The organism is Acetobacter farinalis (assembly GCF_011516935.1).
GTDB classification, from domain to species: Bacteria; Pseudomonadota; Alphaproteobacteria; order Acetobacterales; family Acetobacteraceae; genus Acetobacter; species Acetobacter farinalis.
Map to the genome: position 1 here is coordinate 1 of NZ_WOTF01000002.1, position 115,343 is coordinate 115,343.

The window sequence follows — 115,343 nt, forward strand, 5'->3', positions numbered from 1 at the left end:
AGGCCAATGAAGACTTCATGGAAAAGGAGGGCTTTGTCTCGAAGGTTCACAGGAAGAAACCGCATCTCAAGCCTATGCCCAGGCATATCCAGAAATCCAATGCTGGAAAGTCGGTGATCCGCTCGCGTGTCGAGCATGTCTTTGCCGATCAGAAGTCACAGACGGGGCTCTTCATCCGGACCGTCGGTATCACCCGAGCCACCATGAGGATCGGGCTCGCCAATATCGTCTACAATATGCGCCGTTTCCTCTTCCTGGAGCGGATCAGCGCGAATGCATAGCAATCCAGCGGGGGGCAGCCCCTGATCTGCTCAAAACGCAGATCAAAAGCTCTCCAGAAAACCGTCAATCAAATCGCCAAAACCCAGAAATTACTGGCCAAGCACATCAATCAACGGTTCTTCGATCCCTCCATCTTTTACATACCAGAGCGTGTTGAACAGAAGTTTTTCCGGCAGAAACAGGCGGACAGACGAGGGCACCAGTTTCAACACCCACATGTAAACCGCTTCCATTTTTTCGCGGTCGTTGAGCACTTCACTGGCAGCCGCAACGGCCACCATCAGAACGGCTTTTTCAATATAGGGTTTATATTTCTTAAGGAATTCTTTCGGGATTATTCTTTTCGGGGTGTATTTCTCAACAGCCCTCCTCCCTAAAGACCCAGCTTTCTGGCCAGCCGTCACCAGTCTGGTTTTCAGCCGCTCCACCTTCTTCGGTTTTTCTTCAGCAAGCAGAAACTGTGCCTCATGGGGCGGGAGACCCTCTGGCACCAGACTGGCTCTGACAACATCTTTATCTGGCACTACGGATCAACCTGAAGGTGACTTTCAAAAGCAGGCAGAACACAATCCTGTGGTTATGTTCCCGCCCTGACGATAGCAGCCGGACGAGCAAGGTTCAAACCACCTCGTAGGACAGGATATCAGGGCGTTATGGACGGCAGGCCGGAGCGGATAAAGGCAAATTGCGCGCCCCCCTCTTCCTGCGCCTTCACTCCCGGTGATGAGCCCGTGCGCCGTGCCGACACTTTTTGCAAAAGTGGCGCAGCTACGCGGTCTTCCTGCAAAAGGCCGATCAAGGCGCGCGCTCGCAGCATTTCATCATCATTCGCCAGACTGTAGTAAATGGCCCGGGACTCGCGGCGAGGCAGAATAACGGACGCCCGCCGTAACGTGCCCAGTTGCTGGCTGAGGGTCGGCTGGCCAATGCCTGTTCTGCTTTCCAGTTCACTGACAGCCAGAGGACCATCCAGCAGGGCATCCAGAATCATCAGCCTCTGCGGCTGGGCAAACAGCTTGAGCCGCTCCACAAGCTGCTTCGCCATAGCGAGAGAAAGGCTGCTCATACCTTCTCATCCGGCCGGAGCACCATGAACCATGCCGGGCCAGCTTCCGCCACAGCCTCCTGCCTCTGGGGGGTGGGCTTCACCACGTCCTCTCCCGGCATCCATCCCTCCGGGGCCAGCACATCCCCTACCGCAACCCGTTGCAGGGCCGCCAGCAGGCGCACCAGTTCGGCCACGGAGCGCCCGACTGTCATGGGGTACCATGTTATGGCCCGCACAATGCCATCCGGGTCTATCATATAGGCGGCCCGCACCGTGGCACTGCTCCGGGCGGTGCTGTCCAGCATGCCATAGGCCCGGCTGATGGCCATGGACGGATCTTCCACCACAGGGAACGGGATCACCACGCCAAACTGTGCCCGGATGGCATCCACCCACGCCAGATGAGAGGGCAGACTATCGACCGAAAGCCCGACCAGCGCACAGTTCATGGCGCGAAACTGCGGCTCCGCGCGCGCCAGAGCAATAAATTCACTGGTACAGACCGGCGTAAAATCCGCAGGATGGGAGAACAGCAGCACCCAGTGCCCGCGAAGGGTACTTAACGTCAGGTCACCCTGCGTGGTCCGCGCCACGAAATCGGGGGCCGTATCTCCAATCCTGAGGGGAGACGGCGCCTGAGAAAAGGAACAGGCTTCAAACGTAGGATCGCTCATGCTGCGTTACTTACGCGGATTGCTCTTCTTGACGCAAGATGGTTTCATATTTAATGAAAACGAATATACATTCTTAAGTTAATCCATAAACTAAAAAGGATGCTCCCCATGACGGATGCCTCTGTTGCCTCGGCCGCGGAACAGATCCTGCTGGCTGAACGCGCTCCAGACAAACGGCCTATCGTCAAAACCTTTTTTGATGACGCAACCTTTACCGCCAGCCATGTGGTGCATGACCCGGAAACAAAGGCCGCCGCCGTGGTGGACAGCGTTCTGGACTATGACCCTGCCTCCGGTCGCACCCGCTACGACTCTGCCCGGAAAATTGTGCAGTACGTGCGGGAGAACGACCTGAACGTCATCTGGCAACTGGAAACCCATGCCCACGCGGACCATCTTTCCGCCGCCCCCTGGCTACAGGAGCAGATTGGCGGGAAACTGGGCATTGGGGCTGATATCACCCGTGTGCAGAACGTGTTCGGCAAGATTTTCAATGCAGGGACCAGCTTTGCGCGGGATGGCTCACAGTTCGACCACCTGTTTCATGATGGTGACCGCTTCCAGATCGGCTCCCTGAACGCCATCAGCCTGCATGTTCCCGGCCATACTCCGGCAGACATGGCCTTCGTGATCGGCGATGCCGCCTTTATTGGCGATACACTGTTCATGCCCGATTATGGCACCGCCCGTGCGGATTTCCCCGGCGGGGATGCCCGGACGCTGTATCACTCCATCCGTCGCCTGCTTTCCCTCCCGGAACAGACACGCCTCTTCCTGTGCCATGACTACAAGGCGCCGGGCCGCTCGGAATTCGCGTGGGAGACCACAGTAGGGGCCGAGCGCAGGCATAATATCCATGTGCATGACGGCGTGCCGGAAGAGGATTTTGTCAGCATGCGCACAAAGCGGGACGCAACCCTCTCTCTGCCCAACCTCATCATGCCATCCGTGCAGATCAACATGCGCGGGGGACATATGCCGGAACCGGAAGAAAACGGCGTCAGCTACATCAAGATTCCCGTCAACACACTCTGAGCGGTTAGTCCGGCAGCGCTCCTCCTCCGTTTTTTGAGGCACACCCTACAGAATGACAACTCCCCTTGTGCAGACCGGTCTGGAACTTTTCTCCGGCTCTCTGGTTGGTTTTACTCTCGGGCTCATTGGCGGCGGCGGCTCCATTCTGGCTGTGCCGCTCATGGTGTATCTGGTGGGTGTTTCCAATCCGCATGTCGCCATTGGCACCAGCGCACTGGCTGTTGCGATCAATGCACTGGTGGGACTTGGGCAGCATGCGCGTGCTCACACTGTCAAATGGCGGTGCGCGGCCATTTTTGCCTCATGCGGTGTGCTGGGGGCTTTTCTCGGCGCGGCTCTTGGAAAAGCCGTTGATGGCAAAAAACTTCTTCTGTGCTTTGCCATTCTGATGATTGGTGTGGGGATTCTCATGCTGCGCGGATGCAGAAACGAAGGCTGCCCCGGCGCAAGCTGCAACCGTGACAATGCTGCGAAAGTTGCAGGGTTTGGCGCAGGAACCGGTCTTCTGTCAGGCTTTTTCGGCATTGGCGGGGGGTTTCTGATTGTACCGGGTCTGATTGCCTCTACCGGCATGCCGATCCTGAATGCAGTTGGTACCTCACTGGTGGCTGTTTCGGCTTTCGGGCTGAGCACGGCTATCAGTTACATGTTTTCCGGGTATATTGACTGGTCTCTGGCCGGACTGTTCATTCTGGGCGGAGCGGCAGGCAGCCTGCTGGGAACACGGGTGGCACGCTCTCTGGCGCAATCCAGAGGAGCCCTGACGATTTTCTTTGCCTGCGTGATTTTCTTCGTGGCCCTCTACATGATCTGGCAGAGCCTGTACGGCGGATAATTCCTTCAGACCGTATATGCGCGCGCCGCGGCAATGGCGGTATGGAGCTGAGTGTAGATATTGTCCGCTCCCACAACAGCACTGATCCCGTGCCGGTCCATATCCGCGCGTAAAAACGGATTAACCCTGCCAAACAGAATATGAACCGGCTTTGCCTGTAACTCTCTCAAAACATCCCGCAGCAGGCTGGCCGCAGAATAATCAATATCCGTAATGGCGGAGGCATCCACCACAATACAACAGACAGGCGCGTGCGCCGTGTTGATCAGAAACCGGATATCCTCTGAAAAGCGATTGCAGTTTGCATAAAACAGATCCGCACAGAAGCGATATACTATCAGCCCCGGCTCAGTCTCAACGCCCGCTTTCACCTGTGTTGCTTCCAGAAGATGTGTATGGGCATCTTCCTGCAAAACCATAGTATGTGGCTCATAACTATGCCGAACATGCCGGAAAAGAGAGAGCATGATGGCCACCAGAATACCCTGCTCCACCCCGACACCCACAACAGTAGCCATGGTTATCAGCGCCAGACCGAATTCACCGGGGCTTTCCTGCCGGATCCGCCTGAGTGCCCGTAGATCGATCATTCCCATTGCAACACTGAAAACAATCGCGCCCAGCACACAGCGTGGCAGATAGTGGAGTGGTGCCGTGAAAAACAGCAGGACAATCAGGGTCACACAGGCAAAAACAAGCTGCGCCCGCTGGCTGCGCGCGCCAGCCTGCACCGCCATGGCTGTCTGTGTCGGGCTGCCATTGACCGTAAAAGTTCCGCTCAGCCCCGCCAGCGCATTCGCAAGACTGAGGCCAAGAATATCCCTGTTTTCATCAACAGTTTCCTGAAATTCCCAGGCATATGCACGGGATGTGGCCGCACTTTGCGCAATAATCACAAAAACACAGGATGCCGCAACAGGAAGAAGGCTGAGCGTGTCATTCCAGCTCACATCAGGCAGGGACAAAGAGGGCAGTCCGCCAGAAAGCGGCCCCACCAGCGCAACCCCCCGCGCCTCCAGCCCCAACGCCCAGCTTGCAAAAATACTGCACCCTACAACCAGCAAAGCAAGAGGCTTATGCGGCGCAAGCTTTGCCCCCGCGAACAACAGGGCATACACCCCCAGAGAAATTCCGGCACACAGCGGCACCATATGCGGCAGGGCCTTTAACAGATCGAAGCATTGCAAAAGCGGATTATGTGCCACACCATGCAGGCCAAGCATGTCATACGCCATGGCGATACCAACCTGTAACCCCACTCCGGCCATAAACCCGACCAGCACCGTGCGGGACAGAAAATCTGCCAGAAACCCCAGCCGGAACAGCCGCGCCACCAGCAGGCACACCGCACTGAGCAGTGCCACCATGCTGACCAGCGCCATGTAATGGGCACTGCCCGGCGGTGCCATACGCCCCAGCGCACTGGAAAAAATAGCGGCCGTTGCGGAATCTGCCGCCACCACCAGATGCCGTGAAGACCCCGCCCAGGCAAACGCCACCAGCGGGAGCAGAACCGTATACAGCCCTGTGACGGCTGGCATGCCGGCAATACGGGCATAGCCGAGAACCTGTGGAATATTCATGCAGGCCAGAGAAAGCCCCGCCAGGCTATCCCGCAGCACCCCGGCCCGCAGAACTCCGCCCCGCACACCTTGGGCTCCTGCCCTGAACAGGCTCTTCAGCATTGCATCCACTCCAATGGTCTCTTGGTCCATCAGAGCCTTTTGCAGCCATTCCCGGCTTTCGTCACCTTATTTGCCGGATTTGCCGGGCAACCCAGTTTACTGACCAGCCCAGCCCCAAAGCCAGAGGCAACCGGACACAAACCGCGCCGGGGCGGAAGGGCTGGTTTCGTCCCGCGCTTTATTCCGCCGCCAGCGCCTCATGATAACGGAAACGCGCCGTCTTCACGTCACAGGTGTAAGACTGCATGAGGACGCTGGCATTTTCAGCCAGTTCACGCACGGACTCCAGAATATATGCCACCTTGGCATCATCCATCAGAACACTGAAATTCAGCCGCACCCAACCCGGTTTTTCCACTTCCTGCCCTGCGCGGATCGCTCCCTGCATCCGCATAGACTCCTCCTGCTCCACGCCCAGAAGCCGGTGTGCGTATGGTCCCGCACAGGCACAGCCTCCGCGCGCCTGAATACCGTACAGGTCTGACAGCATCCGGGTAAACAACTGATGATGCACACGTGCGCCTGAAGCATCTCGCACACGAAACGAGAAAATGGGTAGATGCTGTTTTGCCTGAGAAGACCCTAGAATTTCCAGATACGGGCTCCCCTGCCAATACTCAGAGGCCCGCTGATACAGCGCCTGATTCCGCTGCGCCATAAAATCCGCCCCGATGGCCTCTTTCACCAGAAAACACAGGGCCGCGCGAATATTCCCCACCACATCGGGTGTTCCGGCCTCTTCCCGCACGATCACGCTGGCAGAATACTCATGCCCCCATGGGGAGACAAACCGCACCGTGCCACCACCCGGCAGCGTGGGCTCCTGCGTGGCTACCGCCGCCTCACGCACAATCAGCACCCCGGACGCTGCTGGGCCACCAATGAATTTGTGCGCTGACACCACAACAGCATCTTTTTCCGCATCTGTTCCTGCCTTCATGTCAATCGGCAGATACGGGCCGCCCCCCGCGTAATCCCAGACAACTTTCGCGCCATATTTTTTGAGAATTCTTGTGACAGAATCAGTCTCTGTCACAATACCCGTTACATTGGAAGCTGCGGAAAAAGCGCCGATAACCAGCCGCCCCGCCTCAGCCCCGGCCAGACAGGCTTCCAGTTGGGCCAAATCCGGTCCGCCCTCCAGCGCCTCCGCAATCTCGACAAGCTCCGCACCGCTTTCGCGCCAGGGCAGAATATTGGAGTGATGTTCATACGGTCCAACCAGCACCAGCGGACGCGCTCCGGCACGCACGGCATCCCGCACACCCAGCAGATGCACAAGGCGGTTCAGGCCAGCCGTTGCACCGTTCCCGGTGAAAATGGTCGCAAAACCCTGTTCCGCGCCGCACAGCCGGGCAATGATCTGCCGGGCCTCATGCCGCATGCGGTTCATGACCTGCCCGCAGAACGAAGCCTCCGTGTGGCTGTTCGCATAATACGGCAGAACCTGCGTCATCACGGCCTGCTCGATCATCCCCAAAGCCCGGCCGGACGCCACATAATCCGCATAGACCAAAGTTTTCGGGCCGAACGGACCGGGGATGGTCACATGATCCCCCACCAGATCAGCACGCAGGCGGGCAATATGCTCCCCACCGCGAAGTGCTGCGGCAAAATCGGTAAAAAAATTCTCGGGAGACGATGTGATCATAATCGGGAACCATGAAGGCTGGAAAGCAGGATGCGGTGCCAATCGTAAAATGGATCGCATCAAAAAAGATTCCCTATTTCATGATTGAATCGCCCTCAGTTCGATCATATGATCGGGCATGTCCTATAAACTCGATAGTTTTGATCGCGCTATTCTACGCGCTTTGCAGCAGGATGCATCGCTTTCCCAGCGAGATCTGGCTGAGCGGGTCGGCATGTCCCAGAATAGCTGCTGGCGCCGCCTGCAGGCGCTGCGGGCCGCAGGGATACTGCAGGGAGAAACATTGCGTCTGGACCGGGCCGCAATAGAGCTGGACCTGACAGTGCTGGTCCTGATCAAGACCCGCCACCATTCGCAGGAGTGGCTTCAGAACTTCCGGCACATCATCCTTTCCATCCCCAATATCGTCGATTTTTACAGGATAGCCGGGGAGTATGATTACATGCTGAAAGTGGTTGCGCGGGATATGAACGCGTTTGATGCGATATATCGGAAAATGATCGAAAAAATCGACATCGATACCGTCACATCCTACATGGCCATGGAAGCCATCGCGGATAACCGCCCCCTGCCTGTCTAAGGGGGCTCTCTCTGATTCAGCAACCCATTTTCTTACTGCTAGCAAGGAGATTTTCATGACTGTCACACTGTATCACAATCCCGCCTGCGGTACATCCCGCACTGTTCTGGGCCTTATTCAGGACGCCGGGATTGAACCGGAGATTATCCTGTATCTGAAGACACCCCCCACCCGGGAGGCTCTCGTTGAACTGGTCCGGCAGACAGGCAAACCCGCCCGTGACCTGCTGCGCCAGAAGGGCGCATTATATGAAGAGTTGAAGCTGGATGCCCCGACAGTAACGGAAGACCAGATTCTGGATGCCATGGCGGCACATCCGGAACTGATCAACCGCCCGATTGTCATCACCGAAAAAGGCACGACTCTCTGCCGCCCGGCAGAACTTGTAAAAGACCTGCTCCCCTGAGCGAGTTTCCTGCCCCGCGCAAAGCGGGGCGGGGCGCTCTTTCAGCACTCAACATCTGGCGCGATTTTTTCATTCCGATTTATTATGTAAAGCTTTCCCCATATTCCCAGAGAACGTGCTTTCACGTAAGATTATCAGTGATAATCTTATTCTTTTCTATTTTGAGACGATATTTCTGAATATCTTTCCAGCTTTCAGCATAGACAAGATATCTGACTGGCCAGTAAAGACGCCACCAGAACCAGACACGCCGTACATCCTATATCGCTCAACATGCGCGACACACACAGGCGTTCTCTCAATCAGAGAACCGCCGCACCCTTACGTCCGAAAATCATATGATTCTGCAGAGACATCATCCCGAATTTGCGTATCACAATATACGCGCGATACGCGCGGGCGTGATCGCCATATCAACCGTTCTGATCCGAATTCCCCACGCTATAGGGGCCGCCTGCCCGGACATCGAAGGAGAGAATGCCCATAGCACCCTGAGCACTTTCTTCCAGAGGCAGCAGGGCCCGTCCATTTGTCCAGGCACACCCCGAGAGGCTGGGCTCATACCAGCCCTCCGGCTGTATCTTCTCAAGAAAAACCCTTACGTTTACAGGTCTTTTATCCCTCGCAAAGGTCATATTCCCCACAAACACACCCAGAACCCGCTGATCTCCTACCACTGGACCGAACACATCTACCGGCCGCATCACGCGGGACATGATCCAGACATAACGGATGCGGGCCAGAAGCATGAAGCTGTATCGCACGCCTTCCCGCCGCATCGGTCGGATGACAGCGCCGGTATTGCTGAGCAAATGCACATCGGGGTCCGTTGGGATGAGACAGCGTCCACTCATCGCACACGCCCCTGAAAAATCATGTATCTACCAGAGGCGTTTCTGAGAAAGACTTCCAGAAACTGTTCATTTTCTGTCATCACCCTGCCTCCCGGACAAACCGGGCTTTCATACCAAACACTCAAACTGAGCCTTGATAGGCAGACATGAAAGAAGGTGCCAGCCTTTTTTACAGACTGGCACCTTCACATTTCAGGCGGAGTGACGCAGGGCCGCAGGAGTCTGCACAGGAGCCACGCTATACTGCTCGGCAGGCACAGCCGTGATGGTCAGCATCCCCATGACACCACCTGTCTGGGCCGCCAGCGGCAGCAGGGCATTGCCCTTCGTCCAGACATAGCCGGAATCGCCCGCGGCATCATGCCAGCCCTCGGAAGCCCCGCCATCCAGATGCGTGGTGATCTGGTGACGCTGGTTGCTATCCGTGAAGCAGATCGCCCCGACGGCAACTCCCAGAGAACGGCGGTCATCCACAAACGGCCCAATGACCTCGCTCGGGCGGCTGACACGAGAGACAATCCGGACAGAGTCCACGCCTGCGGGCAGCATGAAGCTGTAGTCCTGCCCCTGATGACGGATGGGGCGGATCACCGCGCCATTGCTCATCACGAGATGCAGGCCCGGGTCCTGCGTTGTCTGCACGGCATCCACGGCAGGTGTCTGGCAGCCTTCCACCTGGTCTTCCCGTGTTTCCAGATAGCGGAACAGCGGCTCCACAAAGCTGCGTTCCACACACAGGGGGGCTGCGGCATCATGGCTCCAGCTCCGGGTGCCGGTGGCGCGCAGCGTGGCAACCTTGCCCTCCTGCCGGAAGGAAGAGCGGTTCCCTGTATCCAGATAGCTTTCCGTCAGCATACCATCGGCTGTGATCACGGAGTGCTCTGCCGTTTCCACATGGTAGTAATCATAAGAGGTGATGGATTTGTCGTAGAAGATGGACACACCATTCACCAGCATACGCACCGGCACAAACCTGCCCTCAAAGAACAGACAATGTTCGGCAGTAATCAGCATATCCTTGTAGGGCACGCCATCGGAAATGGCGTCTTTAAGGACACGAACAGGCCATCCGGCTTCATCATCCGGCAGCCTAGCCCGTACTTTGGCAGAAGCCTTGCCAACCCAGACAACAGGGCGGACAACGTCCTGATTGTTCTGCCAGTCAAACGCAAGAACCTGATCACCAATTTCGATATCCTCAACGGCGACATCCCCTGCCGGTGTACGGATCATGCTGCCGGAAAGGAAGCAGATCACGGCATCACCACCCTGGATCCCAGCACTGAAGCTCGTCCCTCTGACAACATCAGAGCCATAGGTCACATCACTGTATGTGTATGTTTGCCCAGAGGTGGTGTGAAGGACAATCGGCCCGGAGCCGCTTGAATCAGAATAGGTTGCACTGCTGACCGTAGCGCCATTGACGCCAATTTTGTCTCCGTTTGAAATATTGGAGATCGGGAGGTTTGTCTGCGACGCACCGGAGGAAACCAAAACGGTGTTGCCGGTCCCTGTGCCGTAAACCACATGGGCACCGCTGTTATAGTTCCCGGTGAGCGCAAGGGTAGATCCACTGTTAACTGTAACCTGACACTGCAGGTTGCTCACAGTCATGTTGGAACCATTATTCAGAACAATCTGTCCATTATTCTGCACATTGCTGCCGCTGAAACCGGAAAGCGACGTATTGTTCAACTCAAACGTGCCACCAAACACGTTGATGTTGCTCATTGAATAATTGGTAAGATTATTAACCGCCAGCGTGCCAGCACTTTGCACAGCGGCCTGAGTCAGCTGGATGCCAGAGCTTGCAATGTTCGTGGTACCGGAATTGACATTGAGCGTAATATTGTTGCCCGAAGCACCACTGGCAAAATTAATGGTCCCGCCACTGTCAGTAACTGTTTGTACCTGGATGGGAGAAGAAATTGTCAGCGTAGAACCAGCATAAACCTGAATAGACTGTACCTGCGGAATACTTGACGGGCTCAAGTTAAACGCCGGACTACCGGACGATGAACCAATCTGTACAGCATCATTCTGACCTGGCGGAGAAGAAGGAGGGGCAGAAGAGCCGGAGATTTGCCAGTTTCTGACGTCGCTCCAGTTTCCGTCGTTTGCAGCGCCAGTCCAGATGTATGTCGACATTTTTTTAATTCCTGATTAATGAAAATTTCCAGGAATTAATATTCTCAAAGGTAATTCATGTTTTGCTTGCTTTAACGGAGCAAATTAATATATATGTGTTCACGTATTTTTAACGAGGTTCACCTTGGGAATTGCGTTCCCATTAATCAGGATTAAAAATAATACCGAATCTCCTTTATATGACGTTTGAGAGTTATGAAAAAAAATGAAATTCGCCGTAAAATTGGCTACGCACGGGTAAGCACAACAGGCCAAACCCTTGATATGCAAATGAAAACCCTAAAAAAGACCGGCTGCGAGAAAATATTTTGCGAAAAAATCAGTGGCGCGAAGGCGCAGCGTGCACAACTTCGTAAAATGATAAATTGTATCAAAAAAGGCGATACAGTCGTCGTGACACGCATCGATCGTCTGGCACGTAGTACCTTTGATTTATTCTCAATTGTCCAGAATATTACACAAAAGGGTGCCTGTTTTTACTCTCTTTCAGAACCTTGGGCTGATACGAATACCAGTACAGGAAGGCTTATGCTTGCCGTTCTGGCTGGTTTGGCAGATGTCGAACGGGATCTGATTAAAATACGCACGGCAGAAGGGCGTGCCAGAGCCATTGCCCAAGGCAAGCGTATGGGACGACCGTCCAAAATGACCGCCGTGGAAAAGCAGGAAATCATTACCCGGCGGCTAGGAGGCGAACCGCTGAAGTCTGTCGCCAATGCATTCGGGATCAGCCTGACGACTGTCTCCCGCTTTGCCCGCCAATCCAGCCTTGACAACATGAAAAAAAGAACCAGCCCGCATCTTTAATGTCCCGGCAGGAAATGCTTGGGACCATTTCCTGCCAGCCGGGCCAGAGTCTGCGGCCTTGAAACGAGTGCGGCATGTTTCCAGAACCGTTTGCAGGATACTTTGTGAAATTTCCATATCCTGTTCCGGCATTTTCGCACACACTGCCCAGTATCCGCCTTCCGCAAACGGAGTTTTGCACATCATGTCGTTCTGGAGCAGCTTCGGCCCCTTGACCGCTTTCGCTCTGGTGGCGTCCATCACGCCGGGCCCGAATAATACCATGTTAACCGCATCCGGGTTGAACCACGGCTTCAGGCGCTCAATTCCGCATATTCTTGGCGTCACGCTCGGCTTTGTGCTCATGATCGGGCTGGTCGGGCTTGGGCTGGGGGTAATTTTTGCACGCTTTCCCCTGCTCTATACTTGGTTGAAATATGCCAGTGCGGCTTATCTGCTCTGGCTGGCCTGGAAAATTGCCACTGCGGCTCCGGCCTCTGCCCAGGCTGAAGCTGGCAGGCCTTTCAGCTTTTTACAGGCAGCGGGATTCCAATGGGTCAATCCCAAGGCCTGGATTGTCGCTATCGGCATTGTGTCGGCCTATCTGCCGCATGACAATTTCCTGTTCGGGCTGGCATTGGCCTGCCTGATCTGCGGGCTGGTAACTATTCCCAGCGTCAGCCTGTGGACCGGCTTCGGAGCTATCATGCGCCGCTGGCTGACACGCCCCGGTATTTTGCGCGGCTTCAATCTGACCATGGCAGCCCTGCTTGTGGCGTCTCTCTACCCGCTCATAATGGAAGCCCGTACGCACTGAAACACCAGCAGGCAGACCGGCAGGCACTCGCCCGCCGTGCGATGCCTGCCTGATTTCAGGAATTGCCTGTTTTCAAGAATTTCTGGCCTTTATCCTTGAGATAGCCCTGTTCTACCCCTAATATGCCCGCCACTGAAGCATCTGGCTTCACTGATCAGTGACATTATGAAAAGGTGCCTGTGCATGGAGTGGACCGATGAAACAATCGCCCGGCTCAAAGAGCTCTGGGCGGAAGGCCTTTCAACCGCAGAAATTGGCCGTCGGCTCTCCATTACCAAAAATGCCGTGGTCGGCAAGGCACACCGCCTGAGCCTGCCCCCGCGCCCCTCCCCCATCCGGCGGAATGACAAACCCAAGGCGGCAGCCCCAGACAGCGCGGAAAAGGCCTCTCCTTCCGCTGCCCCTGTTGCCCCCCCCGCACCGGTAAAAGAAAAAGCCGCACAGCCTGCTGTGGAAGCAAAGCCCGCTGCCGTAACCGCGCCGGTTGCGGCCGCCGCCCCTGCCCCTCAGGCAGCAGCAGCCCCTCAGCCCAAGGCTGAAGCCGAAGCCAAACCGGCCAAGGTGGAAAAAGCCCCCGCGGCCCCGCGTGCGCCTGCCAAACCCAAGGCCCCGCTGCGCAGCATTTCAGACCCGGAACCCAAAAAGCGGCGCGGCCCGTCCTGCTGCTGGCCTATTGGAGACCCCGGCACTCCGGGCTTCCATTTCTGTGGGGCAACACCGCTGCCGGGCAAGCCCTATTGCGCTGAACATGCACAGATCGCGTATGTCAAACTGCGCGACCGGCGCGATAACGTCGCCTGATATAAAAAGCGCGCCTCCTTGCTTTCGCAAAGGGCGCGCATGCTGACCGTGGCCTGAAACAGGGGCTTGCCCCCTGCCAGACCACCGGGACAGTCAGTTTTTCAGCCTTCAGTCGTTACAGGCTTATCAGCAGCCGGTGCTGCCGCAGGCGGCTTCGGCGCGCTGGCGTCATCACCCAGCATTTCAAGCTGACCGGTGATCTGCCCACCATCTTCCACTTTCAGGCGGCGGCAGGCTGCCTTACCCAGCAGACGGCCCGTTGCGCGCAGCGTCAGGCTGCCACGGGCTGTCAGGGAGCCATCAACGGTCCCGGCAATTTCCGCGTTCTCAACTTCCACACTGCCCCGGAACAGGCCACCAGGCATCACAGCAAGTTCCTTGGCGGAAATCATGCTCGATTCCACTGTGCCTTCCACAACCAGACGTTCGGCATCCTGCACGGTGCCCTGAACGCTGATCCCGCGGCCAACAACCAGCGTCCGCTGCTCAGCCGTTTCCTTTTTAGGCTGCTGCGGGTTGAGGCCACGCGCTGCGGCACCCGGCAGAGGCGGCACAGAGGGATTGGGAGGAAGTGGGGAACCGGGAGGAAGAGGCGCACGACCCATGGGGGTCTCCTTTGCTGCGTCTGGACGGGAAGCAGGTGCCGTACCGCTGCCGGATGGCGGTGGCGAACCCGCGGGAGAAGAGGATGGAGGAAATATTGTACCAAACGCCCCGGCTGGACGCGGTGCGTCCGGCTGGCTGGCACTCTGACCGGCATTTTGCCCGGCCGGTCGGTTGTCTTCAGGCTTGCGTCGTTTAAACAAGAAACCCCCCGCCATGCTGGCTGCCGTTATGCGACAGCGGTTGTACTATTCCGTATCTGCCCGCGTCGATCCATCAAGCCGGCATTCTATTTTGTTATACAGGCGACAGGTCTGGCGGCAAGCTTCCGTTATCCCCTGCTGTTGCCCTTTTTATGGCAGCGCGATACCGAAAGAGCCGATCTGCTCTTTTTTTCAGGAAAACATACCGTCATGACCGGCTCTGAGGCAAAATACGATATTCTTGGCATTGGCAATGCGATCACTGACATTCTCGCCACAGTCGACCCTGCTTTTCTGCTCGAGCAGAATTTGATTCCCGGCAGCATGACTCTGATTGACGCCGCCCGCGCGGAAGCCCTGACCGCCAACCTGAAAGTGGAGCGGGTGATGGGCGGTGGCTCTGCCGCCAATACCTGTGTGGTGGCAGCGCAGTTTGGCGCACGGGTGGCGTATCTGGGCAAGGTCGCGGGGGATGCGGCTGGCCAGAACTTTGCGCAGGACCTGCGGGATAACGGCATTACCTTCCCCTCCACGCCTCTGGACGGACGTGTGTCCGAAAACCTGCCAACAGCAAAATGCGTTGTGATGGTCACGCCGGACGGCCAGCGAACCATGGCAACCTATCTGGGCGCATGCACCCAGTTCACCACAGAAGACGTCCTGCCGGACATGATCGCGGCCTCACGGATTGTCTATCTGGAAGGCTATCTGTTTGACCCGCCGCATGCGCAGGAAGCCTTCCGCCGCGCGGCCACGCTGGCGCACCAGAATGGCCGCCAGGTTGCACTCTCCCTGTCTGACCCGTTCTGTGTCGGCCGCCACCGCGAGGCATTTCTGGATCTCGTGAAGGGCCATGTGGATATTCTCTTCGCCAACGAAGATGAAATCTGCGCCCTGTATGAAACGGAAGATTTCGATACCGCCGCCCGCCGCACACTGGAAGACACCACCTTTGCCGCCCTGACACGCTCCGGGCTGGGCAGTGTGGTGATTCATGACGGGCAATGCACTCCGGTCGCCCCCGTCCCGACACAGGTGGTGGATACAACCGGCGCAGGGGATGCCTATGCCGCAGGCTTCCTGGCAGGGCTGACATCGGGCCGCACGCTGCCTGAATGTGGCCGCCTGGCCTCTGTCGCGGCTTCAGAAATCATTTCGCATGTCGGGGCACGCCCGCTGACCAATCTCTGGCAGGAAATGGGTTTCTAAGAAACCCTCCTCCCACACCCTCCTTCCTTCCCGAGAAGGGAGGAGGCCTCAGCAGGGAAGAAGTTCGACTTTCCCGCCTTTGACACCCAGCGCGATCTTGCCCTGACACAAGGACAAAGCCGCATCTCCAAACACTGCCTTCCGCCAGCCCACAAGAGCCGGGTTGGGTGCTGAGGGATCAAGCGCCAGAGCTTCCAGATCTTCCATGGACGCCACAAGCTTGGGAGCAACATCATGCTCTTCGCAGCAGCTTGTCAGCAGCACTTTCAGCAGAGCCATGAGCGCGGCTGAAGCCCGGGGCGCATCCTTGCCGCGATTTTTGGGCAGGCGTGGCAGTTCGGCTTCCGGCAGAGCCTGCGCCTGCTTCACAGCCTCCAGCAGGCCCGCTCCCGTGCGGCCTTCCGCCAGCCCGCGCGATACCCCACGCACCCGCGCCAGCGCCTCGACCGTTACGGGCACTGTCGCGGCTATTTCCAGCAGGCTTTCATCTTTCAGCAAACGCTGGCGCGGTACGTTCACACGCTGCGCTTCCCGCTCACGCAGAGCCGCCACAGCCCGCAGAACGCCCAGCATCCGCCGGTTATTGGTGCGGGCGCGCAAACGCTCCCACTGCTTTTCCGGGTCTGCCCGGAACGTGGCCGGGTCTGTCAGCACCGCCATTTCGGCAGAAACCCAGTCCAGCCGCTTTTCCTGCTCCAGCTTTTTCAGCAGCCGCTCATACACAAGACGCAACCACGTTACATCTCCCGCAGCATAAGTAAGCTGTGCCGCGGAGAGCGGCCGCGCGGACCAGTCCGTAAACCGGTGGCTCTTATCAATGGCATGGCCGGTTATGGAGCCGACAAGGCTGTCATACCCCACCTGATCCCCATACCCGGCAACCATGGCGGCCACCTGGGTGTCAAACAGCGGCGTGGGCAGCGCATCAAACAGGTGCAGGAAAATTTCCAGATCCTGCCGGGCGGCGTGGAAAACCTTCAGAACCGCTTCATCCGCCATCAGGGCCCCCAACGGCGCCAGATCCAGCCCTTCCGCCATGGTGTCAATCAGCACCACTTCCCGCGCACCGCCAATCTGCACAAGACACAGCTCCGGCCAGTAGGTACGCTCGCGCATGAATTCCGTATCAATAGTCAGATACGGCTCTTCACGCAGGCGGGTGAGGGTGCTCGCCAGGTCATCCGTTGTGGAAATGAGGCGGGGTTCAGGGAATGCGGGGGAGGAAGCTCTGGCCATACCTGCCTTCATACACCACCTGACGGGAAAAAGAAGCGGACAGCAGCCCTGACGTCCTGAAAAGCTTGACGAAACCCTACCCAGCTTCAACATGAAGGACATAGTGACCACAACTGAAGGAAACGCCATGACCCGCCCTGACGATGGCAGTAATGCCCTTACCCAGCTTGGCCGCTTCACCCCTGCCCCCACAAGCCCGGAAGAAGCCATTCTGGAGCGTGTACCCGCCCCCTATCCGGGCAAGAATTATCTGGTGCGCTTTACGGCTCCGGAATTCACATCCCTCTGCCCGGTTACAGGGCAGCCGGACTTTGCCCATCTTGTTATTGACTACGTTCCGGACCAGTGGATTGTTGAGAGCAAATCCCTCAAACTGTTCCTGACAAGCTTCCGCAATCACGGCGCATTTCACGAAGCCTGCTCCGTGCAGATTGCCACAACGCTGGTTGAGCACCTCTCTCCGGTCTGGCTGCGGATTGGGGCCTACTGGTACCCGCGCGGGGGTATGCCTATTGATGTGTTCTGGCAGACAGGCGCCCCCCCGGCCGATGTCTGGATTCCCTCGCAGGACGTTCCCAGCTATCGGGGGCGCGGTTAAGGGCACCGCTTCGGGCTGAAGCCCGCACATAAAAAAAGCCACCGCAAGGGTGGCTTTTTAAACCTGTCCGGTGCCTTGAGGGATTATCCTCAGAACCCGGAAGACCCTGCGTCGATTTCAGCACGCACGGACAGGATCTTCTCCTGAAGCACGTCCAGACGCGAGATATCGTTCTTGTCGGCTTTGTCCCAGACCTCTGTCAGAGCTTCGAGCTGGGCTGTGGCGTTATCAATGGAGATCGCGCTCACAGGCTTGGCTTCATCGGCCAGAATGGTGCAGCGGGTTGCTGTCATGTCCGCAAAGCCACCACCGACGAAATAACGATCCGTCACGGTGTCATTTTCGTACAGTGAGACAACACCGCCACGCAGCAGAAGCATCATGGGGGCCCGTTCGGGCATGGCGGCGATATCACCTTCCATACCCGGCATGACCACCATATCTACTTCACGCGACACCAGAACCTTTTCAGGGCTGATGATCTCGATCTGGATCGGCATGAATGCTGTTCCTTCCCGGAACCGGCTGTTAGACCGATTCCCTCATTTTTTCTGCCTTGGCAACGGCTTCTTCAATCGTGCCAACCATGTAGAACGCTGCTTCCGGCAGATCATCATACTCACCGGCACAGATCGCCTTGAAGGAGCGAACCGTATCTGCCACGGAAACCAGCTTGCCCGGTGCACCCGTGAAGACTTCCGCCACATGGAACGGCTGGGACAGGAAGCGCTGGATGCGGCGTGCACGGGCCACAATCAGCTTATCGTCTTCAGACAGTTCATCCATCCCCAGAATGGCGATGATGTCCTGCAGGGACTTGTAGGTCTGCAGGATACGCTGCACGTCACGCGCCACGTTGTAATGCTCTTCACCCACAATAGCCGGGTCCAGAGAGCGGGACGTGGAGTCCAGCGGGTCAACAGCCGGGTAGATGCCCATTTCAGCAATGGAGCGGTTCAGCACGGTTGTTGCATCAAGATGGGCGAAGGTTGCCGCCGGAGCCGGATCGGTCAAGTCATCCGCAGGGACATACACGGCCTGAACGGACGTAATGGAGCCCTTCTTGGTGGACGTAATACGTTCCTGAAGCGCACCCATTTCCGTTGCCAGTGTCGGCTGATAGCCCACGGCGGACGGGATACGGCCCAGCAGAGCGGACACTTCAGAGCCCGCCTGCGTGAAGCGGAAGATGTTGTCCACGAAGAACAGCACGTCCTGGCTTTCTTCATCACGGAAGTATTCAGCCAGCGTCAGGCCGGAAAGTGCAACGCGGGCACGGGCACCCGGGGGTTCGTTCATCTGACCGAACACCAGCGCCACTTTGGAGCCTTCGGTGTTGTTGTTCTCGTCCAGCTTGATAACGCCGGCATCCTGCATTTCGTAATACAGGTCGTTCCCTTCACGGGTACGTTCACCAACACCGGCAAACACGGACACGCCGCCGTGTGCCTTTGCAATGTTGTTGATGAGTTCCTGAATAATAACGGTCTTGCCCACGCCGGCGCCACCGAACAGGCCGACCTTACCGCCCTTGAGGTACGGGCAGAGAAGGTCAACGACCTTGATGCCTGTCATCAGGATTTCAGATGCTGCGGCCTGCTCTTCAAAAGAAGGGGCATCGCGGTGGATGGGCGCACGGCGCGCCGTGACAATCGGACCTTTTTCGTCAATCGGTTCACCGATGACGTTCAGGATACGGCCGAGCGTCTCGGGGCCGACAGGAACAGAAATCTGCGTGCCGGTATCGGACACTTCTGCACCGCGGACCAGACCATCTGTGGTGTCCATGGCAATGCAGCGCACTTCGTGCTCGCCAATTTCCTGGGCCACTTCAAGCACCAGTGTCTGTTCACCCAGCTTGACGTGAAGGGCGTTGAGAATTTTCGGCAGTTCACCTTCGAACTGCACGTCAACAACCGGCCCTCTGATCTCGGTGATGCGGCCAACAGAATTGGTCTTCGTGGCCGCAGGGGCCTGGGTCTGGGTTGTGGTATCCGACATGGGTCAGCTCCTGCGGGGCAAACGAGCGGGCTCAGACAGCCTGTGCGCCCGAGATGATTTCGATCAGTTCGTTAGTAATATTGGTCTGGCGGGTCCGATTATAGACCTTGCTCAGACTGTCGATAGTCCGGCCTGCATTGCGCGTGGCGTTATCCATGGCCGTCATGCGGGCGCCGTTCTCACCTGCGGCTGTTTCCAGCAGCGAAGCGTAGATCTGAACCTGCAGATTTCGCGGAAGGAGCATTGCCAGCAGCGTTGCTTCATCCGGTTCAAATTCATACTGCGCGACATCTTCAGCCGTGGTGGAGGCGGCATCGGCTTTTGCCACGACATCATCCATCACCATGGGCACAAGCTGCTGGCATGCCGGAACCTGCGTCATCGCGTTTCTGAACTTGTTGAACACAAGCGTGCAAACATCGATCTCGCCAGCTTCCAGCAGCGCATTGATCTTGTCACCAAGATCGCTCGCCACAGAAAACGGTACGTCCTTCCCGCTGAACCCGGTCACCTTATCAACAATCAGGTCCGCATAATCGCGGGTGAAGAAGCTCAGGGCACGGCGGCCAACCGGCAGCAGTTTGACGGTTTTGCCTTCTGCCTGAAGCTTCTTGATCGTCTGAAGTGTCAGCCGGTTCACGTTGGAGTTGAAGCCACCGCACAGACCACGATCACTGCTGATCGGGATCAGCAGATGAATCTTGTCCTGCCCCGTTCCGGCCAGAAGACGCGGCGCACCCTCTTCCCCCTTGGTGGCAGCAGCAAGTTCACCCAGCATCCGCCGCATAGCGGCGGCATACGGACGAGCAGCCTCAGCACTGGCCTGGGCGCGGCGCAATTTTGCGGCCGCGACCATTTTCATCGCGCTGGTGATCTTCCGAGTCGACTTGATACTTCCGATACGGGCGCGGAGTTCCTTGAGGGAAGCCATGGATGGGTCCTGCTCCTCAGCCGCCGAAGTTGCGGTTGAAGGTGGTCAGATATTCCGTCAGGCGGGCTTCAGTTTCTTTCGAAATCTGCTGCTCTTTTCTGATGCTTGCCAGAATATCTTTTCCACCGTTCGGCAGATCGGCCAGAAGAGCGTGCTCCCAGGCCACAACCTTATCGACCGCGATCCCGTCAATAAAGCCACGGGTTCCGGCGAACAGCACAATAACTTGTTCTTCAACCGTCAGCGGGGAAGACTGGGGCTGCTTGAGCAGTTCAACCAGACGGGCACCGCGGGCAAGCTGCTTCTGCGTTGCGGCATCCAGATCGGATGCGAACTGGGAGAAGGCGGCCATTTCACGATACTGGGCCAGTTCCAGCTTGATCTTGCCGGCAACCTGCTTCATCGCCTTGATCTGCGCGGCGGAGCCAACGCGGGACACGGAGCCACCAACGTTCACAGCCGGACGGATACCACGGTAGAACAGATCGGTCTCAAGGAAGATCTGCCCGTCCGTGATGGAGATCACGTTGGTCGGGATGTAGGCGGAAACGTCACCAGCCTGCGTCTCGATAACCGGCAGAGCCGTGAGAGAGCCACCGCCATGAGCGTCAGACATTTTCGCGGCGCGTTCCAGCAGGCGGGAGTGCAGGTAGAACACGTCACCCGGGTACGCTTCACGGCCCGGCGGGCGGCGCAGCAGCAGGGACATCTGGCGGTACGCCACAGCCTGCTTGGACAGATCGTCATAGCAGATCAGGGCATGCATGCCGTTGTCACGGAAATATTCACCCATGGCGCAGGCGGCGTACGGTGCCAGATACTGCAGGGGAGCCGGATCAGAGGCAGTCGCGGCGACAACGATGGAGTATTTCATCGCGCCTTTTTCTTCCAGCAGACGCACGAGCTGTGCGACCGTGGAGCGCTTCTGCCCGACTGCAACGTAGATGCAGTAGAGAGACTTTTTGTCGTCGCCTTCGTCATTGATGGTTTTCTGGGCGAGGATCGTGTCGGTCAGAATGGTCGTCTTGCCGGTCTGACGGTCACCAATCACCAGTTCACGCTGGCCGCGCCCGACGGGCACGAGGGCATCAATGGCTTTGATGCCTGTCTGCATCGGCTCGCTGACGGACTGGCGCGGCATGATGCCCGGAGCCTTGACTTCAGCGCGACGCATTTCGACGTTGGTCAGCGGACCCTTGCCGTCGATCGGGTTGCCCAGACCGTCCACAACGCGGCCCAGCAGGCCTTTCCCTGTGGGGACTTCAACCACAACGCCGGAGCGGGAGACGGTGTCCCCTTCGCGGATGTTGGTGTCATCACCAAAAATAACGATACCGACGTTATCGCTCTCAAGGTTCAGCGCCATGCCTTTCTGGCCGGAACCCGGGAATTCCACGAGTTCACCAGCCATCACATGCTGCAGGCCGAACACACGGGCAATACCGTCTCCAACGGACAGGACAGTGCCGGTTTCGACAACATCGGACTCTTTGTCGAACGAAGCAATCTGCTGCTTGAGGATATCCGAAATCTCTGCGGGACGGATTTCCATCACGCGGCTCCCTTCATGGCGTAGTGCAAACGAAACAGGCGGGTCTGAAGACTGGCGTCATAAAGCTTTGCCCCGACACGGACGACAAGGCCGCCGAGCAGGCTGGAATCGACACGCTCACGAATAGTGATACGGGAATAACCGGCCTCGGCCAGGCGAACCTGAAGCTGGGCGCGCTGCGTGGTTGTGAGCGGCTGGGCAGACGTAACGTCCGCCACCACTTCACCACGGCGGGCGGAAGCGAGGGCATCGATGGCTGCCAGAATCTGCCGCAAGGCAGGCAGACGACGGTTGTCAGCAACAACACCCACAAAATTCCGGAGAGTCGGGCAAAAACCCTGTGCGTCCAGCACGGCCAGAACAGCCTTGCGGGAGACACGGATATCAAGCCGCCGATCATCCAGAACAGTGCGCAATGGCGCACTTTCATCGATCAGGCGGGCAAGTGCCGCACATTCATCAAGCACTGCATCCAGCTGCTGCTGTTCCGCTGCAAGCTCATAAAGCGCAGTTGCATAACGGCCTTCAAGACCGTTGGGAGCAAAAGCAACCGGTTGTGCTGTCGTTACGCCCGAGGCCACCACTCTTTAGGCTCTTTCCTTCTGTGCGCGCCGGCATTCCACGTCATGACTCCACCTCTGGCTTTACGAAGCCACAAGCATGCGTCGGCGCGGCCTCTAGCATGCTGACATCCACCACGCAACCGGCAGGCTCTGCCAAAAATTGCCAGCCATGCCGCTTTTCTCCCACCGGGCACGCCCGATGTGCTTCCTGCGCCACGGAAACCTCCTTACGGATGCCGTCCGGCTTGCAATCCCGCGCACACATGATGTGTGCGCGGGCGCGAAAAAATCTTTCAAAAAATAATTTCATTCCCTGAATGAGCAGGCAAAAATCTTTCGGCCGCTCCGCCCCTTCGCCAGACCAGCCGGACGCACACCGCGAATCCACCCCCACCCCGCCTTGCCATTACCGGCATTACTCCGACCGGCATTCCCCCTTGGCATACAGAGGCCACACACGGCACGGTCCTCCTGAAGAGGGAGAGCAAAAAGCCCCTGTCCTGCATCTTTTGACCCCGCATGCGTACGGAGCCACGCGCAGCCTGATGGCACACGGAGGAACACACGGGCACGCAGGACAACGCACAGCTATGCCGCTTGTAAAAAAACATAAATTTTTGGGAAATTTTTGGAGCGGACGGAGGGAATCGAACCCTCCTCGGTAGCTTGGAAGGCTACAGCATTACCACTATGCTACGCCCGCGCTCTGAAAAACCTCTTACCCTCAAACCGGCGCGCTTCGCAACCCCCTCACAAATGAACTTTTTTAACCCTTCTTTTCGTATTCTGACACGATATCGCGTTCTGCCTCTTGACTTTAGGCTCACAACATATTTTGTTCCGCCTCCTGCAAGGGCCGCGTATGGGTGGTCAGGCTGACGGGTTTCCGTTATACCTGCTTTCCGCGTCGGCTTGTCGCACTGCAGGGGTGTAGCTCAATTGGCTAGAGCGCCGGTCTCCAAAACCGGAGGTTGTGGGTTCGAGACCCTCCACCCCTGCCAGACAACACTGGCTGGAAAGCCTCGCAGGCACTGCGGCGTTTTCTGACAGAAAAATATTCAGGCTGCGCGTCTGTCCGCTCGAATCGGACCGGGCAGCGGAGAGAGGATAGTTCGTGTCGGTCAGTCCCGGTAAGTTTCTGCGTGATGTACGAGCCGAGGCCGAGCGGGTCACATGGCCGTCCCGGCGTGCCACTTTCGTTACCACGGGTGCGGTTCTTGCCATGGCAGGGCTGGCGTCTGTTTTCTTTTTTGTCGTTGACCAGCTGATTGGTCTCGGCGTGCGTCAATTGTTCGGGCTGGGAGGCTGAGGAAACGACATGGCCAAACGTTGGTACGTGGTCCACGTCTATTCGGGCTTCGAGAAGAAAATCGCCCAGCATATTCGCGAACAGGCAGAACAGAAGGGTCTTGCGGACCACATTGACGAAATTCTGGTTCCTTCAGAAGAAGTCATTGAAATGCGTCGCGGCCAGAAAGTGAATGCTGAACGCAAGTTCTTCCCCGGCTATGTGCTGGTGAAGATGGAAATGACGGATGAGTCCTGGCATCTGGTGAAAGATACCCCGAAAGTCACGGGTTTTCTTGGCACCAAAAACCGCCCGACCCCGATTTCCGCAGCGGAAGCTGAACGGATCATCAAGCAGGCCGAGGATGGCATCCAGCATCCGCGTTCTGCCGTGACCTTTGAAATTGGTGAACAGATCCGCGTTGCGGATGGTCCGTTTACCTCCTTCAACGGTGTGATTGAAGAAGTTGATGAAGAGAAGGGACGCCTGAAAGTCAGCGTTTCCATCTTCGGGCGTTCAACCCCGGTCGATCTGGAATATGGTCAGGTTGAAAAACTCTGATCCTGTGATGACCCGGACCTGAATGATTGCAAAAAGAGGCGCCTTCGGGTTGCCTCTTTTTTTATTGCCTGCTTTTTATTCCCCGGTCTTCCTGAACCCTGCCCGGCGCGGTGCGTTCTTCTTTAAAAGGAGCCGCAAGACCAAACCGCGATAGAACATGGCTCACCCTTGAAATTTTCAGTCGTATTTTGCTAAGTTTTTGTTATTTTCGGAACATTATTCCGTACACCCCGCTCGATACTCCCTGCTCATGCGGGCGATATTCTATGTCTCACCACGTTTGAAGGGTCTGTAATGCCACACACCTCCGTCCCTCACCTTCGGGGAATGTCCCTGTTGAATGATGCCAGCCAGAATAAAGGCACTGCCTTTACGGCTGAAGAACGACGGCAGTACGGGCTGGAAGGCCTGCTTCCCTCTCATGTGGAAAGTCTGGACCGGCAGGAAGAGCGTATTCACCGGCATCTGGAAGCCAAGCCCAGTGACCTTGAGCGCTATATCTATCTGAGCGGACTGCGGGACCAGAGTGAAACCCTGTATTACCGGGTTCTGATGTCCAACCCCGCCAAATATGTTCCCATTGTTTATGCACCAACGCTGGGGGCTGTCTGCCAGCAGTTCAGCCATATCTACCGCCGCCCCCGGGGCATGTATATCAGCCTTGAGATGAAGGGCCGGATAGAAGAGGTTCTGCGCAACTGGCCGGTGGAGGACGTCCGCGTGATCTGCGTGACAACCGGCGGCCGGATTCTCGGGCTGGGCGATATCGGCGTGAACGGGATGGGCATCCCCATTGGCAAGCTGGATCTCTACACAGCCTGTGGCGCTGTGCCCCCTGAAACCCTGCTGCCCATCCAGCTTGATATTGGCACCACCAACAGCGCCCTGCGCGCGGACCCGCTTTATCTGGGTCTGCGGCGCGAACCGCCCGCGCTGGACGTGCTGGACGAGTTTGTGGAAGAATTCGTGCAGGCTGTGCAGACTGTTTTCCCGCGCTGCTGCCTGCATTTTGAAGACTGGAAAGGCACGGATGCCATCCGGTATCTTGAAAAATACTTTCCGCGCATCCGCTGTTATAATGATGATATTCAGGGTACCGCAGCCGTAACACTGGCTGGCCTGATTACGGCGCTGCGTATTAAAAACGAGCCTCTTTCCAGTCAGCGCGTGCTTTTCCTTGGCGCAGGCTCGTCCGGTCTCGGCATTGCCGACATGCTGGTGACTGCCATGCAGAGGGAAGGGCTTTCGGAACAAGAGGCCATCAGCCGCATGACGCTGATGGATGTGGATGGTCTTCTGGAGGCATCCCGCACAGACCTTTCTCCGCAGCAGGCCCGCTATGCCAAGGACATGCCGCCCTCGCGTGATCTGCTGGCCATGGTGAAAGCCGTCAAACCGAGTATTCTGATCGGTGTCTCCACCTGTGGCGGTGCCTTCACGCAGGAGGTGGTGGAGGAAATGGCCGCGCTGAACGAGCGCCCGATTATCTTCGCGCTCTCCCTGCCTGACAAAAACAGCGAATGCACGGCAGAGCAGGCCTACACATGGTCAAACGGGCAGGCACTGTTTGCCGCCGGCCTGCAATACCCCGCCGTAACCCTGAACGAGAGAACCTTCTACCCCGGGCAGGCCAATAATTTTTACATCTTCCCGGCTCTGGGTCTGGCTGTTTATGCCACCTGCCCGGACCTGATTACCGATGATATGGTGATCAAGGCCGCCAGCGCGCTGGCGGATCAGGTAGACCCGGCGGCACAGGAGCGCGGGCGGTTGTTCCCGCCGCAGAGCGAGATTCTGGAAGTGTCCATCACCTCTGCCACGCGCATTGCGGAATTTATTTTCGATCAGGGTGCCGCCACGGTGCCGCGCCCGCAGGATATCCGGGCATGGATTGAAAGTCTGGTCTACACACCGCACTATCACGCTCAGGACGCCCTTTAAAAACCCGCTACAGGGGCCGAGAAGAGGCTCCTTGGCTGGCAGACCAGTATACGAGCGTGCCCGGTGTGAGGCGCCCAATGCACGATGCCCCGTGCGGGGCGCCCGCTGCCGGGGAGGCAGAAACAAAAAAGCCGGACCTCACATGTGGGGTCCGGCTTTTTCCTTTTTTCAGTCCAACGCCGAAGGATGGGAAAACGTCTCACCCCCTGTCGGCTTTTAGTGATCACAAAGACGTATAGCCGCAGCCTTCACACCGTGAACCCGAAGACACGGCCATAAAACGCCAGCTCTTCTTCCAGCGCTTTCCGGATGGTGGCTTCCTGACGGAAACCGTGCCCTTCACCGGGAAACTCATGCAGGGTGCAGGGCGTACCCACGGCCTGCAGGGCGCGGGCCATGGCATGTGCCTGACCGGGAGGAACAACCTTGTCTTCCGACCCTTGCAGCAGCAGAACCGAGGCCTTGATGTTCTCCGCCACGGAGAGGGGAGAGCGGGCCAGATAAACCGCCTCTGCCTCCGGCCAGGGGCCAATCAGCCCGTCCAGATAGCGGGCCTCGAATTTATGGGTCTCCTGCGCCAGCGCCCTCAGGTCTGTCACACCATACAGGCTGACACCCGCGGCAAACAGATCCGATTCGGCAAGGGCCACCAGCACCGTCATACCCCCCGCGCTGGAACCGCGAATGGCCAGACGCCGCGGGTCTACCCGCCCGGTGGCCACCATATGGCGGCAGGCGGCAAGACAATCCGCTACGTCCACCACACCCCACGCCCCTTTCAGCCGCTCACGCCATGCACGCCCGAACCCGGTGGAACCCCCGTAATTGACATCCAGCACCGCGAAGCCGCGTGAGGTCCACCACTGCACCTTGAAGGAAAATCCTTCCTGCGCACGGGCTGTCGGGCCGCCATGCACCTGCACGATCATGGGGGGCAGCGTGCCGTCCGGCACACAGGCCCGGCTGTTGGCAGGTGGGTAGAACAGTGCGTGCCCCTGAAGCCCGTCTTCCCCCGGCACCGGAAAACGAATGGTTTCGGCGCGAGAAATATCGGCCGGGGCAAGATCCAGCGGGGCCGCACGCTGAAGCACCTGTTCCACACCGTGCGCGGCTGTTCCCACCACAACCGCAGGCAGACCATCATCCGGGGACTCAAGCCATGCAAACCGCCCATCCTCCAGCGGCACCGGGCACTGCTCCGGCTGCGCGGCAAAAGGCTGCGTCTGGCCCTCTGCGGAGACCCGCAGACACCGGGTGCGGCCATCCCGCACAGCCAGAACCAGACAGGCCCCGCCCGGCAGGGGCTGGTAACTCCGCTGACCGAACACCCATGCGGGCTGGCCAATCTCCCCCTCCGGCATGGCGCAGGGCATCAACTGAGGAGGAGAGTGCTGAAACAGAGCCTCCCACACCGTCCAGCATCCGGCGCGGTCCGAGAGTGCCAGCAGGCGGCCCTCTTCCGTCCAGCGCGGTTCCAGCACCGATTCGCGCTGCTCTACCCCTGCCAGAGTCTGTTTGTTTTCCAGCGCCGTGACGCGCCCTTCCGCATCCCGCACCACCTTCGCCAGACACAGGCGTGTGGCATCCCACGGCATATCCGGGTGCTGCCACTCCACCCACGCCATGTACGCTCCATCCGGAGAGAGCGAGGGAGAAGAGAGAAAATCCGGCCCGCTATACAGCACGGATTCCTCGGCCTGCATGCCGCCTGCCGGGAGCTTCAGCGCGACCAGCGCGGCTTTGGCCTCCCCGCTGCCACGTTGGTCTTCCCGCACGGCCAGAACGGTTGTGGCTGCCGGGTCAAACCGCAGGTCCGCATAGCGCACGTCCTCCCCCTGCGTAAGCCGCACAGGCTCCGCCCCAGGATGTGGCACCAGCCAGACAGCTCCTGTCTGTTTGTCCGAAAAGGCTATGCGCCCCGCCCGCGCCGCATAGGCACCCCCGCCATATTCATGCACACGGGTTGCAACATCAAAGCGGGACGGCACGGCTTCCGCCACCTCCTGCCCTTCTGCCCACCGCATCAGGGCGGAGCGGCCTTTTTCCGCAGGGCGACGCTCCAGCCAGAAAACCGTGCCACCATCCGTGCTCACTTCGGAAAGGGAGAGTGTCTTGCCCGCCACCAGCGCCGCCGTCACACGGGAAGGCCATGTGCCACAGGCCAGAGGCTCCGCTTGCCCGGCAGGCAGGATGGAGGAAGAGGGATCGGACATTTCATACACTCCCGAACAAACTGATACCGTCATCGCACCGCGCATCCTGCACAGGGTTATCGGCTCTTTCCGTGCGCAGGGCTAACACTCTACAGGCTTGCAGTACCATGTCCCGCTCCAGTCGTCTTCTTGATCTCATTCAGGCGTTGCGCCGCCGCCGCAGGCCGGTGCCCGCCGCCATTCTGGCGCGCGAGCTTGGTGTTTCGCTTCGTACTGTCTATCGCGATATCGCCACTCTGGTTGGTCAGGGAACCCCCATCGAGGGGGAGGCGGGCATGGGATATGTCCTGAAGCCCGGCTTTCTGCTCCCGCCCCTCATGTTCTCCGAAACCGAGCTGGATGCCCTGCTTCTGGGCCTGCATCTGACCTTGGAGCGGGGGGATGCCGAGATCAAACAGGCGGCCCGCGACGTTATCGCCAAGATTTCCGCCGTTCTGCCCGACCAGTTTGCGGATGAAGCCGAAACCAGCGGCATGCTGGCAGGCCCGATGCCCCATGAGGCCTCACCCCATCTGACCCTGATCCGTCAGGCAATGCGGCATGAGATCAAGCTTCGTCTCGCCTATACCGACAAGAAGGGGGATGCGACGCAGCGCATCGTGTGGCCTGTTGCCATCGGCTTTTTCGAGGCCGCAGAGGTTCTGGCGGCATGGTGCGAAGCCCGTCAGGATTTTCGCCATTTCCGGCTGGATCGCATCAACAGTCTGGAGGTCACGAGCGAGCGCTTTCCGCGCCGCCGCCGCGTTCTGCTCGCGGAGTGGCGCATGAAGACAGGGATAGACAGGCCGTATTGATCACTGCTGACAGAAACTGACACGGGCAGGCGCTAACAGGAGGGCCATCACTTTTCAGGAGGCGTCCCGATGCTCAAACCCGATATCGTTATTCTGTATGTAGAAAATCTGAGCCGGAGTGCCGCGTTTTATGCGGACCTCCTCGGCGTGGAGCCTGTTCAGGCCTCCCCGGCTTTTGTGCTCTTCACCTTTCCCAATGGCGCATCGTTCGGGCTGTGGGTGCGCAACACTGTCGAACCTGCCGCCCCAGGAGCCGGGCAGGGGGCCAGAGCAGGGCAGGACGGAGAACTCGCGTTTGTTGTTGAGGAGGTGGACGCACTGCACACGGCATGGACCGACAAGGATATCACGATCCTCCAGCCGCCAACGCGGATGGGGTTCGGATATGGCTTTACGGCTCTCGACCCGGACGGCCATCGCCTGCGCGTCTTTCGGCCTGCGCCGAAATGAGCGGGTTCGCAATAAACGGGTTCTGGCTGGCCATTGCCTCCGCCGAGCATGTCCGCCGTGGGAGGATGGAGGGCATCATGCAGGTCTGCCACGGCAAGGCCGCCCCGCTTCGCCGCATCCGGCCGGGTGACGGCATTGTTTATTACTCCCCGACACTCCGGATGGGAGACAGGACCCCTTACAGGCGGCTGACCGCCATCGGCATCATCGCGGCGGGAGACCCGTACCCGTTTGATATGGGCAATGGCTTTCATCCATGGCGGCGGCACGTCACATGGATGGATGCGCATGACGCCTCCATCACTCCCCTGCTGCCCCATCTAAGCTTCAGCGCAGGCCGCCGGAACTGGGGGCAGAGCCTGCGTTACGGCCTTATCCGGATTCAGCAGCATGACTTCGCATGCATGAAACACGCCATGCACTCCGCACAGGAACAGCTCTTCTCTCTGGATGTGTGAACGGTTGAATGCTGGCGCCTTGGGGCGGATATGGCGCGTGGCAGGCAGGTGTTTCCAGAACAAACGCCAGTATAGAAGGGTGTCTCCATTTCAAACACCGGGCAAAGCCAAAGCTTGACAGGGTGCGACGGAGGCTGTTCCTCATCCTCCCTTTGAAGCATGCTCAACCGGAAGTGGATTTTTCGTCCTGCTACACTCTCTCGAATCCATTTTTTCACTGCATTACCTGGACACACTATTCTCCCATTACGGTTATGCCGTGATTGGTGTGGTGGTCATGCTTGAAAGCATGGGGCTTCCGCTGCCCGCAGAGAGCCTGATCATCACCGGGGCCCTGTTCTGCGCCACCACGCACAAGCTGCATATCAGCGGCGTGGTGATTGCGGCTGTGGTCGGGGCGGTCATGGGGGACAATTTCGGGTATCTGATCGGACGGGCGCTTGGCCTGAAGCTTTTGCAGAAATACGGACCGAGATTTGGCCTGACGCCAAACCGCCTGCTGCTGGGCCGCTATGTGTTTCTCAAACATGGCGGGTCCGTTGTGTTTTTCGGGCGCTTTATTGCCGTGCTGCGCATGTTTGTCGCCCTGCTGGCCGGAGCGAACCATATGCCCTGGCATACGTTCCTATGGCACAATGCTCTGGGTGGCGTATGCTGGGCCGGTGGATACGCCATCTGCACCTATCTTCTGGGAAATGAAGTGTTGCGGCTTTCCGGGCCGGTGGGAATTCTCTTCGGGGTTTCCGCCGCAACCATTATCGTCGCCTCATTCTTTTTCCTGAAACGCAACGAAAACCGTCTGACGGAGGAAGCCTTGGCAGCAGCAGCACAGGACGAACGCCTGCGGATTACGCCGTTATGATGGGTAAACCCGGCAAACAGGACTGGTCTGTCACCAGCCGTCAACCTGCCCTGAAGGGCCGGGTGGCTCTCGTCACCGGGGGAAACAGCGGTCTGGGGTTTGAAGTGGCCTGTGGTCTGGCCGCACGGGGTGCGCGCCTGCTGCTGCCCGTGCGCAGTGCCGGGCGGGGTGAAGCCGCTCTGGCCGCCCTGCGCGCCCGCTACCCGGATGCTGAAGCCGAACTGCTGATTCTGGATCTGGCCTCCCTGAACTCCGTAGCCGCCTGCGCCGCGGATGTCGCCAGCCGTGTTGGTGCGCTGGACCTGCTGGTCAACAATGCAGGTGTGATGGCCCTTTCCCGCAGGCAGGAAACGGCTGACGGATTTGAAATGCAGTTTGGCACCAACCATCTGGGCCATTTCGCACTCACCACCCGCCTGCGCCCGCTGCTGGAAGCCGCGTCCGGCGGCGGCACAGTCGTGACCGTTGCCAGTCTGGCCGCCTGCAAAGGGGCCATACAATTTGATGACCTCCAGTCCCGCCGCCGCTACAGCCCCTTTGGGGCATACCAGCAGAGCAAGCTCTCCAATCTGCTGTTTGCGCGCGAACTGGCCCGCCGGGCCGGAGAAAATGGCTGGAACCTGCATTCCCGCGCAGCGCACCCCGGCTGGTCTTCCACCTCCATCATCGCCAATGGCCCGGCGTCCTCCCTGCCCGGCCCTGTTGGCAAGGCGGAGCAGGTGGTGGGCACGGCTATCCTGCGTATCATGGGGCAATCCGCCGCGCGTGGCGCGGAGCCGCTGCTCTATGCGGCTCTCTCCCCGGCAGCGCGGGATGGGGATTATTACGGCCCGCAGGGGGCTGGTGAACGGCGCGGTCCGCCCGGCCCGGCCCATGTCCCGCCTGCCGCACAGAAAATCAGCACAGCCACCCGCCTGTGGGATGTATCCGAGCGTCTGACTGGCGTGGCCTGGTAGACTGACCCCGTAAGGGTGGCCCTGCAGGGCCGCCCGCTCAGCGCCTGCGGGCGCTTCGGCCCGGCGCTACACCCGGTGTCGCGCTGCGTGTGCGGCTCTGCTGGCGCAGAACATTTTCAATCCATTCATTCAGGCGGCGCGTGGTCTCTTCGGCCTCTTCGCGGTCCGGGTAGAATTCCGGAAAACGCAGGGCCAGCCAGCGCCACGCCACCAGCCGCTTATGGCGTTTTTCCGCCCGCTCCAGCTCTTCCCGGCTGGCGCGGTCGCTCGGCGGCAGCCGCCCCGTGCCCGGCGGGAGCACCCGGCGGCCCGCGGCATGGTCCGCCGCCCAGCCCACCAGACGACGGATGCCGTTATCCCGATCATCCACCGGGCACATGGCGTAGGACCAGCGCGTGGTGAGGTCCAGCCCGTCCACCCCTTCCAGCGCGGAGGCAATGGCAAAGGCCTGCTCCATATCCGCCAGACGGTAATTCGGATCATCCTTGCGCAGCACGGCGCGATGAATGCGGGAGAGAACGCCATACAGGCTTTCCGAGCCGATTTCCGCCGCCACGGCCTTCACGATATCCGCATCCGGCTGCACGAAGGGACGCAGGTCCTCCGGCGTTTCCGGGTCCGCCGCAAGCTGCCGGCTGATGAAGGACGGGCTGCCAGCACCGCTCAGCACAGACACCACACCCACTTCATGCTTGCCATACCGCCCGGCGCGACCGCCAATCTGCTTGACTTCCTGCACCGTAAGATCCCGCGTCTCCTTGCCGTCAAACTTCTTGAGCGAGGCAAAGACAACGCGCTTGATGGACAGGTTCAGCCCCATGCCAATGGCATCGGTTGCAATCAGGATATCCGCAGCCCCGGAATTGAAGCGCTGCGCCTCGGCCCGACGCACCTCCGGACTGAGAGCGCCATACACCACCGCCACACGCCGCCCGTGCTGCATGAGGGCCGCGCGCAGGTCCAGCACCTCCCGCCGGGAGAAGGCAATCAGCGCATCCCCTGCCTGAAGGTCCTGCAGCCGCACGGGCTGGGAGGCAGGTTTGAGCGGGCTTTTCCGCTCCAGCGAGATTTCATCCAGCGGGTCTCCGCACAGTTCGGCAATGCGCCGCACCATGGGAATACAGTCCGGCGCGCCCAGAACATACAGGTGGCGGGCCGGAGCCCCCATGATGGCCGCCGTCCATGCCGCGCCGCGATCCGTGTCAAAGAGCATCTGCGCTTCATCAATCACGGCGACATCGACTGGATTATAGAACGGGCACATTTCCACCGTGGCCGCCAGATGGCGGCTGCCCGGCACCACAATCCGCTCCTCCCCGGTTGCAAGCGAGGCCTCAACCCCGCGGGATGCCAGAGCCTCACGGAATTCATGCGCCAGCAGGCGGAGGGGGGCGAGCGCCAGCCCGCTTTCCGCCTGAGCCAGCGCGTTCAGCGCCGTGTAGGATTTCCCGCTGTTGGTCGGCCCCGTGACAAGGGTAATGCGCCGGTTGAGCGCCCGTGCGGTGCGGAAATGCGCGGCATACCGGTCCAGCGCCGCCACGCGGGCAATCACCGCATTGGCCACCTTGCGCCCCATGTCCGGCGCTTTTGCTCCGGCGTCCGGAATGGCCGGAACCCCACCGTTCCGCCATTCCCCCAGCTTGCCGCGCAGGGCAACCAGTTCTGCCGGGTCAAACTCCCAGCGCTCCCGCCCGCCCGATTCGAGCACCTTTCGGGCCACGGGCAGACGATTTTCAGCAATCCAGCGCAGCGCTTCCTTATGGGAGCACCGCAAGAGGCGTGGCACCTCCTGAAACGGCACCAGACTTTCTTCCCACGTGCGGAGGCGGGCTTCTTCCTGCTCGCGCTTTTCCCGTGCCGTGCGCTCGATGGTGCTGGCAACCTTCTGCCGCTGCGACTCCTCCCGGCGGGCGGTATCCAGAAACGGGTCCCCCTCCGGCAGGTCAAACGCCCGCGCGATGGCCATCAGCAGCAGGTCTGTCTGGGCGGGGGAAAGCACGCGCCCCGTATCCACCAGATCGGCCTGCACGGTCTCGAACACGGCGCGGGGCGTGGTGCCGCAGGCGCGCAGCCGCGCGCGGGAGACGGGAGCCAGAGCGCGTTCCAGCGCGGCATCATCCGCTTCGGGGTCTTCTATCGTGCCAACGGCTTCTTCAATTTCATCCCGGGAGACCCAGATGCGCCCGCTGCGCCGTGTGAGGTCCACAAGGCGGGAGACACGCTTCTTGCGCCGGACAGTGCACAAAATGAGACGAAAGACATCATCCGCAATATCCCGCCCGCCCGGCTCCAGAGAACGGGCGATGCGGCGCAGGACGTCCTGCTCTTCCCGTGGTTCAACCGCCAGACCGGTACGGGCCGAAACACGGGCAAAAGCTTCACGGGCGGGGGAGGAAAAAGTCTCGGATGTCATGGTGTATTCATGCTGCATCCGGACCGGCTGAACAATGCCTGGAGAGACAATAAAATACCACCCGTGCGCTGCCAGAAAGCAACGCGTGATGAATTTGCACTGGCGTCCTGCTTTCTTGCCCCTTAGAAACGCGCCACGACCAGAAGCACGCCTTCGTGCCGTTCAAGAGTCCGCACCGGGACAACAGGCCGGCTACGGGGCATATCCTCTCGATCTGCTGCAAGCGGAGTACAAGCTGCCCATGTCTGAGACCATGTCTGACGCGCCAACACCATCAGCCGGAACTTTTTCCGACATCCTGCCCAAACTCTCTGCCTCTGAAGTGCCTACAGGCCTTCTGCCGGTAGAAGGCCAGGACGGTGTCTGGCATCTTGCCTCCCCCACCAAGGAATACGGCCACCTGTACCCGGCAACGGTGCTGACCGTACACCACTGGACGGACCGCCTGTTCAGCTTCACCACCACGCGTGACCCCGGCCTGCGGTTTGAAAACGGGCAGTTCGCCATGATCGGCATTGAAGTGGACGGCAAGCCCCTGCTGCGTGCCTACTCCATTGCCTCCCCCAACTATGCGGATGAAATGGAGTTCCTCTCCATTGCCGTGCCGGAAGGCCCGCTGACCTCCCGCCTGCGCCACGTGAAAGTGGGGGATACGGTTCTCATCGGCCGCAAGCCCACCGGCACGCTGCTGCTGGACAACCTGCGTCCGGGCCGGAACCTGTATTTCCTCTCCACCGGCACCGGTCTGGCCCCGTTCATGAGCCTGATCAAGGACCCGGACTGCTATGAGCGGTTCGAGCATGTCATCCTCAGCCACACCGTGCGTATTTCCGGTGAGCTGGCCTATGCCAACCACATCCGCCATGAACTGCCCGAACACGAATTTCTGGGTGAGGATGTGTCCGGCAAGCTGCTCTACTACCCGGCTGTCACGCGTGAGGACTTTGCAGTGACGGAGCGCATCACCAAGTTGATCGAAAGCGGCAAGATCTTCACGGACCTGAACATTCCGGAACTGGACCCCGAGCATGACCGCGTGATGATCTGCGGATCACCCGAAATGCTGGCGGATACGGAAGCCCTGCTTCAGGCCCGTGGGTTTGATGAAGGCAACATGTCCAAACCCGGCGCGTATGTTGTGGAAAAAGCCTTCGCTGAACGCTGAAACCCTTCAGAGACTGGCGGCCTTCGGGCCGCCAGCGCCTGACTACTGAAACGGAGCCTGCGCCATGACGCATGAGTTTGATCTTCTTGTCATCGGAGCCGGTTCCGGCGGGGTGCGCTGCGCCCGTATTGCCGCAGGGCACGGGGCCCGTGTGGCTGTGGTGGAAAGCCGCCACTGGGGCGGCACCTGCGTCAATCTGGGCTGCGTGCCCAAAAAGCTCATGGTTCAGGCCAGCGAGTATGGCGATATGGTGGAAGACAGCCACGCCTTCGGCTGGTCCTCCACCCGTGGCACGCATGACTGGTCCACCCTGATTGCCGCCAAGGACAAGGAAATTACCCGCCTCAACGGCATTTATGTCTCCATGCTGGAGAAAGCAGGCATCACCCTGCTGACAGGCCATGCCCGGTTTGTTGATGCCCATACCGTGCGGATTGAAGCCTCACCCCTCGCCCCGGATGAAGCGCCCCGCACCGTAACCGCGAAAACCATTGTGATCGCCACCGGCTCAACATCTGTGCGCCCGGATATTCCGGGAGCTGAGTTCGCCATTACGTCTGATGAGGCCTTCCACCTGCCCGCCCGCCCCCAGCGCGTGGTGATTGTGGGCAGCGGCTATATCGGGCTTGAATTTGCCGGAATTTTCGCCGGGCTGGGGTCTCAGGTGGATCTGGTCTACCGGCAGCCGCTCCCCCTGCGCGGCTTTGATGAGGATATGCGCGCCGCCATGGCGGAGGCCATTACCGTGCGCGGCATTACGCAGCATCCGCACACCTCCCCCACCCGTGTGAGCAAAGAGGGCGAGACCTATACGGTCACGCTGGATAACGGGCGCACGCTTGAGGCCGATTGCGTGTTTTTCGCCACCGGCAGAAAACCCAAGATCGAACGGCTCGGGCTTGAGCACACCGGCGTTACGGTTGGCAAACACGGGCAGATCACGGTGGATTCCGGCAGCCAGACCACGGAACCCGGCATCTATGCCATCGGGGATGTGACAGACCGGCTCAACCTGACCCCGGTTGCCATTGCCGAGGGCCATACTCTGGCCGACCGCCTGTTCGGCACCGCCCCGGCGCGGGAATGGGCGTTCGACACCACGCCCAAGGCCGTCTTCTTCTCCCCCCCGCTGGCTTCCGTGGGCCTGACGGAGGAGGAAGCCACCCATCATGGCGCGGTGGATATCTACCTCACGCGCTTTACCCCCATGCGCCACACGCTGAGTGGCCGCAAGGACCGCAAGACCGTCATGAAGCTGGTTGTGCAGCAGGACAGCCAGAAAGTGGTGGGCGCGCATATTCTGGGGGATGATGCCCCGGAAATGCTTCAGGGGGTGGCCGTGGCCGTTACCGCCGGTCTGACCAAGCAGGATTTTGACCGCACCATCGGCATTCACCCCACCTCCGCCGAGGAACTGGTGACACTGCGCACCCGCACGCGGGAAACGCCTGCCGCCGCCCCTGAAGCCCCCTGACCCTTCCGGGCGGCCCGCGCCGCCCGTTCTCTTCCGCCCGTTTTTTCCCCGCCGTTCCCTCTTTCAGCCGCCAGAACAGGAAAAACCGCCATGCCCTCCACCCCTCCCTCATCCAGCACCACGCCGGGCAGCGTTGCCGCTCACGCCCGCGGGTCTTACGATCTGGTTCTGAAAGGCGGCACCGTGGTGCTGCCTGATGCCACCGTGCAAACGGATGTCTATGTGCGGGATGGGCTGATTGCCGCCATTGGCGGGCAGGCCGATGCCGCCCGCACGCTGGACTGCACGGGCCTGACCATCCTGCCCGGCGTGATTGATACGCAGGTCCATTTCCGTGAACCGGGTGCCGAGGAAAATGAAGACCTCGAAACCGGCAGCCGCGCCGCCGTTCTGGGCGGCGTGACCGGCGTGTTTGAAATGCCCAACACCCGCCCGCCCACAGCCACGCCGGACGCCGTGGCCCACAAGCTTGCCCGCGCGAAACACCGCATGTGGTGCGACCACGCCTTTTATGTGGGCGCCACCGTGGACAATGCAGACCAGTGCGGTGAGCTTGAAAAGCTGCCCGGCACCGCAGGCATCAAGGTTTTCATGGGGTCTTCCACCGGCAGCCTGCTGATTTCGGAGGATGACATGCTGGAGCGCGTCCTGCGTTCAGGCATGCGCCGCGTGGCCATTCATGCGGAAGATGAAACCCGCCTGAAGGAGCGTCTGGACTACCGCGTGGAAGGAGACCCCGCCTCCCACCCTGTCTGGCGTGATGATGAAACCGCCCTGCGCGCCACCACCCGTGCCCTGCATCTGGCCCGCAAGACCGGGCGGCGCGTGCACATCCTGCATGTGACAACACCTGCGGAACTGGCCCTGATTTCCGCGCATCGCGATATCGCTTCCTGCGAAGTCACCCCCCAGCACCTGACACTGGCCGGGGAAGAGGCTTATGCCCGTCTGGGCACACTGGCGCAGATGAACCCGCCCATCCGCTCCGGCGCGCATCGTGATGGCCTGTGGCACTGGGTCAGCCAGGGTATGCCGGATATCATCGGTTCAGACCACGCCCCCCACTCCCTTGCCGCCAAGGGAAAACCCTATCCGGCTTCCCCCTCCGGCATGCCGGGCGTGCAGACCATGCTGCCGCTGATGCTGGACCATGTGGCCCACAACCGCCTGAGCCTGCGCCGCCTGGTGGACATGACCTCCGCCGGGCCGCAGCGCCTGTTCGGGCTGGTGCGCAAGGGCCGCATTGCCGTGGGGTATGATGCCGATTTCTCCATTGTGGATCTCAAATCCCGCTGGACCATCGAGCAAAGCTGGCTGGCCTCCCGCTGTGGCTGGTCTCCCTTTACGGGGCAGACGCTTACGGGCCGCCCCGTTGGCACCGTGATCCGTGGCCATCAGGTGATGTGGGAAGGCACTCTGGCCGAGCAGGCGCTGGGTGAGCCCCTGCGTTTTGACGCAACAGACAGACCGCAGGCCCCCCGCTGACACATGACGACTCCGCCTTCCAACACCCTGAAAATCGGTCTTGATTTCGGCACCACCAACAGTGTGGTGGTGCTGGCCCACCCGGACGGACGCACGGAAACCGCCCGGTTTACCTTCCCCCCGCATGAGGCGTCCGACACCTGCCGGACGCTGCTGTGCTTCTGGCATGATGAAGACGGCAGCCGCCTGAAGCTGCATGAAGCCATCGGGGCGGCGGCGGTGGATGCCTATCTGGAAGATCCGGCGGAAAGCCGCATGATCATGTCCATGAAATCCTACCTCGCGCAGAGCTCCTTCCGCGAGACACAGATTTTCAACCGCCGCATGACGCTGGAAAGCCTGATTGCCCACTTTCTCACCCACCTGATGAACGCCGTGGGGATTGACCCCGCCGCGACACAGGTCACGGTCGGGCGGCCTGTGCATTTTGCCGGAGACCGCGCGGATGATGCGCTGGGCGAGCAGCGCCTGCGGGACAGTTTTGCCGCCGCGGGCTTTGGCCCCATCGGCATTGCGTGGGAGCCGGAAGCCGCAGGCTGGCGGTTTGCCCAACGGCTGGAAAAGCCCACCACCATTCTGGTGGGGGATTTTGGCGGTGGCACCAGTGATTTCTCGGTGCTGCGGTTTGACCCGGCCACCGGGCGCGCCGCGCCACTGGGGCATGCCGGTGTGGGCCTTGCGGGGGATCAGTTCGATTACCGCATCATCAACACCGTGATCGCCCCTCTGCTGGGGCGGGACAGCACATACCGCATCATGGGCGGGCAGCCGCTGCCCGTGCCCATTGAATGGTACGCAAGCCTTGGCCACTGGCACCGTCTGGCCCTGATGCGCACACCCCAGACCCTGCGGGACATTGAAGACGTAACCCGCACCGCCGCAGAGCCGGAAAAACTCCGCGCCCTGCTGGATCTGGTGAAGGACCAGCAGGGGCAAGCCCTCTACCGTGCCGTAGGCGCGGCCAAAAGCGCCCTTTCTTCCGCTGAAAGCACGGTGCTGACATTCCAGCACAAGGGGCTGAAGGTGGAACGCACCATCACCCGGCAGGAGTTTGAGGCATGGATCGCGCCGGACCTCGCCCGGTTTGATGGAGCCGTCACGATAGCGCTTGAGAATGCGGGGCTTGCCGCATCCGAGGTTGACCGGGTGTTCCTGACCGGCGGCACATCCTTCGTGCCTGCCGTGCGAAACCTGTTCATCACCCGCTTTGGGCAAGACCGGGTTGATGCCGGGGGCGAGTTTGTCTCCGTTGCGGAAGGGCTCGCCCTGATGTCCGGCCGGGGGGACTAACCCCCGGCCTGAACGCCGGGAGCTTGCCCTCGGGGCTTGTTTTTGAGCGCCTTACGGAAACGCAGAGCGCTTGAAAACATGCTGGTCCACCAGCGCGCGCAGGGGGGCAAAGGCTTCATCGGAAAAGCTTTCCGTGCGGACTTTGGAGCCATCAGGCGCTTCCACAAACACCGTATCGTTCCAGTCCGCGGCACTGATGCCGGTCCAGAGCGTGATGGCCAGCACATCCTTGCCGCTGGCATCCTTCAGCATCATCCGCGAATCCCCGGAAGAAGGAGGCGTGCGGCCCAGCGGCCCCCAGCCGCTTTTATGCTGCGCCAGCCATGTGTTGATGGAGTTTACATCCTCGGCACTCAACGCCCGCTTGTGGCGCATGGGGCCGACCTCGATTTCGCCACTGGCAACCTGAGGGAACACCACCGGTTTGAAATTGGGCAGCGCAACCATCCAGATCATGGATGCCGTACCAATCGTCAGCACCAGAAACCCGATGATAAATGCGGTTTCCTTCCTCATTCCCCTTCTCCCCCTCAGCCGCGCACGGCCGTAATCACACGGGCAACCTCTGCATCCGTCAGTTCCGGATGAATGGGGAGGGCCAGAATCCGCTGGGCCAGATCTTCCGAAACCGGCAGGGCCGCCCCGTCATGATGCTCCCGGTAGGCCGGCTGTTTATGCAGCGGCATGGGATAATAAATGGCGGAGGGCACCCCCCTGTCTTTCAGGCGCGCCTGAAGGGGCTCGCGCTCTGCCGGGTCTTTCAGCAGAATGGCATACACAGCCCAGGCACTTGCACTGTCCGGCACGCGCGCAGGCACCTGCACAGCCCCCGCAAGACCAGCATCATACGCCTGCGCAATGGCATCACGCCGGGCCAGTTCTTCCCTGAACCCTTCCAGCTTGGCCAGAAGCACCGCCGCCTGAAGTGTGTCCAGCCGCCCGTTCATGCCGGTGCGGAGCACTTCATACCGCGTGCCGCCTTCACCATGCGTGCGGAGCGAGCGGTACAGCGCCGCGCGTTCCGGGTCATCCGTCAAAATCGCGCCGCCATCCCCATAGCCACCCAGCGGTTTGGACGGGAAGAAGGAGAGCGTGGTGGCCGTGGCTTCCCGCCCGAGCGGCCTGCCGCCGAGAGACGCGCCGAAAGACTGGGCACAGTCAGCCAGCAGGAACAGCCCTTCCTCCTCCGCAATTGCGCGCAGGTCTGCCCACGGCGCGGGCTGGCCGAACAGGTCCACCCCCACAATGGCGCGCGGCGTGAGCCTGCCTGCCTCCCGCACGGCGCGGATGCGCGCCCGCAGGTGGTCCGGATCAATCTGGAACGTGTTCGGGTCCACATCCACAAAAACCGGGGTCGCGCCCAGAACCAGCGGCACTTCCGCCGTTGCGGTGTAGGTAAAGGCGGGCAGGAAGACAGCATCCCCCCGGCCAATACCCTCCGCCATCATCACGATCTGCAGCGCATCCGTGCCGGACGAAACCCCCACGCACTCTTTCGCGCCGCACCACTCCGCCAGACGCTGCTCCAGTTCCGCCACTTCCGGCCCCATTACGAATCGGCAATGGTCCAGCACGGCATTCACCCGGGCGCGAAGCCCCGGACCCAGACGCTTCTGCTGCGCAGGAAGATCAAGAAACGCAATCGGTTTATCTGCTGTCTTATCGGTCATGATGCTACCTGTTTCCTGCTGCCGTTCGGCCCCTCTTCCGGGCCTCCGGTGTGTATCGTCCCGGACTGCTCGGGTTCTCTCGCGCCCAGTGGCACAACAGACCGCACTTCTCCAGTGGGGTTATGATCGAATTCCGGCACCAGCAATGACAGAATATGCAGGGCTGCCTTCACCTCCCCTTTGCGGGCACAGGCGGCTATCTGGTCCACCGCCTCGGTGACAGCCGCCATATCCACCACGCGGGGGGTTGCCATCAGCAGGCCCGGCGCATCCGTCGGCACCGGGGCCTCACGCCCGTGAAACAGTTCTTCATACAGTTTTTCACCGGGGCGCAGGCCGGTAAACCGGATTGCCACATCCTCATCCGGGCGCAGGCCCGCAAGACGGATCATCTGTCGGGCGAGATCCACAATTTTAACCGGCTCGCCCATATCCAGCACAAAAATTCCGCCATCCCGCAGCAGGGCGTCCGTGCCGGAACCATCCACACCACAGGTGCCACGCACGCTGGCCTGCAGCACCAGCCCCACAGCCTCCGGCACAGTCATGAAATACCGGCGCATGTCCGGATGTGTCACCGTGAGCGGGCCACCCCGCTCAAGCTGCCGCCGGAACAGCGGCACAACGGAGCCGGTCGAACCCAGCACATTGCCAAAGCGCACGGTAATGCAGCGCATGGCCTCCGGGTTACCCGATGTCCGCGCCTTGATGTCCAGCGCCTGGCAATACATCTCCGCAGCCCGTTTGGCCGCTCCCATCAGGCTGGAGGGATTAACAGCCTTGTCTGTCGAGATCACCACCATGGCGCGCGCGCCGTTCCGTGCGGCGGCATCCGCCACCACGCGGGTGCCGTGCACGTTGGTCAGCAAGCCTTCCGCCGGGTTGGCTTCCACAATCGGCACATGTTTGAGAGCGGCTGCGTGAAACACCAGATCGGGCCGGAAACGGGACATCACCTCTTCAATGCGGGACTCATCCCGCACATCCGCCACCACGATGTCATAGGGCACATGAGGGGCGCACTCGTTCAGCTCGGTTTGAATCTGCCACAGCTCAAATTCACCATGGTCCAGCAGGATCAGCCGGTCCGGCTCCAGCGTGGCAATCTGCCGCACCAGTTCCGAGCCAATGCTGCCGCCGGCCCCCGTCACCAGCACAGTCTTGTGGCCAACCAGCCGCTCCATTCCAGCCTGATCAAGCGGCACCTGCGGGCGGTTGAGCAGATCTTCAATCGGCACGGGGCGCAGTTCTACCCGCTCCGCCGGGGTCAAGGCCGTAAGGGCCGGTGTGCGCAGCACGGGAATTTCATGCTCGGCGGCGGCGTCCAGCACTTTTGTCAGCGCGGCCCCACGGAAGGAGGGGTCTGTCACCACCAGCGACTCGGGGAGCGTTCCGGCTTTCGCCAGCCGGTCCAGCACCGGCACGATATCGTCCACATGGCCGAGAATAGGCACATTATGCAGCCGCCTGCCCGCCTGATGCGTGCCAAGAGCCACCAGCCCCACCACACGGATCCCGGCGGCGGGGTTACGCTCAAGCGCGCGCAGATACAGATCCGCCACCGTATCCACCCCCACCATCACCACGCGCCGCTGGTCTGCCTTCCGGGCCGCCAGCTGGTATGCCAGCCGATAGCCAATCCGCAGGCCGCCCAGCATGATGAGCAGCACCAGCGCGTAGATAATGGGAAAGGTCGTGCTGGGCAGGCGGAAGCCAGCCAGCACCAGCCCCACGGAAAACAGCACGGAACTGGCCACCGAGGCTCCGGCAATTCCCAGAAGATCGGACACGCCGGAAAAGCGCCAGTACTGCTGCGGCATTCTGAAAGGCAGGCCGCTGATAACCAGCGTGATCGCGCCGCTGGCAAGAAACCACAAAGGATGCAGAAGCCCGTCCTGTGGCGCGGCAAGCCATCGGGCAATTGGCGCGGCCAAAGCCGCCAGCATCCCATCCAGAAGAACGTTGACCATAATTCTGTTAAGGGGGCGCAGCCGGGGGCTGCGGTGTAGAGGCTCAGAGCGTTGCGGTACCATTGTTTTGTATCTTACACCTATCGCCTGACACCTGCCATCCTAGAAGCCGCACAACCTGACGAGACCATGCCCATCGTCCCTTATCCTTTTTTTCTGGCAGTTTTCTGCCTGATCTGCGCCGCCTGTCTCGCCGCGTTCCTTGTGCGGATGATGATCCGTGTGGCCGTTCTGGACCATCCGGGTCACAGGAGCGCCCATGAGCGCCCCACTCCCAAAGGCGGTGGCGTGGGGGTGATGATTGCTTTTTTTGTCGTATTTCCTGTCCTGCACCTGATCACCGGTCAGCCTTTCCTGAATACCGCAGTGATCACGACAGCGCTCGCCACAGGCCTGCTGGCCGGTATTTCATGGCTGGATGACCTCTACCAGTGGCCTCCCTCCATCAAATTTGCAGCGCAGTGTCTGGCGGCTGGTCTGGTGGTGGCTGGCGGAACCAGCCTGCCCCTACCGGCCATATGGGGCGGGACTGTGGCAGGAGCCCTGCTCTCCGCCCTCTGGCTGGTCTTCATGACCAATGCCGTCAACTTCATGGATGGGCTGAACGGCCTGATTTCCGGTTCTCTGGCCACATGCTGCCTCGTGATGGCGGCAGTCGGCTCCGCCTTTGGCGTGCCGGATCTGGTCTGGCCCGCACTGCTGCTCTGCGCCTGCCTGTGCGGTTTTCTGCCCTTCAATTACCCGAAGGCCCGTATTTTTCTGGGGGATGTGGGCAGTCAGGGCTGCGGGCTTCTTGCGGGAGCCGCAGCCCTGCATATTGCACGCACCAGCCCCCTGCCATCCGGGTGGCTTCTCGGCCCCTGCCTGCTCTTTCCGCTGATTTATGATGTGCTGTTCACACTGGCACGGCGCAAACTGGCCGGGCACTCTCTGGTGCAGGCGCATCGGGGGCATCTTTATCAGGTGCTGCACCGGAGCGGCGTAAACCCGGCGCTTGTCACGCTGGCAGAATGGGGATGTGTGCTCTGGGGCGGGCTGGTTGCCTCTCTTGCGGCCCCCATGCCCCCTGTTCCCGGCTTTGCCTGCGCGCTGGGGCTGCTTCTGGCCCCACAGCTTCTCTGGACAGGCTTCGCAGTCATGCGGACACGCCGGCACCCGGTCGGCCCGTGGTAGGCAGCGCGTCAGCCTGCTGCCAGACCCGTTTGAGGCACTCAGGATAAATTTGACTGAGTGCGCGTGAGGGAAGCTGCCCCCATCGCATCCGCCGGGCAGGCGGCAGGCAAAGGGCGCTCCTTACGCTTCCGCGCTTTTCCCCGTTTTCATACCCACGGCAGACCGCCGGGGTTTTTTCGGGAGGCAGGCAGAAAAGGCACCCTGTTGTAAAAGCTTGCCGCAACCGGCCTGTCTGTCATGCCCTGTAGAAAGGAATGGCAGACAGGACCGCATTCGCGGTCTTCAGGCAGCGGCAATGCGGCGCAGGGTGGCGCGGCGAACCGGCTTTTCTTCCTGACGCATCTTTTTGGCCTCTTCTTCAGCCGCACCGCCCATGATGGAACGGATTTCCTTCAGGTACGCGGCCCCTTTGGGCGTGCGCTGCACTAGAACGGAGCGGCGGTCCAGCGGGTCTACCTTGCGGCGGGCCAGATCCAGCTCACCCAGACGGTCCAGCGCGCGGGTAATGGCGGGCTTGGAGACATTCAGGCTGGATGCCAGACCACGCACGGTATGGCCGGATTCATCAAGGTAGCAGGTCAAAAAGACCGCAAGCTGCCTTGCAGACAGATCGGGCCCCTCGCCCCGCACCAGCGAGACAACTGTATCGCGAAGAGTTTTAACCAGCTCTTCGGTTTTGGCGGCAGTATGTGCCATCAGACTTTTTCCTTTCCAAAGACCGCCTGCCAGCCTCGCGGCCTGCATTCGGTCCCTTTAATTTTTACTTCCGGCATACTTGGTGACGCTTATATAGGAGCCGGTGTACATATTTAAATCCTGTACTACGAAAATAGTTCCAGGAATGTGACATTTCTTTACGACATCGCGTCAGTTTTTGTCTCAAAAATTCGACACAACGCATCAAAAAGTGCCCGAACCCCAGGAGAATCCCCGCCTTCAGGCCGTCCGGGGCGGCTGCTATCATTCCACGCATAGCTGTCGATATGCGCCCACCGCTGGCCTGCATTTACAAAACGCTCAAGAAACAGTCCGGCAGTTATTGCCCCGGCCATGGGTTTAGAGGAAATATTGTTCAGATCCGCCACAGGACTGCGCAGCCATCCGGCATAGCCCTGCCAGAGGGGCAACCGCCAAAGCGGGTCTGCCTGCCGGTGGCCTGCATCCAGAATAGCCTGCGCGACAGTATCATCATTACTCATCAGGGCGGGCAGGTCCGGCCCGAGCGCCACACGGGCGGCGCCGGTCAGGGTGGCAATATCGAGCAGCAGGTCCGGCGCGTGCTCCCCCGCCTCACTCAGCAGGTCACACAGCACCAGCCGCCCCTCGGCGTCCGTGTTCCCGATTTCCACCGTCAGGCCCGCACGGCTCTTCACCACATCCAGCGGGCGCATGGCATGACCGGACACACTGTTTTCAACACAGCCCAGCCGCACTTCCAGGCGCACCGGCAGATCCTGCGTCATGATCAGCCGGGCCAGAGCCAGCACGCTGGCCGCGCCACCCATATCCTTTTTCATACGCAACATGCCGGAGGAGGGTTTGAGGTCATACCCCCCGGAATCAAAGCACACCCCTTTCCCCACCAGAGAAATCAAGGGGGCCTTCTCTCCCGCCCGGCTCCCCTGCCAGCGGGCAATGGCCACGCGTGGCCCGCGCTCGGAGCCATTGCCCACATGGGCCAGCAGCGGATACGCCTTCTCCAGCTCCGCCCCCTTGATGATCTCGACCTCCGCGCCAAAAGGTGCCAGCGCGGCCCGTGCCGCACGGGCCAGATCAGACGGCCCCAGCAGATTGGCCGGCGTGTTGATGAGATCCCGCGCCAGACAGACAGACCGTGCTGTCTCCACCGCCAGCCCGGCCTGCTCCGCCTCTGTCACCACCAGCCGTGGCTTGTCAGCCTTTCCGGCGGTTTCGGTTGATTTCAGGGAAAACTGATACGCCCCCAGACAGAAGCCCAGAATGACATCCTCCCGCGCGCAATCGGCTGGCGTCTCAACCCGCCAGTCCCCCGCAGGCAGGTCCTGGGCCAGTGTTCCAAACAGATACGGGTCACGCAGCCCCTTCTCAGGCAGGCCGAACAGCCCCACTGGCGCGCCTCCGGCATCAGGCACCAGCACAAGCTGGCCCGGCTTGCCTGTAAAGCCACAGGACAGGGCAAAAGCGGCCGCTTCCGCCCCCAGCAGGGTGGCAAGGGCCTGCGGCGCGGCCCCCCGTACGCCATGCACGGTGCGAATGGCTTTTTTCCCGGCTTTGCGGGCACTGCGGGACACACTAAGACAGTCTGGGAAACAGTCTGATTCACGAACGGACATGGGCACTTTCTCCTTGAGCAAACCTGCGCCGCGCGCCGTTCTGGCGCAATGCTCCGCAGAAGGGAACGGGTTGCTTTTGAACGCATACCAGCGGACCATGGCATCATGATGGATACCCCAAGCCGACAGGCCAGCTCCCTGCGGCCTCCCGCCAGCCATGCCGACGCTCCCGTTCGCGCTGTACTGGGCCCCACCAACACCGGCAAGACCCATCTCGCGCTTGAGCGCATGCTGGCCCACACGTCCGGCATCATGGGGTTTCCACTCCGCCTGCTGGCGCGGGAAAACTATGAACGGATGGTGCGACTGAAGGGCGTGCGCGCCGTGGGCCTGATTACGGGGGAAGAAAAAATCATTCCCTCTGGCGCACGCTGGTTTTCCTGCACGGTGGAAGCCATGCCCATGGACCGCGCGGTGGAGTTCATCGCAGTGGATGAAATCCAGCTCTGCGCGGACCCGGAACGCGGCCATGTGTTTACGGACCGGCTTCTGAACGCCCGCGGTCAGGCGGAAACCCTGTTTCTGGGGGCGGACACCATCGCGCCGCTGCTGCGCAGCCTGATTCCGGGTATTGAAATCGAGGCGCGCCCCCGCCTCTCCAACCTGAGTTATACCGGCGTCACGCGCCTCTCCCGCCTGCCGCCGCGTTCCGCCATTGTCGCCTTTTCCGCCGGGGATGTGTACGCCATTGCCGAAGCCATCCGGCGCAGGCGCGGCGGCTGTGCGGTCGTCATGGGTCAGCTCTCCCCCCGCACCCGTAACGCACAGGTGGAACTCTACCAGAAACGGGAAGTGGACTATCTTGTGGCCACAGATGCCATCGGCATGGGGCTGAACATGGATATCCAGCATGTGGCCTTTGCCGGGCTTTCCAAGTTTGATGGCTCCCACCGCCGGATGCTGAGTGCGGCTGAAATTGCCCAGATTGCCGGGCGCGCAGGGCGTGGCGCGCAGGACGGCACATTCGGCACCACAGGAGACTGCCCGCCACTGCCAGACCACGTGGCCGAAGCGGTGGAAAACCATCAGTTTGACACGCTGCGCCACCTTTTCTGGCGCAACAGCGCGCTGGATTACACCTCTCCCCGCACCCTGTACGCCAGCCTGTGCCAGAAGCCGCCCTACCCCGGCCTGCGGGCCGCGGAACCGGCATCAGACCTCATTGTGCTCAGCGCCCTGATGCGGGACCCGGCCATCCAGAGCCTCACGCGGGAACCGGGGCGCACCCGCCTGCTGTGGGAGGTCTGCCAGATCCCGGATTTCCGCAAGCTGGGGGAAGACAGCCATATCCGCCAATGCGCCCAGATTTTTACCGTGCTGGTGCGGGAGGGCCGCCTGCCTTCAAGCTGGCTGGAACCCCGCCTGGCCAATCTGGAACGCACAGAGGGCGATATTGAGACCCTGATGCAGCGGCTGATGGGAATCCGCATCTGGGCGTATGTCGCCACCCGGTCCGACTGGGTGGAAGACCCGCAGCTCTGGCGCAGCCGGACCCGGACGCTTGAAGACACCCTGTCCGACCTGCTGCACGAAGGGCTGGCTGCCCGCTTTGTGGACAAACGCGCTACCAGCCTGGCGCGCAGGCTGGAGGAAGCAGACGGCAGCCCTCTGCTTTCCGCCATTACCCGCAGCGGAGACGTTAGCGTGGAAGGCCACACGGTGGGCCATATGCAGGGCTTTACCTTCATTCCCGACCCGGAAGCCGCCCGGTCTGACCAACCTTTGCTGATGCGGGCGGCGCGTCGGGCGGCACGCAGTGAAATCCCCCGGCGCGTGACACAGTTCCTCCAGTCACCGGACGAAAGCCTGACACTGGACGCGGAAACCGGCACGCTGCTCTGGGATGAAAACGCCATAGGACACCTCCAGAAAGGCGAGGAGCTGCTGCGCCCCGCCGTGCATGCGACAAGTGCCGAGTTTCTGGAACCCACGCACCGCGAACGCATCCGCATGCGGCTGAACGCCTTTGTGGCGGCCACCCTGCAAAAAACCCTCAGCCCTCTTTTCCGGGCCGCCAGTGCTGTGGCGGATAAGCCCACCCTGCGCGGCATAGTGCATGGTCTGGCGGAACAGGGCGGCGTGATGCCCCTGCCTCCCGAAAGCCAGATCACCAGAAAGGACAGCCATTTTCTGCACAAGCTGGGGCTGCGCATAGGGGGAGGGCTCCTGTTCTGCCCCCAGCTCCTGCGCCCGCGCCCCATGCAGCTCCGGGCCCTGCTGATTCATCTCCACACCGGCAGGCCCATGCCACCGCTCCCCAAACCGGGCGCTGTCTCCAGCCGCATTCCCCCCGGCACGTCTCTTTCCGTACAGGACCGCCATATGCTGCTGCAAACAGGCTGGCAGACGGTCGGGAATTTTCTGATCCGGCTTGATAGTGCGCAGGAGATTTACCAAACCCTGTCCGAACGCGCCGCCCGCACGGGAGGCTGCCCGCTTGAAGCCAGCGTGGCATCCCGCCTGGGCGTGCCTGCGGCAGAGCTTCTCACGGTCCTGCCCGCACTGGGGCTGCGCGTGCAGAAAGCCGCCATCCCGTGCAAGAAACAGTACGGCCCCCCTGCTCCAGCCATGCTTCTGCCTGCACGCACCCCTGCACCGGGCCAGCAGGGCCGCAAACACACCCGGAAGACGGAAACCAGAAAATTACAGGTTCCGGCAGGCCCGTTTGCAGCTCTGGCCGTGTTGCAGAAACGCCGCTAGAGGCCGCGCTGCTCAGGAAGAACAGGAAGAAAAAGTCATCCGTGACAGAAGCGGGTTGCCACGAAACAAAAAGCCCCTCATATCTTCGCCATCCTTGATGGCGTGGCCGGGACTGACCATGCCATTTGTCCCGGGACCGGAAGCCCTCCGATCCCCCAAAAATCTTCGGAGATGGCAATGACCTACGTGGTCACTGAAAACTGCATCCGCTGCAAATTCATGGACTGTGTGGAAGTCTGCCCTGTTGACTGCTTCTACGCCGGCGAAAACTTCCTGGTCATCAACCCGGATGAATGCATTGACTGTGGCGTGTGCGAACCTGAATGCCCCGCAGAAGCGATTTTCCCGGACAGCGATGACCGCGCAACAGCCTGGGCAGAACTCAACGCAACCTATTCCACCAAATGGCCGAACATCACCCGCAAGGGCACACCCCCGGCTGATGCGGAAGAGTGGAAAGACAAACCCGACAAAGCCGGCCTGCTCTCTCCGGAGCCGCACAAGGGCTGAAGCCCCCACCTTCGTGGTGCTTGGACAATCAGCGCATAAAAAAAGCCCCGGAAAATTTTCCGGGGCTTTTTTCGTGCCAAACACAAGACCCTGCCAGTGTGAAACCGGCAGGGCTGTCCCTTTTTAGCGGGACATCATGTGCAGGGCGGTGTTGTTCATGACGAACAGCGTGCCGATAACCAGAATCACGACGAAACCAACAGTGAAGAAGAAGCACATGTTGTTCCAACGCTGTTCGGACCCGCCGCCCATGTGGAGGAAGTAATGCAGGTGCACCAGCACCTGAACGAAGGCAAGAACCGCAATGGCTGTCAGCGTACCTGAAGGAGAGAGGCTATGGCTCATAACGACGCCAAAAGCCGCTGCCGTCAGGATAACAGCAAGAACAAACCCGATAATGTATGAAGATACACTACCGTGGCTCTCACCCGAAGGGGATGTGTGAAGATCGCTCATCAGATCATGCTCGCCAGATAGACATAGGTGAAGACGCAGATCCAGACGATATCCAGGAAGTGCCAGAACAGGCTCAGGCAAGTGAGCTTATTCATCATACGTTCCGGGATCTCGGTCGTGCCCATCAGCTGAACCATCAGGGTCACAATCCAGATCAGACCACACGTCACGTGCAGACCATGGGTCGACACCAGCGTGAAGAAGGCGGACAGGAACGCACTGCGGTCCGGACCAGCACCTTCATGAATCATGTGCGCAAATTCATTCACTTCCAGGCCAACAAAGCCCAGACCGAGAAGGAAGGTTACACCCAGCCACATGATGACTTTGCTGATCTCGTTCTTATGGGCGGCAATCATGCCAAACCCATAGGTAATGGAGGAGACCAGCAGAAGGGCTGTTTCCAGCCCAAGTCCACTGAATTCAAACAGTTCATGACCGCTCGGGCCGCCATTGAACTGGTTACGGAGAACTGCAAACACGGCAAAAAGCGTGCCGAAGATGATGCAGTCGGTCATCAGGTAGACCCAGAACCCGAACACCACCGGGGACTCATGATGGTGTTCGTCGTGGCCTGCGGTCTGAACAGTTGTGTCGTGCGCCATTACTCAGCTGCCTGTGCCATGAGTTTACGGGAATGCTCGTTCTCGATCCGGGCAACTTCTTCAGCAGGGATGTAGTAATCGATATCCTTGTTGGCGCTACGGGCAATAACCGTCCCGATCACACCGATCAGGCCGATGGCTGCCAGCCACCAGATATACCAAATAGCAGCAAAGCCGAAGATGAAGCTGAACGCACCGACGAAGAACCCGGCAGCCGTGTTTTTCGGCATATGGATCGGAGCATACGGACCACCGGCATGACGTGTATCAATGCCATTTTCCTTGTCGTGCATGAACGCATCAAGTCCATGAACGTGCGGGACAATAGCAAAGTTGTACGGCGGCGGCGGAGAAGACGTGGACCATTCCAGAGCGCGGCCATTCCACGGGTCACCCGTGAGATCACGGTTGGCCGGCAGGTTACGGTCACGGATAGAGACAAAAAGCTGTGTCAGCTGGCAGACGATACCGAGCAGGACCAGAACGGCGCCCACTTCAGCAATCAGCATCCAGATGTGCCATTCCGGATTGTCGTAGTGGTTCATACGACGGGTCATGCCCTCGAAGCCCAGAACATACAGCGGAATGAACGCAAAGTAGAAACCAACAAACCAGAACCAGAACGCACGGATGCCCCAGGCCTCGTTCAGCTTGAAGCCCGTAACCTTCGGGAACCAGAAGTTCATGCCGCAGATGTAACCGAAATACACACCGCCGATAATCACGTTATGGAAGTGGGCAATCAGGAACAGGGAGTTATGCAGAACGAAGTCGGCACCCGGGATGGCCAGCATCACACCGGTCATACCACCGATGGTGAAGGTCACCATGAAGCCAACGGCCCAGTACATGCAGGCATGAAACTGGATCCGGCCCTTATACATGGTGAAGAGCCAGTTAAAGAGCTTCACGCCAGTCGGGATCGAGATGACCATGGTTGCAATGCCGAAGAACGCGTTCACGTCCGGACCAGCACCCATCGTGAAGAAGTGGTGAACCCACACGAGGAAGGACAGAATCATGATGGAGCAGGTTGCATAAACCATGGTGGCATAACCGAACAGCGGCTTGCCGGAGAATGCAGGAACAACTTCAGAGAACACACCAAAGGCGGGAATAACAAGAATATAAACTTCAGGATGACCCCAGGCCCAGATCAGGCTGAGATACAGCATCTGGTTGCCGCCACCATCATTGGTGAAGAAGTGCATGCCGAAGTAGCGGTCCAGACCAAGCAGCGCGAGGGCTACGGTCAGCACCGGGAAGGAGACCATGATCAGAATGGAAGAGCAGAACGCCGTCCAGGTGAAGACGGGCATACGCATCCAGGTCATGCCGGGGGCGCGCATCTTCACGATCGTCACGAAGAAGTTCACACCGGTCAGCAGCGTGCCGACACCCGAAAGCTGCACGGCCCAGATATAGTAATCCACACCAACGCCGGGGCTGAACTGAGATTCAGACAGCGGCGGATAGGCAAGCCAGCCGCACTGTGAGAATTCGCCGATGAACAGGGAGACATTCACCAGGACGAATGAAATCGCAGTCATCCAGAAGCTGAGGTTGTTCAGGAACGGGAAGGCAACGTCACGCGCGCCGATCTGAAGCGGCACAACGAAGTTGAACAGCCCGGTCATGAACGCCATGGCCAGGAAGAAGATCATGATCGTTCCGTGAGCGGAGAAGATCTGATCATAGTGATGCGGTGGCAGATAGCCGGGGTTACCAGCATAGGCCAGGGCAAGCTGGGTACGCATCATGATGGCGTCCGCAAAGCCGCGGAACAGGGCAACCAGCGCCAGCACGATATACATGACAGCCAGACGTTTGTGGTCAACAGACGTCAGCCACTCTCTCCAGAGATAGCCCCACTTGCCCAGATAGGTAATCAGCCCCAGTACCGCGAGACCGACAATGGCAACGCCCAAGAACGTGCCTACCAGGATCGGCACATCCAGCGGGATAGCCGAGAACGATAGTCTCCCTAGCATAGATCCTATTCCTTCATATTCATGTCGGACATCGCGGACTGCACCTGAATCATCTTGCCAGTGCTTGTGTCCATGACCATGCCGTTGTTGTATTTGGCCACGATCGTGTTGAACAATCCGGGTTCAACATGCGCGAAATATTCGACAGGATTTGCTTCACTCGGGGCAGCAAGCTTCGGATAGGTCTGGCCATCCAGCTGCTCGGAGGAAGATTTCACTTTATCAACCCATGCGTTGAATTCATCACCACTGACAGCCAGCGTGCGGAATTTCATGTCTGAAAAGCCACGGCCACTGTAGTTGGCGGATTCACCCAGATAGTCACCCGGCTCGCTGGCCATCAGGTGAAGCTGGGTCTGCATACCGGCCATTGCGTAAATCATGGAACCAAGACGCGGGATGAAGAAAGAGTTCATCACGGAATCAGAGGTGATTACGAAATCAATGGGGGTGTTAACCGGAATAGCCAGCTGGTTGACAGTCGCAATACCCTGTTCCGGGTAGATAAACAGCCATTTCCAGTCCAGAGCCACAACCTCGACATGAAGCGGCTTGGTGGTTGCTTCAGCTTCCAGCGGTTTGTACGGGTCAAGAGAATGACTCGTCTGGTAGGTGATCACGGCAAGAAAGAGAATGATCAGGGCAGGTACACCCCAGATGATCACTTCGATCTTGTTGGAATGTGACCACTTCGGAAGATATTCCGCGCTGGTATTTGACTGGCGGTAATGCCAGGCAAAAACCAGAGACAGAATAATGGTCGGAACGACCACAATCAGCATTGCGATTGTAGAGGTGGCAATCAGTGATTTCACCCCATCGCCAACCGGGCCCTTCGGATCCAAGACATCCATCTCACACCCGGCAAGCAGCAACGCTGACGATAGGCCGCCCAATCGCGCCATTCTCGCCAGTAACTTGTTTTTCATCGCACGCCTCTTGGTTCTGACATCTACTTAGCCTCACAAAGACTCTTCGCTCCGGCTTCCCTTGGTTGCCCAAATGCCAGCAAACCCCGCCTCAGGCTCTGCCCCTCCTGAAAAGAGGCGGAAAACCTGAGCCGGCACGACAGCTCGACAAGCTCCTCGGGCAGCGAAAGCGCCTTATGGCCTACTTTATTCCTAAAGCTCAGATTCTCAATGTCCGAAAAGTTCCATCAGCCTTTCATTGCAGTCGATCCGTTCCCGGAAGAACATTCGGTTCCTGTGTTATTTCCCCGAAATTTCGAGGGTTACAGGTATTCACTATTTGTTACCGATTATTTCATACCAAAAGTGTCCTGATATTGTTCTGTATTTAAATCAAGATGTTAAAGGGGTATTACTCAAATCACGGAGACGTTACTCACCTCATCGTGCGCAGCATAAGTCTTATTTTGAACGCATTCTGAACGAGCAGGGCACCTTTCCGTAACTGCATAGCTGATCACACAAAAAAACCCGACCTTTGCAGGTCGGGTTTTTTCACATCTCTTCAGACTCCCCCTGAAAAAGGAGTCCGGTTCAGGCGGCTGCCATGCTCAGTCGCTGGAATTCCGCACACCCATGAACTGAAGCAGGAACTGGAAGAGGTTGATAAAGTTCATGTACAGGCTCAGCGCATCATACACACTGCGCTTGGCCGCTTCATCCGGGCCTTCATAAGCCGCATATTGCGGATAGGTCACGCGGATACGCTGGGCATCAAAGGCGCTGAAGGCCGTGAAGATGAGCACCCCGACAATGCTGTAGACAAAATACAGGGCGGAGCTTTTCAGGAAGATGTTCACCAGCCCGGCAATGACCAGACCAAAAAGCCCCATCATCAGAAAAGAACTGAACCGCAGCAGATTTGCCTTGGTCGTGTAACCCCACAGGGATGTGGCCGCGAATGTGCAAGCTGTCACCAGAAACACGCGGACAACGGAAACCCCGGTATAGACCAGAAAGATGCTGGCCATACTGGCTCCCATGGTGGCGCAGAACGCCCAGAAAAGCCCCTGCGCGGCCTGACGGGAAAGACGGTTCACGCCGAAAGACATCACCAGCACAAAACCCAGCGGCGCGATCATGGCCAGACCGCCCAGCAACGAGGGGCGCAAGGCCAGACCACCGGCTGTGGGAGCAAGCTGGAAGAACAGGGACCGCAGGCCGGTAAAGGCCACGGCATAAGCCACAATGCCTGTCAGCAGCAGGCCAGACGCCATCCAGTTATAGACACGCAGCATGTAGGCACGCAGGCCTGCATCCAGAGCGCCTGCCTGGGCATTCCAGCCTGTCGCTGCTGTCTGTGAACGGTAGTCGTGACTGAACGACATTTTTTCCTCTCCTTGTCTGGACTTGCCAGCGTTGCTTTATACTTGTGACTGCCCTGTCTCTGCGTCAAGGGTGGGCGGCTTTTCTCTCCCTGCCCGGCGTGCCTGCGCGCAGGCACGTTCATGACCAGCCTCAAGAGTTGATAAAGGTCCGACGATGTACCTTATAATTGGCGCGACACTTCCCACAGATATACGGACATCCCTGCTTGGGCTCCAGTCCCGATTTCCTGACAAAAGCTGGCGGCCGGAACCTTTCCTCTTCCTGCCCTTCTGCACCCTGGGCGAGATCACGGAACGGGCGACGCTGGAGGACATTGATCACGCCTTGCTGAGCCTGTCTTCCCGCGCGCCGGTTCCACTCACCACGGGTGGATTTGACGTGTTCCAGCGCAAAGACCGAATCACTCTCGGAATAAAGATTGGCGCGCCGGAACCAGATCACCTTTCCGTGAAAATCGAGGTCGCCATGCGGCGAGCCGGAGTGCAAAACCCCCAGCCCGCCACACCATTGATCATCCCTCTGGCGGACGTGACAGAGGTCTCCCCCCCGCATGTCAACCAGTGGATTCAGATGCATCATCCACAGACATTTTCCTCTTGGTGCGTTTCTGAAATTACCCTTTTCAGGTCTTGGAAAAACGCAGATATGCCTCTCATCGTTCCAGAGGAAGACTATCCCTTCAGCACGGCTCTCTAAGCCTCACTCGTTCTTGTTACAACATAGAATATAACCATTTGTGACCCCCTGCCCACAAGCAGATTAAGAAGGCTCTACGCCTCTGTAACGGCTGGATAATATCAAACGGCAGGACACAGCTATTCATCAGGCGTGATTGACAGAAAGTGGCCATATTGGCTGAGTGTCGAAAACCGGCCTGCCGGCTTTTTTTTCTTCTTTCCTCACCTTAATATCAGTCGAGGACGCTAACGCATGACCCGCCCCGCCTCCGCCAAGAGACGTTCGCTGCTAGGAATTCTCGCGGCCGGAACGATCTGCGCCGCATCATTGCCGTATGGTGCAGTGCCGGCTTACGCCGACGCTCAAAGCAACACAGGGGAAGCGATTATCCATGCGGATGATCACCCCGAAAACTGGCTCACTTACGGCCGGACCTATACGGAACAGCGCTACAGCCCGCTGGAAGACATCAACCGGTCCAACGTTGGCAACCTGAAGCTGGCCTGGTTCTATGATCTGGATACCAACCGCGGGCAGGAAGGCACGCCTCTGGTTGTAGACGGTGTCATGTACGCGACCACCAACTGGTCCAAAATGAAAGCGCTCGATGCAGCCACCGGCAAGCTGCTGTGGGCCTATGACCCGCGCACTCCCGGTAACATTGCCGACAAAGGCTGCTGTGACACGGTGAACCGTGGCGCGGCCTACTGGAACGGCAAGGTTTTTTTTGGAACATTTGATGGTCGCCTGATCGCACTGGATGCCAAGACCGGCAAGCTGGTGTGGAGCGTGAACACCATTCCCAAGGACGCCTCCCTCGGCCAGCAGCGCTCCTACACGGTTGATGGCGCTGTGCGCATTGCCAAAGGCCGCGTGCTGATTGGTAACGGTGGCTCAGAATTCGGTGCCCGCGGCTTTGTCTCCGCATACGATGCGGAAACGGGCAAGCTGGACTGGCGCTTCTACACGGTTCCCAACAACAAGAATCAGCCTGACCACGCAGCATCAGATTCCGCACTGATGACAAAAGCCTACAAGACCTGGAGCCCGACCGGCGCCTGGACCAAGCAGGGCGGCGGCGGCACGGTGTGGGACTCCATCGTCTATGATCCGGAGGCCGATCTGGTCTATCTGGGCGTTGGCAACGGCTCCCCCTGGAACTACAAATACCGCTCCGACGGGATTGGCGATAACCTGTTCCTGGGCAGCATCGTGGCTGTTAAGCCCGAAACCGGCGAATATGTCTGGCATTTCCAGGAAACGCCGATGGACCAGTGGGATTACACCTCGGTCCAGCAGATCATGACGCTTGATCTGCCGATCAACGGTGAAAAGCGCCACGTTATCGTGCATGCTCCGAAGAACGGCTTCTTCTACATTCTGGACGCCAAAACAGGTGAATTCCTGTCCGGCACCAACTACGTGTACCAGAACTGGGCCTTGGGTCTGGACCAGAAGACCGGCCGTCCGATCTATAACCCCGAAGCGCTGTATACCCTGAACGGGAAAGAATGGTACGGCATTCCGGGTGACCTTGGTGGCCATAACTTTGCCGCCATGGCCTACAGCCCCAAGACGGGTCTGGTCTATATTCCCGGCCAGCAGGTACCGTTCCTCTACAAAAATCAGGTTGGCGGCTTCAAGGCTCATCCGGATTCCTGGAACCTCGGTCTGGACATGAACAAGGCCGGTCTGCCGGATACCCCGGAAGCCCGCACCGCATTCATGAAGGATCTGAAAGGCTGGATTATCGCCTGGGATCCCAAGACGCAGAAAGCCGCATGGGTTGTTGACCATAAAGGTCCGTGGAACGGCGGTATTCTGGCAACCGGCGGTGATCTGCTGTTCCAGGGTCTGGCCAACGGTGAATTCCACGCCTACGACGCCACGAACGGTGCAGACCTGTTCCACTTTGACGCACAGAGCGGTATTATTGCTCCGCCCATCACCTATAAGGCGCAGGGCAAGCAGTATGTGGCCGTGGAAGTGGGCTGGGGCGGCATCTATCCGTTCTTCCTGGGTGGTCTGGCCCGTACATCCGGCTGGACAGTCAACCACTCCCGCGTTGTGGCCTTCTCTCTTGATGGCAATGCTGTTCTGCCCCCGCAGAACGACAAGGGCTTCCTGCCCGTGAAGCCGCCGGCACAGTATGACACCAAGGTGACAGACAACGGCTACTTCCAGTTCCAGACCTATTGCGCCGCCTGCCATGGCGATAACGCAGAAGGTGCGGGCGTTCTGCCTGACCTCCGCTGGTCCGGCGCTATCCGTCATCAGGATGCATTCTACAATGTTGTCGGCCGCGGTGCTCTGACCGCCTACGGCATGGATCGTTTTGACACGAGCCTGAAGCCTGATGAAATTGAGGCCATCCGCCAGTTCATCATCAAGCGCGCGAATGAAACGTACCAGCGTGAAGTGGATGCTCGCAAGAATGACAAGGGCATTCCCGAAAACCCGACCCTCGGCATTACGCCGTAATGGTCCTGCAGAGTCATGACGTCATTCGGCACACAAGCGATACAGTGGTAAAAACGATGATCAAAGGACTGAAAACCGCTCTTGGAGCGGTCACTGTCGGGCTTCTGGCAGGAACTACTCTGGCCCACGCCCAGAGCACTGATGATGAACTGGTCAAGAAAGGTGCGTATGTTGCCCGTCTGGGTGACTGCGTGGCCTGTCATACGGCGCTGCACGGCCAGGTCTATGCAGGGGGTCTGTCCATTCAGACTCCCATCGGCACCATCTATTCCACGAACATCACGCCTGACCCCACCAACGGGATTGGCAGCTACACGTTCGAGGAATTTGATGAAGCCTTGCGCCACGGCATACGCAAGGATGGCAGCACGCTCTATCCGGCCATGCCGTATCCCTCTTTCGCCCGGATGACACAGGATGACATGAAGGCGCTCTATGCCTACTTCATGCACGGTGTGAAGCCGGTGGCACAGCCCAACAAGGCCCCCGGAATCTCCTGGCCGCTGTCCATGCGCTGGCCGCTGGCCATCTGGCGTTCCGTGTTTGCCCCGGCACCCAAGGCATTTGTCCCGGCTGCGGGTACGGATGCTGAAATTGCCCGTGGTGAATATCTGGTGACAGGTCCGGGCCATTGCGGCGCATGCCACACGCCGCGCGGCTTTGGCATGCAGGAAAAGGCGCTGGATGCCTCTGGCGGTCCTGTCTTCCTTGCCGGTGGCGCCCCGATTGATAACTGGGTAGCTCCCAGCCTGCGGAATGACCCGGTTGAGGGTATCGGCAGCTGGCCTGAAGAAGAAGTCTACCAGTTCCTGAAGTCCGGCCGTACAGACCACGCCGCTGTGTTTGGTGGCATGGCGGACGTGGTGGGCTGGAGCACCCAGTACTTCACGGATGCTGACCTGCATGCCATGGCGAAATACCTGAAGGCCCTGCCCCCGGTTCCGGTTCCGCCGGGGCGGAGCGCCTACACGTATGATGCCTCCACAGCACAGGCGCTGGATTCCAACAACACCTCCGGCGCCCCGGGTGCCAGCGTGTATGTTGAACAGTGCGCGATCTGCCATCGTAACGATGGGGGTGGTGTGGCCCGTATGTTCCCGCCGCTGGCAGGAAACCCTGTTGTTGTGTCTGCAGACCCGACATCCATCGCCCACATCATTGTGGCCGGTGCGGTTCTGCCGCCCACCAACTGGGCTCCGTCCGCTGTCGCCATGCCGGGTTACAAGAGCGTTCTGTCCGACCAGCAGATGGCTGATGTTGTAAACTTCATCCGCACCTCCTGGGGCAACAAGGCTCCGGCAAACGTCACAGCCGCCGATATCCAGAAGCTGCGCGTTGACCATGCTCCCATCTCCACCGCCTCCTGGGGCTTTGGAAGTGCTGATGCCGCAACATGGGGTGTCTATCATCCGCAGCCTTACGGTGCGGGCTGGACATTCTCTCCGCAGACCCACACGGGTGAAGACGCAGCTCAGTAATAGAGCCGCTTCTTTCCCACCCTGCTCCTTCAGGGGAGCAGGTCCGAAACACCGCGATGGCAACATCGCGGTGTTTTTTTATGCCCCCCCTTTTGGGCGGGCGCATATTGCAGGCATGCCGCTCCCGCCACATATCTTGAGGCATGACATCCCTTTTCTCCCGACAGCCTTCCTGCTTTCAGGAAAACAGCACTACAGAGCAGCAGGATGAGGCGCTTGCGCACTTTCTGGAAGAGCTGAAGGGCTGCCGGGCCTGCGCGCACAAACTGCCGCTTGGACCACGCCCCGTTGTGCGCCTCTCCCCCCGCGCCCGGCTGCTGATTGCCGGTCAAGCCCCCGGAACCCGTGTCCATAATACCGGGATTCCGTTTAATGATGCCTCGGGTGAACGTCTGCGCTCATGGCTGGCCATGAGCCCGGATGTTTTTTACGATACAGAGCGTATTGCCATTGTGCCCATGGCCCTGTGCTATCCGGGTGTTTTGCCAAAAGGGGGAGACAGGCCACCCCCACCGGAATGCGCAGCCCTCTGGCGGGAACGCATTCTCTCCTTCCTGCCCAACCTGCGACTGACCTTGCTTGTGGGGTCTTACGCCCAGAATTATGCATTAGGAAAAGGGAAGGTTTTTGAACGGGTCTTGGATTTCCGGTCTTATCTTCCCAGAGATTTTCCGCTCCCGCACCCCTCATGGCGCACGGAAGCATGGGAGCGGAAAACACCCCAGTTTCAGGAAGATGTAATTCCGGCCCTGCGGGAAGCTGTCAAATCGGCACTGGAAGACTGAAAATCCTTTTGAAAACACTCTGATATTCAGAATTTCAGAGTGTTTTCACGAACTCCTACAGAACCAGAATCAGACGAATGTCATTGACATTGGTCAGAGTTGGTCCGGTCATGACCAGATCATCAAGCTTCTTGAAATAACTGTAACTGTCGTGCCGTTTCAGAAAATCTTCCACGCTCATACCAAGCTTCGCACCGCGCTCAAGCGTTTGCGGGCCGATCATGGCACCGGCGGCATCTTCCGTGCCATCAATCCCATCACTGTCTCCCGCCACGGCCCAGATTCCCGCCTCACCCGCAAGACTTAGAGCGCAGGACAGCAGAAATTCCGTATTGCGGCCACCTTTGCCCGGTTTTTCGCCGGGCCTGATTGTCACTGTTGTTTCGCCACCGCTCAGCAGCACCGCCGGAGCCTTCACGGGCTGACCATGCTGTTTGACCGAGCGCGCAATCCCGGCAAACAGGGTACCCGCCGCACTGCTTTCCCCTTCCAGCGCATCTCCCAGAATAACGGGTGTCACACCCGCACGGCGGGCAACCTCCGCAGCGGCCCCCAGTGCGAAAAACGGCGTTGCAATCATGGTCACGCTGTTGCCCTCAGCCATTGGGGGCGGGGCGGTTCTGCTCTGATCTGCCTCCCGCTTCAGGAGCGCCTCAGCCGCAGGGGGCAGGGTGAGATCATATTTGTGGATAATCCGCAGGGCATCCAGCGCTGTGGTATCATCCCTCACGGTCGGGCCGCTGGCGATAACGGCCGGGGAATCCCCCGGCACATCGCTGATAATCAGCGACACAACACGTGCGGGGTACGCCGCCTGCGCCAGCCTGCCGCCCTTGATGGCCGAAAGGTGACGACGCACCGTGTTCATTTCCGCAATGGTCGCGCCCGAGTGCAGGAGTTGGCGGGCAATCTGCTTTTTCTCACCCAGCGTAATTCCTTCGGCTGGGAGCGCCAGAAGGGCGGAGCCTCCCCCTGAAATCAGGGCAATCACCAGATCATCCGCGCCCAGCCCCTGCACGGCCTGCAGGATCTTCCGCGCAGCCTGCTCGCTTCGTTCATCAGGCACCGGATGCGAGGCTTCCAGAACGAGAATGGAGCGGGTGGGCATGGCATGGTCATCTCGCGTGACCACCACCCCTTCCAGCGGGACATCCGGCCATGCGGCCTCCAGCGCCGCAGCCATGGAGGCCGCAGCCTTGCCCGCCCCCACCACCACACAACGCCCTTTGGGCTTTTCCGGCAGAAACTGCGCCAGAACATGGAACGGGCTCGCACTCGCCACAGCCGCATCAAACATCTCGCGCAGGAACGCCCGTACGCGGGTTTCTGACCAGCCTTCTTCGGGGCAGGATACAGCAGTGGGAGACTGGTCTGGCATCGGGGTTCCCCCTTAATTTATCTTGAGCACCACCCAGACTGTTCAGGTAATGAACTCTGGGCATGCAGAATCACAGCTTTTGCGCGCTAACGCAAAAACCGCCCCAAGGGTGGCATATCCTGCATGAAAATGAGTACATCCCGGTATTCATTTGTCTGTGACACACCACACCGGGAGACAGAGCGCCAAGAGGGCAGGGTACCGGGGAGACAAGGCACTAGCCTGATGTATAAACCCCGGTTCAGCCCGCTATCCGGCTCTGCCCCCGTTCTGTCACACGCTCTGCCACCTGCTCTGGTTCGGCTTTGCGGATGTCAGTAACGAGAGAAAACGCAACAACGCAACCGGACGTTCAGAGCGCTTTTTCAAAATCCAGCCCGAAATCAAGGGCTTTGACAGAATGTGTCAGCCAGCCGACAGACAGAAGGTCAACCCCTGTCCGGGCAATGGCGGGCGCAGTCTGCGGCGTGATGCCACCCGAGGCTTCTGCCAGCAGGCGGCCATCAATCATCTCAACACAGGTGCGCAGCACGGGCACGGGCATGTTGTCCAGCAGCACAGCATCCACCCGTTCCCCGGCCAGAAGCTCCTGCAACTGCTCCGGTGTGTCCACCTCAACCTCAATTTTCACCATATGGCCCGCAGCCTGCCGCGCCCGTGCAATCGCTTCCCGCACGCTGCCCACCAGAGCAATATGGTTGTCCTTGATCAGGATCGCGTCATCCAGCCCCATACGGTGGCTGACGCCCCCGCCGGCCCGCACGGCATATTTCTGCACCGCCCGCAGGCCGGGCAGCGTTTTGCGCGTGCAGGCCAGCCGCGCTTTTGTGCCTGCCATGCTGTGCACAATCTCGGCCGTTGCCGTGGCAATGCCGCTCAGGTGAGACAGGAAATTCAGCCCTACCCGCTCCCCCGTCAGGATGGACCGCGCAGAGCCTTCCACCACGGCCACCACATCTCCGGGCTCCAGAGCCGCCCCTTCTTCCTTCAGGCGCTCAAACCGCAGGGAGGGGTCCATCAGGTGAAAGGAAAGCCTGGCCAGATCCAGCCCGGCCAGAACGCCCTTCTCCCGGCTGCGCAGGGAAACACGCACGCGCTCGCCCCCGTTCAGCACGGCATTGGTCGTGAGGTCTCCCCCACGCCCAAGGTCTTCCAGCAATCCGGCCCGCACCAGCGGTTCCAGCATGATATCAGGCAAGGCAGGCAGCATGAGAAATCCTGTTCTCTGAAGAAACCAAGGCGTTACGCGTGCTCAGGCAGGGGACTCAGACCGCCAGCATCCGCTCGATGGAGAGCCGGGCACGGTCTGCCACGCTGGCATCCACCGTGACCTCAACCTCCATCTGCTCCAGCGCTCTGCGGATGGCGGGCAGCGTGATGTGCTTCATGTGCGGGCAGAGGTTGCATGGCCGCACGAACTCCACCTCGGGATGCTCCACAGCCAGATTGTCGCTCATGGAGCATTCCGTAACCAGCAGCACGCGCCCGGCTTTGCCCGAAGCCACAAACTCCGACATCCCGGCGGTTGAGCCCGAGAAATCTGCTTCCGCCACCACTTCGGGCGGGCATTCCGGGTGGGCCAGCACCACAAGGCCCGGCCACGCCGCGCGCCACTGGCGGATTTCCTCCGGCGTGAAGCGTTCATGCACCTCGCAGTGCCCTTTCCAGGTGATGATTTTCACGCCGGTCTCATTCGCCACGTTCTGCGCAAGGAACTCATCCGGGATCATGATCACTTCATCCACGCCAAGGCTTTCAATCACCTTGCGGGCATTGCCGGATGTGCAGCAGATATCGCTTTCCGCCTTCACATCGGCTGAGGTGTTCACATACGTTACCACCGGCACGCCGGGGTAGCGGGCGCGCATGAGCCGCACATCCGCCGCCGTGATGGAATCCGCCAGAGAGCAGCCTGCCTCAACGGACGGCAGCAGCACCTTGCGGGACGGGTTCAGCAGTTTTGCCGTCTCTGCCATGAAGGCCACGCCTGCCATGACAATCACATCGGCTTCCACTTCCTGCGCCTTACGCGCCAGGGCAAGGGAATCTCCTGTCACATCGGCCACGCAATGGAAGATTTCCGGCGTCTGGTAGTTATGCGCCAGAATAACCGCATTGTGCTTTTCTTTAAGCGCCAGAATAGCCGCGATATCTTCAGAAAAAGCGGGCCATTCCATGGCAGGAATAACATGGCTTACACGGGGGTACAGGCTATCTGCCTGCTCTTGCCAGAATGACATCTTGGGGGACGCGGTCATCTTGAAGTATCCGTCTGAACAGAAAGGGGCCGGCACATCTCTTTACGGAGGCGCACTGGACCGCCGAAATGAGACCTTTCCATGCCCGCTGCGGCTGCAAGAGTCAAAACACTCTCAGGAAAACGCCTTGTCCAGATAGGGGGTAGACGCATCGAAGAACTCCCGGTTCTGCTCCAGTTCGGTTTCAATCACCCGCAGGCTGGCCAGAGCCCGCAGCATCTCCACCCGCACGGAGAGGTTGGTTTCCACCTGCTCACACTGCACCAGATAGCGCACCGCCAGCCGCGTTGCGCGGGCCGTGCGCCCATACTGCCCGCCATAGCGGCCTGTAAAACGCTGCATCCGGTTCATCATGGCCTGCGTGGCACGATGCGCGCCCGCGGGCAGCACACCCTGCGCCAGAATACTCCGCAGCCGCAGCACGTTCAGCCCGATGGTCATGCCGGAGAGCACGCCGCCCAGATAGCGGTTAAGCACGAAGGTGTTCCCGTCCGCCGCCATGGTGGACAGGCGCACAAACCACTCCACACTCCGGCCCACAACTTCGGCAGGCCGCTCCGGCGCACGCTGGCGGGCCAGCCGCCGCAGCCCGTGCAGGATGCTCGTCCGGGCATCCCACCGCATGCCATCAGGATCAAACGGCAGGAAAACCCGATACATCCACATGGCGAACACCATGGCCAGCAGGAGCGGCAGGCTCGTGTTGAAATACAAGATTTCATCCATCCGGCCCTGATTGAGCGGCCCCACCAGAATGGGCAGAAACAGGTTATAGGCCACCGCCGCCAGCACCAGTGGCCCGTAGGCAAACGCCAGCCCGCCCACCAGCATGGGTATGGAAAGGCACAGGGCGAGCATTTCATACGTGGTGGGCCGGGCCAGAACCCACAGGTCCAGCAGGCCGCACATGCCGATGACACACACCGTGCCGTGCAGAAAGGCCTTTGTGGCCAGCGCTGGCTGCTCCAGCGTGGAAAACAACGCGCAGACAATGGCGACAAACATCATGAATGTCAGGCCATCCGGCCAGCCCGTGGCCACCCAGACCAGCCCCGCACAGAAGATGGTGACAGACGCCCGCAAGCTGTTGGTGAACGCCATCCGCCAGTCCCGATACGAGCGCATGGCATAGCGGAAATGGTCATGCAGGCGCGGCGCACGGCTCATGTCGAACTGCTCCAGCGCCAGCCGCAGCTCATCCATCATTTCACCCAGCTTGTGCAGAAGCTGCCCCTGCCGGGAGATAACCCGCTCCTGCTCAAGGTCCACCGGCGGGTGCGTGGCCGCCACCATTTCCTCTTCCAGACAGGTGGCGGCCTGTTGCCGGCAGGTAGCGCACAGCGCATCCAGATCCCGCATGACCGGAGCCGTGGGCTGCCCCCCTTCCAGCCGGACCGGAAGGGTTTGCAGAAAATGGCTGATGCCGGAGGCCGTTTCCCGATAGTGGCCGCCCGTACTGTCCGGCACCTGCAACAGGGCGGCCAGATCAAGCCCGCGCGACATCAGGACTGTCATGGCCGCAAGGGCCGCGCGGGCGTGGTCCCCTTCGTGCTTGTGTTTGCCCATCTCGATTTCGGCAAACTCAACCTGATCACTCAGCGCCAGAATGGTGGAAAACACCTCTGGAGAGGTGGAAACCGAGCGCTGCTCCCCTTGCAGCAGACGGCTTAGCGTGCGCGTCACCCCGCCAAGCGCCTGCACAAAATTGCTCGCCAGCCGGTTTCTGGCCCGGTTTTCAAGCTGATACTGAAACAGGGAGGAAATGGTGGTTTCCACCACAATGCCCAGCGTGATGTATGTGGCGCGCGCCATGGCAATTTCAAAAATATGGTCGGGGGCCAGCACGCCATCCAGCGCGATAATGGCGTATGTAAAGCCCGAGGCCCGCATGCCGTGAATACGGTAATTGGTCATGGCCGCGGGGCCGGGCAGCAATGTTCCGATAAAGCAGAACGCCCCGATCCCCCCGGCCAGACAGAACAGATACAAAAGCGGGGCCTGCGGCATGCACGCCACCAGCAGGATGGCGCAGAGCGTGCCCACCACCATGCCGAACATATGCCAGCGCGCCTTGGCAATGGACTTGCCCCGCGTCCCCTGCGCCACCATCCAGACTGTCAGCGCGGCCCATTGCGGGCTGCCAAGCTCCCACCACAGCGCGATACCGAGCGCGATCAGCGCGGAGACTGTCGTGCGCAGCGCATAACCGAAAGACAGGAGATCCGGGGCGAAGAGCCAGCGGAAATGGTCAAGCCGACGCGGCGGCCCGGAGGACGCCTGCCTGATGGCAGACCCGGCCACGGCCAGAAGCTGGCGCACCCTGTGGGCAAACGCCTGCCAGAGCTGGTCCGGGAAGGCTGCCGCACGCTTCATGCAGCACCCTGACGGGCATATTTTTCGGGAAAGCCGGACATACTGCCTTCATAACGCAAGGCAGTATGAAACTGTACTTACACCTGACTATGTCCGCTATGCCCCTCAGACAGGCTAAGCGGACCTATAAGTGTTATTCGTCGTAAGATAGAAGGGTTTTGACGGGCGCATTCACTTTTGCACGCCCGCCAAGGCCGGTCAGTTCCACCAGAACAGACGCCCCGACAACATTGGCCCCGGCCTTCTGCAGCAGCGTGACAGACGCGGAAAGCGTGCCGCCCGTTGCCAGCAGGTCATCCATCACCACCACGCGCTGGCCGGGTTTGACGGCGTCAGCCTGAATTTGCAGTGTATCACTGCCATATTCCAGATCGTAAGTGTGGGAAATGGTCGCGCCCGGCAGCTTGCCCGGCTTGCGCAGCATCAGCATGCCACAGCCCAGACGGTCCGCCAGCGGCGCTGCTGTCAGAAACCCGCGGGATTCCACGGCGGCCAGCATATCCGGCTCCCACGCAGCAATCTGCCGGGCCAGACGGCCCATGGCAATCTGCCAGGCATCCGGCTCACGCATCAGCGTGGAAATATCGTAAAACAAAATACCCGGTTTCGGAAAATCCGGGATATTCCGGATATAACGCTTCAGGTCTATAGCCTCGTGCTGCGTCATGGCCCGCGATGATCCTTTCCGATGTTTTGCGGCACACGCTCTAGCCTGCCCCTCCCCCTTCTGCAAGAGAGAAGAAAAAGCTCAGACCCCCGCCCGCGCGCTCAGGGCCGCCGTGACAGCCTGCATCAGCCCATCCCGCCGGAACGGTTTGGCCAGCAGCCGGGCACCCTCCAGCGCACCGGGGGGCGGGGGGCTGTCCGGTGTCAGCTCACCAGACATATAGACCACGGCCAGGCCGGAATCCCGCCCGGCCAGCACGCGGGAGAGGGTGAGGCCATCCAGCGGGCCGGGGAGCTGGATATCCGTAACCAGCAGGTCAATCCGCCCCTTGGCGGCCGCGGCAACATCAAAGGCGTGTTCACCATCTCCGGCTTCCAGCACCCGGTGTCCGGCCATGCTCAGGATTGTCACAACAATATCCCGGATGGCGGCATCATCCTCCACAACAAGAACCTGCATCTGTCGCCCCTGCATCTGCGCCACTGGCGGGCATTGCGGCAGAACAACTTCCTTCACATCCGCCACGGCCCGCGGCAGCCAGAGGGAAACCTCCGTCCCGTGTGACGCACCGGTAGCCACCACAACGCGCCCGCGTACCTGCTGGGAAAAGGCCATGACCATTGCCATGCCCAGCCCCGTGCCTGCGCCTTCCCCCTTGGTGGTGAAAAACGGTTCAAACAGATGGGCCAGCACCTCATCCGTCATGCCGCTGCCGCTATCAATCACATCCAGCCGCACCCAGTCCCCCGCCGCAAGCGGCGTGGGGTCTGACACCACGCGCCTGTTACGGCCTTCCTCCACCGGCAGGCTCATGAGGTCCGCATTGACGGAGAAGGTGACATTGCGCGCCGCAATCCGCAGGCAGCCGCCCGCAGGCATGGCATCCCGCGCATTGATGGCCAGATTCAGCACCGCGCTTTCAAGCTGGGCCGGGTCTGCCCGCACGGACCACACGCCCGAGACATCCCCGCATTCCACCACAACACGCGGCCCGATAATCCGCCCCAGCAGGCCACTCAGGAATGAGAACAGGTCTGACAGGGAGAGGGAATCCGGCGCGGAACTCTGCCGCCGCATGAAGGAGAGCAACTGGCCTGTCAGCGCTTCAGAGCGCCGCCCGGCATGTGTCGCGGCGGAGAGATATTCCTGCCGCTGCTCCACATGTTCCGGCTGGTCATGATCCGCCGCCAGTTCCAGATTGCCCAGAATAACGGTGAGCAGGTTTTTGAAATCATGCGCAATGCCCGCCGTGAGCTGCCCGAGCGCACGCAGCTTCTGCGCCTCGCCCAGAGCTCGCTCACTGCGCAGGCGCAGGGTGATGTCCGCCGCTGTCAGCACGAACCCACGGCGCTCCGCCGCGCCGTCCGGCGCGAAAAACAGCGTGCGACACAGTTCCAGATCCGCGCCGTTAATGCCGTTGCATTCCACCACAACCGGGGCGGCCTGCTCGCCCCGCAGAAGGCTGGCTTCAATATGTTCAAACGGCTCCAGCAGGGGCGCCCCCCCCACCACCAGAACCGCGCTGAGATCTTCATAGGAAAGGCCGAGCCTCAGGAAATCCTTTTCCAGACCCAGCACGGTGCGCAATGGCTCATTCCAGTGCCACAGGCGACCATCCGCGCCAAACACCGCAACACCCAGGCTCAGACTGTCCAGCGTGGCGCGCAGACGCAGCGCCAGATCACGCGAGGATGCCTCCGCCCGGGCCGCCGCCAGAGAAGAACGGTCCAGAACCCAGCCTGCGGAAATCAGGCTCAGCACACCCGTCAGAATCCCCAGAAGGCCAAGCCGCCGCTGCCAGCTTGTATTGCGCAGCATGTTGGCCACACGGTCCGCCTGATCCAGCGTGCTGACACGGCTGAGCACGGAGAGGTTATTATCAAGCCCCGCCAGCACCTGCTCCCCACCATCCGGCATGGCCCCACCAGCGGTGTGCCAGCCCGCCACCTCCGCCAGCCCTTCCTCCACCGCGCTCAGAGGTTCGGCACGTCCGCCGCCCTCACGCAGTTGCAGGGCCTTGAAGGCTGCAAAGTCTTTCCGGGCCACCCCGAGCTGGACTATGGCGCGCTCGTAACAGGTCTGGTCCCGCTCCTGCCCTTTGGCCAGCCACGCATAATGGCAGATCTGGGCCTCACTGGTGGCATGATGCAGGTTTCGCAGGTAGCTGCCCGCAGCGGTGCTCTGGCGGTCCAGATCGCCATGGCGGGCCATTTCGTTCCCAAGCTCGATCCCCATTGTCCCGAAGGTCACAATCAGCAGACCGGCACCAATCAGCGCCAGAATATGGGCCCGTCTTGCGGGATGCCGTGCCATGCCGTTCTCGCTCCGTCTCACACTGTACAGCGCCGGGGCACTGTATACCCCTGAACCTGCCTTACCCGTCCTGCCTCAGTCTGTCTGCCCCAGAGCAGCCCCGGTAGAAGCCGGAGGGGCCGCCTGAAGGTTGGCTGGAGATGCTGACTGAGTGGCTGCCTGCGCCGCGCCACCCGGAACACCAGGCCTGAACGCACACATTACCAGCATCAGGACTGTACCCAAAAACATGCAGCCCGCCATAGGCAGGGCCGATGTTGTGGGGAACAGCCCCAGCACCACCCCGGCCAGCGCGCCAAGACTATACTGCATGGTTCCCGCCAGCGCCGCCGCCGCCCCCGCCAGACTGGGGTGATCCGCCAGAGCGCCCATCATCCCGTTGGGGAAAATCACGCCCGTGGGGGCGAGGGTGAGCACCATTGTCGCAATAAGCAACCACACTTCGTAATGCCTGCGCCATTCCGCCCCTGCATACCACTCACCCCAGAGGCTGACACCCACCACCAGAGCCCCTCCGACCACGGCCACCCATACCGCCGCAAGCAGCAGCCGTGCCGAGTCGACCCGCCCCACCAGCGCGCCGTTCAACTGTGAGGCCCCGATCATGAAAACGGAAAACGCGCCAAACAGCATGGAAAACCGGAACGGCGTGAACCCGAAAATCTTGATGAACACGAAGGAGGCCGCCGTCAGGTAACTGAACTGCATGAAGGTGGAAAAACCCGTGATCAGCGCATGAGAGCTGAAGGAGCGATCCCGCAGCAGCGTGATATAGCGCGTGACGAGCGTCATGGGAGAAAGCGAGACCCGCTTCTGATACGGCAGGGTTTCAGGCAGCACCCACAGCACCAGTGCCACGCACAGCAGCCCATACACCGCAGATGCCCAGAAAATGACACGCCAGGAGGCCACGGCCACCACCAGCCCCCCCAGCATGGGTGCGAGAATGGGGACGACTCCCATCACCATGACAAGCTGGGAGAGCATTCTGGCTCCGGCATTCCGGTCTGGCACAATATCGCGCACGCAGGCGGTGGGAATCACCAGACTGGCGGACGCCCCGACGGACGCCACAAACCGCGCCACGGAAAAGGTGGCAATATCCGGTGCAACGGCACACACTATAGAGGCCAGGCTGTAAATCAGATTCCCCGCCAGCATGGGGCCACGCCGCCCGTACCGGTCCGCCAGGGGGCCCATGGTGATCTGCCCGATCGCCAGCCCCACAAACCAGATGGACAAGGTCATCTGCACAGAGCCCGCACTGGTGTGCAGGGACTGCTCCATGGCCGGGAAAGCAGGCAGATAGATATCTGTGGAAATGGGTCCTACCGCTGTCAGAAACCCCAGCAGGAGAGGCAGCCAGACAGGCACACCCTGCGGGAAGACGGGAGACCCATGCTCTCGTGAAACGGTGGCAGACGCCATCGCAGCGCTCCGAAAAAAAGAAGAGGGGGCACGTAAAAACCGAACTGCACCATCGCTGGACAAAAACAGGGGCAGGAACAGAAACAAAGAAATACAGAAATACAGCATCTCTGTGATGCAATAGCGGCGGAAAGGCTCCTATGCGTCAGGCAGCCCCGTGCGGTCTGCCTCATCCTGCATCATACGGGCCACCTGCGCCCGGCGGAGCAACCACAGACCCAGAACGCCAGAGGCGGCAAACAGGGCACCGCCAAGCAGGAACTGCCAGAGCGCGTCCACCCGCACCCCGGCCCCCAGCAGCACCGCCACCACATTCTGCGGCAGCCCCCCCAGCAGCGTTGCCGCCGTGAAAGGCAGAACATCCATGCCAGACACCCCACCCAGCAGGTTGAGCAACAGGGCCGACCCGACCGGCAACAGGCGCAGTGTAAGAATACTCAGAAACGGCTGACGGCTCAGCATGGCATCCAACCGGGCAAAGCGCGCGCCAAGCCGGGCCTGAGCCCATTGGCGGCCACCCCACCGCGCCCAGAAAAACCCTGCGACACACCCAGCGGTAGAAGCTGCGGTAATCAGCACAATGCCCTCAAGCGCGCCGTAGGCCAGACCTGCCGCAAAACCCGCGGCCTGCCGGGGCAACCCGAACGCACACCAGACCGAGGCCCCTGCCAGAAATACCATACGGCCCCATGCTCCGTCACGCAGCAAAGCCGTACTGTCCATCATATGCCGCAGGCCCGGGATGGCACGCAGCGCCACGGCCCCCGCCACAAGAAGGGCCAACATCAGCGCCGGGCGCAAAAACCGCAAAACAGGCTGCGCGGCGGAGGGATTTGTCTGTTCCATCCTCCCGGCTGGTACCACCTTCTTGCCGCCACCCGCAAGCACGGTTTAAACCCCGTGCTACCAGACACAACTCAGGGCAAAAGAGTGCTATGTCCTCCTCTCTCCCGCGTTATGCCGATATGGCCCCCAACCATCGCTGCCTGATTTCAAGCTGGCTGTTCCTGCTGTGCTTCATGCTGCTGGGCATGATTGCCATTGGCGGCGTCACGCGGCTGACGGGCTCGGGTCTTTCCATTATGGACTGGCAGCCTGTGAGCGGCTTTATCCCGCCACTCTCCCACGCAGAATGGGAGCGGCTGTTCGCGCTGTATCAAACCATCCCGCAATATCACCTTCAGCATGAAGGATTCGGGCTGGAAGGCTTCCAGAAAATTTTCTGGGCCGAGTGGATTCACCGCTTCTGGGGCCGCCTGATGGGCCTTGTGCTGCTGCTGCCGCTCATCTGGTTTACCCTCCGGGGGATGATAAACCGTGCGCTGGCCGTGCGCCTGTTTGTGTTTTTCATTCTGGGAGCCATGCAGGGCGCGATTGGCTGGTTCATGGTGGCATCAGGCTTCCGGCCAGACAGCACGGCAGTGGAACCGGTGCGACTGGTGCTGCATCTGAGTGCCGCCCTTGCCCTGTACCTCGCCATTCTGTGGACAGCCCTTTCCATCCGCTGGCCCACCCCGCAGCCGGTCGCCCCCTCCCCCGGTGGCAGGCTGACAAAGCGGCTGGTCTGGCTCGCACTCTGCCTGATCTGTATCACCATTGTCGCAGGCGGGTTCACGGCGGGAACGCATGCCGGGTTTGTCTACAACACCTTTCCGCTGATGGATGGCTCCCTGATTCCGGCAGACTATGCCCGCCTTTCCCCCTTCTGGATGAATCTGGTGGAGAACAAGGCCGCCATCCAGTTTGACCACCGCCTGCTGGCCACCCTGACAGCCTTGAGCATTGGCGCTGTGCTGCTGGCTGGCCTGCGCAGCGCAAATCTTGGCAGCCGGGCGCACAATGCCATCATGCTGCTGGGCTGGGCGGTGCTCATCCAGTATGCGCTGGGGGTCACCACCCTTCTGCTGGTTGTGCCGGTCTGGGCTGGTGCGGTGCATCAGACCTTTGCCGCCGTCCTGCTGGGAGTCATGCTCTACACGCTGCACTGCCTGCGCGGGCAGCGTGTCGGCTGATCTTCAAACGGCTTTTTAAAGAGTTGCTTTTACAGAATCCGCCTGTATTCTCGCTGCCATGAATTCCGTCTGGTTCACGTCCGAGTCTCTGCTGTGCCGTAAAGCGGCACAAGCGGGCGGCGTGGCCACACGTCTGGACCTTCTCCTTCGACTAATCTGCCCCTGAGCGATCCGGGCGGCTCTGTGCCGTCGCGCTTAGGGGAAAGATGAATGCGCTTCCGTATCCGCCCTGCGGATACCGGCATGCCTGAGCCGTATGCCAGACCCCGGACAAGACCGAAATTCAAGGACACTTCTGATGTCAGCCAGTTCTCCCACCATCACGCATCCCTCCTTTGGCCGTATGCCTGCAGACCGTGTCATTATTTTTGACACCACCCTGCGCGACGGTGAGCAGTCTCCCGGCTTTTCCATGAATCTGGCGGAAAAGCTGCGCATGGCCGAGGCTCTCGCCGCTCTGGGGGTAGATGTGATCGAGGCTGGCTTCCCCGTTGCCTCCAAAGGGGATTTCGAGTCCGTTCACCAGATTGCCCAGCACACCAAGGGGGCCGTGATCTGCGCTCTGGCCCGCTCAGGGGGTGCCAAGGATATTGCGGCGGCGGGTGAGGCTCTGGCTCCGGCTGAGCGCAAGCGCATTCACAACTTTATCTCCACCTCTCCGCTGCACATGAAATACAAGCTGCGGATGGAGCCCGAAACGGTTCTGGACCTGATCACCACCGGGAATACCGCCGCGCGGAACCTGACAGACGATGTGGAATGGTCCGCTGAAGATGGCTCCCGCACGGAACCGGATTTCCTGTGCCGCTGCGTGGAAGCCGCGATCAAGGCCGGGGCCACCACCATCAATATTCCCGATACCGTGGGCTATGCCACGCCGGAAGACATGGAACGCATCTTCTCCATGCTGCTGGCGCGGGTACCGGGGGCGGATCAGGTCATTTTCTCGGCCCATAACCATAATGACCTCGGGCTGGGCGTTGCCAACACGCTGGCCTCCGTGCGCGGCGGGGCGCGCCAGATTGAATGCACCATCAACGGGATTGGCGAACGGGCGGGGAATGCCGCTCTGGAAGAAATCGTCATGGCGCTGCGCACGCGGCATGACCAGTATCCCTTCACCACGGGCATCCACACGGAAAGCCTGCTGAAAGTGTCCCGCATGCTGGCCACAATCACCAGTTTTGATGTGCAGCCCAACAAGGCCATTGTGGGCCGGAACGCCTTTGCCCATGAAAGCGGCATCCATCAGGATGGCGTGCTGAAAAATGCCGCGACCTATGAAATCATGACACCGGAAAGCGTGGGCTGGACTCGCTCCTCCCTGATCATGGGCAAGCATTCCGGCCGTGCAGCCTTCCGCGACAAGCTGAAGGCGCTGGGATACGGAGATCTGGACGACGCCAAGCTGAATGACGCCTTTGCCCGATTCAAGGATCTGGCCGACAAGAAAAAGGCTGTCTACGATGAGGATATCGTGGCTCTGGTGGATGATGAAGTGCGCGATAACGAACACATCCGCTTCGGCTCCCTCAGCCTGACATCCTGCTCTGGCAAGCCTTCCACCGTTACTCTTTCCCTGACGATTGATGGCGCAACGGTGGAAACCGACGCCACCGGCAACGGCCCGGTGGATGCCGCCTTCAACGCCCTGCGCAGCGCCTTCCCGCATGAGGCGCGTCTGGCCCTGTTCTCCGTAGGGGCTGTGACCGAGGGAACGGATGCGCAGGCCCGCACCACGGTGCGACTGGAAGAAGACGGCAAAATGGTGGACGGCCAGGGCGCGGATGCGGATACGGTGGTGTCCGCCGTGCGCGCTTATGTGCATGCGCTGAACAAACTGCTGGTCAAACGCACCCGTGCGGAACCGGAAGCGCTGGGTGTCTAGAAACTGCTAACGGACCGCTTTTGTTATACCAGACAGGCCCTTTATAAATTTAGGCAGTTTCTTGCCTAAAGGCCTTGTCTGGGTGGTTGCGGCCCGGTAATCCCTGCCACACATATAACAAGCTGATTTTCAGAGTGCGGTTATGTGCGGGCCAGCCTTGCAGACCCGCGCGATGCCTTCTCAAGCCAGGAGTGCTGGATGTTCTCTCGTTTGCTCGGTCTCATGTCCGCCGACATGGCTATCGACCTGGGTACTGCCAATACCCTCGTCTACGTCAAAGGACGCGGCATCGTTCTCAATGAGCCGTCCGTGGTGGCCATTGCCGACGTCCGGGGTAAAAAGCAGCTTCTGGCGGTGGGGGAAGACGCCAAACTGATGGTTGGCCGGACTCCGGGCAACATCACGGCCATCCGCCCGATGCGTGATGGCGTGATTGCCGATTTTGATGTTGCGGAAGAAATGATCAAGCATTTCATCCGCAAGGTTCACAATCGCCGCGCCTTCACCAGCCCGCAGATTATTGTCTGCGTACCCTCCGGCTCCACGGCTGTCGAACGCCGCGCCATTCAGGAAAGTGCCGAAAGTGCCGGCGCACGCCGGGTTTTCCTGATTGAGGAACCCATGGCCGCGGCCATCGGGGCGGGCCTGCCGGTCACCGAGCCTTCGGGCAGCATGATTGTTGATATTGGCGGCGGCACCACGGAAGTCGCGGTAATTTCCCTCGGCGGTATTGTTTACGCCCGCTCCGTGCGCGTGGGGGGAGACAAGATGGATGAAGCCATCATCTCCTACATCCGCCGCACCCATAACCTGCTGATCGGGGAAAGCTCCGCCGAGCGGATCAAGATCAATCTCGGCTCCGCCATGATGCCGGATGACCCGGAAGACCCCGGCCCGTGGCTGGATGTGAAGGGGCGTGACCTGATTAACGGTGTCCCGCGTGAGGTTCAGGTTTCCCAGGCTCAGATTGCTGAAAGCCTTCTTGAGCCTGTCAGCCAGATTGTGGACGCCGTGACCACGGCTCTGGAAAACACACCGCCGGAACTGGCGGCCGATATTGTGGATAAAGGCATTGTGCTGACAGGCGGCGGCGCCCTGCTGTACCGCTTGAACGATGTGCTGCGTCTGGCCACCGGCCTGCCCGTAACCGTGGGGGAAGACCCGCTTTCCTGCGTGGCGCTGGGCACCGGACGGGCACTGGAAGAAATGAAGCGCCTGCGGAATGTTCTGACAACCATGTATTAATTGTCATGGTTCTATCATAAAATTAAGACTCCTTCCGCCCGGAGAGAAGGAACACAACAACACACATCAATCCAGCCGACGAAAAGGATGCATGCCACTTCATGTGGAGAAGACGCAGACAGGCCCTGAACGCACACACAGGCACTGACCGCCTGAAGGCCGCGGGCCTGTCATGATTCCCGTCTCCATCCAGATGCGTCAGGCGCTCGGCAAGCTGGTGCTTCCGCTGCTGGTCCTGCTCTCCCTCGTCATTCTCATTGCCGGGCAGGCGGACCGCAAGCTGGCCGATCAGGCCCGCATGACCGTGGCGGATGGCCTGGCCCCCCTGTGGGGGCTGATAACCTCGGTGCAGACCCATGTGCAGGGTGTAAGCACCAGCCTGCGGGAAGCCAGCCGCATGGCCTCCGAAAACACGCGGCTTCAGACAGAAAATGAAAATCTGCGCCGCTGGTATGATGTGGCTGTCTCCCTCACACGGGAGAACGATGCGCTGAAAACCGCCCTGCACTGGATTCCCGAACCCACACCCGCTTTTGTCACCGGCCGTGTGGTGGCGGACAGCGGGGGGATCTACGCCCGCGCCGTCCTGCTGGTGGCCGGCACGGAAAGTGGCGTGAAGGTTGGTAATGTCGCGCTGGCGGCCAATGGTCTGGCGGGCCGCGTGACAGAAACCGGAGCCCATTCCTCCCGCATTCTGCTGATAACCGATATTGCCAGCCGCCTGCCTGTTCTGCTGGAAGCCAGCCACGCTACCGCCATTATGGGGGGCGATAATACGGCCTTCCCCCGGTTGATGTATTACGCACAGGAAACCCGCCCTGTTGAAGGTGAACGAGTCGTGACAAGCGATCAGGCCGGAGCTTTCCCCGCGGGGCTCCCGATTGGCACGGTGCACTATCTGCACCCCGGCCAGCCTGTTGTGCTGCCCTTCGCCCGGCTTGATCACCTGCCCCTGCTGCGTGTGTTCGATTTCGGGCAGGGCCTGATTGATCCACCCGAAGCCCCCGGCCATGTACCGCTGGCCCACCCGCACAAATCCACGACACTGCCGCTCAAAACCCTGCTTGGTCAGGGCTGAGGGCGCGCCATCATGATGCCAGATCCCTCCATGAGTGCATGGGAGCCGGAACTTCGCCCCCGCCAGACCCTGTGGCAGCGGCTTGACCACGGCGCACGGCGGCTGCTGCCGTCCGTGTTTATTGCGCTGATCATCATCTTTTTCTCGGCCCCCCTGACCATTCCGGGGTCTGCCGAACTGTTGCCCGCCCTTGTGATGGCCACCATTTTCTTCTGGTCATTCTGGCGGCCGAGCGGCATGCCGGGAATTGCAGTCTTCCTGCTGGGCCTGTTCATGGATCTTGTGGGGTTCACACCGCTGGGGGTCAGCGCGTTTATCCTGCTGTTGGTACATGGCGTGGCATTTTATGCCCGCTTTGGCCTGATGCGCCTGAATTTTCTGCTGGTGTGGGGCGTGTTCGGGCTGGTGGCCATTGCGGCCTGCCTGCTACAATGGGGGCTGGCCTGCCTCTTCCGGCTGGATCTTCTGGACATTGCCCCGGCTTTGTTCGAGGCTCTTCTGGCCATCGGTGTCTATCCGCTCCTTTCCGCCATGTTCTCATGGGTGCTCCACCGGATGGATGAAAAGGAAGACCCCTGATGCTGTCCGGAGGCATGTCATGCGGCTGAGGCGTCGCAGGCGGGAGAACAACCGCCTGATGCCCATCAAAAGCCAGAAAGATCCGGGCCGCGGCGTTTTTACACGCCGTGCGCTGCTGTTCATGGCTGTACAGATTGGCGCGCTGGGGGAACTGACGCACAGGCTCTATCAGCTCCAGATCAGGGATGGAGACCGCTACGCCCGGATGGCGGCCAGCAACCGCATCAGCAAGCGGTATCTGGCCCCGCCGCGTGGCCGGATTGTGGACCGGTACGGCGTGGCGCTGGCCAGCAACAAGGAAAACTGGCGCGCCCTGCTGCTGCCGGAAGAAACCACGGATGTGGCCGGAACCATTGAGCGGTTTTCCACCATCATTCCGCTCGATGAGCGTGACCGCGCCCGTATCGCACGAGAAATGCGGCATCAGCGCCGGTTTGTTCCCGTCATGCTGCGCGATTTCCTCTCCTGGGATGAAATGGCGCGCATTGAACTGAATGCGCCATCCCTGCCGGGTGTGCTGATTGATGTCGGCACCCGGCGCGTCTACCCGGAAGGGGAACTGCTGGCGCATCTGATTGGCTATGTCGCCCCGCCGAATGAGCGCGATGTGGCCCGCTCCGCCCTGCTCGCCCTGCCGGGCATGCGTGTGGGCCGCGCCGGGATAGAGCAGAATCAGGATGAAAAACTGCGCGGCACAGCGGGCTCCGTGGAAATGGAAGTCAATTCCGTAGGCCGTGTCATGTCCGAACTGAACCGGGTGGAAGGGGTGCCCGGTGCTGAAATCGGCCTGACCATAGACCGGGGCCTGCAGCAGAAGGTTCTGGGCCGCATCGGGGAGCAGACCGCCTCCGCCGTGGTGATGGACTGCCGCAACGGAGAGGTGCTGGCCATGGTCAGCACGCCCTCATTCGATCCGTCCCTGTTTGACAGTGGCGTCAGCCACGCACAGTGGATCGAATGGACCAATAACGAACGCACACCGCTGATCAACAAGGCCGTGGCGGGCGTTTATCCGCCCGGTTCCACCTTCAAGCCCGCAGTCGCCATGGCCGGGCTGCAATCCGGCCTGTTCTCTCCAACAGACCGCGTCTTCTGCCCCGGCCATCTGGATGTGGGCGGGACGCGCTTCCACTGCTGGTCCCGCTGGGGGCATGGCTCTGTGGACCTGCATCAGGCGCTCAAATTTTCCTGTGACGTCTATTTCTATGAAATGGCCCGCCGGATCGGCATGGACCGCATAGCCGAAACCGCCCACACGTTCGGGCTGGGCACACCTCTGGATATCGAGCTTCCGCACACCCGCACCGGCCTGATCCCCACCCCGGCATGGCGGCAGTCACACCACCAGCACTGGAATGGGGGGGACACGATTGTCAGCGGGATCGGGCAGGGCTTCGTGCAGGTCACCCCGCTGCAGCTTGCCACCTATACCTCCCGCCTCGCCACGGGCCGGGCCGTGCAGCCGCATCTGATCCGGGCCACGAATGGTGACCTCGGCCCCGAGGCCACCCCGGAGCACTGGCCCGCGCTGGATATGCCCGAGCAGTATCTTGCCGCCCTGCGCTCGGGCATGTTTGCCGTGGTGAATGAGCCGCACGGCACAGCCCCAAAGGCCCGGCTGGGCCTGCCGGGGGTGATGATGGCGGGTAAAACCGGCTCCGCTCAGGTCCGCCGCGTGTCCCGCGCCCTGCGTGAGAGCGGGCACTTCAATTCCGCAAACCTGCCGTGGGAATATCGCCCCCATGCGCTGTTCATTTGCTTCGCACCCTATGATGCGCCGCGGTATGCTGTGTCTGTTGTGATTGAGCACGGCAATACCGGGGCGGATGCGGCCGCCCCTCTGGCGCGTGATATCATGACAGATACGCTGCTGCGCGACCCGGCAAACCACCTTACCCCGCCCCCGGAAAGTGTGGCAGACGCCGATACGCCCGAAGCGGACACGCCTGACTAAGCATGAAATTCCACAAACGCCTTTTACGCGCCGAGCCAAGCTTCCGCCTGCTCTCCAAGCTCTGGCGCATCAGCTGGCTTTACGTGCTGCTGATCTGCACGCTGGCAGGCATTGGCTATGTCACGCTCTATTCCGCAGGCGGCGGCGCGCCTTATCCGTTCGCCGCCCCGCAGGCCGCACGGTTTGCGGTGGGGCTGGTGCTCATGATCACGGTGGCCATGCTGCCACCCAAAATTCTGGTCCGGATTTCGGGGCCACTTTATGTCGTGTCCATCATCCTTCTGGTGGCCGTGTTGCGGATGGGCCATGTGGGCAAAGGGGCCGAACGCTGGCTGATTATCGGGGGGCTGCAAATCCAGCCCTCAGAATATGCCAAGGTCGCGCTGGCGCTGGTGCTGGCCTCCTGGTTCCACCGCATCAGCTACGCGCGCATGGGCAACCCGCTCTGGCTGCTGCCCCCGGCTTTCCTTGTGCTGCTGCCGGTTATTCTGGTGCTCAAGGAACCCAATCTGGGCACCGCCGTGATTATCGGCGGTATTGGCGCGTCCATGTTTTTTGCCGCAGGCATGCGCCTGTGGCTGATTGCCCTGCTGCTGCTGCCGGTGCCGTATCTGGCAAAATTTGCCTACGCCCATCTGCATGACTACCAGCGCGCCCGAATCACCACCTTTCTCAACCCGGAGAGTGACCCGCTGGGAGCGGGCTACAACATCATCCAGTCCAAGATCGCGCTGGGTTCCGGCGGGATGTGGGGGCAGGGCTACCTGCACGGCTCACAAGGGCAGCTGAACTTCCTGCCGGAAAAGCAGACTGACTTCATCTTCACCATGATTGCGGAAGAATGGGGGTATGTGGGGGCCATTACGGTCATTGGCCTGCTTCTGATGCTTGTTCTGGGGGGTATGCTCATGGCCATCCGCAGCCGGAACCGCTTCGGGCGGCTGCTGGCCCTTGGCATCAGCATGAACTTCTTCCTCTATTGTCTGGTCAACCTCTCCATGGTGATGGGGGCCATCCCGGTGGGGGGGGTGCCTCTGCCGCTGGTGTCCTACGGCGGTTCTGCCCTGCTGAATGTCATGCTGGGGTTTGGCCTGCTGCTCTCCACCTGGGTGCATCGTGACTCCCGCTTCGGAGAGAGTGAAAATCCGGACAACCCCTGATCCACATTAACAAAAGATATATTTGTCTGGTGTCTTGTGGTATTGTTTAGAAATTCCTGAAGCCAGACCGCCTTGTGGAGGAGCCCACCAAGGTCTTTACAGAAACAACCGCTCCAATAAAAATAATAATCCTGACGGAAACTCGCGAAATCCATGCAAAACTCGACTTTAACCCAGACAGAAACAGACTCTTCCGCACAAAATCGAACCATTATTATTGGTATTCTTGCCGCAACTGGTGGCCTTATGTCTGGTCTGGACATCGGGGTTATTTCCGGCGCGCTGGATTTTGTTGCCGATGCTTTCCATGCCTCCACATTCGCACAGGAATGGATTGTCAGCGCAATGATGGCAGGGGCTGCCATCGGGGCCATCATGGCCGGGGGGCTGGCCCGGCTGGGAGGGCGCAAATGGGCGCTCGTGCTCGGCGGTGTCATTTTTATTGTCGGCTCACTGGCCTGTGCCATGGCATGGTCCGTCGGCAGTATGATCAGCGGGCGGGCGCTTATGGGGCTGGCTATCGGCATCGCGGCCTTCACCTCTCCGCTCTATCTGTCCGAAATCGCGAGTGAAGCCACACGCGGCGCGATGATTTCCACCTATCAGCTGATGATCACGGTTGGCATTTTCCTGGCGTTTATCAGTGACACACTCTTCAGCTACCACGGGCAATGGCGCTGGATGTTCGGTGTGATTGCCATCCCCAGCGTGCTGTTTGTGATTGGCGTGCTCTTTCTGCCCTACAGCCCGCGCTGGCTGATGATGAAAGGCCGCAGGGAGGAAGCCCTGAAGGTGCTGAAAAACCTGCGTCCGGCCACACACGACACCCATGCGGAAATTCGCGCGATTGATGAGCAGCTCGAACAACGGCAGAGCGGCTGGGCCCTGCTGCGGAAAAATGTCAATTTCCGGCGCTCCATCCTGCTGGGCATGCTGCTTCAGATCATGCAGCAGTTTGCCGGTATCAACGTCGTTATGTACTACGCGCCCAAAATTTTCGCGCTGGCCGGGTTTGTCGGCACGGCGCAGATGTGGTGCACGGCCATTATCGGCTTTGTGAATGTGCTGGCGACAGTCGCCGCGATGGGGCTGGTGGACCGCTGGGGGCGCAAGCCCATTCTGTATGGCGGCTTTATCACCATGACAATCGCCATGTCCGCTCTGGCTCTTCTCAACTATAACGGGCTGGATGGTCAGGCCGCCAAACTGCTGTGCGTCTTCCTGATCATGATCTTTATTGCAGCCCACGCCATGTCTGCCGGTCCGCTGATGTGGGTTCTGTGCTCGGAAATCCAGCCTATCAAGGGCCGGGATCTGGGCATTACCGTCTCCACCCTGACCAACTGGGTCTCCAACATGATTGTCGGCATGTCTTTCCTCAGCCTGCTCAGCTGGCTGGGAGCCCCGCTGACTTTCGGGCTGATTGCCGGGCTGAACGCCATTTTTCTTGTTTTCACACGCCAGCTTGTTCCAGAAACCAAGGGCGTGACGCTTGAAGAGATTGAAAAGAATCTGATGTCCGGAAAAAAACTGCGGGACATCGGTCGCTGATACCCTGAGGGAGGAGAATCCTTTCTCCTCCCGCCTGACTTGACTCCCTTTTTGCGGGCTTCTAGCTTGCACGAAAAGGTAACAATCGGTACCATTTTCTTCAGACTTCCACGGTTTATTCCCATTCCTTGATACGCCCTGCCGTTCCGCATGCCTTTCATCCCGGCGCCTCTCAGAGGTCCGCAATGTGCATCTGGCCCGGTGCCGTGTCGTCCTTCGTTTTTCAAAGGCAGGATCCGCCAGAGTGACAATGCATCCCCTCCCGTTTCGCCCGGTCCTGCTCTCTGCTGTTGCTTTGCTGGCCTTGTCCGGCTGTAACCGCAAGGCCGCTCCCCCCGCCATGCCGCCGCAGCAGGTCGGGTTCATTACCCTGCAGCCGCAGTCCGTGAACGTGCACACCAGCCTGCCCGGCCGTACGGATGCTTATGAAATCGCACAGGTCCGCCCGCAGGTGACCGGCGTTATCCAGAAGCGTCTGTTTAAAGAAGGTGCTGATGTTCAGGCTGGCCAGCAACTTTATCAGATTGACCCCTCACGCTATCAGGCCGCCTATGACACGGCCCGCGGTCAGCTTGCCGAAGCCGAAGCGGCGGAAGTCACCGCCCGCGCCAAGCTTGAGCGTTTCAAGCCCCTGATGCAGGCCCATGCCGTCAGCCATCAGGATTATGATGATGCTCTGGCAGCCGAGAAAGAAGCCCAAGGCCGGATTCTGAACGCCAAGGGGCAGGTTGAAAGCGCTCTGGTTGATCTGGGCTATACACATCTGAACGCTCCCATCAGCGGGCGCATTGGCCGTACCATCATCACTGTTGGTGCGCTGGTTACAGCCAATCAGACCAACAACATCGCGATCGTCACGCGGCTGGACCCCATTTATGTGGACGTCAACCTGCCCGCCATCACCCTGCTGCGCCTCAAGCGCGAACTGGCTGAAGGCCGCATTACCCCTCAGGCCAACGGGGAGGTGCCCGTCACCCTCACGCTGGAAGATGGCAGCACTTACGAACATGTCGGCCGCATGGCGCTTTCTGAAGTCAACGTAGACCCCTCCACGGCGTCCGTCGTGGTCCGTGCGATCATGCCCAACCCGGACAAGCTCCTGCTGCCCGGCATGTTCGTGCATGCCCAGCTTGATGAAGGGGCGGACCCCAATGGTCTGCTCGTGCCGCAACAGGCTGTAAGCCGTAATACGCATGGAGATCCGCAGGTGTGGATCGTCAAGCCGGATAACACGGTGGAACTGCGGCAGATCCAGCTTGGTCAGGCGATCGGGATCAACTGGCTGGTGACAGGCGGCCTGAAGGCCGGCGAACGCGTTGTGACGGTCGGGCTTCAGAAAATCAAACCGGGTGCCAAAGTCAAACCCACGGAAGACGCAACCTCTCAGGCTGACTCGAATGCGTCCAGCCAGAACAAAGGGCAGTAACCCGGATGTCTCTTTCGCGTTTCTTTATTGACCGCCCCATTTTTGCATGGGTTATCAGCCTGATTATCATGCTGGTGGGCATTCTTTCCATTTTCCGGCTGCCAATCGCCCAATATCCGAGCATTGCACCGCCGCAGATCGCCATTACCGTCACCTATCCGGGGGCCTCGGCCGATACGGTGAACGATACGGTCGTACGGCCCATCCTGCAGCAGATGTTCGGGCTGGATCATCTGGAATATATCTCGGCGCAGTCCTACGTTTCGGGCCTGATGGAGATTGATCTCACCTTCGCGCAGGGCACCAACCCGGATATCGCGCAGGTGCAGGTGCAGAACAAGCTGCAACTGGCACAGCCGAAGCTGCCGCCAGAAGTCACGGCCCAGGGCCTGAGCATCACCAAGTCCGTCAAGAACTTCATGATGGTTCTGGCCTTCCTCTCCACCGATGGCAGCATGACGGGCAGTGATATTGCCGATTATGTCGCCTCCACCATTTCAGATCCGCTCAGCCGTGTCTCCGGTGTGGGGGATCACACCCTGTTCGGGGCCGAATATGCCATGCGCATCTGGATGGACCCCGGCAAGCTGTTCAGCTACGGCCTGACCGTCAAGGACGTCCAGACCGCCATCCAGACCCAGAACATTCAGGTGTCCTCTGGTGAACTGGGCGGGCTGCCCGCTAAAAAAGCCATCCGTCTGGATGCAACCATTATCGGCCCGACGCGCCTGACCTCCCCGGAGGAATTCCAGAAAATCCTGCTCAAGGTGCAGCCGGACGGCTCGCAGGTTCGCATCAGCGATATCGCGAAGGTCGAACTGGGGCCGCAGACCTACAATACCAATTCTTTCTACAACAACATGCCTGCCTCCGGCATGGCGCTGAAGCTGGCCCCCGGTGCCAACCAGATGCAGACGGAAGCGGCTGTCCGCGCCCAGATTGCCCAGCTTGAAAAATTCTTCCCGCCGGGCCTGAAAACCGTCTATCCGCTGGATACAGAGCCGTTCATCGTGCTCTCCATCAAGGAAGTGGTCATCACGCTGCTGGAAGCCATCGCGCTGGTTTTCGTGGTGATGCTGATCTTCCTGCAAAACTTCCGCGCAACGCTCATCCCGACCATTGCGGTGCCTGTGGTGCTGCTGGGCACGTTCGGGATGCTCAATATTCTGGGCTACTCCATCAACACCCTGACCATGCTGGCCATGATTCTGGCCGTGGGCCTGCTGGTGGATGACGCCATTGTGGTGGTGGAAAACGTTGAACGTGTGATGACGGAAAAGCGGCTTTCCCCGCTGGAAGCCTCACGCGTCTCCATGGATGAAATTTCCGGCGCCCTTATCGGCATCGTGCTGGTGCTGACGGCCGTGTTCCTGCCCATGGCTGCCTTCTCCGGCTCCACGGGGGTGATCTACCGCCAGTTCTCCGTCACCATTGTTGCGGCCATGTGGCTCTCCGTTCTGGTGGCCATGGTGCTGACCCCGGCCCTGTGCGCCACCATGCTCAAGGCAGGCACCCATGAAAAGACAACCGGCCCCGCAGGCTGGTTCAACCGCCAGTTCTCCCGCCTGACAAACGGGTATCTGCGCGGCGTGCAGTTCCTTATTGGCCGGACCGTGCTCTCCATGCTCGGCTTTGCCGTCATTACCGCGCTGGCCGTGTTCCTGTTCATGCGCCTTCCCGGCGGGTTCCTGCCGGATGAGGATCAGGGGTTGATTTTCGGGCAGGTCACCATGCCGCCCAACACACCCATGGCGGAAACACAGGCAGTCAACCACGAGATTGCAGACTACATCCTGAAGTCTGAAAGCGCTCTGGTGGAATCGGTCTATTCCATCAATGGCTTCAACTTCGCCGGGCAGGGCCAGAACTCCGGGGCGTTCTTCGTCCGTCTGAAGAACTGGGACAAACGCCCTCTGGCCTCCCAGACATCTTCCGCCATTGCCGCGCGTATCATGAAGCATTTCTGGTTCAGCCCCAAAGCCCAGATTTTTGCCATCAATCCGCCAGCGGTGCTGGAACTGGGCAACGCCACCGGCTTTGACCTTGAACTGGAAGACCGCGGCCATCTGGGCCACCAGAAGCTGCTGCAGGCGCGCAACATGGTGCTCGGCATGGCGTCCAAAGACCCACGCCTGATGGCCGTACGCCCGAACGGCATGGAAGATGCCTCCCAATATCATCTGGATATCGACCGGGAAAAAGCCAACGCGTTCGGTATTTCGATTGATGACATCAACAACACCATTCAGGGAGCGCTGGGGTCTATCTACGTCAACCAGTTTACCCGGAATGACCGTGTCAAACAGGTCTATATTCAGGGCATCCCGGACTCACGCATGCTCCCGAGCGACCTGGACAAATGGTACATCCGCAATGCCCAGAACACCCTGACACCCCTCAATGCCTTTGTTTCCGGGCACTGGGCTGTCGGGCCGCAGAAAGTGGAAAACTACAACGGCCTGAATTCCTTTGAAATTCTGGGTCAGCCCGCTGTGGGCTACAGCTCGGGCGATTCCATCAACGCCATCAAAAGCATTCTGGCCAAGCTGCCCGCTGGTGTGGGGTATGAGTGGACCGGTCTCTCCTTTGAGCAGGTTGCTTCCGGCTCTTCCACCGGACCGCTCTATGCGCTGGCGGTGATTGTCATCCTGCTGTGCCTGGCTGCCCTGTATGAAAGCTGGGCAATCCCGCTTGCGGTGATGCTGGTCATCCCCCTTGGCGTTCTGGGGGCCATTGCCGCAACACTCTGGCGGCACCTTGATAACGACGTCTATTTTCAGGTGGGGCTGCTGACCACCGTTGGTCTGGCGGTGAAAAACGCCATTCTGATTGTGGAATTCGCCAAAATGGCCTTCGAGCGTGGCGAAAGCCTGAGTGATGCCGTGCTGACTGCCGCACGTGAACGCCTGCGGCCTATTCTGATGACCTCCATTGCGCTGGTTGTCGGCGTGTTTCCGCTGGCTATTGCCACCGGGGCGGGCAGCGCCTCCCGCATTGCCATCGGCACGGCCGTGGTGGGGGGCATGGCCACAGCCACCCTGCTGGCGGTCTACTTCGTGCCGGTGTTCTTTGTCGTGATTTTGCGGCTGTTCAAGGTCAAACGTTTAAGCGAACGTCAGGACGCTCCGGCTCCTGCTCCGTCTGCTACCGGAAGCGAGTAAGAGCATGTCTTCACACCCATCTTCACACACCCCGCGCCGCTTCCGTGCCGTGAGTGTGGCTCTGGCAGCCGGTCTGCTATCCGGCTGCACCATGATCCCGAAATACACGCGCCCTGCCCCGCCCCTGGCCACCACATGGCCGGGGTATCAGGCAACGGGGAACCCGCGCCTTGCACAGGCCGCCTCCGATATCGGCTGGGAGGATTTCTTCACAGACCCCCGGCTGAAGGCGCTGATTACCATTGCCCTGCGCCAGAACCGGGATTTACGGATTTCGGCGGCCAACATCGCGCAGGCGCAGGGGCAGTATGATGTGCAGCATGCCGGCCTGTTCCCCACCATAAGCGCCACGGGCGGCCCGATGTATCAGGCTCCGTCCGATGCGGCGGGTCTGAGCTTCGCCCCCGGTCTGGATACCAACAAGAGCAGCGGCGGCATGGCGCGTAATCCATTCCGCTACTATTCCGGCGGCATTGGCTTCTCATCCTACGAGATCGACCTGTTCGGCCGCATTCGCAGCCTGACACAGGAATCCGCCCAGAAGGCACTGGCGCAGGAAGCCTCCCAGCGCAGCATGCTCATCAGCATTATTTCCCAGGTTGCCACCGCCTATGTCACATGGCTGGGGGATCGAGATACTCTGGCAGTGGCCGAAACAACGCTGGCCAACCAGCAGGACACCCTGAACCTGACCCGTGCGAAATTTGAACATGGGGAAGAAAACCTGCTCACCGTCCGTCAGGCCGAAACGCAGGTGCAGCAGAGTGCCGGCCTGCGCGCGGACTCCCGCCGGAAAGTGGAGCAGGATGAAAATCTGATTGCCCTGCTGATTGGCGCGCCCATCCCTGCCGATCTGCCCCCGCCCCACGCTCTGGGCGAGCAGACCATTCTGGCGGACCTGCCCGCAGGCCTGCCTTCAGACCTGCTGGAGAGGCGGCCGGATATTGTGGCGGCCGAGCATAACCTGCTGGCGGCCCAGGCGAATATCGGGGCGGCCCGCGCCGCATTCTTCCCGCGCCTGACCCTTACGGCGTCAGACGGCGTATCCAGCCTGCAATTCCACAAGCTGTTTACCGCTGCCGCCACCACGTGGGGGCTGAACCCCTCCCTGCAGATCCCGCTCTGGACATGGGGGATGAACAGCGGGAACCTGAAAGCCTCCAAAGCCGCGCGTGATGGCCAGATTGCCACGTATGAAAAAACGGTCCAGAGCGCCTTCCGTGAAGTGGCGGATGCTCTGGCGGCGCGTGAAGCCTATCTGGACGAGAAAAAGCAGGCGGATGCTCTGGTGGTCTCCTCCGCTGATGCCTTCCGTCTGGCAAAAATGCGCTTTAACGCCGGGTCCGATTCCTATCTGACCACTCTGGAATCCCAGCGTTCCTATCTTCAGGCCCAGCAGTCACAGATTGCGGTGGCTGTTTCAAAATACCAGAACCTGATCACCATCTATCGTGCTCTGGGGGGCGGCTGGAAACAGCACACCCAGCCTCCTGCACAGCCGTCCTCAGTTGTGCGGGCCGCTGGCACAGCGACCAACAGCGCAACCACTCACGCGGGCTGAACAGCCCGCGCTGGACACCTTTATGGCGGCGCACACGCCCCTTTCTTCTCCTCCCGGCGGGCCAACGACCAACGCCGGGGGCACGAAGGCCTCTCCCCCACTTTAAACAAGAATGCGCTGCATGGCGCACCGTGTGCCTGGGGGAAAGCCGCTGGCTTCCTCCTCCTCAAGAAGGCTCTGTAACCCGCTACCAGGCGGGAACTGCTCGAGAATGGTGAAGCCCATTTTGCGGTAAAACGGAGCATTCCAGGGCACATCCCGACATGTTGTGAGGGTCACCCTGCGCAGTCCGGCCTGCCGTGCCGCCTGACAGGCGGCTGTCAGCAACGCCCGACCAGCACCGTGCCCCTGCGCCTCGGCCCTGACGGACATTTCCAGAATATGGAGGCTCTCAGCCTGACGCTCCGCCGTCAGAAAACCAAGCGGGCGCTCCTGCTCGCTTGTCACAGCCACCCAGCATGTCCCGGCCCACACACTGGCCAGATGGGTAGCCAATGGCAAACACGCCCCATCAGCAAGCCACGCCAGAGCAGGAAAGGCCCGGAAACTCTGGGCCGCGGAGCGTTCAATATCAGGAAGGCACGCGGCCTCATCCTGCCGCGCCAGCCTTACAGACACAAAAGATGCGTTTTTCATCAGCGAGACGTTATCAGACAGCGGCATGAATGACATGCGCAGAAGCCTGACCCACACCGCTTTTCTGTGGCCAGCCGAAATAGGAGAAGATGCGAGCGCGATCGAAATCCGTCACTGTGCGGAAGCCTGCCTCGGCAAGCATGGTCGCCATCTCAGGGGCATTAAAACGGCTTACCCACGGCTCCCCCAGCAAAGCCACGCGGCGTTCAAGCGCTTCCATGAACAGACGGCCCAGCCCCTGATAGTTTTCAACGGGCTCACCATAATCGAAGACAAGCTCAGCCTGCGGAATGCTCGCAATAAAACTGAGCGTGTTCTGAATACTCTTGCGTGTCAGATACGGGGTAACACCCAGCCAGGAGAAAAAAGCCGGACGGTGCAGGTCAAAACCAGCCTGAACCAGACCAGTTTTCACACTCTCCTTTTCAAAATCGACAGGGATAAACGTCAGCAGATCCGGAACCGAAATCCCCACTTCCGCGATATGCCTCTTTTTCCACACCTGCATACGCGGTGTATCGACTTCGAACATTTTCAGCCCTTCCGCCGCATAAGGGTTCCGAAGGCCTAACGTATCCAGTCCGGCTCCAAGCACAACAGCCTGACGCACACCGTGGCGTACAGCCAGCGCAAGCTTATCCTCGGCAATCCGGCTTCTGACGGCCATGAACTGCCGGAAGCCCTGCTCGCCCGGCGCATCCGCACACGCCAAAACCGCGTCAGCCTCATCACCAAGCAGTCTGATGGCAAGAGGATCATGAAAAATCATGCCTCGCTCAGCCTGCTGATGCTTTGCCCGATGCTGCGCAACACGCCAGGCCGTTCTGCTCGGACAGGTCATGCGCTACGTCCCCATGAGAAAATGGTCGAAAAAAAAGGCCGTCTGAGAGACGACCTTTTTTATACCTGAACGGATCAGACTTTTTCAGACCCGGATGGCTTTACTTGGCTGCAGAAAGTTTCAGCACCCAGAGCTGCGCAATGTCCTGTGCGCCACTGCCGCCATCAACGGTTTTAAGCGTTGCAATGGCATCCGCCTTCTTGCCAGCGGCAAGCTGCGCCAGACCATAGTGCAGGCGGGCAACGTTCACATCCGTCACGCCCTTGGCAATCGCCTGCTGCATCAGCGCCAGACCTTTATCAGCCTGACCGAAGGTGACGTCATTATAGCCAACCGTCAGCAGGTCATCACCGGTTTTCTGCTTGAGAGCAGCCGCTTCATCCGCCGCGATGGAGGCTTTTTTATCCGCAACGGATTTTTCCACCATGGCTTTCAGGCGGGCCTGACGCGGTGCTTCCGCCCCCTGCCCGAGCACATTGGCCTGATACCCCTGGTTCATCAGGTCCAGCGCCAGCTGGGGCATACCGGCCTGCATGGCGATTTCCGTCATATCCATGAAGTCACGCGCCTGAGAGACATTCCCGGCAGCCAGACGGATACGATAGACATCAAGCTGGAGTGACGGCGGAATTTTCGGGTTCACGATGAGCTCGTGCAGCAGCAGCGCCCAATATTCCTTTTTGGGATAATAGGTGGCCAGCAGCACATACGCATGCGTGGTGGTGGTGGAATCCTTCATGGCGGTAGCACTTGCGCCCAGCATCTGGAGCTGGGATTCCGCAGGCACCTTCTTCGCCTTGATTTCCTGATCAATCTGCTGCTTCAGCACACGAACGGAATTCGGATAATCTTTCTGAAGGTAGTAGGACTGCGCCAGAAGCGTATCCATTGTGGCGTTGGGGCCAACTTCCTTCTGGTACCGCTCAATGGCCTTCACCGCGCGCGGATAATCCTTTGCGGTATAAGCCATTGTCGCTTCAGACATCAGCATCTGGTGCTTTGTGTCTTTCGGCGTGCGGGGGGAGGCAATCAGCTTGTCATAAGCAGAGGTTGCCTCATCAATTTTCCCGGCCTGCGTTGCCACTGCGGCGCGCATCTGGGTAATCGTGTAGGACTCGTAGTCACTCTTGCCCTTTACCGCATCGGCGGCGTCCACCGCAGCCATGGCCTTGGTGTAGTCGTGAGCGGACAGGGCGGATTGTGCCTGCTGAAGCGCCTTGCCAACACCTGCCCCCAGAACATCCTCAGCCTTGGCTGCGGGATAAGAGAAAGCAAATGCTGCGCTGGCGAACAACGCGACGCGTAAAAGACGAGATGACATCAGATCACTGACCTTCTGCGAATTGTTCCTGCCCGACGATACCAAGCTTGGTGACACCAAGCCGCTGGGCGTCTGCCATAACATGCACCACAGTTTTGTAATCGGCCAGACGGTTTGGTTGCAGATGCACTTCCGGCTGAGAGGCTTCCGGCCCTGTGGCCGCTTCTCTCAGGCGCGCCTGAAGCTCATCCTCACTGGAAACAGGCTGCCCGTTCCAGGTAATGCTGTTGTCAAAATCAACCGCAAGCGTCACCACCGGCGTTTCAACCGTAGAGGGCGGCGGGTTGCCCTGCGGAAGATCAATGGAAACGGCCTGGGTCTGCAAAGGAATTGTGATGATAAGCATGATCAGCAGAACCAGCATCACGTCGATCAGCGGCGTGGTGTTGATATCGACAATGCCTTCGTCTTCCGTCGTGCTTTCCGATCCGACATTCATGCCCATGGGCTGTCACTCTCTCAAACTCTGGTTCCACGGCGCGGTCCAAACCAGGCCGGACGCGGGATAGTGGACTGAAGGCCCGCCCCCTCCCCCTCACGGGAGGGAGGGCGGAACTTTCCTGCTTGGTCAGTTGGTTTTTGGCCGCTCGGTAATAAAGTCGATACGATAGATACCAGCTTCCTGACAGGCCTCGATCAGCTTGCCGACTGATTCATAGCGGGTTTTCACATCGCCACGAATCTGGATCTGCGGCTGAGGTTTCTGGACTGCCGCCTTTTCAAGCCGGTCCAGAAGATCAGCCCGGCCCTTGAGTGGCGTTTCATCCCAGTATGCCTGTCCGTTCTCCGTCACTGCAAGCACGACGTTGGACATCTTTGTCTGTGTCGGCTGGTTCATATCCTTCGGCAAAGAGACTTTGACCGTGTGGGTTGCAACCGGAATTGTGATCAGAAAGATGATCAGCAACACCAGCATGACATCAACGAGAGGCGTTGTGTTGATCGCCGATACGACGTCGTCTTCGCCCCCGCTGTCTCCGACAGACATACCCATGATTAACCTACCCGGTTAGAGATGGTTGAGGTGGTGGGAGAGTTATCGGCACGCACAACAATGCTTTCCACACCGGCACCGTGGCGCAGGCCACCGATCAGGATGGACTGAAGGTCAGCCGCGAAGTCACGCACGCGGTCCATTGCACCTTTGTTACGACGCACCAGCAGGTTGTACCCCAGCACGGCCGGAACAGCGGTGGCCAGACCAATAGCTGTCATGATCAGAGATTCACCAACCGGACCGGCAACCTTGTCGATGGACGCCTGGCCGGCAATGCCGATGGCGGTCAGGGCATGATAAATACCCCAGACGGTGCCGAACAGACCAACGAACGGAGAGGTTGAACCCACGGTGCCCAGGAAGGCCAGACCAGACTGAAGGCTGTTCTGGATGTTGTTCACCGAACGCTGAATGGACAGGGAGGTCCAGCTGTTCAGGTCGATGGATTCCTGCATCGTGCCTTCATGGTGTTCTGCTGCAACAATGCCGGTATCGGCAATGTAGCGGAACGGAGAGGTCGGTTTCAGGGCGGCAGCGCCTTCCTGAATCGTGCTCTTTGTCCAGAACAGCTTGGTGGCTTCCTTGGCGGCAGCGAACAGACGGGCCTGCTCAAAGAACTTGGTGATCATGATGTACCAGGTGCCGAGGGACATGATCAGCATGATCACCAGCACGCCACGAGCAATAATGTCACCGTTGGACCACAGGGCGCCAAGACCGTACGGGTTGGCTTCTTCCTTTACGGCCGGAGCTGCTGCCGGGGCCGCAGGAGCGGAGGCATCGGGTGCAGGGGCAGCAGCGGGAGCTGCCGTATCTGCTGCCGGAGCCGGGGCCGGAGCTGCGGCAGGAGCAGCCGCATCGGGAGCAGGAGCGGCAGGCGCTGAAGCGGCAGGAGCGGAGGAGGCATCCTGTGCGAGAGCCAGAACCGGTGTCACCGTGCCCAGCATGACCGCGAGGGCAGGAACCGCGAGACCCGACACTGGAAGACGAGACAGTCTGATCATGTACCTAAAAATCCTTATCTTTTCGGCCTGGTGACGGGAGCCTCCCGCCACCAGGTAGTTTTCTGCAGAGTTCGGCGTGATGCCGGGGTCAGTCATCCAGTCTGAACCTGATCACATACACCTTGTGAAGCTCCTTGACGGGAGAACCATTCTTCATGGCCGGGCGGTACCGGGCCTTGTGAACGTAATCCAGAGCAGCCTGCGCGAAGGATTGTCCTCCCTGCACGGACTGAACAGAACAGTTGCTCGTCATCCCCGTTGTTTCCACATCGCATGCAACAGTCACGCGGCCTTCAATATTGTCTTCCTCCATATCAGGCGGATAGACAGGCCGGGCGTTGTTCAGCGGCGATGTTCCTGCCGATGTATCCGGCGAGTTGGACGGTGCCGCGTGGGACGCCGGTTCACTCGATACAGGTGGCGCCGGTGCCGTAACTGTCTGCGGGGGCGACGCCTTTTTGGGCGGCGTACGAGAGACATGCTTGATCGGCGGGTTCGGCGGCGGCGGCAGCTGTATCTTCGGCGGCGGAATATACGGCGGCGGCGGAACCGTCATGACTGGCGGCGGCGGGGGCGGCGGCGGCGGGGGCGGTGGTGGTGGCGGTGGTGGCAGAATTCTGGTCTTGATGGGCGGATGCGTCACCGGAACGCTTGCAGACGTCCCCATGCCGTACATAAGTCCCACAACCGCCAAAAGATGCAGCAGAATTACAACCAGCAGAGCAACAACACCGACAACAGCTCCTGTTCCGACGACAAAGCGCACCGGACTCCGTTGCTGTTGCGTGTGGTCCTTCATATTTCTACATCCTCCTTCTTCCACGCCAGCCAAGGAAACACTGGCCAGCGCCATCACCTGATCTATGGCATCAAAAACTGATGGCCCTGCACCAACATTTCGTGCCTCAGCACTGGATAGACTGACAGAGCTGCATGGCTGCCATCTTCCTGACCTTGATTGGGCAATTTGACAGCATATATGTCAAGAATGTTCTTGATCGAAAATGAACGCTGCCCCGTTAACGGGCATAGTGCTCATTAAACAGGCGGGAAGCCTGAATCCGCAGAAAAATGCCATTTTTTGTACAGGCAGGGAAAAAACGAGCGTCTCTCTGCCTGTTTTCAGACCATTACAATTTTAAAAAAAATTTCTTCTTAACGCGCACAAAGCTGTCGTGGTTTCACGTCTGCGCGAAATATAAAAAAACAGGCCTCAGAGAGGCCTGTTTTTCACCCGCCGAAAATGCGCTGTTTATTGCGCGTTCGCACTGGCTTCAGAGCGGGTAGCCCCCACACGGGCGGCAAGAGCGGCGGCCATGAATGCATCAAGGTCCCCATCCAGCACGGCCCCGGGATTCCCGGTTTCCACGTTGGTGCGCAGGTCCTTGACCATCTGATACGGTGCCAGAACATAAGACCGGATCTGGTGCCCCCAGCCGATATCTGTCTTGGCGGCTTCCGTTGCGGCGGCGGCGGCTTCACGCTTTTGCAGTTCCACCTCATACATCCGCGCCCGCAGCATCTGCATGGCCGTTGCACGGTTGCGGTGCTGGGAGCGGTCCGTCTGGCACGCCACCACAATCCCGGTGGGGATATGGGTGATACGGATGGCCGAATCGGTCTTGTTGACGTGCTGCCCACCCGCGCCGGAGGCACGGAATGTATCTACCTTCAGGTCGGAATCGTTGATTTCGATCTCGATCGAATCATCAATCACCGGATAAACCCAGACAGAGGCAAAGGACGTCTGCCGCCGGGCCGCCGCATCGAACGGAGAGATGCGCACCAGACGGTGAACCCCGGCTTCCGTCTTCAGCCAGCCATAGGCATTCGGGCCGGACACCAGCATGGTTGCGGATTTCAGGCCGGCCTGTTCCCCTTCGGAACTTTCCATCAGCGTGACCTTGTACCCATGGGCTTCCGCCCAGCGGGTGTACATCCGCAGCATCATTTCCGCCCAGTCCTGCGCTTCCGTGCCACCGGCACCCGCATTGACTTCCACGTAGCAGTCATTGCTGTCCGCCTCGCCAGACAGCAGGCTTTCGGTCTCGCGGCGTTTGGCTTCTTCGGCCAGCGCCTTCAGGGCAGCGGTGGCTTCCGCCACAATCTCCGCATCCCCTTCCGCTTCCGCCATTTCCACCAGTTCACAGGTTTCCTGCACGCTGGTTTCAAGCTTCTGCACACCGTCCACCTGCCCGGCCAGCAGCGTGCGTTCACGCATCAGCTTCTGGGCAGCGTCGGAATCATTCCACAGATCCGGGTCTTCAGCCCGGTTGTTCAGTTCGGCAAGTCTGGCCTGGGCGACATCCCAGTTAAAGATGCCTCCTCAGCAGTGCCACCGACTGCTTGATCTGGTCATTAAGCGCTTCTGTTTCAGCCGACATCGGGCTGTCTCTCCATCAGGTCTTTAAGAAGAACGTCTTACGTTTGCGAACGGCCTCAATAAAGGCCGCCCATGCCAATGTCACCCCCGGAAGCGGCTGGTGGTGCTTTTGGCGTGCCGGGGGCTGCAACCTGGCTTGGGTTACCAGAGCCTGCACCGGGCTGGCCCGATCCGGCATCCATATCATTTTCCGAAGTCGGCATGTTCTCAGCCCCGGTGTCCGCCGCCGTCAGCTCGTGCGAGGCTCCGTTATCCGCCAGACTGACACTCACACCCGGAATCTGTCCGGGCTTGAAGGCATCCACCGCCACACCCCGGCCCGTGTCATAGCGCACCAGCGTCACGCCCTCCGGCGCGGCGAAGTCGAGCTTCGGGTGGCCCTCAAACGCGACTTTCATCACCTTGTTCCAGATCGGACCGGCAATGGCGCCACCGGTTTCGTTCTTGCCCAGAGATTCCGGCGTATCAAACCCGATCCAGACAACTGTCACCAGATCAGGAGAATAGCCCGCGAACCATGCATCATTGAAGTTCTGGCTGGTGCCGGTCTTCCCGGCCACGGGGTAATCAATCCCCTTCCCGGCCTCCACGCCGGTCCCGCGCCGGATGACATCCTGCAGCATGGTCGTAATCTGGAACGCGCTCTGCTCGGAGGCCACACGCGGGCGGTTATCCTGCAATTCCGGCAGATCACCCTGCCCCGGCAGAGCCGCCTGTGTCGCTTTGTCCGGTGCCTGAGCCGGGGCGGCGGCTGGTGTTTTGGCATCAGCCTGCCCTTTTGGAGCATCCGGGAAAACGGCATCGGCCTCCGTGGAGGAGGCACCGGCAGGCGGCGTGGCCTTGGCATCCGCCCCCTGCGCCGAAGCCGCAATCAGGGAAATCCCCTCCGGACGCCAGATCACATGCCCTTCGCGGTCCTGCACATCGTCAATCAGGGTCGGGGTTACTTTCCGCCCTCCCGCAGCAATCGAGGCATAGGCTCCGGCTTCTTTCAGCACGGTTGTTTCCACCGCCCCGAGAGCCGCTGGCAACACATGGGGCATGGAGTCCACCAGGCCGATTCGGGTTGCCATATCCGCCACGTTCTTGATGCCGATATGGGCTGCCAGACGGATGGTCACCAGATTGCGGGATTCGCGCAGGGCGTCATGCAGGGAGGTCGGCCCCCAGAAATCCTTCTCATAGTTATTCGGGTGCCAGGCTCCGTAAGAAACCGGCGAATCGCTGAATGACTGCGAGGGCGAAATGCCCTGCTCCATGGCCTGCAGATAGACAAACGGCTTGAAGGACGAACCGGGCTGACGCAGGGCCTGTGTGGCACGGTCAAACTGCGACATCTGGAAGGACCAGCCCCCCACCAGCGCCAGAACACGGCCCGTGCGGGCATTCATCGTGACGACCGCGCCTTCTACATGCGGCACCTGCATCAGCGCCACGCGGCTGCTCTGGGCCTGCGGTTCGACCATCACAAGATCGCCCGCCTTCAAGGACCGGAAACGCCGCACCCATGCCAGATCCCGCTCCTGAATCTCGCCTGTCTGCGGTGTACCGCCTTGCATGCTGGCCCCACGGCGGACAACAGCCCCCTCCAGCCAGCCAACGCGGCCATGAACCGGGTCCAGCACCACAGCCAGACGCCACTGATCCAGCATGCCCGGCGGTGCAGCCTCCGCCTTCAGCGCCGCGGCCCAGTCTTCCTGAGAGGACGAGGCATTAATGGCTTGCAGATGTCTGACCGGCCCACGCCAGCCCCCATGTGCGCGGTCATACGCCATCAGCCCCTGCCGCAGCACGGTCTGCGCGGCAAGCTGAAGGGCCGGATCGAGACTGGTGTGCACATCCAGCCCGCCCTGCATGGTCATGTCCTGACCGTATTTTTCCAGAAGCTGCCGCCGCACTTCCTCGGCAAACCACTCGGAGCCCGGAGCCGGGCCAGGCCGCACGAAATTATGCGGGATCAGCGGTTCAGCTTCCGCCGCACGGGCGGCCTCATGCGTCAGCGCGCCGGTTTCCGCCATACGTTCCAGCACCCAGTTACGCCGCCCCCGCGCGGCATCCGGGAAGCGGACCGGGTTATAATTGGTGGGAGATTTGGGCAGCGCGCCAAGGAACGCGGCTTCCGCATCATCAAGCTGGTCAAGCGGTTTGTTGAAATAGGTCTGCGCGGCAGCCCCGATCCCGTAAGCCCCGCTGCCGAGATAGATTTCGTTCAGATAGATTTCGAGAATTTTTTCCTTGGGCAGAACCTGCTCAATCCGCATGGCCAGAAACGCTTCCTTGGCCTTGCGCTTCATGGAGACAGCATTACTGCCCAGCAGCATGACGCGCGCCACCTGCTGCGTGATGGTGGAAGCCCCAATCGGTCTGCGGCCCTTGCCGCGTGTCAGGTCTGTCAGCCCCGCGCGGGCAATCGCCATCGGGTCCACCCCGTTATGGCTCCAGAACTTCTGGTCTTCCGCGGCAATAAAGGCGTTCTTCACCCGGTCGGGAATGGCGCTGTAGGGCACAAACACCCGGCGCTCATCCGCCAGTTCGGCAATCAGCCGGTCATCCGACGCATAAAGGCGGCTCATTACCGGCGGCTGATAGGTGCGCAACCCCTCAACCGTTGGCAGGTCCGCCACGAGACCCTCATACTGATTCCATACGAAAACAGCCGCCCCCGTGGTGCCCACCAGCGCGACTGCGGCAACCGTGCCCAGCAGCCCCCGCCACTGGCGGAAACGCGGCCTGCGCCATGCCATACCCTGCCGGGGGGAGGCCGCGCTCCCATCGGTTTTACTGGAAGAAGACCCGGGTTCACCAGAAGACGGAGTGCTTGTCATGCTGGTCCTTTACCATTCTCATGCGCTGCCGTCTTCAGTATCGTCGTTCTTCCTGTCCACATCATGGCGAATTTTACCCCTGCCCCAGCAATTCGCCCAGAAACCGGGCTGTGTAATCCACCACCGGAATGATCCGCCCGTAATTGATTCGTGTCGGGCCAATCACGCCAATGGCCCCCACAATCCTGTTCGCCTCGTTCCGGGCGGGGGCCACCACCATGGACATTCCCGTCCCCCCGAACAGGCCGCTTTCCGCGCCAATAAAAATGCGAACCCCTTCTGAATGTTCCGCCAGCTCCAGCAGTCGCAACAGGGTTTCCTGCCGCTCCAGCCGGTCAAACAGAGCCTGAATGGCCAGCAGGCGTTGCTCTCCGTCCACATCGGTCAAAAGGTTGCCCTGCCCGCGAATGATCAGGGTGCCGCCTCCCTCTCCGCCGCCGCCCCAGATTGCCAGACCGCTGGCCACCACTTCTGCTGTCAGCGCATCCAGCGCATTGCGGTTTTCCGCGATATCAGCCCCTACCCGGTCACGCAGATCCGGCAGGGTTGCCCCCATCGTGTGGGTGTTCAGATAATTCGCGGCTTCCACCAGAGCGGAGGGCGGCATCCCGGCAGGGGTTTCAATCACCCGGTTTTCCACATGCCCGTCCGTCCCGACCAGCACCACCAGCGCACGGTTCCCGCCGAGAGCCACGAACTCGATATGCTTGACACCCCCCTCCCCTTTCGGTGCCACCACCAGCCCCGCCGCGCCGGACATGCCGGACAGCAGGCTGGATGCTTCTGTCAGCGTGTCCTGCAAGGAGCGCCCCCGCGCCTCCAGAGACTGCCCGATGGCCAGACGCTCCTCTTCCGCAAGGCCGCCAAACTGCAAAAGACCATCAACAAACAGGCGTAATCCCGCTTCTGTCGGCAGGCGCCCGGCGGAGGTATGGGGCGAGAACAGCAACCCTGCTTCCGTAAGAGAGGCCATAACGTTGCGAATGGTGGCCGGAGAGAGCGGCACTCCCAGCCTGCGGGAGAGCGTGCGGGACCCCACGGGCTCACCGCTGGCCACATATTCCTCCACAATTTCACGCAGAATCGTGGCGGACCGGGCATCCAGTGCCGGGGGCAGAACGGGTTTCGCAGGCAGCAGACCGTGTTTCATGAGTATCAGGCCTCTTCCATCTCAACAGAGCCTCTCCAGCTTCTGCGCATCCAAACCCCGGCTGACAAGAAAAACCATACACCCGCCTGCCCGCTGGCGCATGCTCCCGTGCGGGTGAGCGGTTTCGCTCCCGGCAAAACCGCTTTATGTGCAGAGAACACTTTTATTCAAGGAGTTCCCTCATGCGCCCGTCCGGCCGCCAGCCCAACCAGATGCGCCCCGTCACCATTGAAACCGGCTTTGCCCGGCACGCTGAAGGCTCAGCGCTCATCCGTGTGGGGGGGACTGAAGTTCTCTGCGTGGCCAGCGTTGAAAGCCGGGTGCCGCCCTTCCTGCGCGGCAAGGGCACCGGCTGGGTGACCGCGGAATACGGCATGCTGCCCCGCGCCACCCACACCCGTGGCAACCGTGAAGCCGCCAAAGGCAAGCAGTCTGGCCGCACGCAGGAAATCCAGCGCCTTATTGGCCGCTCCCTGCGCTCCGTGGTGGATCTGGCCGCGCTTGGGGAAATGAGCATCACGCTGGATTGTGACGTTCTGAACGCAGATGGCGGCACGCGCTGCGCCTCCATTACCGGCGCGTGGGTCGCGCTGCGTCTGGCCCTTGGCCAGCTTGTTGCGAAAAACGTGCTGAGCCACATGCCGCTGCGCGGGCAGGTTGCCGCCGTGTCCTGCGGCCTGACCAAAGTTGGCCCGGTACTGGATCTGGACTATGAAGAAGACAGCGCCGCCGCTGCCGACACCAATTTCGTGCTGACAGCCGACCGCCGCATCGTGGAAATTCAGGGCACGGCGGAAGACGCCCCCTTCACGGAAGATGCGTTCAACGAGATGTTCGCTCTGGCCCGCAGCGGCGTGTCCGTCCTGTTTGATGCCCAGACACTGGCTGTGGACGCGGCGGAGAATCGCTGAAATGACCCACGGCAAACTGGAGGCTGGCACCAAACTGGTTCTGGCCAGCCATAATGCAGGCAAGCTGGCGGAATTTTCCACATTGCTGGCGGATTTTGGGGTAACCGTGCTTTCTGCGGGAGACCTCAACCTGCCGGAACCGGAAGAAACAGCCACCACGTTTGCCGGAAATGCGGCCCTGAAGGCTCTGGCTGCGGCCAAAGCCACCGGCCTGCCGGCGCTGGCGGATGATTCCGGCCTGTGTGTGAGCGCACTTGGCGGGGCTCCGGGCATCTATTCCGCCCGCTGGGCCGGGCCGGACAAGGATTTCCCGGCCGCCATGGCCCGTATTGAAGAGGGGATCGGGCAGGACGAGCGCGATGCCTGGTTTATCTGTGTGCTGTGCCTTGCCTGGCCGGATGGTACCACCCGCAGCTTTGAAGGCCGCGTGGATGGCAGCATCACCTGGCCGCCGCGAGGCGATAAAGGCCATGGCTATGACCCGATCTTCACCCCCACGGGAGAAACCCGCACCTTTGCGGAAATGGAGGAGGCTGAAAAAAACGCTATCAGCCACCGTGCCCGTGCGTTTGACGCTTTCAAAAAAGTTTGTCTGGACTAAACTGTTTCAAAGACGGAGCCTTGCGCTCCGTCTGACCGCTTCCCTTCCTGCGCACCCAGCCTTCCACTGCGCAGCATGACAGAACCCGGAAAACAGACTCACCATGACGATGCTTCCTTCTCCGTACACCACGCTGGACCTTGAAGGCGTCCGGACATTTCTTGCGTCTCTCCCGGCCATTGCGGCCCGGCTGGGCGGCACGCCAGAGGCATGGCAGGTGCGGGAAGTCAGTGATGGTAACCTCAACATGGTTTTTCTGGCGCATGGCCCACACGGCGGTGTGTGCCTGAAGCAGGCGCTGCCACATGTGCGGGTTGACCCTTCATGGAAAATGCCGCTGGACCGCACGTTTTTTGAAGCGGCCTACCTGCGCGCCATCTTCCCGCATGTGCCGGACCTGACAACCGAATGCCTGCATTTTGACCCGCATCAGTTCATCCTGATTGTTCCCGCCCTTTCAGAGCATACTGTTTTACGCACAGCCCTGATGGCCGGAACCTTTTACCCGTCCGTTGCCGCTCACGTGGGTGAATTCGTGGCCCGCAGCACCTTTGCCACATCCCTGCTGGCAGAGCCGTTTGAAACGGTGATGAACCGGCGGATCTGCTTTGCCCGCAACCAGACACTCACCCGCATTACGGTCGATCTCGTCCTGACAGACCCGTATCATGACCACCCGCGCAACCACTGGGCAGACCCGCACCTGACCTCCATTGTGGCCGCCCTGCGTGCGAGTGCCGCCGTGCAGGCGCGTATCGACAGCCTCCGCCTGCGCTTTTTATCAACCCCGCAAGCCCTGCTGCATGGTGACCTTCACACCGGCTCGGTCATGACTACAGGCGCTGACACCCGGATTATTGATGGTGAATTTGCCACCTTTGGCCCGATCGGGTTTGATGCCGGTCTGTTTATTGGCAATCTGATCCTGAATTTTTTCGCAACACCCGACCGCGCGGCACAAAGCGTGCATCTGGATATGATCCAGACATTCTGGACCACATTTAAAAAACAGTTTCTCTCCCTGTGGCAAAACAGGGAAACTGCCCAGGACCGCTCAGAACTTTATTACGCGACAACAGATAAATCGACACAGAATTTTGAAAAATCTCTTTTTATGAATGAAATTTTCCATGATATGTGCGGATTTTGCGCCACGGAGATTATTCGCCGTATCATTGGCTACGCGCATGTTGCTGACTTTACCATTCTTGCAGACCCCTCAACCCGTATGGAGCGGCAAAAAGCAGCGCTGCTCTTCGCAAAAGACTGCCTTGAACAAAAAAAGCCCCTTAAATCTCTGGCAGATTTTCTGGAGCTCCTTCAGCAGAACATGTCCGCCCGGTAAGTCCGGGCGACAACATCAGGAACCCTCAAAGCAGAACATTGAAAAGTATTTTATAGAAATTCATTTATTATAAAATAAGTTTTCCGAAAAACTCCATTCTTCCACCACCTTTATTGGTGCGATTTTCAGAACATTCCAGCCAGAACTTTCCCGGCACCCAGAAACCTCAATGGAAACGGAAATTTCTTATATTTTCAAAAAAGTATCAGAGTTTTTCTTCCGCATCATACGCTACAACCGGATCAATGGGGAAACGGATCAGGTGATAGGGCGGTTTCCGCTTGTCCTGCCCGCCATTGAAGCCCGCCAGACGGTTCCACTGCCCCAACGTGCAATAAACATGTGTTTTTGTGCAAAAAATACCGTCTGGTGAGAGAATGCGCGGATCATGCACCATCAGGTCAAACGTGCCATCGGTATTACGCCGTAAAATGCAATCATGCTCAAAGTTCGTGATGTAAATTCGTCCTTGCGCGTCTGTCGCCAGACCATCCGCCGTGCCCTTCTCCCCTTCATCGCGCACAGCAGCCGCCAAAGCGGCCTCACTCACGGTGGGGTCCGCAAGAAGGGCGGTGGGCAGGCTATACAGCCTTCGGCTGGTCAGGGGCGCATAAAAAAGGCGCTCACTCCCGGCACTCAGGGTAATGCCATCTGCGCCGCCCACCACAAACCGCGGGGGTTTTCCCGGGGTGTAAACCAGAGGCACCCCTTCCACCATCGCCATAAAGCCCGGCTCTGCCTGTGTGGAAGGGTGGGTGCCCAGCACACGCCGCTGCCGCCCCGTGGCAATATCCACCACAACCAGCGCCGGGCTGTGCCCGAACGAGCTATCTGTCACATAAACCGTGCCCGCCTGCCCGTGGGTCAGGTCCACACGCAGGTCATTCATGTGGCTGTCGGGCAGAAGGGCCGGGGCAGCCAGTATAATCCTGTGCAGGAGATGCCCGGTTTCAGGGTCAAAACAAACCAGTTTCGCCGCACCGGGCTGGAGAGGCTGGCCTGCCAGCTTGCCATCATCAACAGCCCAGATGCGGCCTTGCGTATCCATCGTCATACCATGGATAGACATCAGCCTGTCCGCCGGTGCAGCGGAGGAGGGCAGGCTGAGGCCCGCATTCGGCCAGGGCACAACCTTCCCCTGCCTCAACTCCCCCAGCGTTGCGCCCTTATGGTTCACCGCATGGCGGGGAAAGCCCACAAAAATGCGCCCTGCATCCGTCACCACCACACCGGACGGACCGGGGCCATAAAAATCCGCAACAATTTCAAAAGACCCGGCGGACTCGTATCCCTGATCCCCATTTACGCCGGTTGTGGGTGCGCCGCGAGATCCGGCCTGTCGCGTCCGCAACGCCTCCGCAGAAGCACGCGCGGGAAAGGCCGCCGCGACAGGGAGGACCCCAGCCCCCAGAACAGCCGCTCTGAGCAGCCGCCTGCGCCCTGTATCCGCTGGCAAAGGGGAAAGCATGGGCGGACGAAACAAGGACGGACGCAATGCCATGAAAACTTCACTCCTGCCTGAGCCTGCCCAAGGCTCTCATGCACGCTCCCGCCGGGCAACCCCCGCAGCCACCTCCCAAATCACAAACCCGCAGGAGGGCAGGGGGCAGGGGGCAGCTGACACAAAAAAGGCGGCGCCGTTTCCGGCACCGCCTTTTAAGAGGCTTGCTTTGACACTGTCCCTGAAGAGGGGGCACCCCGGAGGGCACTCCACCTTCAGAACCGTGTATCTCAGCTATCCGTGTTACGACGACGAATGGCCGCACCCAGAATATCACCGAGAGACGCACCGCTGTCGGATGAGCCGTATTCGTTGATAGCCTGCTTGTCTTCTTCAACTTCGCGACCTTTGATGGTCAGCGCGAGCTTGCGAGCGGCACGGTCAACAGAGACCACCTTCGCATCAACGCGTTCACCAATCGCAAAGCGTTCCGGACGCTGCTCAGCCTTGTCACGGGCCAGTTCCGCACGGCGGATGAAGCCGGTCAGAACATCGTCAACCTTCACTTCAATCCCGTTGGACTGAACTGCGGTGACGGTGCAGGTCACGATGGCACCTTTCTGAACGCTCGTCAGAACGTCAGCGGCCGGGTCTTCCTGAAGCTGCTTGATACCGAGAGAGATACGTTCTTTCTCGACATCCACGTCCAGAACCTTGGCTTTGACAACCTGGCCCTTTTCGTAGTGCTTCATTGCTTCTTCGCCGGTTTCGTCCCATGACAGGTCGGACATGTGAACCATGCCGTCGATGTCTGCGGAGAGACCAACAAACAGACCGAACTCGGTGATGTTGCGGATTTCGCCTTCTACGGTCGAGCCGATCTTGTGCTCTTCCGCGAACTGCTCCCACGGGTTGCGCTGAACCTGCTTCAGGCCCAGGGAGATGCGGCGCTTCGCGCTGTCCACATCCAGAACCATCACATCGACTTCCTGAGACGTAGCGACGATCTTGCCCGGATGGACGTTTTTCTTCGTCCAGGACATTTCGGAAACGTGCACCAGACCTTCAACGCCCGGCTCCAGCTCAACAAATGCGCCGTAATCGGTGATGTTGGTCACGCGGCCCGTGTAACGCGCACCCGGCGGGTACTTCAGGGCAACATTTTCCCACGGATCAGCTTCAAGCTGCTTCATGCCCAGGGAGATGCGCTGCGTATCGGAGTTGAAGCGTATAACCTGCACGCGAACCGGCTGGCCGATCTGCAGAGCTTCGGACGGGTGGTTGATACGCTTCCATGCGATGTCGGTCACATGCAGCAGGCCATCAACGCCGCCGAGGTCAACGAACGCACCGTAATCGGTGATGTTCTTCACAACGCCGTCCAGGATCATGCCTTCAGTCAGGCCCTGGATCAGTTCGCTGCGCTGTTCTGCGCGGGTTTCTTCCAGAACGGCACGACGGGAGACAACGATGTTGCCACGTGCACGGTCCATTTTCAGGATCTGGAACGGCTGCGGAACACCCATCAGCGGGCTGACGTCACGCACGGGGCGGATATCAACCTGGCTGCCGGGCAGGAACGCCATGGCGCCACCCAGATCAACCGTGAAGCCACCTTTGACGCGGCCATAGATGGTGCCGTTAACGCGCTGGTTTGCTTCGAACGCTTTTTCAAGGTTCGTCCAGGCTTCTTCACGGCGGGCTTTTTCGCGGGAGAGCACGATGCTGCCGTCACGATCTTCGTAACGTTCAACATACAGCTCAACAACGTCACCCGGCTTGACATCGGGGGACACACCCTGAGGAGCAAACTCGCGCAGGGAAACGCGGCCTTCGCTCTTCAGACCAACATCGACAATCGCGAATTCGTCGGTCAGGCGGACAATGCGCCCGCGCACCACGGACCCGTCAAAGCCGGTATCGCGACCGAGGGTCTCGTCAAGAAGGGTAGCAAAATCTTCGCCACGGAAGTGATCCGTGGCCGGGGTTGCGGCTGAAGCCATGTGAAACTGTAAATCCTGCGTCGGCCCGGAAAATGGAACCGACCATTCCTGCGCACCACCTGAAGCAGCAGCACGACTTGCCCCGGACAAAAAACGGACATCATGGCCCGTGCAGGTCCGGTGACCCTGACTGAACAAGGAAACCCGCTGCAGACAACGGGTATCTGTGGGCAGAGACACCCTCCACCGGCGGCTTGTCAACACAATCCGGCACAATTTGATCAGTCGTGATGGTAAATTGACTGATTCGGCACAAACTTCACTGAGGCCGATCGAGCGCCTCAGGCCGTGTGCGTGCCGAGTCGCTCCCGCACAACCCGCAGGGCTTCGGCCAGAACGGCGTCTGCACTCAGGGTGTCGGTCTCTATCACAACCGCATCAGCCGCCACCTGCATGGGGGCTGCCTGCCGCCCGGCATCCGCGGCATCACGCGCCTGCAGGTCCGCTTCCATTGCCGCCAGACGGGCCGCGGCCCCTTCTGCTTTCGGGTCTTCCCCCATCTGCAGGAAGCGGCGCAGCGCCCGCGTGGCGGGAGAGGCCGTGATAAACAGCTTGACGTCCGCATCCGGGAAAATGGCCGTGCCGATATCGCGGCCATCCAAAACCCCGCCGCGCTCCTGCGCAAAGCGCCGCTGTGTTTCCACCAGTGCGCTGCGCACCGCAGGCTGTGCCGCCACCAGACTGGCTGCACGCGCCACCTCCTGCGTGCGCAGGCCCTTGCGCTGGGTATCCTCCGCGCGGAGCCTGCGGGCGAAGTCTTCCGCCGGAGCCGCCGGGTCCTGCCCTGCATCCAGCACCAGACGCCCGACAGCCCGGTAGAGCAGGCCGGTATCCAGATAGGGCAGGTTCAGACTTGAGGCCAGACGCTTGGCCAGCGTACCCTTGCCCGCGGCTGCCGGGCCATCAACCGCGAGAACCGGCCCACCGCGCGTCATGCCGGAAACCCCGCGCCAAGGCTGTTCATCAGCGCGAAATAGCCGGGGAAGCTGGTATCGATAAACGCCGTGTCATCAATATCCACAGGCTTTTCCGCCACCAGCCCCAGTACGGAGGCGCTCATGGCCAGACGGTGGTCCATATGGGTTTCCACCAGACCGCCACCGGGAACATGCCCGGCTGTGCCGTGAATGATCAGGTCATCACCATCAATGCGGGTGCGCACGCCGTTATTTTCCAGCAGCGCCACGGTCGCGGCCAGACGGTCGCTCTCCTTCACCCGCAGTTCGGCCAGCCCCCGCAGGCGGGAGATGCCCGTGGCGTGCGCTGCCGCCACAGCCAGAACGGGGTATTCATCAATCATGGAAGGGGCACGGTCTGCCGGCACATCCACAGCCTGAAGGGAGGAGGCCCGCACATGCAGATCCCCCACAGGCTCCCCGCCCTCGGTGCGTTCATCCAGAATATCCAGACGCCCGCCCATTTCCCGCAGGGTGGTGAACAGGCCGGTGCGAAGCAGGTTCAGCCCGACATTGGAAACCACCACATCAGACCCCGGCACCAGCAGCGCCGCCACCAGCACGAACGCTGCGGAAGAAGGATCCCCCGGCACGGTGACATCCCGCGCAATCAGCCGCGGTTTGCCCTCCAGACGGATCACGCGGCCACCCTCCGGCGTTTCTTCCACCGTCACGTGCGCGCCAAAATGGCGCAGCATGTTTTCCGTATGGTCACGGGTTGGCACAGGTTCTTCCACCTGCGTCACGCCCTCGGCATTCAGGCCGGCCAGCAGCACGGCGGATTTGACCTGAGCCGAGGCCACCGGCAGGCGGTAGGAGAGGGGGGCAGGGTGCGCATTGCCCTGAATGGCCAGCGGCAAACGCCCGCCCTCACGCGCCAGAAACGTGGCGCCGGTTCCGGCCAGCGGGTCCATCACGCGCTTCATGGGGCGGCGGCGCAGGCTGGCATCCCCTGTCATGACAGACAGGATGCCGTGGCTGGCCAGAAGGCCGGACAGCAGGCGGGCCGCCGTGCCGGAATTCCCCATATCCAGCACATCCGCCGGTTCCTGCAGTGCGCCCAGCCCACAGCCGTGCACATGCCAGCGGCCACCTTCTTCCTGCGTTATCCTGGCACCCAGTGCGCGCATGGCGGCGGCCGTGCGCAGCACGTCCTCTCCCTCCAGCAGGCCTACAATCCGGGTTTCACCCTTTGCCAGCGCCGCAAACATCAGGGCGCGGTGGCTGATGGACTTGTCACCCGGCACGGCAATCCTGCCGGTAAGGGGCGACGCAGGGCGGGATGCACGCAGGGCGCGGGCAGGGGAGGAGGAAGGCTGTGTCATGCGTATTTCATTCCGGCTTGTCCTGCCGTAAGTCAATCCGGCACACCGGAAAACGGTATCTTTTTTGCGTGAAAAGCAGCACCCCCGGCACTTCGGGATTTGACAGGACCCCTGCGCAATGGCATGTGCCCTCGCCTTAATAGTCTGGTCGATTCCGGTCTGAGCTGCGGCTCGGGAGAATCGTCCTTTTCCGGGACGCACGTTGTCCCAATGTCTGATCAGGATCGACAGGTAGCAAGATGTCCCAGCCCGATCTCGGCACCAAACGCGTCTGCGTGTCCTGCGGTGCCCGCTTCTATGACCTGAACAGGTCTCCCGCCGTCTGCCCGAAATGTGGTACGGAACAGCCGGAACTCGTGTCCCGCCTCCGCCGCAGCTCGGACAGCCTCGCATCTCATGCCAACACGCCCGCTCCGGCCGTGAAAGATGATGAAGATATCGATATCGACACAGATGCCGATACCGATACCGATGATGTCATGGAAGATACGTCCGATCTGGACGATGATGATGATGACATCAGCTCGGACATCGATGTCAGCACGGATTCGGACGAACACGATTCCTGATCCGCATACGGGTGCCGGAGTTGCTCCGGCCCCTGTGCGGCGGCACCTCACGCTATCGTGATATGCCTTTTGAAAGCCCGGTCTTGCCGGGCTTTTTTTTATGCCCGGCGCTCTATTTCCACGCCAACGGCTTCAATTTCTTCAAACACATCCAGCTTTTCAATCCGCACCCGCACCACCCGCACGCGCGCATCCGCCAGCACACCGGCGGCAATCCGCTCCGCCAGTGTTTCCACCAGCCGCACATGGCCCTCACGCACGATGCGGCGCACCAGCAGCACGACATCCTCATACGAGACAGTGCGGCTCAGATCATCCGCCCCGACTTCCAGATCATCCCGGTCCAGCACCCCGAAGGAGACGGAAACGCGGATACGCTGCGTGACCCCCTGCTCATGCGGGAACACGCCGATATGGGCATCCAGCACCATGTTTTTCAAAAACAGGTGGCGCAGGGGTGGCTCATCCGCCCAGGGAGCAAAAATCGTCATTCGTCCTATTCTTCCAGCACAGAGGCTGCGGGGAGCGCGGGGGACCATTGCAGATGCTGCCCGCCATCAAGCGCCAGCATCTGCCCGGTGACAGACGGCAGCGCCAGCAGCGCCAGAGCCGCCCGCGCCACTTCCTGCGGTGATGTGCCATGCCCCAGCGGCACGGACGCACACTGCCGGGAAAACTGCTCTTCTGTCTGGCGCGGGCTGGGGAGGGCCGGGCCGGGCCCAATGGCATTCACCCGGATTTTTTTGGGAGCCAGCGCCAGCGCCATGGTCTGCGTCAAGGTCCACAACGCACTTTTGGAAACCGTATAGCTGATGAAATGCGGGGTGAGAGACCACACGCGCTCATCCAGCATGTTCAGGATCATGCCCTCCGCCGAAGCGGGCAGCGCTTTGGCAAAGGCCTGCATCAGCACGAAGGGGGCGCGCAGGTTGGGCTTCATATGCTCCATCCAGCTCTCCCGCGTGGCGTCATGCCACTCATCCCGCTCGAAGGTGGACGCATTATTCACCAGCACACCCAGCGGGCCGCCCAGAGCCTGCATGGCGGCGGGAACAAGCGGGGTCACCTCTTCCTCCCGCGCCAGATCGGCCTGAAGCAGGCATGCCTTGCGGCCTCTGGCTTCCACGGCTTTCAGGGTCTCTTCCGCTCCCTCCCGGTCTCCCCGGTAATGGATGGCCACATCAAACCCGGCGTCAGCCAGCGCAAGCACAATCGCCTGCCCCAGACGTGCCTTGCCGCCTGTTACCAGTGCGCGGCGCGGCAGGGCGGGTGAGAGCGGGAGCGCCAGAGCCACAGAGGCCCCGCAGGCATCAGGCACAGGGGAACTCATGCGGGCCGCCGTGCGCCAAGGGCTGCGGCCAGAGTGCCATCATCCAGCACATCAAGTGCCCCGCCCACGGGCATGCCCTGCGCCACGCGGCTGACTGTCACGCCGCCGTAAGAGGCCAGTTTATCCATCAGCCAGTGCATGGTTGTTGCGCCCTCCACCGTTGCGCCAAGCGCCAGAATCACTTCGCGCACGCTGCCCCGGTCCAGCCGCGCCAGCAGCGGGGCGATATTCAGATCTTCCGGGCCAATACCCGCCAGAGGAGAAAGCGTGCCGCCCAGCACCAGATACACGCCACGATGCACCCCCGCGCGCTCCAGCGCCCAGAGGTCTCCCACCGTTTCCACCACACACACCACGCTCTGGTCCCGCAGGGGGTCCGTGCAGAGGTGGCAGGGGTCCACCGTGTCCAGATTACCGCAGGTGGAGCAGGTTTTTACCGCCGCTCCCGCACGCTCCAGCGCGCGGGCCAGCGGCACGAGGCGCGCCTGTGGGTCACGCAGCAGGAACAGGGCTATGCGGCGGGCAGAACGCGGGCCAAAGCCCGGCAGGCGCCCCAGAAGCCTGATAAGCTGCTCTATTTCCTGCCCGCCCATGGCGCACGGCCCCTGTTCAGAACGGCAGTTTCATGCCGGCTGGCAGGTTCAGCCCACCGGTGACTTTCTGCATTTCTTCCGCTGCTTTTGCATCCAGCTTGGTGCGGGCATCGGCGCAGGCCGCCATGACCAGATCCTGAAGCATTTCAATTTCTTCAGGGTCGGCCAGCTTGGGGTCGATCTGGATGGAGCGCATGTCACCCTTGCCGCTCAGCACCACCTTCACCATGCCAGCCCCTGAGGAGCCTTCAATATTCATGGCTTCCAGCGCGCTCTGCATGGCTTCCATTTTCGCCTGCATCTGGGTGGCCTGCTTCATCAGTCCGGCAAGATTTTTCAAAGTGTCTCTCCTTGTCTGGCTGCACGCCGTGCAGCCCGGCGCACGCCTGCGCGCCTTTCTCCAGTAATACGGGCCAGCACTCCGGCCCGCGTGTCTGGCCTAGTCCATAGACAGGCCGGGGTCGAAAGGTCGTTCATCCTCGTCCAGCAGCTCAGCGTCAAGCGGGGCAAAGACAAGTTCCGGTGGTTCCTCCGGCGGCAGGCCATACTCATCCAGAGCGTGATCCTGCACATCACCCAGTTCCGCATCCGGAAAAACGGCCAGAATGGCCTTTACCAGCGGATGCGCCTGCGCCGTGCGCCGCTGGAACTGGATAATTTCAGCGCCCTGCTCATCCAGCGTAGGCTCTCCCTCCTCCTCAGACAGGCGGATACGCCACGGGATGGAGGAAGCCTTTTCCAGCACTTTCTGAAACTGGCGCGGCAGATCAGACGGAAGCCCGCGCTGCATCCGCATGGTGATGGCACCGGGTGCAAAGGAGACCACATGCACCCCGTTGCGCAAATTTCCGTGCAGCAGCGCTTCACGCTGCTCCTTGACCAGCGCAACGGCCTCACGCCATGTGCGCGGCACCTGCGGGCCTTGCGGTTCCGGCGCAGCCACGGCCTCTGGAACCGGGGCAGGGGCCGGAGATGAATCAGAAGCCGGGAGAGCATCAGACGCCGGAAGCAGCACCTGCTCAGGCACGCTCTCCTGAAGCATGACCGCAGGCGCGGCGGCCACAGCCGCAGAGGAGGCTCCCGCAACCATGCGCAGGGGGGGCGGGGCCGGATGTCCGCCCGATCTGCCGCCTTCAGACCGGGCTTCACTCAGAGCGGAGGGCGCGCCTCCCTCCGGCCCGGAGGCAGCGGCCTGTGGCTGGGCACCCGCAGCCCCGCCCTGCCCGGACAGACGCCGCACCAGATCTTCCGGTGAAGGCAGATCCGCCACATAGCACAGGCGGATGAGCACCATATCCGCCGCGGCCCGGCGGTCTGGCGCCATATCGACTTCCTTCAGCCCCTTCACCAGCATCTGCCAGGCGCGCATCAGCACCGGCACAGGCAGGGCTTCGGCCATCGCGGCTCCACGCACGCGCTCAGCCTCCGGCATATCAGCCGAATCCCGCAGGGAAGGCACGGCCCGCAAGCGGGAAATAGTGTGGATCAGGTCCAGCATATCGCCCAGAACCAGCCCGAGGTCCGCCCCTCTGGCGTGGGCGGCATCGGCCAGCGCCAGAGCCTGATCGGGCTTGCCGGTCAGGGCGGCTTCCAGCAGGTCAAACACCACCTGCCGGTCCGCCAGACCCAGCATGTCACTCACAATGGACGCGCCGATTTCAGCGCTGCCTTCCGCGCCCTCACCCTGTGCAATCGCCTGATCCAGCAGGGAGAGGCCATCACGCACGGAGCCATCGGCAGCGCGCGCAATCAGCGCCAGGGCATCTTCGGAAAGCCGGACCTGTTCCTTTTCGGCAATACGGGCAAACAGCGCGGCCAGATCCGCCTGCGGCACGCGGCGCAGGTCAAACCGCTGGCAGCGGGAAAGCACCGTAACCGGCACCTTGCGCAGTTCCGTGGTGGCAAAAATGAACGTGACCTGCGCAGGCGGTTCTTCCAGCGTTTTCAGCAACGCATTGAACGCGTTGCGCGAGAGCATGTGCACTTCGTCGATAATGAAGACCTTCATCCGGCCCTGCATGGGGCGGAAGCGCGTGGCCTCAATAATTTCGCGCACATCATCCACACCGGTGCGGGATGCGGCATCCATTTCCAGCACATCGGGGTGCCGGTCATTCAGAATGGCGACACAATCCGCACAGACACCGCACGGGTCTGCCGTAGGGCCGCCCTTGCCATCCGGCCCCGTGCAGTTCAGGGCGCGGGCGATAATGCGGGCTGTGGTGGTTTTCCCCACCCCGCGCACACCTGTCAGCATGAAGGCATGGGCTACCCGCCCCAGCGCAAACGCATTCCGCAGAGTGCGGACCATGGCTTCCTGACCAATCAGGTCATCAAACGTGGTCGGGCGGTATTTGCGTGCAAGAACGCGATAGGGAGAGGAGGAATGTGGCTGGGTGGCCGGGGCCTGAGCCGGGGCCTGAACGGGTGCAGAGGCAGGGGGAGCGGCGTCACCAAACAAGCCGGGGCCTTCCATCACAGGATTGGGAAGTCCCTCATCCCGGGGAAGGTGCGCATCGGTCTTATCGGTCATGACAGTTCCGAAGATAAAGAACTCACGCTCCCGTGGCCTGAAGCCCTGAGCGGAAAAAGGTGGAAAGCCGGACAATGACCCGGTCGAAACTCGCTAGGGCTGCTTCCTTCCGGACCTGACCAGGTTAGCAAGGCGCTCGTCCATTGCCGACTTTCCGTTTTGAGGGATAGCACCAAACCCCCCTGCCTGCCAACCCTGCCCTTTTCCCTCTTGGCCTTACGGGAAGGGGCAGGCTAGGAGGTATAAGCCCTGAGCCATTCCTTGCCCCTTCAGAGAGTCTGAGCGTGTCAAAATTCAGCCTGTCTCCCCATGCCGCCGTGGTCCTGCTGACCTCCGCGCTGAGTGCCGTGCCCCTTTACGCTCATGCTGCCGCGCCGGACGGGTCAGCCGTGCGCAGCACCGTGCCAAACGCCCAGCTCCAGAAAGAGCTGGCTGTTCTGCAATACAAGCCCGAGGCCGCCAGCCCCGCCTGCATCGACTCCCTGAAAGAACTGCACAAGACACAGGCACAGCTGGAAGCCGAGCAGAGCCGCACGGATGATCAGGATCTGGCCATTGCGCAGGATGTGCTGGAATCCGATTTTGAAAACTCCATTGAACTCTGCTCTCCGGATGTGCGGCAGCTTTGCGAGACACCGAACCCGGAAAAAGCACTCGCTCAGGCCTGTGAACGGCTGGGCAGCATTCCGGACACATCCGAGAGTTCGTCTTCCGCAAACTGATCGCCTTGAAGGACGCCTCTCCCATGGCTGACGGCCCGGCCCCTCTCTCCCGCCTCCAGAGCCCCGCCATTCTGGCGGTGGATGGAGGGGGCACAAAAACACTGGCCGTGCGGATCGGGCCGGATGCCCGCATTCAGGCCCTTCAGGTGGCCGGCGGCAGCAATCCGTTTGACCACCCCGGCTGGAAAGATCTTCTGGCCAATCTGGTCACGCCGCTGGCGCAGAACATTCAGGCCTCCGCCTTCGGGCTGGCGGGCTATGGTGAAAACCGGGAAACGGGGCGGCTTCTGCTGGCGCACCTGCACCACCTGTGCCCCGGCGCGCCACTCAGCCTGACCAATGATGTGGATATGGCCTGCACCGGAGCCTTTGCAGGCGGGGCCGGGGTGCTTCTGCTCTCAGGCACAGGATCTATGGCCTGGGCGGCGGACGGGCGCGGCCAGACAGCCCGCGTTGGCGGCTGGGGGCCTGTTTTCGGGGATGAAGGCAGCGCGTACTGGATCGGGCGCAAGGCCCTGCAGCGGGTGTGTCAGGCCATGGACGGGCGCGCCCCTGCGGCCCAGCCCTTCGCCGTGCAGCTCTGCACCGCCATGGGCTGGCCGACGGAAAGCCCTGGCGCGCTGGATGCCCTGCTGGGGTGGTACAGCCAGCAGGAGCGCCCGCGCCCGGCGATCGCACAATGTGCCCGGCTGATCGACGAGATGGCGGAGGCGGGGTGCCCGGAAGCCTCGGCCCTTCTCACGCAGGCAGCGCAGCATCTGGCCAGCCTTGTCAGAACAGCCCGCGCGCGCTTCCCGAATGACACGCTGCCCTGGAGCTACGCGGGAAGTGTTTTTAAAAGCCGCCAGCTTCTTGCAACACTGACAGACCT

General features: G+C 60.3%; 99 protein-coding genes, 2 tRNA genes, 1 other RNA gene and 1 pseudogene (1 of these 103 running past the window's edge). 47 read left to right on the top strand and 56 right to left on the bottom strand.

What is annotated here, in order from left to right; translation table 11 throughout:
* Nucleotides 1-281 (top strand): annotated as a pseudogene (locus GOB82_RS03460) (IS5/IS1182 family transposase); the annotation flags it as partial.
* A gap of 90 nt (nucleotides 282-371) precedes the next feature.
* Here GOB82_RS03460 and GOB82_RS03465 read toward each other — a convergent pair.
* The 3 genes from GOB82_RS03465 to GOB82_RS03475 form a co-directional block, all read right to left on the bottom strand.
* Nucleotides 372-710, bottom strand: coding sequence for a hypothetical protein (locus tag GOB82_RS03465; RefSeq protein ID WP_166119755.1), 339 nt, complete (start codon nucleotides 708-710; stop codon nucleotides 372-374).
* A 215-nt stretch (nucleotides 711-925) separates the two neighbouring features.
* Complete coding sequence (locus GOB82_RS03470; RefSeq protein ID WP_166119758.1) at nucleotides 926-1,348, bottom strand: ArsR/SmtB family transcription factor; 423 nt, start codon at nucleotides 1,346-1,348, stop codon at nucleotides 926-928.
* Nucleotides 1,345-2,004 carry a peroxiredoxin gene (locus GOB82_RS03475; RefSeq protein ID WP_166119761.1) on the bottom strand — a complete coding sequence of 220 codons (660 nt, stop codon included), beginning with the start codon at nucleotides 2,002-2,004 and terminating at the stop codon, nucleotides 1,345-1,347. Before GOB82_RS03475 ends, GOB82_RS03470 begins: the two co-directional genes overlap by 4 nt.
* A 108-nt stretch (nucleotides 2,005-2,112) precedes the next feature.
* Here GOB82_RS03475 and GOB82_RS03480 point away from each other — a divergent pair, with 108 nt between their 5' ends.
* Nucleotides 2,113-3,039 (top strand): MBL fold metallo-hydrolase, encoded by a 927-nt coding sequence (locus GOB82_RS03480; RefSeq protein WP_166119764.1) that lies wholly within the window; start codon nucleotides 2,113-2,115, stop codon nucleotides 3,037-3,039.
* 52 nt (nucleotides 3,040-3,091) lie between these two features.
* Nucleotides 3,092-3,874: a sulfite exporter TauE/SafE family protein gene (locus GOB82_RS03485; RefSeq protein ID WP_166119766.1), complete on the top strand. Its 783-nt coding sequence runs from the start codon at nucleotides 3,092-3,094 to the stop codon at nucleotides 3,872-3,874.
* A gap of 5 nt (nucleotides 3,875-3,879) precedes the next feature.
* Here the strand turns inward: GOB82_RS03485 and GOB82_RS03490 are convergent, their stop codons facing one another.
* Nucleotides 3,880-5,559, bottom strand: coding sequence for a SulP family inorganic anion transporter (locus GOB82_RS03490; RefSeq protein ID WP_166120380.1), 1,680 nt, complete (start codon nucleotides 5,557-5,559; stop codon nucleotides 3,880-3,882).
* Nucleotides 5,560-5,737: 178 nt separating this feature from the next.
* Nucleotides 5,738-7,210, bottom strand: a complete 1,473-nt coding sequence (locus GOB82_RS03495; RefSeq protein WP_166119769.1) for an aminotransferase class V-fold PLP-dependent enzyme — start codon at nucleotides 7,208-7,210, stop codon at nucleotides 5,738-5,740.
* Nucleotides 7,211-7,328: 118 nt separating this feature from the next.
* Here GOB82_RS03495 and GOB82_RS03500 point away from each other — a divergent pair, with 118 nt between their 5' ends.
* Together GOB82_RS03500 and arsC are read left to right on the top strand one after the other, a co-directional pair.
* Entirely contained in the window at nucleotides 7,329-7,790 is a 462-nt protein-coding gene (locus GOB82_RS03500) for an Lrp/AsnC family transcriptional regulator (protein WP_166119771.1), read from the top strand.
* 55 nt (nucleotides 7,791-7,845) lie between these two features.
* Nucleotides 7,846-8,196, top strand: coding sequence for an arsenate reductase (glutaredoxin) (gene arsC / locus GOB82_RS03505; protein WP_166119774.1), 351 nt, complete (start codon nucleotides 7,846-7,848; stop codon nucleotides 8,194-8,196).
* A gap of 413 nt (nucleotides 8,197-8,609) precedes the next feature.
* On the opposite strand, the gene GOB82_RS03510 is transcribed toward arsC, so the two are convergent.
* Complete coding sequence (locus GOB82_RS03510) at nucleotides 8,610-9,050, bottom strand: hypothetical protein (RefSeq protein WP_166119776.1); 441 nt, start codon at nucleotides 9,048-9,050, stop codon at nucleotides 8,610-8,612.
* A 192-nt stretch (nucleotides 9,051-9,242) separates the two neighbouring features.
* A complete protein-coding gene (locus GOB82_RS03515) occupies nucleotides 9,243-11,042 on the bottom strand; it encodes a Hint domain-containing protein (RefSeq protein WP_242007177.1) in 1,800 nt (599 codons plus the stop codon).
* A gap of 351 nt (nucleotides 11,043-11,393) precedes the next feature.
* Between GOB82_RS03515 and GOB82_RS03520 the strand changes: the two genes are divergently transcribed.
* The 3 genes from GOB82_RS03520 to GOB82_RS03530 all read left to right on the top strand — a co-directional run bounded on the left by GOB82_RS03520 (nucleotide 11,394) and on the right by GOB82_RS03530 (nucleotide 13,602).
* Nucleotides 11,394-12,005: a recombinase family protein gene (locus GOB82_RS03520; RefSeq protein ID WP_166119778.1), complete on the top strand. Its 612-nt coding sequence runs from the start codon at nucleotides 11,394-11,396 to the stop codon at nucleotides 12,003-12,005.
* A gap of 184 nt (nucleotides 12,006-12,189) precedes the next feature.
* Nucleotides 12,190-12,801: a LysE family translocator gene (locus GOB82_RS03525; RefSeq protein ID WP_194300357.1), complete on the top strand. Its 612-nt coding sequence runs from the start codon at nucleotides 12,190-12,192 to the stop codon at nucleotides 12,799-12,801.
* Nucleotides 12,802-12,984: 183 nt separating this feature from the next.
* A complete protein-coding gene (locus GOB82_RS03530) occupies nucleotides 12,985-13,602 on the top strand; it encodes a GcrA family cell cycle regulator (RefSeq protein ID WP_166119781.1) in 618 nt (205 codons plus the stop codon).
* Between the two features lie 101 nt (nucleotides 13,603-13,703).
* Here the strand turns inward: GOB82_RS03530 and GOB82_RS03535 are convergent, their stop codons facing one another.
* Complete coding sequence (locus GOB82_RS03535) at nucleotides 13,704-14,423, bottom strand: bactofilin family protein (protein ID WP_194300358.1); 720 nt, start codon at nucleotides 14,421-14,423, stop codon at nucleotides 13,704-13,706.
* A 195-nt stretch (nucleotides 14,424-14,618) separates the two neighbouring features.
* Between GOB82_RS03535 and GOB82_RS03545 the strand changes: the two genes are divergently transcribed.
* Nucleotides 14,619-15,617, top strand: a complete 999-nt coding sequence (locus tag GOB82_RS03545) for an adenosine kinase (RefSeq protein ID WP_166119788.1) — start codon at nucleotides 14,619-14,621, stop codon at nucleotides 15,615-15,617.
* Between the two features lie 48 nt (nucleotides 15,618-15,665).
* On the opposite strand, the gene rnd is transcribed toward GOB82_RS03545, so the two are convergent.
* Nucleotides 15,666-16,853, bottom strand: a complete 1,188-nt coding sequence (rnd, locus tag GOB82_RS03550; RefSeq protein ID WP_166119791.1) for a ribonuclease D — start codon at nucleotides 16,851-16,853, stop codon at nucleotides 15,666-15,668.
* Nucleotides 16,854-16,980: 127 nt separating this feature from the next.
* Here rnd and queF point away from each other — a divergent pair, with 127 nt between their 5' ends.
* Entirely contained in the window at nucleotides 16,981-17,451 is a 471-nt protein-coding gene (gene queF / locus GOB82_RS03555; RefSeq protein ID WP_166119793.1) for a preQ(1) synthase, read from the top strand.
* An 89-nt stretch (nucleotides 17,452-17,540) separates the two neighbouring features.
* On the opposite strand, the gene atpC is transcribed toward queF, so the two are convergent.
* The 6 genes from atpC to GOB82_RS03585 all read right to left on the bottom strand — a co-directional run bounded on the left by atpC (nucleotide 17,541) and on the right by GOB82_RS03585 (nucleotide 23,201).
* A complete protein-coding gene (atpC, locus tag GOB82_RS03560) occupies nucleotides 17,541-17,951 on the bottom strand; it encodes an ATP synthase F1 subunit epsilon (RefSeq protein ID WP_166119796.1) in 411 nt (136 codons plus the stop codon).
* Between the two features lie 28 nt (nucleotides 17,952-17,979).
* Nucleotides 17,980-19,452: a F0F1 ATP synthase subunit beta gene (gene atpD / locus GOB82_RS03565; RefSeq protein WP_166119798.1), complete on the bottom strand. Its 1,473-nt coding sequence runs from the start codon at nucleotides 19,450-19,452 to the stop codon at nucleotides 17,980-17,982.
* A gap of 31 nt (nucleotides 19,453-19,483) precedes the next feature.
* Nucleotides 19,484-20,383 (bottom strand): F0F1 ATP synthase subunit gamma, encoded by a 900-nt coding sequence (locus GOB82_RS03570; protein ID WP_166119801.1) that lies wholly within the window; start codon nucleotides 20,381-20,383, stop codon nucleotides 19,484-19,486.
* Between the two features lie 16 nt (nucleotides 20,384-20,399).
* Nucleotides 20,400-21,935, bottom strand: a complete 1,536-nt coding sequence (gene atpA, locus GOB82_RS03575) for a F0F1 ATP synthase subunit alpha (protein WP_166119803.1) — start codon at nucleotides 21,933-21,935, stop codon at nucleotides 20,400-20,402.
* Nucleotides 21,935-22,519 carry an ATP synthase F1 subunit delta gene (gene atpH / locus GOB82_RS03580; RefSeq protein WP_166119806.1) on the bottom strand — a complete coding sequence of 195 codons (585 nt, stop codon included), beginning with the start codon at nucleotides 22,517-22,519 and terminating at the stop codon, nucleotides 21,935-21,937. Before atpH ends, atpA begins: the two co-directional genes overlap by 1 nt.
* 608 nt (nucleotides 22,520-23,127) lie before the next feature.
* Nucleotides 23,128-23,201: transfer RNA gene (locus GOB82_RS03585), tRNA-Gly, on the bottom strand.
* Between the two features lie 221 nt (nucleotides 23,202-23,422).
* Here GOB82_RS03585 and GOB82_RS03590 point away from each other — a divergent pair.
* The 4 genes from GOB82_RS03590 to GOB82_RS03605 all read left to right on the top strand — a co-directional run bounded on the left by GOB82_RS03590 (nucleotide 23,423) and on the right by GOB82_RS03605 (nucleotide 26,288).
* Nucleotides 23,423-23,499, top strand: a tRNA-Trp gene (locus GOB82_RS03590).
* Between the two features lie 113 nt (nucleotides 23,500-23,612).
* On the top strand, nucleotides 23,613-23,807 hold the full coding sequence (gene secE / locus GOB82_RS03595; RefSeq protein WP_166119808.1) for a preprotein translocase subunit SecE: 195 nt from the start codon (nucleotides 23,613-23,615) through the stop codon (nucleotides 23,805-23,807).
* Nucleotides 23,808-23,816: 9 nt separating this feature from the next.
* Complete coding sequence (gene nusG, locus GOB82_RS03600; RefSeq protein ID WP_166119811.1) at nucleotides 23,817-24,347, top strand: transcription termination/antitermination protein NusG; 531 nt, start codon at nucleotides 23,817-23,819, stop codon at nucleotides 24,345-24,347.
* A gap of 294 nt (nucleotides 24,348-24,641) precedes the next feature.
* The gene (locus GOB82_RS03605; RefSeq protein ID WP_166119813.1) at nucleotides 24,642-26,288 is read left to right on the top strand and encodes an NAD-dependent malic enzyme; all 1,647 of its coding nucleotides are present in this window, start codon (nucleotides 24,642-24,644) and stop codon (nucleotides 26,286-26,288) included.
* 248 nt (nucleotides 26,289-26,536) lie between these two features.
* On the opposite strand, the gene GOB82_RS03610 is transcribed toward GOB82_RS03605, so the two are convergent.
* A complete protein-coding gene (locus tag GOB82_RS03610) occupies nucleotides 26,537-28,501 on the bottom strand; it encodes a prolyl oligopeptidase family serine peptidase (protein WP_166119815.1) in 1,965 nt (654 codons plus the stop codon).
* Between the two features lie 107 nt (nucleotides 28,502-28,608).
* On the opposite strand from GOB82_RS03610, the gene GOB82_RS03615 reads away from it, so the two are divergent.
* The 5 genes from GOB82_RS03615 to GOB82_RS03635 all read left to right on the top strand — a co-directional run bounded on the left by GOB82_RS03615 (nucleotide 28,609) and on the right by GOB82_RS03635 (nucleotide 32,021).
* Nucleotides 28,609-29,295: a helix-turn-helix transcriptional regulator gene (locus GOB82_RS03615; protein ID WP_166119818.1), complete on the top strand. Its 687-nt coding sequence runs from the start codon at nucleotides 28,609-28,611 to the stop codon at nucleotides 29,293-29,295.
* A gap of 69 nt (nucleotides 29,296-29,364) precedes the next feature.
* Entirely contained in the window at nucleotides 29,365-29,745 is a 381-nt protein-coding gene (locus tag GOB82_RS03620) for a VOC family protein (protein ID WP_166119821.1), read from the top strand.
* Nucleotides 29,742-30,203 (top strand): EVE domain-containing protein, encoded by a 462-nt coding sequence (locus GOB82_RS03625; RefSeq protein ID WP_166119823.1) that lies wholly within the window; start codon nucleotides 29,742-29,744, stop codon nucleotides 30,201-30,203. The genes GOB82_RS03620 and GOB82_RS03625 overlap by 4 nt, the downstream gene beginning before the upstream one ends.
* A gap of 259 nt (nucleotides 30,204-30,462) precedes the next feature.
* The gene (locus GOB82_RS03630) at nucleotides 30,463-31,065 is read left to right on the top strand and encodes a VTT domain-containing protein (protein WP_166119826.1); all 603 of its coding nucleotides are present in this window, start codon (nucleotides 30,463-30,465) and stop codon (nucleotides 31,063-31,065) included.
* Nucleotides 31,065-32,021 carry an SDR family oxidoreductase gene (locus tag GOB82_RS03635; protein WP_166120388.1) on the top strand — a complete coding sequence of 319 codons (957 nt, stop codon included), beginning with the start codon at nucleotides 31,065-31,067 and terminating at the stop codon, nucleotides 32,019-32,021. Before GOB82_RS03630 ends, GOB82_RS03635 begins: the two co-directional genes overlap by 1 nt.
* Before the next feature lie 37 nt (nucleotides 32,022-32,058).
* On the opposite strand, the gene GOB82_RS03640 is transcribed toward GOB82_RS03635, so the two are convergent.
* Entirely contained in the window at nucleotides 32,059-34,434 is a 2,376-nt protein-coding gene (locus tag GOB82_RS03640) for a helicase-related protein (RefSeq protein WP_166119829.1), read from the bottom strand.
* Between the two features lie 253 nt (nucleotides 34,435-34,687).
* On the opposite strand from GOB82_RS03640, the gene GOB82_RS03645 reads away from it, so the two are divergent.
* The 4 genes from GOB82_RS03645 to GOB82_RS03660 all read left to right on the top strand — a co-directional run bounded on the left by GOB82_RS03645 (nucleotide 34,688) and on the right by GOB82_RS03660 (nucleotide 39,848).
* A complete protein-coding gene (locus GOB82_RS03645) occupies nucleotides 34,688-35,599 on the top strand; it encodes a ferredoxin--NADP reductase (RefSeq protein ID WP_166120391.1) in 912 nt (303 codons plus the stop codon).
* A gap of 64 nt (nucleotides 35,600-35,663) precedes the next feature.
* Nucleotides 35,664-37,073 (top strand): glutathione-disulfide reductase, encoded by a 1,410-nt coding sequence (gene gorA, locus GOB82_RS03650; protein WP_166119831.1) that lies wholly within the window; start codon nucleotides 35,664-35,666, stop codon nucleotides 37,071-37,073.
* A gap of 90 nt (nucleotides 37,074-37,163) precedes the next feature.
* A complete protein-coding gene (locus GOB82_RS03655; protein ID WP_166119834.1) occupies nucleotides 37,164-38,558 on the top strand; it encodes a dihydroorotase in 1,395 nt (464 codons plus the stop codon).
* A 3-nt stretch (nucleotides 38,559-38,561) separates the two neighbouring features.
* Nucleotides 38,562-39,848, top strand: a complete 1,287-nt coding sequence (locus GOB82_RS03660) for an Hsp70 family protein (RefSeq protein WP_166119837.1) — start codon at nucleotides 38,562-38,564, stop codon at nucleotides 39,846-39,848.
* Between the two features lie 51 nt (nucleotides 39,849-39,899).
* On the opposite strand, the gene GOB82_RS03665 is transcribed toward GOB82_RS03660, so the two are convergent.
* From GOB82_RS03665 to GOB82_RS03675, 3 genes are read right to left on the bottom strand one after another with little or no spacing between them, the layout of a single operon-like run.
* Nucleotides 39,900-40,364, bottom strand: coding sequence for a hypothetical protein (locus GOB82_RS03665; RefSeq protein WP_166119839.1), 465 nt, complete (start codon nucleotides 40,362-40,364; stop codon nucleotides 39,900-39,902).
* Nucleotides 40,365-40,378: 14 nt separating this feature from the next.
* Entirely contained in the window at nucleotides 40,379-41,518 is a 1,140-nt protein-coding gene (locus tag GOB82_RS03670) for a DegT/DnrJ/EryC1/StrS family aminotransferase (RefSeq protein WP_166119841.1), read from the bottom strand.
* Nucleotides 41,515-43,551, bottom strand: coding sequence for a polysaccharide biosynthesis protein (locus tag GOB82_RS03675; RefSeq protein ID WP_166119844.1), 2,037 nt, complete (start codon nucleotides 43,549-43,551; stop codon nucleotides 41,515-41,517). The genes GOB82_RS03670 and GOB82_RS03675 overlap by 4 nt, the downstream gene beginning before the upstream one ends.
* 66 nt (nucleotides 43,552-43,617) lie before the next feature.
* On the opposite strand from GOB82_RS03675, the gene GOB82_RS03680 reads away from it, so the two are divergent.
* Nucleotides 43,618-44,661, top strand: coding sequence for an MraY family glycosyltransferase (locus GOB82_RS03680; RefSeq protein ID WP_166119846.1), 1,044 nt, complete (start codon nucleotides 43,618-43,620; stop codon nucleotides 44,659-44,661).
* 282 nt (nucleotides 44,662-44,943) lie between these two features.
* Here GOB82_RS03680 and GOB82_RS03685 read toward each other — a convergent pair whose 3' ends face one another.
* Both GOB82_RS03685 and GOB82_RS03690 read right to left on the bottom strand, forming a co-directional pair.
* On the bottom strand, nucleotides 44,944-45,357 hold the full coding sequence (locus GOB82_RS03685; RefSeq protein ID WP_166119848.1) for a MarR family transcriptional regulator: 414 nt from the start codon (nucleotides 45,355-45,357) through the stop codon (nucleotides 44,944-44,946).
* Between the two features lie 158 nt (nucleotides 45,358-45,515).
* Entirely contained in the window at nucleotides 45,516-47,132 is a 1,617-nt protein-coding gene (locus tag GOB82_RS03690) for a leucyl aminopeptidase family protein (protein ID WP_377792266.1), read from the bottom strand.
* Here GOB82_RS03690 and GOB82_RS03695 point away from each other — a divergent pair.
* Complete coding sequence (locus GOB82_RS03695) at nucleotides 47,079-49,673, top strand: helicase-related protein (protein ID WP_242007178.1); 2,595 nt, start codon at nucleotides 47,079-47,081, stop codon at nucleotides 49,671-49,673. The two genes, GOB82_RS03690 and GOB82_RS03695, sit on opposite strands and share 54 nt — an antisense overlap.
* Nucleotides 49,674-49,850: 177 nt before the next feature.
* Nucleotides 49,851-50,183 carry a ferredoxin FdxA gene (gene fdxA, locus GOB82_RS03700; protein WP_166119855.1) on the top strand — a complete coding sequence of 111 codons (333 nt, stop codon included), beginning with the start codon at nucleotides 49,851-49,853 and terminating at the stop codon, nucleotides 50,181-50,183.
* A gap of 123 nt (nucleotides 50,184-50,306) precedes the next feature.
* On the opposite strand, the gene cyoD is transcribed toward fdxA, so the two are convergent.
* The 6 genes from cyoD to GOB82_RS03730 form a co-directional block, all read right to left on the bottom strand.
* A complete protein-coding gene (gene cyoD / locus GOB82_RS03705; protein WP_166119858.1) occupies nucleotides 50,307-50,639 on the bottom strand; it encodes a cytochrome o ubiquinol oxidase subunit IV in 333 nt (110 codons plus the stop codon).
* A complete protein-coding gene (gene cyoC / locus GOB82_RS03710) occupies nucleotides 50,639-51,244 on the bottom strand; it encodes a cytochrome o ubiquinol oxidase subunit III (RefSeq protein WP_166119861.1) in 606 nt (201 codons plus the stop codon). The genes cyoD and cyoC overlap by 1 nt, the downstream gene beginning before the upstream one ends.
* A complete protein-coding gene (gene cyoB, locus GOB82_RS03715; RefSeq protein WP_166119863.1) occupies nucleotides 51,244-53,235 on the bottom strand; it encodes a cytochrome o ubiquinol oxidase subunit I in 1,992 nt (663 codons plus the stop codon). The genes cyoC and cyoB overlap by 1 nt, the downstream gene beginning before the upstream one ends.
* A 5-nt stretch (nucleotides 53,236-53,240) precedes the next feature.
* Entirely contained in the window at nucleotides 53,241-54,164 is a 924-nt protein-coding gene (gene cyoA / locus GOB82_RS03720) for a ubiquinol oxidase subunit II (protein ID WP_166119866.1), read from the bottom strand.
* A gap of 590 nt (nucleotides 54,165-54,754) precedes the next feature.
* On the bottom strand, nucleotides 54,755-55,531 hold the full coding sequence (locus GOB82_RS03725; RefSeq protein WP_166119868.1) for a Bax inhibitor-1/YccA family protein: 777 nt from the start codon (nucleotides 55,529-55,531) through the stop codon (nucleotides 54,755-54,757).
* A gap of 130 nt (nucleotides 55,532-55,661) precedes the next feature.
* Nucleotides 55,662-56,111 (bottom strand): hypothetical protein, encoded by a 450-nt coding sequence (locus tag GOB82_RS03730; protein WP_166119871.1) that lies wholly within the window; start codon nucleotides 56,109-56,111, stop codon nucleotides 55,662-55,664.
* Between the two features lie 351 nt (nucleotides 56,112-56,462).
* On the opposite strand from GOB82_RS03730, the gene GOB82_RS03735 reads away from it, so the two are divergent.
* The 3 genes from GOB82_RS03735 (at nucleotide 56,463) to GOB82_RS03745 (ending at nucleotide 60,954) form a co-directional block, all read left to right on the top strand.
* Nucleotides 56,463-58,691: a PQQ-dependent dehydrogenase, methanol/ethanol family gene (locus GOB82_RS03735; RefSeq protein WP_166119873.1), complete on the top strand. Its 2,229-nt coding sequence runs from the start codon at nucleotides 56,463-56,465 to the stop codon at nucleotides 58,689-58,691.
* 56 nt (nucleotides 58,692-58,747) lie between these two features.
* On the top strand, nucleotides 58,748-60,169 hold the full coding sequence (locus tag GOB82_RS03740; RefSeq protein ID WP_166119876.1) for a cytochrome c: 1,422 nt from the start codon (nucleotides 58,748-58,750) through the stop codon (nucleotides 60,167-60,169).
* A 143-nt stretch (nucleotides 60,170-60,312) separates the two neighbouring features.
* Nucleotides 60,313-60,954, top strand: coding sequence for a uracil-DNA glycosylase family protein (locus tag GOB82_RS03745; RefSeq protein ID WP_166119879.1), 642 nt, complete (start codon nucleotides 60,313-60,315; stop codon nucleotides 60,952-60,954).
* A 55-nt stretch (nucleotides 60,955-61,009) separates the two neighbouring features.
* Here GOB82_RS03745 and GOB82_RS03750 read toward each other — a convergent pair whose 3' ends face one another.
* From GOB82_RS03750 to GOB82_RS03785, 8 genes are all read right to left on the bottom strand, one after another.
* Complete coding sequence (locus tag GOB82_RS03750) at nucleotides 61,010-62,251, bottom strand: glycerate kinase type-2 family protein (protein WP_242007196.1); 1,242 nt, start codon at nucleotides 62,249-62,251, stop codon at nucleotides 61,010-61,012.
* A 433-nt stretch (nucleotides 62,252-62,684) separates the two neighbouring features.
* Nucleotides 62,685-63,542, bottom strand: coding sequence for a carboxylating nicotinate-nucleotide diphosphorylase (nadC, locus tag GOB82_RS03755; protein ID WP_166119884.1), 858 nt, complete (start codon nucleotides 63,540-63,542; stop codon nucleotides 62,685-62,687).
* Between the two features lie 55 nt (nucleotides 63,543-63,597).
* Nucleotides 63,598-64,590 carry a quinolinate synthase NadA gene (nadA, locus tag GOB82_RS03760; protein ID WP_166119887.1) on the bottom strand — a complete coding sequence of 331 codons (993 nt, stop codon included), beginning with the start codon at nucleotides 64,588-64,590 and terminating at the stop codon, nucleotides 63,598-63,600.
* A 114-nt stretch (nucleotides 64,591-64,704) separates the two neighbouring features.
* The gene (locus GOB82_RS03765; protein ID WP_166119890.1) at nucleotides 64,705-66,963 is read right to left on the bottom strand and encodes an FUSC family protein; all 2,259 of its coding nucleotides are present in this window, start codon (nucleotides 66,961-66,963) and stop codon (nucleotides 64,705-64,707) included.
* Between the two features lie 133 nt (nucleotides 66,964-67,096).
* Nucleotides 67,097-67,630: an adenine phosphoribosyltransferase gene (locus GOB82_RS03770; protein ID WP_166119892.1), complete on the bottom strand. Its 534-nt coding sequence runs from the start codon at nucleotides 67,628-67,630 to the stop codon at nucleotides 67,097-67,099.
* A gap of 81 nt (nucleotides 67,631-67,711) precedes the next feature.
* Nucleotides 67,712-69,943: an ATP-binding protein gene (locus tag GOB82_RS03775; RefSeq protein WP_166119895.1), complete on the bottom strand. Its 2,232-nt coding sequence runs from the start codon at nucleotides 69,941-69,943 to the stop codon at nucleotides 67,712-67,714.
* Nucleotides 69,944-70,018: 75 nt separating this feature from the next.
* Nucleotides 70,019-71,371 (bottom strand): multidrug effflux MFS transporter, encoded by a 1,353-nt coding sequence (locus GOB82_RS03780; protein ID WP_166119897.1) that lies wholly within the window; start codon nucleotides 71,369-71,371, stop codon nucleotides 70,019-70,021.
* Nucleotides 71,372-71,509: 138 nt separating this feature from the next.
* Nucleotides 71,510-72,217: a TVP38/TMEM64 family protein gene (locus GOB82_RS03785; protein ID WP_166119900.1), complete on the bottom strand. Its 708-nt coding sequence runs from the start codon at nucleotides 72,215-72,217 to the stop codon at nucleotides 71,510-71,512.
* 119 nt (nucleotides 72,218-72,336) lie between these two features.
* On the opposite strand from GOB82_RS03785, the gene GOB82_RS03790 reads away from it, so the two are divergent.
* The 11 genes from GOB82_RS03790 (at nucleotide 72,337) to GOB82_RS03840 (ending at nucleotide 88,986) form a co-directional block, all read left to right on the top strand.
* Entirely contained in the window at nucleotides 72,337-73,383 is a 1,047-nt protein-coding gene (locus GOB82_RS03790) for a COX15/CtaA family protein (RefSeq protein WP_166120394.1), read from the top strand.
* A 298-nt stretch (nucleotides 73,384-73,681) separates the two neighbouring features.
* Nucleotides 73,682-75,271, top strand: coding sequence for a 2-isopropylmalate synthase (locus GOB82_RS03795; RefSeq protein WP_166119902.1), 1,590 nt, complete (start codon nucleotides 73,682-73,684; stop codon nucleotides 75,269-75,271).
* Between the two features lie 198 nt (nucleotides 75,272-75,469).
* On the top strand, nucleotides 75,470-76,516 hold the full coding sequence (locus GOB82_RS03800) for a rod shape-determining protein (RefSeq protein ID WP_166119905.1): 1,047 nt from the start codon (nucleotides 75,470-75,472) through the stop codon (nucleotides 76,514-76,516).
* Nucleotides 76,517-76,688: 172 nt separating this feature from the next.
* Complete coding sequence (gene mreC, locus GOB82_RS03805) at nucleotides 76,689-77,594, top strand: rod shape-determining protein MreC (protein ID WP_166119908.1); 906 nt, start codon at nucleotides 76,689-76,691, stop codon at nucleotides 77,592-77,594.
* 12 nt (nucleotides 77,595-77,606) lie between these two features.
* Nucleotides 77,607-78,173: a rod shape-determining protein MreD gene (locus tag GOB82_RS03810; protein WP_242007179.1), complete on the top strand. Its 567-nt coding sequence runs from the start codon at nucleotides 77,607-77,609 to the stop codon at nucleotides 78,171-78,173.
* Between the two features lie 19 nt (nucleotides 78,174-78,192).
* On the top strand, nucleotides 78,193-80,127 hold the full coding sequence (gene mrdA, locus GOB82_RS03815; RefSeq protein WP_166119911.1) for a penicillin-binding protein 2: 1,935 nt from the start codon (nucleotides 78,193-78,195) through the stop codon (nucleotides 80,125-80,127).
* Nucleotides 80,128-80,129: 2 nt separating this feature from the next.
* Nucleotides 80,130-81,287 (top strand): rod shape-determining protein RodA, encoded by a 1,158-nt coding sequence (rodA, locus tag GOB82_RS03820; protein ID WP_166119913.1) that lies wholly within the window; start codon nucleotides 80,130-80,132, stop codon nucleotides 81,285-81,287.
* Between the two features lie 153 nt (nucleotides 81,288-81,440).
* Nucleotides 81,441-82,838, top strand: coding sequence for a sugar porter family MFS transporter (locus GOB82_RS03825; RefSeq protein ID WP_166119916.1), 1,398 nt, complete (start codon nucleotides 81,441-81,443; stop codon nucleotides 82,836-82,838).
* A 250-nt stretch (nucleotides 82,839-83,088) separates the two neighbouring features.
* Nucleotides 83,089-84,264 (top strand): efflux RND transporter periplasmic adaptor subunit, encoded by a 1,176-nt coding sequence (locus tag GOB82_RS03830; RefSeq protein ID WP_166120399.1) that lies wholly within the window; start codon nucleotides 83,089-83,091, stop codon nucleotides 84,262-84,264.
* Between the two features lie 5 nt (nucleotides 84,265-84,269).
* Nucleotides 84,270-87,425 carry an efflux RND transporter permease subunit gene (locus GOB82_RS03835; RefSeq protein ID WP_166119919.1) on the top strand — a complete coding sequence of 1,052 codons (3,156 nt, stop codon included), beginning with the start codon at nucleotides 84,270-84,272 and terminating at the stop codon, nucleotides 87,423-87,425.
* A gap of 4 nt (nucleotides 87,426-87,429) precedes the next feature.
* The gene (locus tag GOB82_RS03840) at nucleotides 87,430-88,986 is read left to right on the top strand and encodes an efflux transporter outer membrane subunit (protein ID WP_166119921.1); all 1,557 of its coding nucleotides are present in this window, start codon (nucleotides 87,430-87,432) and stop codon (nucleotides 88,984-88,986) included.
* Between the two features lie 102 nt (nucleotides 88,987-89,088).
* Here GOB82_RS03840 and GOB82_RS03845 read toward each other — a convergent pair whose 3' ends face one another.
* The gene (locus tag GOB82_RS03845) at nucleotides 89,089-89,658 is read right to left on the bottom strand and encodes a GNAT family N-acetyltransferase (protein ID WP_242007180.1); all 570 of its coding nucleotides are present in this window, start codon (nucleotides 89,656-89,658) and stop codon (nucleotides 89,089-89,091) included.
* Entirely contained in the window at nucleotides 89,636-90,391 is a 756-nt protein-coding gene (locus GOB82_RS03850) for a class I SAM-dependent methyltransferase (RefSeq protein WP_242007181.1), read from the bottom strand. The genes GOB82_RS03845 and GOB82_RS03850 overlap by 23 nt, the downstream gene beginning before the upstream one ends.
* On the opposite strand from GOB82_RS03850, the gene GOB82_RS13365 reads away from it, so the two are divergent.
* On the top strand, nucleotides 90,380-90,532 hold the full coding sequence (locus GOB82_RS13365; protein WP_242007182.1) for a hypothetical protein: 153 nt from the start codon (nucleotides 90,380-90,382) through the stop codon (nucleotides 90,530-90,532). The two genes, GOB82_RS03850 and GOB82_RS13365, sit on opposite strands and share 12 nt — an antisense overlap.
* Before the next feature lie 31 nt (nucleotides 90,533-90,563).
* Here the strand turns inward: GOB82_RS13365 and GOB82_RS03855 are convergent, their stop codons facing one another.
* The 8 genes from GOB82_RS03855 to hrcA form a co-directional block, all read right to left on the bottom strand.
* Complete coding sequence (locus GOB82_RS03855) at nucleotides 90,564-91,784, bottom strand: tetratricopeptide repeat protein (RefSeq protein WP_166119927.1); 1,221 nt, start codon at nucleotides 91,782-91,784, stop codon at nucleotides 90,564-90,566.
* A gap of 4 nt (nucleotides 91,785-91,788) precedes the next feature.
* Nucleotides 91,789-92,229, bottom strand: a complete 441-nt coding sequence (locus tag GOB82_RS03860) for an ExbD/TolR family protein (protein WP_166119930.1) — start codon at nucleotides 92,227-92,229, stop codon at nucleotides 91,789-91,791.
* Nucleotides 92,230-92,352: 123 nt separating this feature from the next.
* Nucleotides 92,353-92,778 (bottom strand): ExbD/TolR family protein, encoded by a 426-nt coding sequence (locus tag GOB82_RS03865; protein WP_166119933.1) that lies wholly within the window; start codon nucleotides 92,776-92,778, stop codon nucleotides 92,353-92,355.
* Nucleotides 92,779-92,780: 2 nt separating this feature from the next.
* Entirely contained in the window at nucleotides 92,781-93,785 is a 1,005-nt protein-coding gene (locus tag GOB82_RS03870) for a MotA/TolQ/ExbB proton channel family protein (protein WP_166119935.1), read from the bottom strand.
* A gap of 88 nt (nucleotides 93,786-93,873) precedes the next feature.
* A complete protein-coding gene (locus GOB82_RS03875; RefSeq protein ID WP_166119937.1) occupies nucleotides 93,874-94,584 on the bottom strand; it encodes an energy transducer TonB in 711 nt (236 codons plus the stop codon).
* Between the two features lie 453 nt (nucleotides 94,585-95,037).
* A protein-coding gene (prfB, locus tag GOB82_RS03880) for a peptide chain release factor 2 (protein ID WP_166119940.1) occupies nucleotides 95,038-96,169 on the bottom strand; the annotation gives its coding sequence in 2 pieces (ribosomal slippage) (nucleotides 95,038-96,099 and nucleotides 96,101-96,169; 1,131 coding nt in all).
* Nucleotides 96,170-96,224: 55 nt separating this feature from the next.
* Complete coding sequence (locus GOB82_RS03885) at nucleotides 96,225-98,993, bottom strand: penicillin-binding protein 1A (RefSeq protein ID WP_166119943.1); 2,769 nt, start codon at nucleotides 98,991-98,993, stop codon at nucleotides 96,225-96,227.
* Between the two features lie 73 nt (nucleotides 98,994-99,066).
* The gene (gene hrcA, locus GOB82_RS03890; protein WP_166119946.1) at nucleotides 99,067-100,143 is read right to left on the bottom strand and encodes a heat-inducible transcriptional repressor HrcA; all 1,077 of its coding nucleotides are present in this window, start codon (nucleotides 100,141-100,143) and stop codon (nucleotides 99,067-99,069) included.
* A 182-nt stretch (nucleotides 100,144-100,325) separates the two neighbouring features.
* On the opposite strand from hrcA, the gene rph reads away from it, so the two are divergent.
* From rph to mtnK, 3 genes are all read left to right on the top strand, one after another.
* Nucleotides 100,326-101,054: a ribonuclease PH gene (gene rph, locus GOB82_RS03895; RefSeq protein WP_166119949.1), complete on the top strand. Its 729-nt coding sequence runs from the start codon at nucleotides 100,326-100,328 to the stop codon at nucleotides 101,052-101,054.
* Between the two features lies 1 nt (nucleotide 101,055).
* Nucleotides 101,056-101,655 (top strand): RdgB/HAM1 family non-canonical purine NTP pyrophosphatase, encoded by a 600-nt coding sequence (gene rdgB / locus GOB82_RS03900; protein ID WP_166119952.1) that lies wholly within the window; start codon nucleotides 101,056-101,058, stop codon nucleotides 101,653-101,655.
* A gap of 103 nt (nucleotides 101,656-101,758) precedes the next feature.
* On the top strand, nucleotides 101,759-103,000 hold the full coding sequence (gene mtnK, locus GOB82_RS03905) for an S-methyl-5-thioribose kinase (RefSeq protein WP_242007183.1): 1,242 nt from the start codon (nucleotides 101,759-101,761) through the stop codon (nucleotides 102,998-103,000).
* 205 nt (nucleotides 103,001-103,205) lie between these two features.
* Here mtnK and GOB82_RS03910 read toward each other — a convergent pair whose 3' ends face one another.
* The 4 genes from GOB82_RS03910 to aroA form a co-directional block, all read right to left on the bottom strand.
* Entirely contained in the window at nucleotides 103,206-104,468 is a 1,263-nt protein-coding gene (locus GOB82_RS03910; RefSeq protein ID WP_166120408.1) for an L-dopachrome tautomerase-related protein, read from the bottom strand.
* A 263-nt stretch (nucleotides 104,469-104,731) separates the two neighbouring features.
* Nucleotides 104,732-106,444 carry a 30S ribosomal protein S1 gene (gene rpsA, locus GOB82_RS03915; RefSeq protein ID WP_166119955.1) on the bottom strand — a complete coding sequence of 571 codons (1,713 nt, stop codon included), beginning with the start codon at nucleotides 106,442-106,444 and terminating at the stop codon, nucleotides 104,732-104,734.
* 281 nt (nucleotides 106,445-106,725) lie between these two features.
* On the bottom strand, nucleotides 106,726-107,379 hold the full coding sequence (gene cmk, locus GOB82_RS03920; protein ID WP_166119958.1) for a (d)CMP kinase: 654 nt from the start codon (nucleotides 107,377-107,379) through the stop codon (nucleotides 106,726-106,728).
* Nucleotides 107,376-108,725, bottom strand: a complete 1,350-nt coding sequence (gene aroA / locus GOB82_RS03925) for a 3-phosphoshikimate 1-carboxyvinyltransferase (protein ID WP_166119960.1) — start codon at nucleotides 108,723-108,725, stop codon at nucleotides 107,376-107,378. Before aroA ends, cmk begins: the two co-directional genes overlap by 4 nt.
* A gap of 239 nt (nucleotides 108,726-108,964) precedes the next feature.
* Between aroA and GOB82_RS03930 the strand changes: the two genes are divergently transcribed.
* On the top strand, nucleotides 108,965-109,294 hold the full coding sequence (locus GOB82_RS03930; RefSeq protein WP_166119963.1) for a TIGR02300 family protein: 330 nt from the start codon (nucleotides 108,965-108,967) through the stop codon (nucleotides 109,292-109,294).
* A 98-nt stretch (nucleotides 109,295-109,392) separates the two neighbouring features.
* Here the strand turns inward: GOB82_RS03930 and folB are convergent, their stop codons facing one another.
* From folB to ffs, 6 genes are all read right to left on the bottom strand, one after another.
* Nucleotides 109,393-109,785 (bottom strand): dihydroneopterin aldolase, encoded by a 393-nt coding sequence (folB, locus tag GOB82_RS03935; RefSeq protein WP_166119966.1) that lies wholly within the window; start codon nucleotides 109,783-109,785, stop codon nucleotides 109,393-109,395.
* A gap of 5 nt (nucleotides 109,786-109,790) precedes the next feature.
* Nucleotides 109,791-110,624 carry an SDR family oxidoreductase gene (locus GOB82_RS03940; RefSeq protein ID WP_166119968.1) on the bottom strand — a complete coding sequence of 278 codons (834 nt, stop codon included), beginning with the start codon at nucleotides 110,622-110,624 and terminating at the stop codon, nucleotides 109,791-109,793.
* Nucleotides 110,621-111,217, bottom strand: a complete 597-nt coding sequence (gene recR, locus GOB82_RS03945) for a recombination mediator RecR (RefSeq protein WP_166119971.1) — start codon at nucleotides 111,215-111,217, stop codon at nucleotides 110,621-110,623. The genes GOB82_RS03940 and recR overlap by 4 nt, the downstream gene beginning before the upstream one ends.
* A 16-nt stretch (nucleotides 111,218-111,233) precedes the next feature.
* The gene (locus tag GOB82_RS03950; protein ID WP_166119974.1) at nucleotides 111,234-111,557 is read right to left on the bottom strand and encodes a YbaB/EbfC family nucleoid-associated protein; all 324 of its coding nucleotides are present in this window, start codon (nucleotides 111,555-111,557) and stop codon (nucleotides 111,234-111,236) included.
* A 99-nt stretch (nucleotides 111,558-111,656) separates the two neighbouring features.
* A complete protein-coding gene (locus GOB82_RS03955) occupies nucleotides 111,657-113,750 on the bottom strand; it encodes a DNA polymerase III subunit gamma/tau (protein WP_166119977.1) in 2,094 nt (697 codons plus the stop codon).
* 58 nt (nucleotides 113,751-113,808) lie between these two features.
* Nucleotides 113,809-113,906, bottom strand: an RNA gene (ffs, locus tag GOB82_RS03960) — signal recognition particle sRNA small type.
* Nucleotides 113,907-114,034: 128 nt separating this feature from the next.
* Between ffs and GOB82_RS03965 the strand changes: the two genes are divergently transcribed.
* Nucleotides 114,035-114,472, top strand: coding sequence for a hypothetical protein (locus tag GOB82_RS03965; RefSeq protein ID WP_265794237.1), 438 nt, complete (start codon nucleotides 114,035-114,037; stop codon nucleotides 114,470-114,472).
* Nucleotides 114,473-114,495: 23 nt separating this feature from the next.
* On the top strand, nucleotides 114,496-115,343 hold the 5' portion of the coding sequence (locus GOB82_RS03970; RefSeq protein WP_166119980.1) for a BadF/BadG/BcrA/BcrD ATPase family protein. 148 nt of this gene lie beyond the right edge of the window; only the first 848 of its 996 coding nucleotides appear in the window; the start codon lies at nucleotides 114,496-114,498; its stop codon lies beyond the right edge, outside the window.

Excerpts from the sequence above, each read along its gene's own strand:
- GOB82_RS03500 (WP_166119771.1), top strand. The coding sequence starts at position 7,329 with ATGTCCTATAAACTCGATAGTTTTGATCGCGCTATTCTACGCGCTTTG.
- GOB82_RS03670 (WP_166119841.1), bottom strand. The coding sequence starts at position 41,518 with ATGACCGATAAGACAGCAGATAAACCGATTGCGTTTCTTGATCTTCCT.
- GOB82_RS03570 (WP_166119801.1), bottom strand. The coding sequence starts at position 20,383 with ATGGCTTCCCTCAAGGAACTCCGCGCCCGTATCGGAAGTATCAAGTCG.
- recR (WP_166119971.1), bottom strand. The coding sequence starts at position 111,217 with ATGGGCGGGCAGGAAATAGAGCAGCTTATCAGGCTTCTGGGGCGCCTG.
- cyoB (WP_166119863.1), bottom strand. The coding sequence starts at position 53,235 with ATGCTAGGGAGACTATCGTTCTCGGCTATCCCGCTGGATGTGCCGATC.
- GOB82_RS03735 (WP_166119873.1), top strand. The coding sequence starts at position 56,463 with ATGACCCGCCCCGCCTCCGCCAAGAGACGTTCGCTGCTAGGAATTCTC.
- GOB82_RS03730 (WP_166119871.1), bottom strand. The coding sequence starts at position 56,111 with ATGATGCATCTGAATCCACTGGTTGACATGCGGGGGGGAGACCTCTGT.
- mrdA (WP_166119911.1), top strand. The coding sequence starts at position 78,193 with ATGCGGCTGAGGCGTCGCAGGCGGGAGAACAACCGCCTGATGCCCATC.
- GOB82_RS03480 (WP_166119764.1), top strand. The coding sequence starts at position 2,113 with ATGACGGATGCCTCTGTTGCCTCGGCCGCGGAACAGATCCTGCTGGCT.
- atpC (WP_166119796.1), bottom strand. The coding sequence starts at position 17,951 with ATGCCGATCCAGATCGAGATCATCAGCCCTGAAAAGGTTCTGGTGTCG.
- aroA (WP_166119960.1), bottom strand. The coding sequence starts at position 108,725 with ATGACACAGCCTTCCTCCTCCCCTGCCCGCGCCCTGCGTGCATCCCGC.
- cmk (WP_166119958.1), bottom strand. The coding sequence starts at position 107,379 with ATGACGCGCGGTGGGCCGGTTCTCGCGGTTGATGGCCCGGCAGCCGCG.
- GOB82_RS03840 (WP_166119921.1), top strand. The coding sequence starts at position 87,430 with ATGTCTTCACACCCATCTTCACACACCCCGCGCCGCTTCCGTGCCGTG.
- GOB82_RS03955 (WP_166119977.1), bottom strand. The coding sequence starts at position 113,750 with ATGACCGATAAGACCGATGCGCACCTTCCCCGGGATGAGGGACTTCCC.
- GOB82_RS03495 (WP_166119769.1), bottom strand. The coding sequence starts at position 7,210 with ATGATCACATCGTCTCCCGAGAATTTTTTTACCGATTTTGCCGCAGCA.
- mreC (WP_166119908.1), top strand. The coding sequence starts at position 76,689 with ATGATTCCCGTCTCCATCCAGATGCGTCAGGCGCTCGGCAAGCTGGTG.
- GOB82_RS03520 (WP_166119778.1), top strand. The coding sequence starts at position 11,394 with ATGAAAAAAAATGAAATTCGCCGTAAAATTGGCTACGCACGGGTAAGC.
- GOB82_RS03745 (WP_166119879.1), top strand. The coding sequence starts at position 60,313 with ATGACATCCCTTTTCTCCCGACAGCCTTCCTGCTTTCAGGAAAACAGC.
- GOB82_RS03870 (WP_166119935.1), bottom strand. The coding sequence starts at position 93,785 with ATGATCAGACTGTCTCGTCTTCCAGTGTCGGGTCTCGCGGTTCCTGCC.
- GOB82_RS03780 (WP_166119897.1), bottom strand. The coding sequence starts at position 71,371 with ATGGCGTCTGCCACCGTTTCACGAGAGCATGGGTCTCCCGTCTTCCCG.
- GOB82_RS03910 (WP_166120408.1), bottom strand. The coding sequence starts at position 104,468 with ATGCTTTCCCCTTTGCCAGCGGATACAGGGCGCAGGCGGCTGCTCAGA.
- GOB82_RS03655 (WP_166119834.1), top strand. The coding sequence starts at position 37,164 with ATGCCCTCCACCCCTCCCTCATCCAGCACCACGCCGGGCAGCGTTGCC.
- nadC (WP_166119884.1), bottom strand. The coding sequence starts at position 63,542 with ATGCTGCCTGCCTTGCCTGATATCATGCTGGAACCGCTGGTGCGGGCC.
- GOB82_RS03785 (WP_166119900.1), bottom strand. The coding sequence starts at position 72,217 with ATGGAACAGACAAATCCCTCCGCCGCGCAGCCTGTTTTGCGGTTTTTG.
- GOB82_RS03850 (WP_242007181.1), bottom strand. The coding sequence starts at position 90,391 with ATGATTTTTCATGATCCTCTTGCCATCAGACTGCTTGGTGATGAGGCT.
- GOB82_RS03835 (WP_166119919.1), top strand. The coding sequence starts at position 84,270 with ATGTCTCTTTCGCGTTTCTTTATTGACCGCCCCATTTTTGCATGGGTT.
- GOB82_RS03940 (WP_166119968.1), bottom strand. The coding sequence starts at position 110,624 with ATGAGTTCCCCTGTGCCTGATGCCTGCGGGGCCTCTGTGGCTCTGGCG.
- cyoA (WP_166119866.1), bottom strand. The coding sequence starts at position 54,164 with ATGAAAAACAAGTTACTGGCGAGAATGGCGCGATTGGGCGGCCTATCG.
- GOB82_RS03775 (WP_166119895.1), bottom strand. The coding sequence starts at position 69,943 with ATGGCACGGCATCCCGCAAGACGGGCCCATATTCTGGCGCTGATTGGT.
- GOB82_RS03645 (WP_166120391.1), top strand. The coding sequence starts at position 34,688 with ATGTCTGACGCGCCAACACCATCAGCCGGAACTTTTTCCGACATCCTG.
- gorA (WP_166119831.1), top strand. The coding sequence starts at position 35,664 with ATGACGCATGAGTTTGATCTTCTTGTCATCGGAGCCGGTTCCGGCGGG.
- GOB82_RS03635 (WP_166120388.1), top strand. The coding sequence starts at position 31,065 with ATGGGTAAACCCGGCAAACAGGACTGGTCTGTCACCAGCCGTCAACCT.
- GOB82_RS03875 (WP_166119937.1), bottom strand. The coding sequence starts at position 94,584 with ATGAAGGACCACACGCAACAGCAACGGAGTCCGGTGCGCTTTGTCGTC.
- GOB82_RS03790 (WP_166120394.1), top strand. The coding sequence starts at position 72,337 with ATGGCCCCCAACCATCGCTGCCTGATTTCAAGCTGGCTGTTCCTGCTG.
- GOB82_RS03475 (WP_166119761.1), bottom strand. The coding sequence starts at position 2,004 with ATGAGCGATCCTACGTTTGAAGCCTGTTCCTTTTCTCAGGCGCCGTCT.
- GOB82_RS03885 (WP_166119943.1), bottom strand. The coding sequence starts at position 98,993 with ATGACAAGCACTCCGTCTTCTGGTGAACCCGGGTCTTCTTCCAGTAAA.
- GOB82_RS03530 (WP_166119781.1), top strand. The coding sequence starts at position 12,985 with ATGGAGTGGACCGATGAAACAATCGCCCGGCTCAAAGAGCTCTGGGCG.
- GOB82_RS03620 (WP_166119821.1), top strand. The coding sequence starts at position 29,365 with ATGCTCAAACCCGATATCGTTATTCTGTATGTAGAAAATCTGAGCCGG.
- fdxA (WP_166119855.1), top strand. The coding sequence starts at position 49,851 with ATGACCTACGTGGTCACTGAAAACTGCATCCGCTGCAAATTCATGGAC.
- GOB82_RS03545 (WP_166119788.1), top strand. The coding sequence starts at position 14,619 with ATGACCGGCTCTGAGGCAAAATACGATATTCTTGGCATTGGCAATGCG.
- GOB82_RS03795 (WP_166119902.1), top strand. The coding sequence starts at position 73,682 with ATGTCAGCCAGTTCTCCCACCATCACGCATCCCTCCTTTGGCCGTATG.
- GOB82_RS03930 (WP_166119963.1), top strand. The coding sequence starts at position 108,965 with ATGTCCCAGCCCGATCTCGGCACCAAACGCGTCTGCGTGTCCTGCGGT.
- GOB82_RS03525 (WP_194300357.1), top strand. The coding sequence starts at position 12,190 with ATGTCGTTCTGGAGCAGCTTCGGCCCCTTGACCGCTTTCGCTCTGGTG.
- GOB82_RS03830 (WP_166120399.1), top strand. The coding sequence starts at position 83,089 with ATGCATCCCCTCCCGTTTCGCCCGGTCCTGCTCTCTGCTGTTGCTTTG.
- GOB82_RS13365 (WP_242007182.1), top strand. The coding sequence starts at position 90,380 with ATGAAAAATCATGCCTCGCTCAGCCTGCTGATGCTTTGCCCGATGCTG.
- nusG (WP_166119811.1), top strand. The coding sequence starts at position 23,817 with ATGGCCAAACGTTGGTACGTGGTCCACGTCTATTCGGGCTTCGAGAAG.
- GOB82_RS03690 (WP_377792266.1), bottom strand. The coding sequence starts at position 47,132 with ATGGCTGGCGGGAGGCCGCAGGGAGCTGGCCTGTCGGCTTGGGGTATC.
- rodA (WP_166119913.1), top strand. The coding sequence starts at position 80,130 with ATGAAATTCCACAAACGCCTTTTACGCGCCGAGCCAAGCTTCCGCCTG.
- rnd (WP_166119791.1), bottom strand. The coding sequence starts at position 16,853 with ATGGCCAGAGCTTCCTCCCCCGCATTCCCTGAACCCCGCCTCATTTCC.
- GOB82_RS03485 (WP_166119766.1), top strand. The coding sequence starts at position 3,092 with ATGACAACTCCCCTTGTGCAGACCGGTCTGGAACTTTTCTCCGGCTCT.
- GOB82_RS03845 (WP_242007180.1), bottom strand. The coding sequence starts at position 89,658 with ATGTCATTCATGCCGCTGTCTGATAACGTCTCGCTGATGAAAAACGCA.
- GOB82_RS03865 (WP_166119933.1), bottom strand. The coding sequence starts at position 92,778 with ATGGGTATGTCTGTCGGAGACAGCGGGGGCGAAGACGACGTCGTATCG.
- cyoC (WP_166119861.1), bottom strand. The coding sequence starts at position 51,244 with ATGGCGCACGACACAACTGTTCAGACCGCAGGCCACGACGAACACCAT.
- GOB82_RS03825 (WP_166119916.1), top strand. The coding sequence starts at position 81,441 with ATGCAAAACTCGACTTTAACCCAGACAGAAACAGACTCTTCCGCACAA.
- GOB82_RS03605 (WP_166119813.1), top strand. The coding sequence starts at position 24,642 with ATGCCACACACCTCCGTCCCTCACCTTCGGGGAATGTCCCTGTTGAAT.
- GOB82_RS03695 (WP_242007178.1), top strand. The coding sequence starts at position 47,079 with ATGATGGATACCCCAAGCCGACAGGCCAGCTCCCTGCGGCCTCCCGCC.
- GOB82_RS03510 (WP_166119776.1), bottom strand. The coding sequence starts at position 9,050 with ATGAGTGGACGCTGTCTCATCCCAACGGACCCCGATGTGCATTTGCTC.
- atpD (WP_166119798.1), bottom strand. The coding sequence starts at position 19,452 with ATGTCGGATACCACAACCCAGACCCAGGCCCCTGCGGCCACGAAGACC.
- GOB82_RS03615 (WP_166119818.1), top strand. The coding sequence starts at position 28,609 with ATGTCCCGCTCCAGTCGTCTTCTTGATCTCATTCAGGCGTTGCGCCGC.
- arsC (WP_166119774.1), top strand. The coding sequence starts at position 7,846 with ATGACTGTCACACTGTATCACAATCCCGCCTGCGGTACATCCCGCACT.
- GOB82_RS03675 (WP_166119844.1), bottom strand. The coding sequence starts at position 43,551 with ATGGTACCGCAACGCTCTGAGCCTCTACACCGCAGCCCCCGGCTGCGC.
- cyoD (WP_166119858.1), bottom strand. The coding sequence starts at position 50,639 with ATGAGCGATCTTCACACATCCCCTTCGGGTGAGAGCCACGGTAGTGTA.
- GOB82_RS03740 (WP_166119876.1), top strand. The coding sequence starts at position 58,748 with ATGATCAAAGGACTGAAAACCGCTCTTGGAGCGGTCACTGTCGGGCTT.
- rph (WP_166119949.1), top strand. The coding sequence starts at position 100,326 with ATGCGCCCGTCCGGCCGCCAGCCCAACCAGATGCGCCCCGTCACCATT.
- GOB82_RS03640 (WP_166119829.1), bottom strand. The coding sequence starts at position 34,434 with ATGACATCCGAGACTTTTTCCTCCCCCGCCCGTGAAGCTTTTGCCCGT.
- hrcA (WP_166119946.1), bottom strand. The coding sequence starts at position 100,143 with ATGAAACACGGTCTGCTGCCTGCGAAACCCGTTCTGCCCCCGGCACTG.
- GOB82_RS03535 (WP_194300358.1), bottom strand. The coding sequence starts at position 14,423 with ATGGCGGGGGGTTTCTTGTTTAAACGACGCAAGCCTGAAGACAACCGA.
- GOB82_RS03665 (WP_166119839.1), bottom strand. The coding sequence starts at position 40,364 with ATGAGGAAGGAAACCGCATTTATCATCGGGTTTCTGGTGCTGACGATT.
- GOB82_RS03660 (WP_166119837.1), top strand. The coding sequence starts at position 38,562 with ATGACGACTCCGCCTTCCAACACCCTGAAAATCGGTCTTGATTTCGGC.
- folB (WP_166119966.1), bottom strand. The coding sequence starts at position 109,785 with ATGACGATTTTTGCTCCCTGGGCGGATGAGCCACCCCTGCGCCACCTG.
- rdgB (WP_166119952.1), top strand. The coding sequence starts at position 101,056 with ATGACCCACGGCAAACTGGAGGCTGGCACCAAACTGGTTCTGGCCAGC.
- GOB82_RS03610 (WP_166119815.1), bottom strand. The coding sequence starts at position 28,501 with ATGTCCGATCCCTCTTCCTCCATCCTGCCTGCCGGGCAAGCGGAGCCT.
- GOB82_RS03470 (WP_166119758.1), bottom strand. The coding sequence starts at position 1,348 with ATGAGCAGCCTTTCTCTCGCTATGGCGAAGCAGCTTGTGGAGCGGCTC.
- mtnK (WP_242007183.1), top strand. The coding sequence starts at position 101,759 with ATGACGATGCTTCCTTCTCCGTACACCACGCTGGACCTTGAAGGCGTC.
- GOB82_RS03810 (WP_242007179.1), top strand. The coding sequence starts at position 77,607 with ATGATGCCAGATCCCTCCATGAGTGCATGGGAGCCGGAACTTCGCCCC.
- GOB82_RS03860 (WP_166119930.1), bottom strand. The coding sequence starts at position 92,229 with ATGGGCATGAATGTCGGATCGGAAAGCACGACGGAAGACGAAGGCATT.
- queF (WP_166119793.1), top strand. The coding sequence starts at position 16,981 with ATGACCCGCCCTGACGATGGCAGTAATGCCCTTACCCAGCTTGGCCGC.
- atpA (WP_166119803.1), bottom strand. The coding sequence starts at position 21,935 with ATGGAAATCCGTCCCGCAGAGATTTCGGATATCCTCAAGCAGCAGATT.
- GOB82_RS03725 (WP_166119868.1), bottom strand. The coding sequence starts at position 55,531 with ATGTCGTTCAGTCACGACTACCGTTCACAGACAGCAGCGACAGGCTGG.
- GOB82_RS03750 (WP_242007196.1), bottom strand. The coding sequence starts at position 62,251 with ATGTTTGATGCGGCTGTGGCGAGTGCGAGCCCGTTCCATGTTCTGGCG.
- GOB82_RS03680 (WP_166119846.1), top strand. The coding sequence starts at position 43,618 with ATGCCCATCGTCCCTTATCCTTTTTTTCTGGCAGTTTTCTGCCTGATC.
- GOB82_RS03765 (WP_166119890.1), bottom strand. The coding sequence starts at position 66,963 with ATGAAGCGTGCGGCAGCCTTCCCGGACCAGCTCTGGCAGGCGTTTGCC.
- GOB82_RS03685 (WP_166119848.1), bottom strand. The coding sequence starts at position 45,357 with ATGGCACATACTGCCGCCAAAACCGAAGAGCTGGTTAAAACTCTTCGC.
- GOB82_RS03625 (WP_166119823.1), top strand. The coding sequence starts at position 29,742 with ATGAGCGGGTTCGCAATAAACGGGTTCTGGCTGGCCATTGCCTCCGCC.
- nadA (WP_166119887.1), bottom strand. The coding sequence starts at position 64,590 with ATGACCGCGTCCCCCAAGATGTCATTCTGGCAAGAGCAGGCAGATAGC.
- rpsA (WP_166119955.1), bottom strand. The coding sequence starts at position 106,444 with ATGGCTTCAGCCGCAACCCCGGCCACGGATCACTTCCGTGGCGAAGAT.
- GOB82_RS03800 (WP_166119905.1), top strand. The coding sequence starts at position 75,470 with ATGTTCTCTCGTTTGCTCGGTCTCATGTCCGCCGACATGGCTATCGAC.
- GOB82_RS03855 (WP_166119927.1), bottom strand. The coding sequence starts at position 91,784 with ATGTCATCTCGTCTTTTACGCGTCGCGTTGTTCGCCAGCGCAGCATTT.
- GOB82_RS03770 (WP_166119892.1), bottom strand. The coding sequence starts at position 67,630 with ATGACGCAGCACGAGGCTATAGACCTGAAGCGTTATATCCGGAATATC.
- GOB82_RS03490 (WP_166120380.1), bottom strand. The coding sequence starts at position 5,559 with ATGCTGAAGAGCCTGTTCAGGGCAGGAGCCCAAGGTGTGCGGGGCGGA.